The sequence below is a fragment of the Chryseobacterium sp. FH1 genome, from assembly GCF_000735135.1.
GTDB lineage: Bacteria > Bacteroidota > Bacteroidia > Flavobacteriales > Weeksellaceae > Epilithonimonas.
Window position 1 is genome coordinate 115,344 of sequence record NZ_JPLZ01000003.1, and the last position, 115,343, is coordinate 230,686.

Consider the following 115,343-nt stretch of genomic DNA (forward strand, 5'->3'; position numbering starts at 1 on the left):
AACAAAAGCATCTGTAAAAGCAACTGCAGGTAGCGCCGCTGCTACACTTTTGGCGAACACTTTCACAGAAGATTCTTCAGCTAACGGTGCTGGTAACGGTACAGCTACACCAACTTGGGCTACAGGCTGGGCAGGATTATAAACTTTCTTTTTTCTTCATATCAAATCAAATTTATTTGAGCCCGCAATTCATTTTGCGGGCTTTTTTTTGTTTTGAATCAAATCGGAAAAGAATATTGTTAAAAAATCTAGGAAAGATTATATCTCAGTTAAAATAACAATTCCGAAATTTGAAAAATCATTTATCGATTATCATTTATAAATTATGAATATCATCCTCGCATCCACATCCACACTCTTCGGCGGACAATATTTGGAATATCTAAAGCCAGAACTGATTGAATTATTCGAAGGCATCACAGAGATCATCTTCATTCCATTCGCAAGACCGGGAGGAATTTCCCACGATGATTACACGCAGAAAGCAAAAGACTTTTTCGCAACGATTAATATCAATGTCAAAGGTCTTCACGAGTTTGATGACAAAGAGGAAGCTGTCAATTCTGCCCAGGGATTTTTCACTGGTGGAGGGAATACTTTTCTTTTGGTCAAGACTTTACACGAATTTGGATTAATGAAAATCCTGAAAGACAATATAGAATCCGGAAAACCATATCTCGGTTGTAGTGCAGGGAGCAACATCGGTGGCGTCAATATGAAAACCACGAATGATATGCCAATCGTCTATCCACCAAGTTTCGATTGTATGGCGTTGGTTCATTTTAATATCAATCCGCATTACCTCGATCCAAATCCCGAAATCAAACACAACGGAGAAACCAGAGAAACCCGAATCAAAGAATTCCTGACGCAAAATGACATTAAAGTCGTTGGACTCAGAGAAGGCAACTGGATCAGAAGAATCGGAAACAGAGTCACCACAGAAGGGTCAGAACTCACAAGAATCTTCGAAAAAGGAAAAGAGCCGTACGAAATAGAATCCGGGACCGAATTATAATTGATGAGCAAAGAAGTTGAGATATGCAGGTAGGAGCAAATCCGATTTAAGAATCCAAAGGGGCGAAGCTCCGAAATATCGGTAGAATATTTGTAGCGAGTAAGTCATCATTAAGGATAAAATTAAAGCTTATGAAAACTAAATTCGGATTTTTATTAATAGCCTTAAGCCAATTTTATTTGGCTCAAAACAATTACATCATCAAAGACGGCTCAAAACGTTTCGATGCTCATGTCACCGTTCAATCTTGCAAAGGCGATGATTGCGGCGGAAAGGGAATTGTAAAATTGATAGACAAAAAAACAAACCAGCTTTTCCAAACTTTTGAGTCAGACGATCTCAGTTTGTTTCTGGACAAAGATCAAAAACCAACGGTCAACGTCATTCAGTTGTACAACGAGCAAAGTCCTTTGATCTTCGATGATTTCAATTTTGATGGCTCCGAGGATTTGGCAATTCGGAATGGAAACCAAAGTGGTTATGGCGGACCATCTTATGATGTTTATGTTTATCATTCGACCAAAAAACAATTTGTGCCAAGTGACGAACTGACAAGTCTGGCCTACGAAAATCTGGGAATGTTCCAGACTGATCACAAAAGGAAACGCTTGGTAACTTTTGCAAAATCCGGCTGTTGCTGGCACATCACCACAGAGTATGCAGTCGTCCCAAAGAAAGGTTTGGTTAAAGTCTATGAATTTGAAGAAGATGCAACCGGTGGCGGAGAATTCGTAAAGGTGATCACCCGAAATCTCATCAATAACAAATGGGTCAGCAAAACCAAAAAATATAAAATCGACGATTATTATAAAGATTAAAAAATGAAAATCCAGAAAGAAATAGATTTCATCTTAGCGGTGGACGCGCTCAAAAATGTCCAAAGAAGAAACTACAACGCCGACGATTCCAGACGAGAAAATACGGCAGAGCACAGCTGGCAGATTATCATTTTGGCGCAGGTTCTTTTTCCTTATGCCAAAAACAACACCGATATTGATTTGCTGAGAGTCATCAGAATGTTGTCCATTCACGATCTTGTGGAGATAGACGCGGGAGATACTTTTTTGTTTGATGAGGTCGGGATGCAAGGCAAATTCGAGAGAGAAAAAATCGCAGCAAAGAGAGTATTCGGAATTTTGGATGAGCCACTTTCATCAGAATTCTACAATCTTTGGATAGAATTCGAAGAAGAGGAAACGCCCGACGCTATTTTTGCCTGCGCAATCGACAGAATCATGCCTTTCATTCTCAATGCTCACACATCTGGCAAAAGTTGGACAGAAGCTGGCGTCACAGAAAAACAAGTGCGAGGAATGCTGGAAAATGCCATTTGTAGAGCTTCCGACGAGATGGAAGAATGCTTCAAAGCATTGATGGAACTTTGCCTTGACGGAAACAAATTGGTAAGAAATTAAAGTAAGTGTTTAGGGAAATTTAAACATACATTTTCATTAATTAAACATTTGAATACTAAGCCAATAGCCAGAAGCAAATTGCTAATACCTACTCGTAACCACAAAAAACGCCTCGATGATTTCGAGGCGTTTTTATATATTCTTGAAATAATTTTTTTTATTTAGCAGCAGGCGTTGTAGTTGCTGGTGCGCTGTTCGCTGGAGCTTGTTGTACTGGCGCGCCAGACTTCGTAGGAGTTGGGAAAGATGGTGCTACCTGTGATGGCTTTCCTGTAAGGATGATGCTTAGGAAAATCAAAACAACGATTGTTGCTCCTAGGCTCCAAGTGGCCTTCTCCATAAAATCATTGGTTCTTTGAACCCCAAAATTAGCTGCAGATGTTCCACCAAAAGTTCCGGAAAGTCCCCCTCCTTTTGGATTTTGAGCCATAATGATAATAACTAATAAGATGCTCGCAATGATAATCAGGATCATAAACAGCGTAAATATTGTGCTCATAGTATAGTCTTAGTAATAAATTTTGAAGCGCAAATATATGGATTTTAATCAATAATAAAACTTATTTCTTGATAAATTTTACAATATTGGTTTCGTTGCTTAGAGATTTTAGTTTGATGAAGTAAACACCTGTTTTCAAATTTCTAATATCAATTTTTCCACCTTTGAAGTTTTTGCTTAGAATCAATTTTCCGGATTCATCTATCACTTCGTAAGCGATGAAATTTTTCTCAGATTCTATATTCACATAATCCTGAACTGGATTTGGGAAAATCTTTACAACTGCGATTTTTTTATTGGGATCGCTCACTGCCAGCAGACAAGCTGGCGGATTAGTAATTGGTCCTGCGGAATAATCGTAGAAAACGGTGTCTTCGGTTGTGATGTTATAGAATTTATAAAGATCTGTCATAAAGGGAAATTGACAATTGTTAAATTCAACAAGACCTACAAAAAAGCCCAATTCACTTTTATACCAACCTTCGCAGACTGCTGTCATAGGATTTCCTGGTCCCCAAATGTCAATCGTAGTTTGTGGATCTACAGAGTTTGCAAACGAACAAGCCGAACTCCAGTTGGATGGCGCTTTGAAATAAACGGTTTTTGTCGGAAAGTCTCCAAAATAGAAAGTTCTGCTGTAAACTTGTCCGGTTGCCAATTTTGCTTTCAAAATTGTTGTTTGAGTAATATTAATGTTCACATTATTCAATCCCGACGGAGAATTATTCGTAGGTTCAGATCCATCTGTGGTGTAGTAGATTCTTCCATTTCCAGTAATGGTTGCATTGTAAGGTTCGAAGCTGTGATTTCCGGTAGGTTGAAAGCTGATCTGTGCAAAATAGCACTGACAAGCAATCATCAAAGTAAATAGTAAAAGTTTTTTCATAAGATTAGTTTTTAAATGGTTCAACCCAAATTTACGTTATATTTTAATAACTTCGTCCGAGCTTTTTTAAAAAACAATTATTTTTATAAAAATGAAATTTAAACATATCCTCGTTGCAATGGCAGCAACACCATTTATGATGAATGCACAACAGGTAATGACTGCGGAAACGATGTGGACGCTCAATCGTTTGGGTGTACAGTCCGTTTCTCCGGATCATCAATCACTGATCTACAAAGTGAGCAAAACGGACCTTAAAACCGAAAAGTCAAATTCCGAAACATTCTGGTTAGACCTTTCTGGGAGAGCTACAAAATTAGATCTTGGAAAGAAAAGCTTGATTCAATGGGATAAAAACGGAATTTATGCTTTAGAGAAAAATCAAATTTATCTGTCAAAAGACTCAGGGAAAACTTGGGCAGAATTTTATAATATTGGCGAAGTTGACAACATTGTGATTTCTCCAGATGGAAAAAAAGTAGCGTTCAGCAAAGCCGTTCACATAGAGAATCTTCTTGGGAAAGACAAACATAAAGATCTTCCCAAAACCACAGCGCAGATTTATACAGACCTGAATCACCGCCATTGGGATGCTTGGAACGAAGGTTCCTACAACCACGTTTTCACGGTGAATGTTTCAGAATCGGTTGACAAGGCCAAAGATCTTCTGGAAGGCAAACCTTTTGATTCGCCTCAGAAACCTTTTGGTGGCGCGGAAGATTTCGTTTGGAGTCCGGATTCTTCGGAATTACTGTATGTCACCAAACCAAAATCGGGCGAGGAATATGCAAGAAGTACCAACACCGATATTTTTGTGTACAATCTGGCTTCCGGAAAAACGACCAATCTTTCTGAAGGAATGATGGGTTACGATTTGAATCCAAAATTCAGTCCAGATGGGAAGTCGCTTCTTTGGTTGAGTATGGAAAGAGATGGATATGAAGCAGACAAAAATGACATCGTGGTGATGGATTGGAAATCAAAATCTAAAACCAATCTGACCAAAGCTTGGGACGAGAGCGTTACAGGCGATGTTGCGTGGAGCAAAGATGCAAAATCTGTTTACTTCACAGCTGCCTTCCGTGGCACAAAACAATTATTTTCCGTTGATGCGAAAAGCAAATCGGTAAAGCAAATCACAAAAGGCGATTTTGATATCAATGATATCGTTATCGATAATAAAAATAAACTTTGGGTTACCAAAACCGACATCAATCACAACGCCGATCTTTTCGAGGTAGATTTGAAAACCTCTGCTTTGAAACAGATTACGGATGTCAATAAAGATAATTATTCCAAACTGACCGCAGGAAAATCTGAATTGAAAATGGTAAAAACCTCGGATGGAAAAGAAATGGGCGTTTGGTTCCATTATCCGCCGAACTTCGATCCCAATAAAAAATATCCGACGCTTTTATATTGTCAAGGAGGACCGCAATCTGCACTTACACAGTTTTTCTCCACGAGATGGAATTTCGCTTTGATGGCTGCCAACGATTATATAGTAGTTGCACCGAATAGAAGAGGAATGCCAGGCTGGGGCGTAGAATGGAATGAACAGATAAGCGGTGACTGGGGCGGACAGCCGATCAGAGATTATTTGTCGGCGGCAGATTTTGCCAAGACTTTGCCTTACGTTGACGGTTCCAGAATGGCAGCTGTTGGTGCAAGTTACGGTGGTTATTCAGTATTTATGTTGGCTGGGATTCATCAGAACAGATTCAAGACTTTTATTGCGCACGACGGTTTGTTTGATATGAGGTCTTGGTATGCGACCACTGAGGAACTTTGGTTTGCAGATTGGGATTTGAAAGGTTCTTATTGGTTCAAGCCCATGCAAAAGGCTTACGCGAAGTATAATCCAATCAATCACGTTGAACGCTGGAATACGCCAATCATGGTCATCCAAGGCGGAATAGATTTTCGCGTTCCTTATGAGCAAGGTCAAATGGCATTTCAATCTGCAAAACTGAAAGGTTTGAAAACCAAATTTCTTTACTTCCCGAACGAAAACCACTGGGTTCTGCATCCGCAAAACGGTTTGGTTTGGCAAAGAGAATTTTTCGAATGGCTGAAGGAAACTTTATAATCTAAAAAAAATCATTAAAAATCAAATTGCAATCGAATTATCGGTTGCAATTTTTTATTTTAGCTAAATATAAACAAACACATTATGAAAATTTTATTGCCAATGCTATTCATCGGAACATTGATGAATGCCCAAGTTTCAAACATCGTAAGACATCAGGATTCTTACAAAGATTTCCCATATGAGGGAACCAGAATAGTTCAGGTTGATGAAGCAAATTCTCCAAATAATGAAGACAATGTTTTCATTTTTTCTAAAATTGAGAAAAATTCGAAACCAGACAAAATGACTTTTCAAAGGTTCACGAAAATCAACGGAGATTGGAAAGTTGTAGCCAAAAAACAAATTAATTATCCAGGAATAATCAGTGCTTGGGGACAACGCAAAGCCTTTGCAGATTATGACAAAGACAAAAGCATTGATGCACTTTTCATCTATTCACTGAACGATTATGATTTCAAACAACAATCTGTTCATCTGATATTTTCTAAAAACTCGGAGCTTTACGAGATCTCAACTTCTACAGAAAGTGGTTATTCGAAAGATGTTTATTCAAGCAATTTCAAAAGTTTGCCGGAAAATATTCAGAGCAAGATTTTAGAATATTGGAATAAGTTAGATAAGAAGTAATTTTATTTTTTTAATACAAAACCCCTTCAGAGTTTTAAACTCTGAAGGGGTTATTTTTTGCGACTTTGCTATAAAAAAAATCATGCAATCTCAACCGCCCAATCAGCTTTCCAATCCTCTTTTCTTTCCAGTTTCAAAATCCCAAATTTCTGTGTGAAATCCTGGTTGTGGTCTTCGAAATCAGCAATGCCTTGCCAAGGTTCCAAGCAGACGAAATCCGCATTTTTCGAGGCCCAAATTCCAAAATAGGGAAAATTTGAAAAGGTGAAAATAACGTTCTCCTGATTTTTATTATTTCGCAAAATCAACTCTCGGCTTTTCATATTCGTCATAACCAAAGCATCTTTGGAGAACAATTCATAAGTCAAAGGAAGTATTTTATTTTCGAGATTGATAGTTTTGGTTTCTTTGCTGATGAGGTTGTCAATCAAAGGATGGATTTCCAGTTTTTCATCATCAGAAAAAAGAATTTCATAGTCATTGTAATTCAATCCATTTTTGGTGTCAATCGCAAATCCCGGATGTGCGCCGAGCGAGAAATACATCTCTTTTTCAGACTTGTTTTTCACGTGGTAAGAAACATTCAGTTTATTTTCGACCAAAGTGTATTTTATTTCCAAATTGAATTCGAAAGGATAGAATTTCAGGGTTTCTTTGTCAGAGTGTAATTCAAAAACAACTTCATTTTCAGAAGAATTTTTCACTTCGAAGAATTTTCTTCTGGCAAAACCGTGTCTTAGCATTTGGTAAGTTTCGCCTTCGAAAATATAAGAATCGTCTTTCAAAGCGCCAACTGTTGGGAAAAGCACTGGACTTTTGCCACTCCAAAAATCAGGATTTCCTTCCCAGATGATCTCTTTTCCGGTTTCAAGATTGATGAGTGAAACCAGTTCTGCACCAAGTTCGTTGAATGTAGCTTTTAGTTTTTTGTTCTGAATTTGAATCATAATTAATATTTTGAAATTTACTCGATTACAAATCTAGGATAATCTTTGATTTATTAGTCTATCCTCTAAAAATCTATCATCTCTGATCTCAATTTTACAATAAATTCATAAATTGCCGTTTTATAAGCAATGATAAAAGGTTTCAATTTTCTAAAAAGAATTAATAATTGGGTAATTTATTTCATCCTTACATTCATTGTTGTTGGAATAGTGATTTCATCTAATTTTTTGATTCAGCATCTTCGTGAAAAAGAGACGGAAAGGATTAAATCTTTAGCGACCGCAATGCGTTATCTTGAGGATGTTGAAGTTGATTCTCGACTGACTGAGTTAGCTTTTTACGTGGTGAATGAAAATCAGGATTTGCCCATCATCAGAACAGATAAAAATAAAAATTTGTTGGAGAGCAGAGGCATTTCCGAAGATATTTTAAAAGATAAGTCAAAGTTGAAGGCTAAGATGAGCGAGATGGAAAGCAAATATCCACCATTCGAGATTCAGTTGCCGGATTTCAACAACCAATATCTTTATTATGATAATTCTGATTTGATGAATTATCTGCGGTTTTATCCTTATTTGCTGGCTTTATTCATTTCACTTTATCTTGTTTTTTCTTTTTGGTTTTTGCGATTGCTAAAGAAAACCGACGAAGGTTTTGTCTGGGCTGGTCTGGCGAAGGAAACGGCGCATCAGATCGGAACGCCATTATCATCAATGATTGGTTGGGTGGAAATTATGAAACTCGAAGACGAAAATGGGATGGGCGTGAAAGAACTCGAAAAAGATGTTGAAAGACTGAAAACCATTTCCGAAAGATTCTCGAAGATCGGATCCATTCCTGCACTTAATGATCTTGATATCAATGAAACTGTTCAGCAGAATTTCGATTATTTGAAATCCAGAATTTCGACCAAAGTTGATTTTACTTTAAGAAAAACCTACGAACCAGTTCTGGTTCCACATAGCAGAATCCTGATGAGTTGGGTCATAGAAAACCTTGTGAAAAACGCCGTCGATGCGATGAAAGGTGAAGGCAAGCTGGAACTTTCACTTTACAAAAAAAATAAAAACGTCTACATCGACATGACCGACACCGGAAGCGGAATGACTAAACAACAAGTTCGAAACGCCTTCAAACCTGGATTCTCTACCAAAAAACGTGGTTGGGGATTGGGACTTTCTTTAACCAAAAGAGTAGTGACAGAATATCACAGAGGCGAAGTGAAAATTGCCCATTCTGAAGTGGGGAAAGGAACGACTTTTAGGATTGTTTTGAGGGAAGAGCAGAAAGGGTAAATCCATTTTTTAGTATATGAAGACATTCTGTCAAATACTTTTATTGATTATAATTTTAGTTTCTTGTAAATCTGAAAAGCAAAAACAATTCGAAAAAGATATTATAGGAGAATGGAGTTTTGCAAAATATGTAGAATTGGAAAAACAAGAAAACTATAATCAGATTCTTGAAGAGCCACCTTCTCCATTTTTTAGAAATGTCGGAGGCTTTGTTTTTAAAGAAAATGGAACTTTAATGGATGAAACTGGATTTTTTGATTTTGATGAAGGAAAATCACGAGAGGAAAGAAGAATTTTGTACAAAGGAGATTCTACTAATTATAAAATTAATGATGACAGTTTGAAAATCTTTAACCCTATCGAAAAATCTTGGAATAAATATAAAATTATCTCTGTTACTAATGACACTTTAACGCTTCAGAAGAATCAAGGCTATTACTTAAAGTATTACAAACAAACTTACAAACCAAAGCCAAATGAAACTTTCGATAAAATAATCATTTCGTCCTCTGGATGTTATGGGACCTGTGCTATACTGAGTGTTGAGTTCAATAAAAATGGAAAAGTGTTTTATTTAGGCGAAAAATATAATACTGTAAATGGATTTTATACTTCGAATATCTCAAACTTCGAATATGAAAAAATTGAAAATTCATTTAAAAAAGCTAATATAATGAAGCTGAAAAATTCATATTCAGATAGCGTGTCTGACTCAAATACAATAACAGTAACATTTGTGAAAGACAATAAAATTGTCAAAACTATTTCAGACTATGCAAGCCAGGCTCCTCCTGAATTAATTATGGCTTACAGGAAAGCGATGTTTAAATATCAGTTAATAAAATTATCTAAATTTGAAACAAACAAAAATCTTGTAAATCCTACATTTTTCAATCTATATATTGGTGAAAAACTTATTTTTTTGGAGCAATCAGAAAGATTTCTACTGTTAAATGGAATTTTAAATGGTGAGAAAGTTCATATCAATATTAATGAGAAGTATAGATTAAAATTTTCTGATGTTGATAAAGATTTCACTATAAAAACAGACGGAAGATTCTATAAATATCAAAATCAAGTTTATGATATTGGATATAATTTTATCGAAATTAATAATTTAGAAAAAAGAACTTCACCATCTTGGTTTGTAGATTAAATTCCTCTTGATTTCAAAATCCCTATCTTTGCCGATTGAAACAGAAAAGAAAGTCAACTTTCTAAGTTTCTCTTTACCACTTTAAAAATAAATTTTCCCAGATGAAAACCACTTTTGCAGACTTCGATTTACCGGAAAAGATTCTGGATGTTCTAGCCGATCTCAACCTTTTTGAACCAACGCCTATTCAGGAAAAAAGCATCGGACCGATACTTTCTGGACGCGATGTGATGGGAATTGCCCAAACAGGAACAGGTAAAACTTTGGCCTACACACTTCCAGTTCTTAAAACCTGGAAATACAACAAATCTGGAAATCCAACCGTCTTGGTTTTGGTTCCGACCAGAGAATTGGTGGTTCAGGTAACAGAAGTGATCACAAAAATGACGGAAAATCTGACCGCAAGAGTGATCGGAATCTACGGTGGGAAAAACATCAATACTCAAAAATTATTGTTCAATGACGGTTGCGACATCTTGGTGGGAACGCCTGGTAGAGTAATGGATCTCGCGATTGACAATGCAATTTCTTTGAAGGAAGTTGGCAAACTGATCATCGATGAGTTTGACGAAATGCTGAACCTTGGATTCCGTCCACAGCTCACGCACATCTTCGAAATGATGAAGGAGAAAAGACAAAACATCCTTTTTTCTGCAACAATGACCGATGCTGTTGATGCTTTGCTGAACGAATATTTCGCTGGTCCGATTGAGATTTCACTGGCAAGATCAGGAACGCCTTTGGAGAAAATCGCGCAATCTGCAGTTCCGGTGGAGAACTTCAACACCAAACTGAATTTATTAATTCACCTTCTAAAAACAGAAACGGACTTAGAAAAAATTCTAATTTTCGCTAATAATAAAAAACACGCGGATCTCATCTTCGAAAAACTGAATGTCGAATTTCCAGACCAGTTTGGTGTCATCCATTCTAACAAATCTCAGAATTTCAGATTAAGAGTGATGCAGGAATTCACCAATGAAGAATTGCGAGGCGTGATCACGACGGATATTATGGCGAGAGGTCTGGATATTCCGGATATTTCACACGTTTTCAACTTTGAGGTTCCTGAGGTTCCAGAGCAATACATTCACAGGATCGGTAGAACGGGTCGTGCGGACAAAGAAGGAATTTCCATCACGTTCTTTACCAAAAAAGAAGAAGCGCAACTTTTGGACATCGAACTTCTAATGGACAGAGAAATCAAGAAAACGGAATTCCCGGAAGCTGTGACGATTTCCAAAGTGAAGATCGCATCGGAACAAGAAGAAGTGAAGATGAAATTCTTGACCACAGCAAAACTCAACGAAGGCGAATCTGCTTTCCACGAGAAAAAAGCCAAGAACAAGAAAACCAATCTTGGAGGACCAAGCAAACGAAAAGAACCGAAGAAATTTGGGGCGAACAGAGCGCAGCAGAAGCAGAAATCTATTGCTAAGAGAAAGAAATAAACAAAAAAACGCCTCAGAATTTTCTGAGGCGTTTTTGTTTTACCTTAGAAATTCTTATCATATTTTAAATTATGAATGGATTTTTTGTAATTTTATGAAAATACTAAAACTAATTCCCATGAAAAATTTCCTAACAGCCATTTTAATATGGTTTTTCCACTTCAATTGTGCCGCACAATGGGTAGAGCTAAATTCAAATTTCAATAATAATTATTTTCACGATGTATATGCCGTAACTCCAAATGATGTTCTGGTCGTAGGAAGTAATGGTCTGATAATAAAATCTATAGATGGTGGCATGACTTGGCAACAGAAAGTTTCTGGCACATCGCAGACTCTGATCAAGATACAGTTTCCAACTCAGCAGACAGGATATATTATAGGAGACCAAAATAGGCTTTTAAAGACAACAGATAGCGGAGAAAATTGGTTACCAATTATAGTAGAAGATATCAACACCATTTATTCCTTATCTTGTATAAATGAAAATTTTATTTTTCTTTCAACAGACAAAGGGCTTGTAAAAAGCGAAAATGGTGGTGTGACATGGACAAATCCTAATGCTATTCCAATTTCGTTTTCTAATAATGTTTCAATGCAATTTGTAAATAAGGAAGTAGGTTTTGTAGGAAACAATTTAACAAATTTGGGAGAAACCAACGTCGTTAAAACCACTGATGGTGGGATTTCTTGGGAGTCACTAAATACTAGGGCTCCTTTCCATTTTATAAATGAAAATATTGGGTTTTATTATTACTATGGTCTTTACAAAACAAGTAACGGTGGCGGTCAGTTTGATATGAGTCTTGAGTTTGGACGTCCAAATTTACGAGATATTTTTGCCGTTAGTGAAAATACTGTTTGGGGACTGATAGATGACCGAGCGTTAAATGGGGACACTTCAACTCAAGGAATTATCAAAATATCAACCACTGAGTCTGGCGAATACACAAAGGAGGTCTGGTTTGATAACAGTTTTGATATTGATATGAATTCTATTCATTTTGCGAATGAAAATTGTGGCTATATCGTTGGCAAAAAATACGGACAAAGTAAAATCTGGAAGAACGCTAATGGAAGTAACACAACCTTAGATTCCAAAGAAATTGAATCTCAAAATGACATTAAAATATTTCCAAATCCTACTTCAGACAAATTAAATATTGCTATAAAAAGTCAATTTTCAAAAGAATCTACGATAATAATCTCGGATATGTCTGGAAAGCTCGTTCATAATCAAAATTACACTGGCGCAAAAAAAGTTGTCATCAATGTTCAAAACTTTGCTAAAGGGACATATCTACTTACTATTAAAAATAAAGGACAAAGCTATTCGCAAAAGGTTATTATCAAATAAGAACCTACGTTCTTAACTAGCACAAAAACTCAACGAAGGCGAATCTGCTTTCCACGAGAAAAAAGACAAGAACAAGAAAAAAAATCTCGACGGACCAAGCAAGCGAAAAGCTCCTAAGAAATTTGGTGCCAACAGAGTTCAGCAGAAGCAGAAGTCTATTGCGAAGAGAAAGAAATAAAAAAAGAGATTCCAAATTTGGAATCTCTTTTTTTGTGTTGTTTTTAAAAATTTTGTCGTTCTAAAATTTGTCCTAAATGAATAGTGAAATCTCTTTTTAATTCAATTTTTTTAACTTCAATTATCATACGTCTTGCACCGGCGTGATAACCTTCTTGGAGTATTGCACTCTTGTAATTTTTAAAACTTATTATTTCTCCGGTCTTTTTATCAATATTGCAAAATCTTGATTTATAAAATTGCGAGCCGTCTCTGTATTCCTCTGTTTTAGAACCGTTTTCAATTTTATTAAACCAAACACTTTGCATTACAAGGTATAATGGTTTTTGTTGCTCTTTGGTTTCGAGTGAAATATCTTTTGATTGTGCGGAACTAGAAAAATTTAATCTTCTTTTAGTTAAAGCTTTTTTCATTTTATCAGTTATTAATTTTTAACAAATAAAACAAAAATTAATTTGATAATGAACTAACTCCTGATCCACTTCCAAATCTCCTTCAAAGTCGCCTTGTTCCCATACATCAAAATCCCGACTCTATAAATTTTAGACGCAATGAAAACCATTAGTAGAGTTGAAGCAATCAACAAAAATATCGACAACAAAATCTCCCAAAGCGGAACCCCAAACGGAATCCTCGCAATCATCGCAACTGGCGAAGTAAACGGAATAATCGATAACCAAAAAGCCATCGGCCCATCCGGATTATTCATTATCGTGAAACTTCCGTAAAGTCCCAACATCAGCGGGACAACAGCAAACAAAGTAAATTGTTGCGTCTCAGTTTCATTGTCCACAGCACTTCCAATCGCCGCGTACATCGAACTGTAAAAGATGTAACCGAACAAAAAGAAGAACACAAAAACGCCGATAATTCCAACATAATTCATATCCAGAAGAATGTGCGAAACCTCCGTCGCAATCTGCTGAATGTCCAGATTTTTAAGAACGCCTTCTTCTCCAGCTGGAATATTTTTCTGCATCGCCGAGAATCCTGTATTCAGGAAAATCGCCGCCGTTACGGTCATTGCAATCCAGACGATAAACTGCGTCAATGCCACCAAAGTTACACCCAGAATTTTCCCCATCATCAATTCAAAAGGTTTGACAGATGAAATGATAATTTCCACAACACGGTTATTTTTCTCTTCCAAAACGCTTCGCATCACACGAACGCCGTAGATGATGATGAACATAAACACCACATACATCAATCCCATACTCAGAGCGGTTTTGATGCCAAAAGCCAGGTCACTTTCAGGCTTGTCGCTTTCCGTCACGTTTTGCGAAATCAGTTTAAAATTCTTGTCAAGATTCACAATTCTGTCTTCCTTGATTCCAAGTTGTTTGATTTTTTCTTTTTTCAGAATATTACTCAAATCAGCCGAAACCAAACTTTTTGTATCCATCCCGACCTTCTTGTTGGTCAACAGTTTTGTCCCACTTTCCAACGCGTCAAAATTGGTATCTTTCAATTCCGGGATGATGAGCAAACCATCTGTCCCCTTCAAATCTTTCAGGTTTTTGACGAGTGCATTTTCCGTATTTTCAGGCACAAAAGTATAAGTGATTTCTTTCGTCGATTTCAATTGACCAGCGAAAAGTCCGCTTTTGTCCACCACATCAAAATGATATTCCGCTTCGTTCGCCTTGAACATAAAACCAATCAAAACCCCAAAACCAACCATCAAAAGTGGCGCAAGAATCGTCAGAATAATAAAAGATTTCTTCTTGACCTGCGTCAAAAATTCCCTCTTGGTAATTAAATATATATTTTTCATTGAATTTCTTTGTATTAAATTAATTTTCTTCGTTTACCCCAATTCTAAAGAGAGCGAAGAAACCTAGCGAAGTGGTTCGACGAAGTCAAAATCAATTTACTCCCTTTAGGGTTGGGGAAATAAATTGATTTTGTGTTATTCCTTCACCGCATTAATGAAAACCTCATTCATACTAGGAATCTTCTCGTTGAAAGTCCGTATCGTTCCCGTTTTCACCAAATCGTGAAGCAGGATATTTTGATTCTCAGAATTTTTCAGTTCAAAATGAAACAAACCATTGTTGGTCGTCATATTTTCGATTTGATATTTTCTCGTCAGTTCCTCCAGACTTTCCGCATTCGTGTCCGCCAAAACCACAGAGAAAACATTTTGTTTGAATTGCTCGCGAACATCAAAAACTTTCCCGTCCAAAACTTTCTTAGAATTGTTGATGAGCGCCACAAAATCACACATTTCCTCCACACTTTCCATTCGGTGCGTAGATAGGATGATGGTCGTTCCCTCATTTTTTAGCCGAATGATTTGGTCTTTGATGAGGTTCGCATTCACAGGGTCAAAACCCGAAAAAGGCTCATCCAGAATCAGCAATTTCGGGCGGTGCAAAACCGTCACCACAAACTGGATTTTCTGCGCCATCCCTTTCGAAAGTTCGCTCAGTTTCTTCTTCCACCATTGGTCGATGTTCAGTTGCTCAAACCAGAATTTAGCCTGCGAAAGTGCCTCCGCACGCGACATTCCTTTCAACTCGCCAAAATACAAAAGCTGGTCGCCCACCGTCATATTCTTGTAAAGTCCGCGCTCCTCCGGCATATAGCCGATGTTTCGGATGTGCTCCGGATTCAGTTCCTGGCCGTCAATCCAAACCTTTCCTTCATCTGCCTGCGTGATTTGGTTGATGATTCGGATAAACGAAGTTTTTCCCGCGCCATTCGGACCCAAAAGCCCATAAATACTCGCCGTAGGCACATCGATAGAAAAATCCTGAAGCGCAATTTTCTTCCCCGCGTTATATGTTTTTTTGATATTTTCAGCTTTCAGCATTGATAATTTGTAATTAAAAATGAATAAATAATATTGAGGAGCAAGACGATTTCCCCTTCGATTCACCTGTCCAACCCGCTTTCCGTTGCAATCTTTTTTTTCAAAAAAGGATTTCCACTACAATCGGGGCTATGTTGAGGTTTCGTCTTTCCATCGACGATTTTTAAAACCACACAAAATTAGTTCATTAATCTCAAAAATGTTACAGAAAAAGTTGTTTTAATCACTCCAGCCTTGTCAAGGTTCAAAACCTTGACAAGGCTTTCCAACCAGCTTCAAACCTTCAAGGTTTCTAAAACCTTGAAGGTTTAGTAAATCAACTTTCACGAAGCCTTATTAATTCTTAAATTAGCCAACCAAAACCAATCCGCCAAAGCTAACAGCCAAAAGCCGATTGCCAAAAGCAACACTATGACTCAAGAATTTTTGGGAAATTCCCAGTTCAACATATCAAACCAAGCGGTTTCCGCAAGCTGTCCGTCCAATATCGCATTGATAAAATATTGGGGAAAATACGAAAACCAAATTCCCGCAAATCCCAGCATCAGCTATACACTGAACCATTGCCGAACCAACACTACAATGGAATTTATTGCTGGAGAAGAATTCTCGGTTCAAACTTTTCTTGCAGGAAATGAAGAACAAAAATTCGCCGAGAAAATCGAAAAATATTTCAAAAACATCGAACAATATCTCCCTTGGATTCTGAAAGGAAAATACATCATCAAAACAGAAAATACCTTTCCGCACAGTTCAGGAATTGCAAGTTCTGCTTCTGGTTTCGGAGCGATTGCAAAATGTCTGATGAATCTGGATGATATTTTTTCAGGAAATTCAGATTTCAATTTTAAAACCAAAAAAGAAAGTTTCCTCGCAAGATTAGGAAGTGGAAGTGCTTCAAGAAGTCTTTACGAAGGTTTGGTCGTTTGGGGAAAAACAGAAGAAGTCGAAGGCAGTTCAGATTTGTTCGCTGTTCCTTATAACAACAACGAAATCCATCCAATCTTCAAAAACTTCCACGATTGGGTTTTGCTCATTCACGAAGGTCAGAAATCTGTTTCATCTACCGTTGGTCACGGCTTGATGAACACCAATCCTTACGCCGAAAGACGTTTCCAGGAAGCGCACGAAAACTTCGCAAAACTGAAAACCATCCTCGCAACAGGCGATATGGAAGGCTTCATCAAACTTGTAGAGCACGAAGCGTTGACACTTCACGCAATGATGATGATGAGCGAACCAGCTTTCATCCTGATGCAAACCGGAACGTTGCAGGTCATCAATAAAATCTGGGAATTCAGAAAAATCACAGGTTTGGCTTTGTTCTTCACCCTAGATGCTGGCGCAAATGTCCATTTACTTTTCCCGAATGATATTGATAACAAAAGAATCACAGATTTCATCACCACAGAACTGATTCCGTTGACACAGAAAGGTGGCGTTGTGAAGGATGTGATGAGATTTTAAAAATTCGGAATATGGATGCCGGAATTCAGATGTGAAATATACTTTAACAGTAAAACATCCTTTAGTCATTCAGCAGTTTATATGAACCTTGTGGAAATATAAAGCTTAATACAAAAGGAGCGTACATTATATTTTCATATTTTGGCCACCAAAAGTAGAACAGTTTTATAAAAAATCATTAATAATCTCCATTTGAGAATAAATCAACAGATAACTAAAGATCCAAATCGCTGACTACTCTTATTTATTATTTCTCTAATTTATTTTCTGGTAAGTATGAGATGATGACCTGATATTTTTTAATCATTAAAAATTTAGATCATTTAAGAATTACATTTTTGTGAATCTAAAAATATTTTCAATAATTTCAAAAAACTCTGCGCTCCTTGTGTTAAACTCACAATTAAGTTTTTTTTAAGCCTCATTTAAGTCCGTTTTAATCCGAGTGTTACACTTTTGCATCACCAAAACGAGATAAAATGATTAAAATAACGACGCTGGTGTTATCCGTTTCGGCATTTGTCTGTCTTTCTGCACAGCAACAGATGTCTCTTCAGGATTGCGAATTAGCATTTCAGAAAAATAACCTCCAAGTTCTTGCTTCTCAATATAATATCAATATGGCAGACGCCGATATTTTACAGGCCAAGATCTGGGAACTTCCACAGATCAGCGGTTATGTAAATGCAATAAACCCAGAAGATAAAAGGGTTTTTGATGTTGGACGAGCAAAAGGCGTAGAGGTTTCGCAATTGATTTATTTGGGTGGAAAGAAGAAAAACGAAATCCAATTTGCTAAGTCAAACAAAGAATTGGCTCAGTTGCAATTCAGCCAATTGTTGGTGGATTTGAAAACCGAATTGCGTCAAACTTATTACAATCTGATCTACGAACAAAAAAAACGAACCAGCATAGAAAGTCAATTGAAATATATGAATGACCTTTTATCGGCGTATAAAACTCAAACTGACAAAGGAAATATTTCTCTTAAAGATTACGTTCGGCTTCAAAGTATTGTGATTCAATTAAATAACGATAAGATTGAAATCAACAACAATATTCTGGCTTTCCAGCAAAAGATGAAGGTTCTCACAGGAAGTTCAGAACGTATTTCACTCGATTTGCCGAAAACCGAGGAAAATGAATTGCTGGTTTCTCAACCTTTCGGCGATTTGGAAATTCTGAAAGAAAAAGCTTTGGTCAATAATGCCGATTATCTTTATAATTTACGGTTGATTGACAACAGCAAATTCTTCGCCCAATGGCAAAAATCTCTCAACACGCCAGACCTTAATCTCGGCGCTGAATATGATCAAAACTCTGGAACATTCAGAAATGAAATCAATTTGAAAGTCGGAATTCCAATCCCGCTTTGGAAAGTCAACAAAGGAAATGTTGAACGAGCAAAATATGCGATTCAGCAAAACGAGAAAAATTCTGAGTATCAAAAACTCAATCTCGAAACTCAAGTAGAATCTGCTTATCAAACTTGGAAAAATCAATACGACCAATATTTCGAATTGAAACCAGTCGATTTGGAAAATCTGGAAACAGTTTACAACGGCATCCTCAAAAACTTCCGAAGCGGAAACGTCAGCCTCATAGATTTCACCGATTTTATGGAAAGCTACAGACAAACCGTTCTGCAGATCTACGAGATGAAAAAGCAGATTATGATCTCCGCAGAAGAACTCAATCAATTAGTACAAACCAAAATCTTTTATTAATGCAAAAAATTATTATTCCTATCATCCTCGCCCTTAGCTTGTTTTCCTGTTCCCAAAAGGAAGAAGTAATGAAGGAAGAAGCAAAAGGTTTTGAGTTGAGCCAAACAATGTTGAAATCTACAACCTTCGCAAAAGTGGAGAAAAAATTCATCGAGGATGAGTTTAGTTTCTATGGAAAAATCTCGGCCGACAAAAATACTTACATCGATATTTTCCCCTTGGTTGGCGGAAATGTTCTCAGCGTGAATGTTGAATTGGGAGATTACGTGACGAAAGGTCAAGTCCTGGCAACGATTAGAAGTACAGAATTGGCGGAAGTTCAGAAAGATGTCAGCGATGCCAAGACCGATTTGAGAGTGGCAGAAAACAATCTGCGTATCGCCAAAGAAATGTACGAAGGAAAACTGAACACCGAAAAAGATATTCTGGAAGCGCAAGGCGACGTTCAAAGAGCCAAAGATGCTTTGCACAGATCCAACGCGGTGAGCACGGTTTACAACATCAAAAAAGGAAATATCTACAGTGTGATTTCGCCAATCAACGGCTACATCGTTCATAAAGATATCAACAAAGATATGGAACTCCGAAGCGACCGAAGCGAAAATATCTTCGACGTGGCGAACACCAGAAATGTTTGGGCAATTATGAACGTGAACGAAGCTGATATCGATAAAATCAACCTTGGAATGAAAGCTCAGGTTTCCACATTGTCTTATCCAGACAAAGTTTTCTATGGTAAGATTGATAAGATCTTCAAAATCATCGACCCAGCAACCAACGCAATGCAGGCGAGGGTAGTTTTGGATAATACGCAAGGTCTTTTGATTCCAGAAAGCAAGGCAACCATCCGAGTTTCGTCCGCAGAAAATGAAACTGCTTTGGCAATTCCGTCCAGCGCAGTGATTTTTGATGACAACCGATATTTCGTCGTGACGTACAAATCTCAAACGGACATCAAAGTCAAAGAAATCAAAATCCTGAAACAAAACTCCGAGACAACTTACGTCACGGAAGGTGTTTCCGAAGGTGAAACTGTCGTGACCAACAATCAATTATTGATTTACCGCTCTTTGAATAATTAATATTTTCAAAGAAACCCGAAGGGTTCGATATTAGTAGCCGTAGGTGAAACCTATGGAACACGTAATTACAATTCATCAATAAGCCCGAAGGGTTCAATACCATTAGCCGTAGGTGCAACCTATGGATAGCAGATTCAACATATCACGAATCCGAAGGATTCAATTTTAATAACCACAGTATCACCTGTGATTAAATATAAAATATGAACAAATTCATAAAAAGTATCATAGGATTTTCCCTTAAAAATAAAGCCTTCACATTCATTTGGGTGGCGATTCTTGCGGTTGCAGGTTTCATCAGTTTCAAAAATATGCCGATTGAAGCTTTCCCGGATGTGACCAATACTCAGATTGTCATCATCACACAATGGAATGGCCGAAGTGCAGAAGAAGTAGAACGTTTCGTCACCACACCGATTGAGTTGGCAATGAGCCCCGTTCAGAAAAAGACAAGTGTCCGAAGCACAACGATGTTTGGACTTTCCATCGTGAAGATTTTGTTTGAAGATGGCGTGGACGATATTTTCGCAAGGAATATGGTCAACAATCAGTTGAGAACCGTGAGTTTGCCAGATGAAGTAGATCCAGAAGTTCAACCGCCTTATGGTCCCACTGGCGAGATTTACCGTTACACATTGGAAAGCAAAGACCGCGATTCCAGAGATTTATTGACCTTACAAACTTGGGTGGTTGACAGAGCACTCCGAAGTGTTCCAGGCGTTGCAGATGTCAATGTTTTCGGAGGTCAGGACAAGGTTTTCGAATTGAGTATTGATCCAAGAAAATTAGACAAATACAATCTCACGCCAAGTGAAGTTTTAGAGGCAGTGACAGATAGCAACTTGAATGTCGGTGGCGATGTCATCGAGAAAAGCGGACAAGCTTACGTGGTTCGTGGAATTGGTTTGGTGAAATCCATTGCAGATATTGAGAATATCACCGTTCACAACGACAGCGGGAATCCGATTCTTGTAAAGTACGTTGCCGATGTTCACGAAGGTTCGCTTCCTCGTGTTGGTCAGGCTTCTTTGGATAATGAAGCAGACACAGTTGAAGGAATTGTCGTGATGCGAAAAGGCGAAAATGCACAGGAAGTTTTGCTTGCCGTAAAAGATAAAATTGATGAACTCAACAACAAAATCCTTCCGAAAGATGTAAAAATGAAAACCTTTTACGATCGCCAAAATTTAATGGATTTTACCACCAAAACAGTGATGCACAACTTGTTGGAAGGAATCATTTTGGTCACGGTTATCGTCTTGATTTTTATGGCAGATTGGCGAACGACTTTGATTGTTTCCATCATCATTCCATTGTCATTATTGTTTGCTTTTTTCTGTCTCAAGATGGCCGGAATGAGCGCAAATCTCTTATCATTGGGAGCTGTCGATTTTGGAATTATCATAGATGGAGCCGTCGTGATGGTCGAAGGATTATTCGTAATGCTCGACCACAAAGCGAAGAAATACGGAATGGAACGCTTCAACAAAATGGCGAAAGCTGGTTGGATAAAACAAACAGGAACCGGACTCGGAAAAGCGATTTTCTTTTCAAAATTAATTATCATCACGTCTCTTTTACCGATTTTCTCTTTCCAGAAAGTGGAAGGTAAAATGTTCTCGCCATTGGCATTCACATTAGGTTTTGCATTGTTGGGCGCTTTAATTTTCACACTGACTTTGGTTCCGGTGATGTCACACATTTTGTTAAAGAAAAATGTAAGAGAAAGACACAATCCATTCGTGGAATTCTGGGACAAATATGTGATGAAAGGTCTGAAATTCACTTTCAGATACAAGAAAATCAGTTTGATTGTCGCGACTTCCGCATTGGTTGTCACCTTGTTTTCAGCGAAATTTTTAGGAACTGAATTCTTACCTCAATTGAATGAAGGTTCACTTTGGATCACAGCAGAAATGCCGATGAGCTCATCATTAAAAAAATCTCTCGAGAATGCCGAAAAAATGAAGAGAGATATTATGGCTTTTCCAGAAGTGACAGGCGTTTTGGCACAAACCGGACGAAGCAATGACGGAACCGACCCCAACGGATTTGGATTTGTACAATTCGCCGTGAATCTACAACCAAAAGATGAATGGAAAAGAAAAATCACCTACGATGAATTGATTGAGGAAATCGATAAAAAACTCAAGAATTATCAAGGCATCACCTTCAACTACTCTCAACCAATTTCCGATAACGTTGCCGAAGCTGTTGCAGGTTTCAAAGCGGAAAACGGAATCAAGATCTATGGCGACAATCTTAATACGTTGGACAGATTGGCGGAGGAAGTTCTTGCCTCTATCAAAGATGTGGAAGGTGTGAAAGAACCAGGAATTATCAAAAATATTGGTCAGCCGGAAATCAGTGTGGTCTTGGACAGAAGCAAAATGGCCGCTTACGGTGTTTTACCAGCGGATGCTCAAGCGGTTTTAGAAATGGCCTTCGGCGGAAAAACAGCCTCTGAAATGTATGATGGCGAGAGAAAGTTCCCAATCCGTTTGCGTTATGCACAAGAATACAGGAAGAATGAAACCGACATTGCCACGTTGATGGTTCCGACTCAAGACGGTGCGAAGATTCCGCTGAAGGAAATCAGTACGATTGAAAAAGAAAACGGCGCCGCGTTCATTTATAGAGATGACATCAAGCGTTATATCGGCGTTAAGTTTTCGATTCGTGACAGAGATTTGGGCGGAACGATTGCCGATGCGCAGAAAAAAGTAGAAAAAATCAAAATTCCCGATGGTTACTCCATTGGTTGGACAGGACAATTTGAAAACCAACAGAGAGCGACCAATCGATTGACGCAAGTGGTTCCAATAAGTATTTTAGGGATTTTCTTTTTGCTTTTCATTTTGTTTGGAAATATCAAGGATTCACTTCTGGTTTTGGCCAATGTTCCGTTTGCATTGATTGGTGCCATCATCGCACTGCATTTGACCAATATGAATTTCGGAATTTCTGCCGGCGTTGGAATGATTGCCTTGATAGGGATTTGTATCCAAAATGGCGTGATTCTCATTTCAGAATTTCATCAAAATGTCAAAAATGGACTTTCCGTGGACGCATCGATAATGGAAGGTGTGAAAGTGAGAACAAGACCCGTTGTGATGACTGCATTGATGGCTTCCATTGGACTTTTGCCGGCCGCACTTTCTACAGGAATTGGTTCAGAATCTCAGAAACCTTTGGCGATTGTCATCATCGGTGGATTGATTACTGCGACGGTTTTGACCTTGCTGATTTTCCCAATTATCTTTTGGATTTTCAACAGAACAAAAAAAGAATTGATCAATTAAATTTAATGTTGTCCTTCGAGAGTCTCAGAATGACAGTTTAACTTAGAGTTGTCAGTCTGAGGCTCTCGAAGACACATCACTAAGTTATAGTTGTTATTTTATCTCTAGTTTTGCGTTCTTCCAGATTTTTTGGGAGAACGTTTTTTTGTCAAGGTGGATAAAAGTGATCTTGTTTTTTACAAAATATAACCTTCTTGAAAACGGAAATTTTGCCTTATTTTAGCATTTCAAATTACAGATGGATTGATTTTAATCCAAGTTACAACAGCTGACAATGAAGGAAGATAAGTCAAAGAAAAAAGCGTTTAAATTTATAGATCTTTTTGCCGGAATCGGAGGGTTTCATACAGCGATGCACGAGAGTGGCGGAGAATGTGTGTTCGCCTCGGAGATCGATAAGTTTGCAAGACAGACTTACGAGCATAATTTCAGAAATATATCCCCCGAATTATTTCAAAATAATAATTTCAATCAGGATATTACAGACAAGTCTTTAGATTACAGTGATATTCCGTATTTTGATGTTTTGTGTGCAGGATTTCCTTGTCAGGCTTTTTCTATTGCAGGATATAGGCAAGGTTTTTCAGATGAAAAAGGGCGCGGGAATTTATTCTTTAATATTCTTGAAATTCTCAAGGTTAAAAAGCCTCAACTCTTTCTTTTGGAGAATGTTAAAAACTTAAAAACCCATGATGAAGGAAAAACATTCCAAAGAATTTGCCATGAATTAACCAAGCTGGGTTATGGCATCAATTCTAAGATTTTGAATGGATCAGATTTCGGCTTACCGCAAAATAGAGAGCGCATCTTTATTGTTGGAGTGAAGGATGGATGGACAACAGATCCAATTCCTGCACCAACAGAGGATTTTGTTTTGAAGGAAAAAGAATTGGAAGAATTGATATCCAAAAATCCTTCAAATGCGATGTCAAAATTTGAATTTCCAATTGGCGATCACAAACTAAGACTTAATCAGTTTAGTAATAATCCTCATAAAATCAAAACCGAATTTAATAACAATCTTGTTGAATATTTTGATCCGCCAAAAGAACTTGAAGAATTCTTTGAAAGCTACAATGACAGATCTGATTGGAGCAAGTTCATCTATAATTTCAAGGACGGACATTTTCAAAAAGTGACCAATTACATAGATTCCAAGCTTTTATCTAATCAAAATATTTATGAATTTGAGGATTGGAGCAATGACAATTGGGAAGACAATGGATATGATTATATCTACCAGTGGCGCAGAAAATATGTTAGAAGAAACAGCAGTTCCGTTTGTCCAACTTTGACTGCAAATATGGGAACAGGAGGTCATAATGTACCATTAGTAATCTGTGGTAGAACAGCAAATGGCTATCTGGTAAGAAAGTTGACACCCGTAGAATGTTTTGCTTTCCAAGGTTTTGACAAAGAAGATTTCATCGAGTTGGAGAAAAAAATAAGTGCAGGCAATCTTTATAAACAAGCCGGTAATTCCATTCCGGTAAACGTTGTCAAAGCTGTAACCAAGAATTTGATCAAGCTCTTATAATTTGCATTTTGATCATTAAAATAAAAAAATATGAAAAATTTTACCGTCTTAATATTACTGTCAGTCAGTGTTTTCGCTTTCTCCCAAAAATTCTCAAAAGAAGAAAAAGAATTGATTCTCGCTGGCGATCTCAAAACCGCTTTGCCCATTTTCCAGACCGATAACGAAGCGCAACACCAGGTTTTGTTGGCAACATCAGAAGAAATCTCACCAAAAGATAAAAATCTTCCAATCCTGATCGAGCGAATGAAGTTGGCACTTGCAGGAACTGGCGGAGGCGTGGGAATCGCTGGACCACAAGTGGGAATCAATAGGCGAGTGGTGCTGGTACAACGATTTGACAAAGAAGGCGCACCTGTGGAATATTTCATCAATCCAAAGATCATTTGGCGTTCAGAACTTTTGAACAAAGGTCCGGAAGGCGACCTTTCCATCGAGGATTTCCGTGGCGATTTCTACAGAAGTTACGGCATCCGACTAGAATATTATGATCTGAAAAACAAGAAGCACGACGAAATGGTCGAAGGTTTCACAGCCGTGATTTTCCAGCACGAGATCGATCATCTTTCCGGAATTTTGATTTCCGATAAGTCCCAGAACGAGAAAGATTTGCAGTACAACGAGGTGAAAGTCTACAAAAAATCCAAGTATTAATTTCCAAAGCAATCAGCCAAAAGCCATTTGCCAAAAGCAATTTAGGTCTGGTTTTTGAATATACGTTTTCAACCAAAAAATTTTAAACTATGAACTTCATTATCCGTTTGCTGATTACCGCAATTTCAGCATTTTTACTTAGCAAAATCCTTTCCGGCGTGCACTTCGAGTCGTTCGGAACAACCATTATCTTCGCCATCGTTTTGGGAATTCTCAATATGTTTGTGAAGCCGATTTTGTCCATCCTATCATTGCCGATTACGATTCTGACCTTAGGTCTGTTCTCTTTCGTCATCAACGCGTTGATCATCCTTTTATCAGCTTATTTGATCGGAAATATGCAGGTAGATGGCTTCTGGTGGGCACTTTTGTTCAGCATTTTGCTGTCGCTCGTCACCTCCGCGTTCTCGACCGTTTTCGAAAGCAACGATTAAAAATAAAAAAGAGTTTCAATTGACTGAAACTCTTTTTTTTATAGTATAATTTGGGCAATCCCTCGCCAACGCTAAGGCCACAGCTCGGGCCGGGCTATCCGCTACTATCTTTTTGTTTTTTCCATAGCTTTTCCCCGCGCAAAAAACAAAAAGGATATCCACTACTATCCCTATTGCGGGCTTTCCATTTCAATCCAACAGACCAAAAAGAAACCCGTTTTCCATTTAATATTTCACACCTTCGATAAACGCTTTTCCTTTCGTTTCCCAATCGTCATTTTCCAACAATACCTTCACAAAAGCAGTTCCGATAATTCCGCCTTGCGCTTTCTCCGTCACATTCTCAAAATCCGATTTATCCTTTATCCCAAAACCGATGAAAACTGGATTTGTCAAATTCAAAGAAGCCAATCTGTTCAGGTAATCTTCATTCTTCAAAACAGCATTTGCGTTGCCTGTGGTGGAAGATGAACTCACGGCGTACAAAAATCCAGAACTCAAAGAATCCAGATATTGGATGCGCTCCTCCGAAGTTTCCGGCGTTACCAGAAAAGTGAAATTCAGATTGTATTTCTTAAGAATCTCACCATATTGATTTTCAAAAGCAATCGGAGGAAGATCTGGAATGATCAATCCCGAAACGCCAACTTCCGCGCATCTTTGACAAAAATTCTCAAATCCGAATTGCAAAACGGGATTAAGATAACCCATCAAAACTTTCGGAATCGTCACAGAATCTTTGACTTCAGCCAATTGTTCAAATAGTTTTTTGATGCTCATTCCGTTTTTCAAAGCCAACGAATGTGCATCTTGGATCACGGGTCCATCCGCAACAGGATCAGAATACGGAATCCCAATTTCCATCATATCTGCGCCGGAATCTTGGATCAGTTTTGCGATTTTTCCTGTGTCTTCCAGCTTTGGAACGCCTGCTGTGAAGTATATGTTTAGTTTTTTCATATTTTGTTGTATTAAAGTATAATGTAAAATGTATTCACGATTCTACGGATCATTAATACATTCATACGTTTTACATTTTACAGATTTAAAGCTGTTTCAAGTACGTTTCCATATCCTTGTCACCGCGACCGCTGAGACAGATCACCACAATATCTTCTTTCTCGAATTTCTTCTTGTCCAAAACCGCCAAAGCGTGCGCACTTTCCAGCGCCGGAATGATGCCTTCGATCTTGGTCAAGTCAAAAGCAGATTTCAAAGCTTCATCATCATTGATACTGAAAAACTCAGCGCGATTTTCCCTGAAAAGATTCGCGTGCATCGGTCCAATTCCCGGATAATCCAAACCTGCGGAAATCGAATGTGGCTCAATGACCTGCCCGTCTTCGGTTTGCATCACCAAACTCTGACTTCCGTGCAGAATCCCCAAAGTTCCAAGAAAAGTGGTCGCCGCCGACTTCCCAGAATCAACGCCAAGACCACCAGCTTCAGCCACAATGATCTTTACGCTTTCTTCATTCACATAATGATAAAAAGTGCCTGCTGCATTGCTCCCACCACCCACGCAGGCAATCAGGTAATCTGGATTTTCTCTGCCAATTTTCTCATTCAATTGTTCTTTGATCTCCTTCGAGATCACACTTTGGAATCTTGCGACCAGATCAGGAAACGGATGCGGACCAACCACACTGCCGATGATGTAATGCGTAGTCGCCGGATTATTGATCCAATCTCTCAAGGCTTCATTCACCGCGTCTTTCAAAGTTTTGGAGCCAGAAGTTGCGGGAATCACGGTTGCACCGAGCATTTTCATTCGGGCAACATTCGGCGATTGTCTTGCAATATCGACTTCGCCCATATAAACGATGCATTCCAAGCCTAACAAAGCACAAGCTGTAGCGGTCGCAACGCCGTGTTGACCAGCGCCGGTTTCTGCAATGATGCGGTTTTTTCCCAATTTCTTTGCGAGCAAAGCTTGACCTAATGCGTTGTTGATCTTGTGTGCGCCGGTGTGATTCAAGTCTTCTCTTTTTAGATAAATTTGAGTCTGATATTTTTCGCTCAAATTCTTAGCGAAATAGAGTGGTGTCGCACGTCCAACATAATTCTTCAGCAAATCCTGAAACTCGGTTTGGAATTCTTCGGATTTGATAATCTGGATATATTTTTCTTGTAGTTCGGCAACGTTTGGATACAGCATTTCGGGAACGAAAGCGCCTCCGAAATCGCCGTAATAGCCGTTTTTATCTGGGTTTTGAAAGTTCATTTATTTTTAATTTTCTAAATCGTTATATTAAAATTGCTTTATTCTGTTCATTCAGATTTTGCAACATATTGATGTTTTCTTCAGAAGTATTAAGGATTAGAATATCATCGTCGTCAGAATCTGTCCATTCATTATTTTCAAATTCTGTTATAAAAATTCCTTTTCCATAAAGGATTTTTATGTTATTTTTTTTATAAAATGGTCTTAAATCCATTTTGCAAAAACCTATAGTTTCAATTTTTCTTTCAGTTAGATTCGCTACTACTTTACTAAGTAAAAAACTACCATATCTTTTAGCTTTTTCAATAGAAACAAATCCTACAAATTCAGCAAAGTTGTACAGATTCTTTTGGATTTCAAGTCTAAAATCAAAATTGATTCTGGCTAATGAAACCATCCTGTCATTAATTTTAAAAAAAATGAAACTCAGAATTTTCAAACTTTATTTTAAAGTCAGAAGAATCCAAATTAAGCCAATCTTCTATCTCCCAAGATTTCAAGATTAAGTCAATATCTTTATCAGATAAATCTTTTGATTTTTTAATAGAATACTGCATTTTCCAATTTTTATTCTGCTGTTATCTCTGGTTGGTGTTTCACTTCGAAGTTTAATGAATTGGCGATAAAGCAATATTCATTGGCTTTCTGATGGAGTTCAACCGCTTTTTGTATCATTTCTTTTTCAGCGACAACAATCTTCGGTTTTAAAACTATTTCGGTGAATTTTCCACTTCCGTTTTCAGTCTCAATCATCGTACCTTCTGCAAAATCTTCATATTTCAACACAAGGATTTTATTAACAGAACAAAGATGAAGATACCACAACAAATGACAAGAAGACACTGACGCTAGCAAAAGGTCCTCAGGATTATGAAGTTCCGGATTTCCAAGAAATGCTGGGTCGGCTGAACCTGAAATATCAGCTTTACCATCCACCGAAATGGTGTAATTTCTTTGATAGGAACGGTAATTCTTTGTGGATTCGCCGGTGTTTCCAGTCCAGACTATTTTACTTTTATATTGATGATTTTTCATTTTAATACGGGTAAGAAATCTTTTATTTTATCTAAATCTTTATTTCCCGGTTCAACCTCGAATTTTGAATTAATGTCCAGCGCGATTGGTTGATGGTTGATGGTCGACAGTTGATGGATATTTTCTAGTGAAATTCCACCACTTAAAAGATAGGGAATAGGAATTTCAATTTCGTTAATAATATTCCAATCGAAAGTTTGTCCTGTTCCGCCGAATGCTTTGGAATCTGTATCAAATAGGAGATAGTTGATGGTTGATGGTTGTTGTTTGATGGTTCTCTGAAGTTCGTTAGATGTTTGATTTCCGATTCTGATGACTTTTATTATTTTAATTTCTGAATGTAGTTTTTTTCTTAATTCTGAAATGAAATCATCTTTTTCGTCGCCGTGAAGTTGGATGAAGTTTAAGTTTGCCTTTTCTGAAATTTCAATAATTCTTTCAACATTTTCATTCACAAAAACACCAACTTTTCCTGAATGTTCAATGTTTGAAATCTGTTTCAAAGTCAAATCATTCAGAACAAATCTCGGTGATTTTTCATAAAAGATAAAGCCCAAGAAATCAATTTTCAAATCAATCAATTCCTTAATTTGGTCGAGTTTGGTCAATCCGCAAACTTTGAGTTGCAATTGGTCGTTGGCTTCTGGCTTTTGGCTTTCCATCATTTTTAACTGTTAAACTTAAATTGATACATTAGAAACGAATTCTCCAAACTTCTTCCCCGGATTTTCGTCTTTCATAAAATATTCGCCCATCAAAAATCCATCGAAGCCTTTTTCTTTTAGGAATTTGAAATCGTCTTCATTATAAATTCCGCTTTCTGCAATGGATAAAATATCATTTGGAAGTTGATTTTTCAAATTGACAGAATGTTGCAAATCAACTTTGAAATCCTTCAAATTTCTGTTGTTGATGCCGACAAAATCCACATTTTTATTAATGTGAACAAGTTCCTCTTCTGAATGGATTTCTAACAGAACTTCGAGGTTCAATTGATAAGCCAATTCTGTAAATTCCGAAACCTGAGTTGGCGAAAGACAGGATGCAATCAACAAAATGATATCGGCTCCAATTGATTTTGCTTCGTAGAACTGATATTCATCGACCATAAAATCTTTTCTCAAAATTGGAATGTTGATGTGATTTCTGACGCTCAAAATATCTTCGAAACTTCCGCCGAAAAAATCGTTATCCGTCAAAATAGAAATGGTGCTCGCACCAAATTTTTCATATTTCGAAACGACTTCCAAGGGCGCAACTTTGTCATTGATGATTCCTTTGCTAGGCGATTGTCTTTTGAACTCGGTGATGATTCCGGATTTGGATTTCAAGGTTTCTTTCAGCGAAAAGGTTTTCCTTCCAAAAAATTCTGAATCTTTCAGTTGTTCCACAGAAATCTTGGATTTTGAATCTGCGATTTCCTGTTTTTTTCGTTCTATGATTTTATCGAGAATATTCATTCTTTCTAAATATATTAAGTATTTTAAATATTGTTTGTCAATTAGTTATAATTTCAAACCTAGCCATTTTTTGTTTCCGGTCCGTTCAACAGTTTCTTTCAGCGTACTTTGGATTGTATGTCCATAAAAATCTGTAACATCAGTTCCTGCTCCGTTTTTTAAAAGTAATACTGCAATATCATAATGATTATATTGAATGGCTTTTAGAAGAGGCGTTTGCTTATCATCATTCGTTTTGTTAACATCCGCGCCTTTTTGTATTAATAAGTTGACAGCGTTATAATTCTTTTCATTCCAAACTGCCTCCAGCAAAGCTGTATCACCATTGTCTTTCTGAATGTTGACATCCGCGCCATTTTCCATAAGGTATTTTGTTATTTCGAAGTTGGTTTCCCAAACTGCTTCAGAGAGTGGAGAAACACCTCCAGCACCGTCACTTTTTTGGTTCACGTTGGCTCCTTTTTCTACCAGAAATTTCACTTTTTCTATGCAGTTTGATGAAACAGCTTCTATCAGTGGTGTTCTTCCATATTTGTTGGTGGGATTTATTTTTGCTCCTTTTTCAATTAAAAACTCCATAAGTTCTGTTGAACACGAATTTTTTCCTGATGCACAAGAAAGTGGAGTTGTCCCGCTTTTGGAAACCGAATTTACATTTCCTCCCTTGCTAACAATCATTTTTGCAATGTCGGAAAAATCTCTACTGCAAGCCATCATCAAAGCGTTCTCCCCATCTTTCGGATTGATATAATTGATATTCGCACCTTTATCAATGATTTTTGAAATCACTTCCTCAGAAATGGTTTCACTGTACAAAGCATCTAATAATACGCTTCTCCCTGTTTCTGTGCTGGAAGAATTGACGTCTACATTTTGTTCCAATAATTTTTGCGCAACATCGTTCCATTCATAAGCTATTGCCCATTGCAAGGTGGAAGTTCCATCTGAATCCTTGCTGTCAATTGATGCGTTGGCGCCTTTTTCAAGTAAAAAATTTGCCATTTCTTCACTTCTGCTAGCACAAGCCAAAAAAAGTGCGGTATGTCCGGCTTTGTTTTGAAGATTGATGTTTGCCTTGTTCTCAAGTAATAATTCTGCAATTTTTTCTTTGTTATAAAAAGTTGCTACCATCAGCATTGTCCATTCTTTATTGGAAAAATCATCTGCGTTTTTCTGACGTCCACCTCTGAAAAAACCTTCAAATCTGGAATTGACATCGACTCCTTTTTTTAATAAATCCTGAATGCCTTTAACATCTCCACTTTTAATAATTTCTATTATTTTTTCGCTCTCGGCTTTCGGGAGTTCCACAATTTTTTGTTGAATTTCTGGAGCTGGAATTGTCTTTTTCTCAGCCGTTTTGTCTTTGCAGGATTGAAATGCAAAAGCTAAGATTAAAAATAGGAGTAGTTTTTTCATTTGTGTTTTATTAAATTCTACATTTTTAATTTTCAGTTAATTTCTTCAAACTCTTTAACGCTTTTCCGCTTTCCAAACTTTCTTTTGCAAGTGCTAGACAATTATCGTAATCACCATATTTGTTAGTATTCAAAAGGGCAATTGAAGCATTTGCTAAAACTACAGAATTCTGTTCGTCAGTTCCTTTTCCCTCAAGAATATTAATGAAAATCTTGGCAGATTCTTCTTTTGAATGGCCTCCAAAAATACTTTCCGGTACGATGTTTTTGAATTTCAAATCTTCCGCTGAATAGATTTTTTCGCCCGATTTATTGAAGATTTTTGTGTCGCTCGTCAATGAAATTTCATCATAACCATCCAAAGCGTGAACTAGCATAAACTCGCTTTTCTGCTGTTGCAAAAGGTATTGATATACCCTCGCAATCTCCAGATTTGCAACGCCAATCATCGAATATTTTGGTTTCGCAGGATTTACCAACGGTCCAAGGATATTGAAAAAGGTCTTCAATCCCAATTGTTTCCTCAACGGCGCGACGGATTTCAAAGCCGGATGAAAAAGTGGTGCGTGGATGAAAGAGATGTTTCCTTTTTCCAAGTCGGCTTTCAAATCTTCAGAATTATCTTTGAATTGATATCCCAACTCTTCCAAAACATTGGACGAACCAGAGATTGATGATGCGCCGTAATTTCCTTGTTTCGCAACTTTTTGTCCAGTTCCGGCAACAATAAAACTGGCCAAAGTAGAAATATTGAAGGTGTTTTTTCCATCACCACCAGTTCCGACGATATCAACCAAATCGTTCGTTCCCAAATCGATAGGTTTTGCCAATTGAAGTAAGGCCTCACGGAAACCAGTGAGTTCTTCGAGAGTAATGCTTCGCATCAAGAAAACGGTGATGAAAGAAATGACCTCGCTTTCATTGAATTTATTTTGTGAAATCTCAATCAAAATCGCTTTGGCTTCGGCTCTTGTCAAAGTTTGGTGGTTGAAGAGATATTGTAATATTTGTTTCATAATTTATTTTCTTAATAATTCCTGCATCAAGTTGAAAACAAGTTCAATATCTGAACTTTCTGTTCTCCAATTGACCAAAGCAGCTCTTATGGCTTGCTTTCCGTTATAGATTGTTGGTGTTAAGAATACTTTTTTAGTTTGGTTTAATCTTTCTAAAAATTCCGAAACCTGTTCGGACGATTGATTTTTTAATGTGAAGCAAACGGTGTTCAATCTTACCGGAGCAAGGATTTCAAAATTGTTGTCACTTTCAATCAGGTTTCCGAAATATTGTGAAAGGGAAATGCTTTTTTCAATCATTTCTTTAAAACCGTCTTTTCCGTATGCAATCAGAGAAAACCAAACCGGAAGTGCTTTCAGCCTTCTGGAGTTTTCGGGAAGAAAATTGAGATAACTGAATTTCTCCATCGGGTCTCCAAGATAAGGTGCGCTGGAATTCTGGAAAGTTTCTATCTGTTCCAATTTATGTTTTTCCTTAATGAGGAAGACTGCATTTTCATAAGGAACATTCATCCATTTGTGATTGTCAATCGTAATGCTGTCGGCATTTTCCCAATCTTTCAATAAATGTTTATGCTCATCTGAACATTTTGCAAAAGCTCCAAAAGCAGCGTCAATGTGCCACCAAAAATTATATTTATTTTTCAGTTTTGAAATTGCTTGGAAATCATCGAAATCAACTGTGTTTACAGTTCCAGCACTGGAAATTAGAATGAAAGGTTCACCATTTAATTCTTTGATTTTTTCTTCAAAATCAACGGTGTCAAGGCATTCTCTATTTCCTTCTTGAACTTTGATTCTGGTAATATTATTGCTTCCGATTCCGAGCATAGAAAGCGATTTGATGGAAGAAGAATGTGGCATTGCAGATAGAACATTGATTTTTTCCGTGATTCCATCTTTAGCAAAATCTTTTTCCAAATTTTTCCCAATCCATTGTCTCGCAACCGCAAGACAGGTGAAATTGGACATCGTTGCGCCACTTACAAATCCGCCGATGTAATCCTGAGGCAACTCGAAAAAATCTAAAAGCATTTTGACTGTTTCCATTTCGATTTGTCCAGAAACATCGCCTGCGCCCTTCAAAGCTTGCGTGTTTTGGTCATAAATACTCGTGAGCCAATCGCCCATAATCGATGCTGGAGTAGTGCCACCAGTTACGAAGCCCCAATATCGTGGTCCGGAGGAAGCTACCATCAAAGGTTCTAAGCGCTCGTTGAAAATTTTGAAAGTTTCTTCTGAACCTTTTCCTTCTTTTACAGAAAGAATTTCTTCGGGTAATTGATGGTCAGAGTAGGTAGCTCTTTCGGATAAATTATCCAAATATGAGATTCCTTGCTCCTTTATTTTTTCTAAAAGACCTTCCAGATTCATAAGGTCTTCCTTTAAGAAATGATTCATTTTACAGGCAATTAATTATTCAAAAAATTCTCTAAAATCTTTCTTCCATCAGGCGTCAAAATGCTTTCCGGGTGATATTGTACGGCGTGAACATCGTAGGTTTTGTGTTTCAAACTCATAATCATTCCGTTTTTGTCAACGCTTGTGATTTCCAGTTCAGCAGGGAAATCATCAGGATTTACCGCCCAGGAATGGTATCTACCAACTTCCAAAGTTTCTGGTAAACTGTTGAAAATACTGTGCGCATTTGTCTTAATAGATTCTGTCGCAACGCCGTGATAGATTTCAGAAAGGTTAATCAAACTTCCTCCAAAAGCTTCCGCAATCGCCTGTTGACCAAGACAAACACCGAAAATCGATTTTGTCGGTGCAAATTTTTTGATTAATTCTAATAAAATTCCTGCCTCTTCCGGAATCCCTGGTCCTGGAGAAAGAATGATTTTATCGTATTTGTCGATGTCATCCAAGGCGATTTTATCGTTGCGGAAAACGTCTACTTCTTCACCAACGATTTGTTCGATGATTTGAACCAAGTTGTAAGTGAAACTGTCGTAGTTATCAAACACTAATATTTTCATAATTTCTCTGCTTTTAAAACTGCTTTTTTCAAAGCTCCTAATTTGTTGTTCACTTCCTGCAATTCACTTTCTGCAACGGATTTGGCAGTGATTCCAGCGCCGGCCTGATAAAATAATGTGTTGTTTTTACTCAAGAAAGTACGAATCATAATGGCCTGATTACAGCTTCCATCAAAACCGACAAAACCAATACAACCTGCGTAATAACTTCGGGAAGTTTTCTCGTGTTCATCGATGAGTTGCATTGCGCGATATTTTGGTGCGCCACTCAAAGTGCCTTGTGGGAAGGTCGTAGCAATCATTTCGTAAGGATTTTGATTTTCTTTCACATCTGCAACTACTTCAGAAACCATATGTATGACGTGGGAAAAGAAATGGATTTCCTTCAGTTTAGAAACCGTTGTATTTTTCCCGTGAATGCTTAAATCATTTCGTGCCAAGTCAACCAACATCGTGTGTTCGGCATTTTCTTTCGGGTCTTTTTTGAGTTCTTCTGCGGATTCCAAATCGTTCTCGATGTTTCCGGTTCGTTTGAAAGTTCCGGCAATTGGATGAATGATAGCTTTTCTGTTTTTGATAATCAATTGACTTTCCGGACTTGAACCAATCAATTTATAATCGCCGTAATCGAAGAAAAACAGATAAGGTGAAGGATTGATATTCCGCAAAGCCCGATAAACATTGAACTCATCGCCTCGGAACTTTTGCTCAAATCTTCTGCTCAAAACCAACTGAAAAACATCACCACGGAAACAATGTTTCTTTGCAAACTCTACCGATTCCAAAAATTCTTCATCTTTCAAATTTGAAGTTTCTTCTGCCGTGATTTCAAAAGGAAAAACAGGCGCATTTTTTTGATTGATGAAATTTTCGATGGTTGAAAGTTCCGATTTTAAGCCATCTATTTTATTCTCAATTAAAAACATTTCGTCGTTATGATGGTTGATTGCGATGACGTACTGATACAATCTGTAACGCATCAACGGAATTTTATTTTCCTCAGAAAGCTCTTTAAATTTGATGTTTTCGAAGAATGGAATCGCATCATAACTTGTGTACCCGAAAAATCCCTGCGCACTTTTCCCAATCTCGTGGTTTGGTTTTTCGCATTCGAAAGTATTGGAAAATTCTTGTAGCAAATTAGATAATTTTTCATTTTCCAACTGGATTTTTTCTGGATTTTCCAATGGAAATTTGAATTCAGCTTCGTGATAATCTCTGATTTCAATTCCTGCAATAGCATTAACACAAATGAAAGAAAATGAATTTTCCGAGTTTTGGTTTCCGGCATTTTCCAAGAGGATTGTATCGCGGAAGTTATCGCGAAGTCGCAGGTAAATTCCGATGGGCGTGAAAAGGTCTGCCAATTGGGATTTGACGGTGGTTTTTACTTTTATGGTTTTACTGAATTTCATCAGATTAATTTTAGAATTTAAATAAAAAAAGACCTCAACAAAAAATGTCGAAGTCTTATTATGATTGAGTTATAGTTAGTTCAGAATTTAGAACACCGATAAGCCTTTCAGACCCGACAAAGAGTTAGAAAGCCACCACCAGATATTGTTCATTGTTTTCATTGGGACAAATTTAGAAATGATTTTTAATTCCACAACTATTTTATTGAAAAAATTCTAAACTAATTTTTATAACTATTTTATCACTTTTTGCGAAGTAACCGATTTGTTGGTTTCTATTTTCAACAAATAAGTTCCTTTTTGATAATTTCTAAAATCAACTTTATCGTGATTTCCTTCAATGGTTTTCAGTAATTTTCCATCAAGAGAATAGACTTGAACCGATTTGATTGTTTCATCTGTTTTGATAGTCAACTGGTCAACCACTGGATTTGGATAGATTTTTATCGATGTTTTATTGACATCATTCACAGCCAATGCATTTTTCGTGAATGAGACATTGTCAACTCTCAAAGACGTTGTGATAGTCACCGGCGCTGTTGTGTTTCCAAATCCGAAATAATAAACGTTGTCTGCAGTCGCCGTGTAAGTTTTCGTAAATTCTTTGTAGGCAGTTGTTGAAATCACGTCTGTGCTCAATGTTTCGATGATAGAATTTCTATCTTGGCTTGTCGCTACAGCAAGTTTTAGAGTAGCTGGATTGGCTTCATCGCTTCCGATTCCGGAATAATATTTTACTGTGACCGTTTCATCTTTTTTCAAATAAATTGGGTAGGAGAAAATCCAGTCGTTCTTAACTGCAGTCGTGCTTGTGCTGGTGTTGTTATAAACATAACCACTTCCATTTTGTGCAACAGTTTCATTTTCACCGTTTATCCAAGAGTTGGAAGCCCAACCGTCAGAGTCGTATTCACCGTAGTTTTCTATCGTTTTTTCGAAGTCGTAAGAATAGGGAAGTTCAGAAGGAGTGAAAACCGATTTTGGTCCAGCCCAGCCAGAACCGCAATCTGCATTTTTGAGGAAGAACTGGTATCTTTTTCCAGACTGTAAATTATCAAAAATCTTACTTGTTGAAGAGGTTGTTCCTTTGGACGAAACCGAAGTGTCAAAAGTCGTAAATCCTGTATCATAACTGGAAATTCCGGAAGTTGCAGACCAATTGATGGTCACGGAATTTGGTTTTAAATTTGAAATCGAAAATCCGTCTACCGAAGGCATCACGCAATTGGCAGATTGGCTGATGTATAAATCGTTCAAAGCCAGATAAGTTCCGTCGTTGGTATTATTGACGAAAGCCAAATAGATGGTTTTTCCCTTGTAGGCCGACAAGTCCAAAGAATGACCAGCGTAGATGAAAGGTTGTTCGCTATCGATTTGAGTCAGCGTTGTGGTAAACGATTCCTGATTGTTATTCGTCTCAGAAACTTTCACCGCGTAAGAATCCGTGAACTCAAAATCGTAAGACTTTCCTTTCCAGTAAAGCGTTGGCGTTCCTTCTTGTGGAATTGTGATTGCCGGCGTAATCAGGAAATCGTTGGATTGGGCAGATGGGTCATACAAAGACGTGCTGAAGGCAATCTTGTTGTCATAGCCATCATAATACTGAATCCAAGCTTCTGTGTTGAACTCCTGAATCTGTGCGTAGAAAGGCACTGAATTCCCATCCGCATTGATGGTTGTGAATTGGGACAAAGGTGTCCCGTTGTTGTTTTCGAATCCTGCATTGAAAACCTGCGCATTGATATTGACCACTAATGACAAGGTCAATAAACTGATAATTTTTTTATTCAATTGAATATATTTTTAATTTCAGCAAAATTAAATATTGATATCCGTATTGAATCATTCAGATTGTTAAATCTGATTCAATTTATAATGATTATGGATTGCTATTTTTTAATTATAAATAATTTAATTTATAAAAATGGTTTCATCTCGTCTTCGATGTCACGGCGAAGATTCATCAGTTTGATGGCGTATTCCTGCATTTGGATTTCCTGCTCGGTGGTTGGCGTCCATTTTGGAACCTGCACGGATTTTCCTTTTTCGTCAACGGCTACGAAAACGATGATGCAGTGCGTTTTCTTCTCGAAGGTTTTTTCTTTGATGTTTCTGGAATAGACATCGATGGCGATGTGCATACTGGAAGTTCCGGTGTAAATCACGTGAGATTCCAATTTAACAATTTCCCCAATTTTGATAGGTTGATAAAACCGGATTCCGCCAACGTAAACGGTAACGCAATAACTTGACGACCAATTACTGGCACAGGCGTAACCGACTTGGTCTATCCATTTCATCACGCTTCCGCCGTGGACATTGCCTCCGAAATTGACGTCTGTAGGTTCTGAGATAAACTGGAAAGTAATTGGTTTGTTGTCCATTTTTTTTGATAATTTAAATTCAAATGTAAGGTTTTTTGAAGGGATTTTGGAAATTCAGATTACTACGCATTCTAATTTATTTTTGTTTTCCCCAGCCCTAAAGGGAGCAAAAATAAATTAGAACTTAAAGAAAAATTACTCCCTCTAGGGTCGGAGGAAAATAATTTTGATTAGAAATTGAAACTTCGATGTTGATGACAAAATTTGATTGGAAGACGAATCTGCAACCCGACTTATCTCATCTTTTCTATTTTTTTTTTTTGAATCGATGAACCACTTCGTTAGGTTTGAGTGGAAATCCTTTTTTGTGGCTGGAATAGCGCTGGCAAAAAGATTGGGAACGGAAGGCGGATAAGTTGCCCAAAATATGAAACTTAAATCCTTAATGAACGTTAAAGTTCTGGATGTAAATGACAGAGGATGAGACCTTGCGTCGGGGCGTAATATAAGATATCTAAACGACATAGCCAAGATGTGGAAAATAAAACGTATTTTTGCAAAATGAAAAAAGTATTTTATCTTAAAACTTGCGATACCTGTAGAAAAATATTAGGACAATATGACACTAGAGATTGGGAGCTTCGCGAAATCAAAATCAACCCTATTACTGAGGAAGAAATTGAAGATATGTACAAATTGGCTGGTTCTTATGAAGCCCTTTTCAATAAGAAATCGAATCAGATAAAACTGCAGGAGCTTGACCCAAAGACCCTACAGGAGAAAGATTACAAAGAATTGCTACTGGACCACTACACGTTTTTGAAACGTCCGGTTTTCCTTACCGAAGACGAAATCTTCGTGGGTAGCGACAAAATAAATCTTGGTAAATTAAAAGATTATTTCCTTTCTAAGAAAGAAAATTAAGCAATAAAATTTGTACAGTAAATCAGTCCGGAGCGTTCTCGTTTCGGATTTTTGTTTTTGGTTCTCGCTGATTGGGCAAATTTAGCAGATTTATAATTTTGAAAAATCTGCTGAATCAGCTGAATCTGCGAGATGAAAAATTCATCACATCTAAATTCGTGATTAGAATATTGGATGTTCAAAATAAAATTTAGTCGTAATTTCACACAATGAAACGTTCTGGGACTGCAGATTTGCCTTTACATTACGGTCAGGTTCCGCCTTGGCTTTATGAACGTATGTCGAAACTTGGGCTCGCCATCGTAGAAGTGATTCTCGCTGATTATGGCAAAGATGAAGTTCTGCGACGATTGGCAGACCCGTTTTGGTTTCAGAGTTTTGGGGCTGTGATGGGAATGGACTGGCATTCGTCTGGCATCACGACCTCTGTGATGGGCGCTTTGAAACGTTCCATCAATCCGAATTCCAAATCGCTGGGAATCTACATCGCTGGCGGAAAAGGAAGATTCTCCAAAGAAACGCCGAACGAACTTCTGAAAATTGCAGATTCCACCGGACTTGACGGGACTGAGCTTGTGAGATGCAGTAAACTCTCTGCGAAGGTTGATAACACGGCTATTCAGGATGGTTATCAGCTGTATCTTCATAATTTTATTTTGTCGGACCAAGGGAATTGGGCGGTTGTTCAGCAAGGAATGCACGATTCCGACGGAACGGCGAGACGTTATCATTGGCTGTCAGAAAATGTGACTTCTTTTGTGAATGAGCCTCATACGGGGATTTCCGGTGTGAATCGTGGGCGTATTCTTAATCTGACTTCTGCCCAAGCGGAACAAAGCAGAAACGGCATTGTAGACATCACAAAAACAGATTCCGAGAAGTGGATGCAGGATTTCCAACGCTTGATTTTGCCGGCGCATCACGAGGTTTTGGCCAGTGATGTGGATATGAAAAAGCTGGGAAATATTCTGTGGCTGGCGAGGGAAAATCAGCCTGATAATTTTGAGGAATTGCTGATGCTGAAAGGCGTGGGTCCCAGAACGATGCAATCTCTGGCGCTTGTGAGTGAGGTGATTCACGGGGCGCCGTCGAGATTTACTGACCCTGCGCGGTTTTCTTTTGCGCACGGCGGGAAAGACGGTCATCCGTTTCCTGTGCCTACCAAAACCTACGATGAAACCATTTCTATCCTAAGAATAGGCATCGAGAAATCTAAGTTGGGCAATACTGATAAGAGCCAGGCCATCAAGAAACTTCACGAGATTGCTTTGAAAACGGAAGCGAACTTCACGCCGGATTTTAACCTTGAGGAAGTGATAGAAGAGGAGCGACAAAACTCTTGGCGGTTTGGTGGGAAGACGGTTTTTGGTGATGCGAAACCGGGGAAAGGGAATGGTGGGATTCAGTTGAGTTTGTTTTGATTTTCAGTATTTTGTTTTTATTAATCTAAAACTTCCTATTCTTTTTGTTTCACTTTAGTGAAACTTTAGTATTTTTGTTTTGTAAACACAAATATGAAATATAGAAAAGTAACATTTTTCAAAAACTACTTTCAAGATTTCTTCGATAAACAAAGTTTAAAAGTAAAAACCAAAATAGTTTGGACTTTTGAGTTGATTGAAGATTTGCAGAGAGTTCCAGAAACTTATCTTAAACACTTAGAAAATACAGAAGGATTGTACGAAATCCGTGTGCAGGTTGCGAGTGATATTTTTAGAATTTTCTGCTTTTTTGACGAAGGAAAATTGATTGTTGTGGCAAACAGCTTTCAAAAGAAAACGCAAAAGACGCCTAAGAAGGAAATAGAAATGGCATTAAAAATTAAAAGAGAATATGAAGACAGCAAATAAAAATCTAACAACTCTTGATGAGTTCAAAGAGAGAAACTTCGGCAAACGTGGGACAAAAGAACGTGACGAACTTGAAGATGGGTACAAAAATTTTAAAATAGGAGCGCTTATCTACGATACACGTATGGAATTGGGAATGACTCAAGAACAGTTGGCGGAAAAAGTAGGAACGACTAAATCCTACATTTCAAAAATTGAAAATAATCTAAAAGAAACTAGAATCTCGACGCTTCAGAAGATTGTTGAACTTGGTTTTGGAGGAAGGTTGGAATTGAGTATTAAAATTTGATAATTTATTAGCTCGAGAAGGAATTATTAATTTGACATTGAATATTTTGTTAAGTTAGTGAATTAATTATAATGTAGTAACATTCATATAAATGAAACATCAACTTGCTCCTATTGAAAACGAGAAACTTTTTGAAGATTTAATTTGTGATTTATTCAATTTAGAATACAAGGGAATTACATTCAAAAAATTTGGGAAACAAGGTCACAATCAAAAAGGTATTGATGTGTTTTCTAGCGAATTTGATATTGCAATTCAATGTAAAAAAAAGGATTTGTCTCGAAAACCTTCAATGATTAAAAAAGAGTTATTTGATGATATAGTTGCTGAAGTTGGTAAAACTCAATCGCAAAATCTCAAGATTAAAATTAATAAATTATTTATTGCTACTACTTTTGAGGAACATCCAGATTTCGATGAATTTTGTGAAGAAATAAAACAGCAAAATGATTGTAATTTTGAAGTACTATTTTGGGGATGGAATACAATACAAGAAAAAGTTTTAAATCACATAGAATTAATTCAAAAATATTATCCAAAATTTATAGTAAACATAGAAAGCAGTGAAGAAAAATTTCTAAAAATTCAAGAACTTAAAAAACGCGTAAAATCAGATTTTGCACCTTGGATTAACTATTCATTGGAAAATAGAAAATTTAATTCTAGAATGCTATTAAGAAATTTTAACGATACAAGCTATCCAAATCATAATGAATCCAATGATTTTAACGAATATAATTGGTTTAAGGCCGAACTTCATAGGTCATATCATCAAGGTTTAGAATTTATTATAGGAGTTCATGATATAGTTTCATTAGATGATGGAAAATGGCGATTTCTAAAACACAAAGAAGTCTGTTCAGAATTTTATAGAGTTTTTACTATTGGTAAAATAAATTATACAGAGATAGTTGATTATGATATTGATGGTGATGAATATGATGTTTGCCCTCATATATTTTGTAAATTTATTTATCAAGGAACTCCTTTTGAAAAAATATATTATGAAGATGTTGACAGAGTGTACAATCAATTTGAAAAACAAAATCAGGTAAAATAAATTTGTATTTAAAACAAAACCCTCCGAAAAATCCGGAGGGTTTTTGATTTCAATAAAATTGATAATCTAGTAAGAACCTTTCGCAATAAAATGAGATGCAATTTTCTCAGTCAAAGCAATTGGATTTGGCGTGTTGACGTATTTTGTGAAACGTCTTAGTCCGGCCAGCATCATTCTTTGCTCGTCGCCTTCGGAGAAAGATACGATGCCTTCTTTGGCGTTGGTGGCGATGATGTCAACAGCTTTGTACAGATTCAGTCTTGCCATTGATGCTTCTACAGAATCTGTATCGAAATGTTTCTCCGCTCTCAGGATGGCAGATTCTGCCATATAGATTTGGTTCAGTATTTCGGAAGCGTTCAGGAGAAGATGCTGTTGTTTCTCGATGTCCATCATATATTTTTGAAGGGCAGAACCGGAAACCATTAGGAATACTTTCTTCAGATTTTTGATGACTTCTTTTTCCTCAGACATATATTCTGAATAATCCGGAATGTCGAAAGACGGGATTCCCATCAATTCTTTCCCCACATTTTTTGCAGGCGTCAAAAGGTCGATTTTCCCTTGCATTGTACGTTTGATGAGCATCCCCACAGCAAGAAGTCTGTTGATTTCGTTCGTTCCTTCGTAGATTCTGGAAATCCTTGAATCTCTCCAGGCAGATTCCATTGGCGTATCTTCTGAGAAGCCCATTCCACCGAAGATTTGAATCCCTTCATCCGCTGAATGCTGTGCTAAATCTGAAACGAAAACTTTCAAAATAGAACATTCTACTGCGAATTCCTCCACGCCTTTCAATTCCGCTTCCTCGTGGTTCATTCCGCCGGCAACCAATTCCTCGATTTTGTTTTCGACATCTTTTGCACCACGGTAAGAACCAGCCTCACTCACGAAAGCGCCAGTCGCCATCTCTGCCAACTTCTTGCGAATCGCGCCGAAAGTGTTGATAGAAACGCCAAACTGCTTTCTCTCCGTAGAATAAGTCAATGAATGGTTCAGGATTCTTCTTTGCGCATCCAAGCACGCCGCCGCCAATTTGATTCGGCCAACGTTCAAGGCATTAAGAGCGATTTTGAAACCGTTGTTTCTTTCACCCAAAAGATTTTCAACCGGAATTTTCATATCATTGAAGAAAACCTGACGCGTAGAAGACGCACGGATTCCCAATTTGTGTTCTTCCTCTCCGAAAGTCAGGCTCTCAGGATTTTCCAATTCTGAACGGTTGATGACGAATCCAGTGATATTTTTATCATCGTCAATCTTGGCGAATAAAGTGAAAGTGTCTGCAAAACCAGCATTCGAAATCCACATTTTTTGGCCGTTGATGATGTAATGTTTTCCGTCTTCGGAAAGTTTTGCTCTAGTTTTTCCGCTGTTTGCGTCGGAACCTGCGTCTGGCTCGGTCAAACAGTAAGCACCGAATTTAGTTCCCGCCGCCAAGTCCGGAAGGTATTTGTTTTTCAAATATTCGCTTCCGTAGAGTAGGATTGGAAGTGTTCCAATTCCCGTGTGCGCACCATAAGCTGTTGCTAATGAGCCAGTTGTTCCAGAGATGTAATCGCAAGCCAGCATTGTGGTCACGAATCCCATTCCAAGTCCGCCGTAAGCTTCAGGAACAGCGATTCCAAGGAATCCCATTTCTCCGATTTTACGCATCACTTCTTCCGTGTAGGCATAATCTTTTTTCTCGAAGCGTTCTTTGTTCGGAACCACTTCTTTATCTATGAATTCTTTTGCAGAATCGCGAAGCATTTTTTGTTCTTCGGAAAGTTCCTCGATGCTGAAGATTTCCTGAGCAGTGATGTCCTTTACCAGGAATTCGCCACCGTTTAATGTTTTGGTTTCAGTACTCATTTTATTGTTGTTTTTTATTTTTTTTGATTGTTAAATTCATCAAGGTCTATTTTGAGAGCTTCCAAAATTTGACTTTCTGTTGGGAGATACAATTGATATTTGCTGGCTAAAATGCTTTCGTTATTTTCTGGCAAAGTAAATTTCACCAATGCATTATTCTTTTCTGCACAAAGCAGAATTCCAATGGTTTTGTTCTCATGAGCCAGTTTTTCCTTTCTGTCGTAGTAATTGACATACATTTGCAACTGTCCCAAATCCTCGTGCGTCAACTTGTGGGTTTTTATTTCGAAAATGACAAAACATTGCATCAGTCGGTTGTAAAAGACCAAATCAATGAAAAAATCGTCACCTTCCAGATGGATTCTTTTCTGTCTCGCAACAAACGAAAAACCATTGCCAAGTTCTAACAAGAAATCCTGTAAGTTGGTGATAATCGCCTGTTCAAAGTCTTTTTCGTAATAAGTGGATTCTTTTTTCAATCCCAGAAATTCTAAAACCATTGGGTCTTTGATGATTTGCGAAGGCTCGTTGGGAATCATTTCGCCTTTCGCAATTGCCAAAACACTTTCTTTATCGTTGCTCAACAACAACCGTTCATACAAACTACTATTGATTTGTCTTTCTAATTGCCTGGCAGACCAATTATTTTTGACGGATTCGGCGATGTAATATTCTCTTTTATGCTCATCATCGATAGACGTAAGTAGCTTATATTGAGTCCAGTTCAATTGCGTCCGCAGTGCGGACGCAATTGGGAAGACTCTATAGAATTGTCTGTATTTTTCCAATTGTCGACGAGAAAACCCACTTCCAAATTCTGGTTGAAGTTGCTCAGAAAGATATTTTATAAGATAAGTTCCATATTCTGCACGTTCTTTTCCATTTTGCTCTTCTTCAAAAATTCTTTGCCCGATATGCCAATACATCAATGTTCGCTGATAATCCACCGAACGAATCGCATTATCTCTAGATTGAGAAATAATGTTTTTGATTTCGGATATCAATGATGAATTGGCTAACATTTGAAAGTGATTATGATTTTTAGATTTTAAAGCAACTCGAAAACACTCGCCGCACCTTGACCAGTTCCCACACACATTGTCACAACACCATATTTGCTGTTTCTGCGTTTCATTTCGTCAAGAAGCTGGACTGTTAATTTAGTTCCTGTACAGCCAAGCGGATGTCCAAGTGCGATTGCGCCACCGTTTACATTTACGATATCGGGATTGATGTTCAATTCTCTTAAGATTGCCACAGATTGAGAAGCAAACGCTTCATTCAATTCAAACAAATCGATGTCGGATTGTTTAAGTCCAGCTTGCTCCAACGCTTTTGGAATAGCGAACATCGGTCCGATTCCCATAATTCTTGGCGGAACACCAACAGTCGAATAGGAGAGAAGTCTCGCAACTGGAGTCAAGTTTAATTCTTTTACCATTCTTTCCGACATTACCATTGTAAAAGCAGCGCCATCAGAAGTTTGAGAAGAGTTCCCAGCCGTCACAGAACCATTCGCTGCGAAAACCGGACGAAGTTTTGCCAAAGCCTCAACAGAAGTGTCAGCTCTCGGACCTTCATCTTGTTTGAAGGCGTATTCTTTAGTTTGGATTTTTTCCTTTTCGTCAAGGAAATTATATGCGACATCAATCGGAACAATCTGGTTTTCAAATTTTCCTTCCTTGATGGCTTTCATTGCTTTCTGATGCGAGTTGTAAGCGAATTGGTCTTGCTCCTCACGACTCACTTTGAATTCGTTGGCAACAGCTTCCGCCGTCAATCCCATTCCCCAATAATAATCGGGATGTTTCTTGGCCAAATCCGTGTCTGGAATCGGTTTGTAACCGCCCATCGGGATGTACGACATACTTTCTGCACCACCAGCGATGATGCATTCTGCCATTCCTGCTTTGATTTTCGCCGCCGCAATTGCAATCGATTCTGAACCTGAGGCGCAATATCTGTTGACTGTCACACCTGGAACTTTGTCGGTATCCAATCCCATTAATGAAATCAGTCTCGCGACGTTAAGGCCTTGCTCGGCTTCCGGCATTGCACAACCGACAATCAAATCGTCGATGCGAGCCGGGTCAAGATTTGGAACATCTTTCATCAGATGTTGTATCACAGTTGCCGCCATATCATCCGGGCGGGTAAAACGCAAAGAACCTTTCGGCGCTTTACCAACTGCTGTTCTGTATCCTGTTACTATATATGCTTCCATTTATTTTCTGTTTTAATTTTTATTATGCCTCGTAGAGGTATTCTGTTAATAGCTAACAATTTGTGTTTTAGCGAAGCTCCGTAGGAGCGACCTGTTAATTTGATTCAATCAATCAAATGTTTTCTGAATCAAAATCAATTTTTAATTTTCAATGAAATCTAAATATTCTATTATCAGGTCGCCTCTACGAGGCTTGTTTTGAAAACGGTATTTTTCCTATTATCAGTTCGCTCCTACGGAGCTTTTTAGTTTCTAAGCGGTTTTCCTGTCGTCAACATTGTCTGAATTCTCTCAAGCGTTTTTCTCTCACCACAAAGTGATAGGAACGCTTCTCTTTCCAAATCCAGAAGATATTGTTCGGAAACTTCTGTTGGTTCGGAGAGATTTCCGCCGGTCATTACGTAGCCGATTTTGTTGGCAATCAATCTGTCGTGCTCTGAGGCATAACCGCCGGCAACCATTTGGTCTGTTCCAACGTAGAACATTCCCATTGATTCTTTTCCAAGAACTTTTATTTTTTCTGGAACTGGTGGTGTATATCCTAATTCGTCCAAAACAATCGCCTGACGTTTTGCTTCTGCAATTTGTCGGTCTTTGTTTACCACGATGATATCTTTGTCGGTCAAAATTCCCATTAGCTTAGCTTCGTGGGCAGAAGTTGCCACTTTTGCGGTTGCAATATTCATAAAGTAATTACGCAAATGATTGGTTTTAACATCGTCTGGAAGTGCGCCCTTCAAAGCTCTTAATGCGAACTCTTTCGTTCCGCCACCGCCTGGAATCAAACCAACGCCAACTTCCACAAGTCCAATATAAGTTTCTGCTGCTGCAACGATTTTGTCTGAATGCATCGAGAATTCACAACCGCCACCAAGCGTCATTCCAAACGGTGCCGCGATTACCGGAATTGATGAATATCTCAATTTCATCGATGTTTGTTGGAATAAGTTTATGGCCATATTCAGTTCGTACCAATCCTGTTCAACGGCCATCATCATAACCATCGCAAGGTTTGCACCGACTGAAAAATTATCAGATTGATTTCCAACAACCAAACCTCTGTAATCTTTTTCAGCAATGTCGATGGATTTATTAAGACCTTCCAAAACACCACCTCCAAGTGAATTCATTTTTGAACGGAATTCGAAGTTCAAAATGCCGTCTCCAAGGTCGATTAACGCAGATTCGGAATTGGACCAGATTGTTTTTTCTTTTCTAATATTATCAAGAATGATGAACGCATCCAAACCAGGAATAGGCTCGTAAGTTTTAGTATTCTGATTGTAGAATAACTGTTTTCCGTTTTCCAATTTATAAAAAGATTCGTTTCCGGAAGCCAGCATTTCCTTAACCCAATCAGCGACTTTGTAACCTTCGCTTTCCACCAAATCGATTCCTTTTTGAATTCCCAAGAAATCCCAGTTTTCGAATGGTCCATGTTTCCACGCATAACCAGTTTTCATCGCATCATCGATGGAGTAGAACACGTCGGTGATTTCGGGAACGCGCTGAGAAACGTAAGCAAAAAGTGAGGCGTAATGTTTTCTAATCAATTCGCCAGCTTTGGTTTGGTCTTGCAACAAAATTGGCAAACGGTTTTTCAAACTTCCTGCTTCTTTAGCCGTTTTCACGATTGGAAGTTTTGGCTGTTTAGTCGGTTCGTAACCAAGCGTTTCATAATTAAGAACGAAACGATTGACATTTCCACCAGCGTCTTTTTCTTTATAATAGAATCCTTTTTTAGCTTTATCGCCAAGGAATTTATTTTCAATTAAATGATTCAAAGTCTTGGAATCTTTCAAAGCCTGAACCATTTCGTCGTCTTTCAAATTGGCTTGAAGGCCTTTCGTAACGTTGAAAGCCGTGTCCAATCCAACCAAATCTCCCAATTTGAACGTTCCGGTTTTTGGACGATTCAACAAATCGCCTGTCAAGGAATCAGCTTCTTCAATGGTCAAACCGATTTCCTCGGTCAGTTCCATAATTTTCGCCATCGAATAAACGCCAATTCTGTTCCCGATAAATCCTGGTGTATCTTTACAAAGAACCGTCGTTTTTCCAAGGAATTTCTCGCCGTAAGACATAAAGAAATCCACAACAGATTTATCCGTTTTCGGACCTGGAATCACTTCGAATAATTTCAAATATCTTGGTGGATTGAAAAAGTGCGTTCCGCAAAAATGCTTCTGGAAATCTTCCGACCTTCCTTCCGACATCAGATGAATCGGGATTCCAGACGTGTTGGAAGTAATCAAAGTTCCTGATTTGCGAAGCTTGTCCACTTTCTCGAACATCGATTGTTTGATATCCAATCTCTCGACAATCACCTCAATCACCCAATCCGAATTTTTGATTTTCTCCAAATCATCTTCGAAGTTTCCAACCGTAATTCTGGAGGCAAACGATTTGTCATAGATTGGTGAAGGATTGCTTTTCAGAGCGGTGTCAAGATGACCTTGCGCCACGCTGTTTCTCGTTTTCTTGTCGGCATTTTCTGAGTCTTTCGCAGGCATATCCAACATCAATACCTGAATCCCGTTTCCAGCAAAGTGACAGGCAATTCCGGAACCCATCACGCCGGAGCCGAGGACTGTAACGTGTTTTATTTTTCTGTTCATTTATTGAGATTTATTATTGTTTTCTATTATTCCGTTTTTATCGCAAAGGCGGAAAATTTTTAAAATTAGATTGTTTAAAGTCGCAAATAATCGAAGATTATGTATTTTATTTGCGACTTATAAGCATCATTAATTATATATTTTTGCGACTTTGCGTTACAAACTATTTTCTATTATTAAGTTCGTTGGCGATTTTCAGAATATCGTTCATCACTTCTTTGAAGACTTCAAACTTCTCCGGCTGTATTCTCTCCACAATTTTCTTATTAAAATTAAGAACAACTTCCTTTGATAAGTTTCTGGAATTGATGCCTTTATCAGTCAGTTTGATAATCACTTCCCGTTTATCAGTCGTGGTTTTCTCCTTGTAGATGTAACCATTGTCTTCCAAAAGTTTGATAATCCTTGTCAAAGAAGTAGGTTCGATAGCCATTTTGGGACCAAGATTCGTACTTCGCGTCCCTTCTTTTGGGTCGATTTTTAGTAATGTAAGTGCTTGAACAGCAGTTGAATTATACAACGAAGCCTGGTCCGAATACATTTTCGAGACCGCTAACCAAGCCGACTTTAGCATCAAGTCAACACTTTCGACTTTTTCTGAATTTTTCTTTTCCATAACTGACATATTGAAGTGCTTTACACAAATATAAAAAAAATACTATGCATGCATAGTATTTTTAAGTTTTAATATTTAAGTAGTTGATTTACAATACTTTAATTGCTATGCAAATCTCAATATATAAGTCATAGTAATTTTTATTTAACTGTAAATGTTAGTATTTATAAGGTTTTGCAGAGATTGTTTAATTTCAGTCAATGTATGATAATTGTCATAAAAATCATCCGATTTCAGCTCCCATTTGTCATTTTTAAACGTCAATTTAAATTTAGTCAAATCTGACGCAAAGTTTTTTTGAAGAAAGGAAAACATCATTTCTTTTTCCAATTTCGGCGCATCGATTTCGGGCGGATGGAAATTTTTATTAAAATCCAAAATCTTCGGCGTAATCAATTCCGGATTATCGAGAATGATTTCTTCGGAAATTCCACTGATGAGTTTTTTGTCTTTCAACCACCAGATTTTGTCTGAAAATTCCTTTGCCAACCGCCAATCGTGGGAAGAGAAGAAAATCAGTTTATTTTCATTTTTCGCAAGATTTCGAATCAAGGAAAGAATCATCAATTTGTTTTCTTCATCCAAATGCGTCGTTGGTTCATCCAAAATAATAAAAGGAGAATTCTGCGCTAAAGCTCTTCCTATAAAGACTTTTTGAAGATTTCCATCAGAAAGTTCGGTGAGTTTTTTATCTCGAAATTGTGTTAAATTTAATTTGTCAATGATGTCATCGATTTCAATTTTATCCTTTTCATTCAATTTAAAATAATAGGGATAATGAATGTATTTTCCCAATGAAATCAAATCGGTAACTGTATAATTATCAGGAATTTCAGCTTTAGAAAAAACGATGCCGATTTGAGAGGCAATTTCGTTCGGATTTAATTTGAGAATTGATTTTCCGTTAATGGAAATTTCGCCACTTAAAAGCTTGTTCTGACCAAGAATGGATTTTATTAAAGTCGTTTTCCCAATCCCATTATTTCCCATCAAGAGGCAAACTTCGCCTAATTCTAGGGTAGTATTGATGTCAGAAATTAATGGTTCTGAATAACCGATTGATGCGTGTTTGATATCTAAGGACATATATTGTTGATTACACAAAGGCACAAAGTCTTTTTCTTATTAAATATGTTTTAAGGCACGAGGTTTAACTTCGTTAAATGGGAAATTATTCCTTATTATCTTATTTTTAATGAAATATTTGTTTGCACTTTTGGGTTAAATTTAAAAATAACCATTTATTATTCGTGAAACACCTGCTCTAAATGTTTCGTCGTTAAAGTTGATTAGCAATCCCAATTTACAGTTTGTCATTTTCAGATAAGTTAAAAGCTGTGCTTTGTGAGACGGATTTATAAACTCAACAGCTTTTATTTCCAAGATTAATTTAGATTCAACCAAAATATCAATCCGAAAAGCGTTGCTGATTTTTAATTCCTCATAAACAATTGGTAGAACGATTTGTTTTTCAACTTTCAAACCTTGTTTTTGTAGTTCATAAAATAAGCATTCTTCATAAACAGTTTCAAATAAACCAGGACCTAATTTCTTATGGATTTTCAGTCCAGCATCAAACACGATTTTTGATAATTCATTTTCAGTCATTTGTTTTTTTATCTAATGTAAAATAAAATTTTTGATTGAAAAAAAATGAAAATTTATAAAACATAAAGACACAGTTATCATATTGCTTTAGTACAAAAGAAAATCAAAGATTTTCAAATTTAACGAAGTTAAACCTCGTGCCTTATCACACAAAATTGTAAAAAAAATCCTTGTGTCCTCGTGTCAGACTTTCCTTATCAACATCAACAAAATCACAGGAATCCCAAAAAACGTCGTAATAATATTAATCGGAAACTGACTGAGTTCTGAAATGATTGAAAAAACCTGCATCACAAAAACTCCCAGCACAACATTTAAAATCAATTGGTGCCAAAGCTGTGCGGGATTCCAAAGCATTCTGCAAAAATGCGGAACCACAACGCCAATAAATAAAATCGGGCCTAAAAAAGCCGTCACAGAAGCCGATAAAATTGATGAAGCGACAATGATACTGATTTTCAGTTTCGATTGACTGACGCCAAAGCTTTGCGCATAAGCAACTCCGAGAGAATTTCCAATCAAAGGTTTTATGGATTTGAAAGTGAAATACAGTCCGATAATTATTAAAATTGTTAAAATTGAAATTTGAGAAATATTAGCTTGATTATTTGCGCCGAAAGTCCATAGAATATAGTTTTTCAGGCTTTGACTTTCCACATAAAATTGAAGAAACGAAACAACCGCTCCAGCCAAAGCCGAAATCAGAAATCCGAAAATAATAATGAAACTTTTATCCCGAAATCGATTTGAAAATAATAGCAAAACCATCATTAAAACAACGCTCCCGAGAATTGATGACAAACTGATAAAACTATTTTGAAGAAAATCTGGAATCAAAACATCTTGCGAAAAGAAAATATAAAACGCCACAAACAAACTGGAAACCGACGTGATTCCCAAAACATCCGGGCCAGCCAAAGGATTTTTGAAATATTCCTGCAAAAGAAAACCACTTGTCGGAATCGCAATTCCAGCCAAAATCATTGCTAGAGCCCGATTGATTCTGAAACCTGCGATTTCAAATTGTTCCGCGGATTCATTAAAAAAATCTGAAAATGAAAGTTTTGCATAACCAATATTCAAATTGATGATGAACGAAATGATGATTCCGACAATGATAAAAAAGCAAAGGACTCCGAATTTATTTTTCAAGATTTGTCTTTTAGTTTAATTCTTATCATTGATTCCTGCTTAATTATTTTGCAGATAAAAACTGTGAAAGCTTCTGATTCAAAGCCTCTTCCGTCATAGAACCAAGTGTTTCATTCACTTTATCGCCTTTTTTAATCAATGTAAAAGGAATTGCGCCACCGTCCCAAGTTTTGAAATTTTGTTTGAAAAACTCTGGTTTCAAAAGACTTCCGTCCAATAATGTTACGTTTTTTCTGATGTTAAATTCGTCCGCAAAATCACTGACTTCGGTTGCCCAATCGGTTTTGTTGTCAAGACTTACAAACGTGAATTTTACAGGTTGACCTTGCAATTCCTCCATCTTTTTGTGGAAAAATGGAATCTCGTGCATACACGGTCCGCACCAAGTCGCGAAAAAATTGGTTACATACAAAGTATCAGGATTTTTATTTTGAATGTAAGCCGACATTTTTTCTGGAGAAAACTCCACCAATTCGGCAACATCGGCTTCAGATTTTGAAGGTTCTACAGTTATTGAATCTTCTTTCGCTTGCGTTTCTGCGACTTTCTCATCGTTCTTTTTACAAGTTAAAAAGCTGATTGACAGGAATGAATATAATATTATCTTTTTCATTGAATTTTAATTTAAATGAATTTACGAGCTTGTGTTGAATTTAGATTTTTTCTTTTGTCAATTTTCTTTAAATTTGATTCTTGACAATGGAGAATCAATTAACAGTAGCCAACCAACCTCAGTTTCACAGGCTAAAAATAGCTAAAAAACAACAACTGACCAAACAAGCTTTTGCGTTGGAATTAGAGATTCCAGAGGCGTTGAAATCGCGGTTTCAATTTCGCGCTGGGCAATATGTGACGCTGAAATATCACTTTAATGAAAAGGAAATCCAGAACGATTATTCCTTCACTTCTTCGCCTTCCGAAAAGAGATTGGCATTGGCCATCAAAATCAATGGTGAAAATAGTTCCACCAAATTCCTATTCGATAATTACAATGTCGGCGACGAAATCTCTGTGAGCGAACCTTTGGGAAGATTTTTTCTTAATTCAAAACCGAATGAGAAACGAACCATCATCGCTTTCGCTTCGGGAATTGGAATTACGCCAATCCTCAGTCACATCAAAAATATTTTGATTGAGGAAAAAACAACACGGATTTTCCTTTTTTACGGCAACAAAAGTTACGAAGATATTATCCTGAAAGATGAGTTGGAAAGGCTTCAAATAGAATCGGGCGGAAGATTGGAGTGTTTCTATTTCATTTCGCAGGAACCTGTGAAGGACAAGTTGTTTCAAGGAAGAATAGATGAGAAAAAAGTCTCGCTTATCATCAACCAAATCCTTCATCTTGACGAGGATGATGAGGAATCTACAATCTGGGACAGCACAGACAAAGTCTTGATTTGTGGACCAGGCGCAATGATAAAATCGGTTGCAAACGCCTGCTACAACCACGGAATTCCGAAAAAGAATATTCATTTTGAATTGTTCGAAGCTTACAACGAAGATATATATCCAACTGAAAAGGAATTTCCTCTTATTGAAAATGTTGAAGTTAAAATCAAATTCAATCACATCGAAAAAGATGGCATTATTCTGAAAAATAACGAGCGAAAAATCCTTCAGCAACTGTTGGATTTGGGCTACAAACTGCCTTATTCCTGCAAATCTGGAATCTGCGGAAGTTGTCTTTGCTACCTGAAAAACGGAGAAGTTGATATGACGGAAGATGAATATTTGACAGACAATGAAAAACATCAGGGAAAAATCTTACCTTGTACAGCTATTGCAATGAGCAAGGAAATTTATTTGGATTTTGATATGATTTAACGATGATTAAGGCGGTTACAAACATTCTCAAAATAGCTTTCAGGCTTATGGAAGTTGGTATTTTGCTGATGATTTTGGCGAACTTCTGGGTGGTTGCCTTGACGAGTGGGAGAACGTATACCAAAATCAGCAAAGTTCCGCCGAGAGATTGCGCCTTGGTTTTGGGAACATCGCCGAAGATGCGTTCGGGCGTTGCCAATCCTTATTTTACAGCGAGAATGGAAGCGGTTGGAACGCTTTATCACCACGGGAAAATCAAAAAGATCATCGTCAGCGGAGAGAAAAGTAAAAACTACGACGAGACGGAAGCTATGATGCATTTCCTTGTTTATAATGAAGGCGTTCCGGAAAATATCATCATCAAAGACCCAAAAGGTTTCAACACGCACAAGAGTATTTTGAATTGCAAGAATACTTACAACCAAAAGAATGTGATCATCGTTTCGCAAGGATTCCACAATCTTCGAGCTTTATTTTTTGCCCGAAACAATGGGATGAATGCGCTGGGTTTTGATGCTCAAGACGTTACCAAAAACGAAAGTTTCTACCGCAATCACACGCGTGAATTTCTTGCTAGAGATTTGGCGGTTTTCTATTATATTCTTGGGATTTCGCCTGAAGAATAGTTTTCATTGATTAGAGGGATTTTATTGATTATTCTACCAAAATTTAACTTGGCAGATTGTTTGTAATCTAGTTGAGTGTTACTACTAACGTAATTTTTAAAACCGAGAAATAATGAAAAATCTATTTAAAATATTAGTTCCGTCCATCATCGCATTTACATTGACTTCTTGTATGACAAATTCAGGAGCATACGCTTATAATAACGACCCATATTCTCAAGGCTATTCCGATGGTTACAGAGATGGGTATTACCAATCTCCGGATGGATTTTGGTATGCGCCAAAGGTCGTTTATTTGGATAATAACAATAATTATTACAGAAACGGCGCAGTTTACAATTCCAGAACAAGAGTCCGAAACAACGTCGTTATTTCGCCGAAGAGAAGGCCTGAGCCTAATCAGATTTCGACAGGAACGAGAAGGTCTACTCAGCCTAACATCCAAGTGCAAGAGACTGGAAGAAGATCTCAAAACAATATAAAAGTGCAACCTAATTCGAATAGAGGAACTAGAAATCAACCTCAAAATAATGTGAGAGTCCAACCTCAAAACAATACGAGATCTGGTTCGCAGAATAATATCCGAGTTCAACCACAGATCCAACAGGAAAGCAGTCCTCAAAGACCAAACAAAGGATCACGATAACCAAAAAGCTAGTTTCGACTAGCTTTTTTTATTTCTAAATTTCAAATTTTCCAGATTAAAAACGAGTGTAAATAAAAATTATATTATTTTTGTAAAAATTGTAAAGATGCTCGTGATTGGAATTGCCGGAGGAACAGGTTCCGGAAAAACTACTGTTGTGAATAAGATAATGCAACAGCTTAATGTAGAAGGTGTTAACATTCTTTCTCAAGATAATTATTATCACGACAACCCAAATTTGACCTTGTCCGAAAGAGAAGCTTTGAATTATGATCATCCAAAATCCATCGATTTTGAATTGATGTTGGAGCACGTGAAAGCTCTCAAAAATAACGAAAGTATCGAACAGCCGATTTATTCGTTTGTAACGCACTCCAGAACAGGCGATCACGTGACTGTGGAACCAAAAAATGTTTTGATCGTAGAGGGGATTTTGGTTTTGACCAATAAAGAATTGTTGAAGGAATTCAATCTGAAGGTGTTTGTCCACGCCGATTCCGACGAGCGATTGATCCGAAGAATCCGTAGAGACACGCAGGAAAGAGGTCGTGATTTGCAGGAAGTTCTTCACCGTTACCAAACGACTTTAAAACCAATGCATCAGGAATTCATCGAGCCTTCCAAAAACGAAGCTGACCTGATTGTTCCAAATATGAAACAAAACTCTGTAGCTATTGATTTTCTGACGACTGTCATTAATAATTCGCTTAAAAAAGTTCATTAATTATGAAAGAACTAATCAAGGATATCAAGAAAAAATCACCGACATTGAAGTTTTTCCAGATTTATGTTTTTAATAAATATTTGGTAACGCTTATTGGTTTTTTGGTCTGGATGATATTCTTTGACAGTACTTCTTTTTTGGTTATCAATGAAATGAATGGCGAAATAAAACGCTACGAAAAACAACTTGATTTCTACAAAACGGAATATGAAAAGAACGACAAATTCTTTCGCAAGCTGATGAACAACAAGGATGAAAAGGAAAAGTACGCCCGAGAAAATTACTTTATGAAAAAACCTAACGAGGAGATTTTCATTTTGGTAGTTGATAGTTCTAAGATTGCTAAGAAGTAAAAAAAACTTTCAGAATGAGTACATTGGGAAATTGGGAACAGCTTGTAAAAAGGCAACTCAAAACGGATGACATCTACGCAATTCTTCAAAAAGAGAATCTCGAGGATATTGATGTCAAGCCTTATTACCAAAACAATTCTGATTACAAAATCCTTCCGAAAGTAGAAGAGAGTACACATCTTGTAGCAGAATATCAGGAAGGTTTGGAAGACCAATCTTTTGCTTTTCTCCTCAATGAGAATGTTGAAAATCTTGATGAAAAATCGATTTTCATTAATAATGCTGAGCTTTCAGAACATATCTTGACAGAAGAATCCAACCGATATTTTTCTTTGATTGATGTCTTTTCTGATGATTACAAAGCGGAGATCAATGAACATCTTGCTGGTGAATTACTATCAAAATCATTTGAAAGAAAGATCTGTGTTGATGTCAGTTTACATCAAAATTCTGGCGCTTCTATCATTCAACAATTAAGTTTTGCTTTGGCGAAATCGAAAGAGTTGGTGGAGAAATTTGGCTCTGAAATTTTAGATAAATTGATTTTCAAGTTTGCTGTTGGAAGTCAATATTTTTTTGAAATTGCAAAAATTCGGGCTTTCAAATATCTTTTCAATCAGCTTTCGAAAGAGTTTGGGAAAGATTTGATTCCGTACATTTTCGTTGAAACTTCATTAAGAAATAAATCCAAAAGCGACCAGGACAATAATCTCATCCGTTCCACTTTGGAATTGGCTTCCGCAATGATTGGAGGCGCTGACGCAGTTTTCTGCAACAATTACAAAATCGAAAATCCCACGGAGCTTTCCAAAGAGATTTCCTTCAAACAACAAATCGTTTTGGCTTATGAAAGCATCATCAACGTTTTTGAAGATGCAACATCTGGAAGTTATTTCGTGGAAGACATCACGCAACAATTTGCTGAAAAATCCTGGAAATTATTTCTTGAAATTGAGGAAAAAGGCGGTTATTTGGAATTATTGAAATTAGGAGAAATCCAAAAAATGATTTTCGACCAAGCAACGAAAGAACAAAGTTGGGTTGAAGAAGGGAAAATCAAAATCATTGGTGTCAATCTTTATCCGAAATTAGAAGTTAAGAAATCAGTTTCTGAACTTTACGATTCATCTGAGATAAAGTCAGTTCGTTTGGCTGAAATGTTTGAATAATTTTATTTTTGAAATTATGCGAGGTATTCTTAAAGGATTGTTTCAGTCTAAAATTTCTATTAATCAAATTAAAGAAATTGAGAGAAAACTTATTCAACAATTGACCGATTATGATGAAAACTTTGAAATCACAAATAAGAAAATGATTTCAGAGATTTCAAATATTTATTTTTCATTCGAACCAAAAGGTATTTCAATATTACGAGAAGTGAGAGATAAAGAGGCATACCATAAATTGCAAAGATTACCTCGTCATATTCTGAACATCAATGGAATAGAATTTTACAATACAAAAAGAAAAATTTTTGAAAATATTCCCTGTTCTTTTTCTAATTATCAACTGACTTTTATTCTTCACGAAAACCCTAAAATATTTCACAAGATATTTGATATTAACAATATACGATTACGTGATTTGATTATTAAAACGGTCAATACTGTTAATCCTGATAAAGAAGTTGTAGAAAAAATACTGAATCTTTACGCTAAAGAAGAAATCGAAAAATTAGATTTAGAAAATTGTTTTGAAATAGAATTTGATAGCAATAAATATTATAGTATTTTAGATTTAGAAAATGGAGATTATATTGGAGTTGATAGAAAAGGAAAAATATTTTATTTAAATCACGACGCAGAAATCAGAGTGAAAGAGATATTTGAAAATATATCTGAATTCTTGAAGAATTATAATGGAAATTTAAATGAGTTAGAAAAGTTTAATAAGACATCTAATAATTAAAAGAAATTACATTATTCTCAATTTTTATAATTCTTAAACTCAGAATTCGTAACTCTTAACTAATTCACTATCTTTGCAAAAATTTTTAGAAATGAGCGAAGACGGAAAAAGACCAGAAAGAGACAAAAAACCTAGAAGTGCAGGTAGTAGCAGACCTTCTGGAAACTCCCGTGGCTCTGGCGAAAGAACGTCCAAAAGCAGACCATCTGCAGGAGGTGCGCGTAAACCTAAGACAACAAGAGGTGGCGACCGTAATTTTGACAGTAGAGACAAATACGAAAATGGCGATAAAAAGCCTTTCAATAAAAAGCCTTCAAATAAAAAACCATACATCCGACCAGAAACCTCTGAGGATAAAACCAAATCTTTCATCCAAAGAAGAAGATTGGAAAAAATCAGTAAGGAGGTTCATAAAGATACCATTAGACTTAATAAATATATTGCGAATTCTGGGATTTGCAGTAGAAGAGAAGCGGATGAATTGATCGCGCAAGGCCTTGTGGAAGTGAACGGAAAAGTGGTAACAGAAATGGGTTATCAGGTTCAGAAAACGGATAGAGTGGTTTTCGACAGCCAAAATATCACACCGGAAAAACCGGTTTATGTTTTACTAAACAAACCAAAAGGTTACATCTCAACAACCAAAGACGAAAAAGCAAGAAAAACGGTGATGGATTTGACTGCAAATGCGTCTCCATACAGAATTTTTCCAGTTGGGCGATTGGACAGACAAACTACTGGTGTTATTCTTTTGACAAACGATGGTCACATCACCAAAAAACTGACGCATCCATCTTTCGCAATGAGAAAGATCTATCACGTAACGCTGGATAGAAAGCTGACGAATGATGATATGAAATTAATTGGCGAAGGAATCCGCTTGGAAGAAGGCGTTGCAGAAGTAGACAGCATTTCTTTCATTGAAGGGAAACCGAAAAATGAAGTTGGCATCGAGATCCACATCGGATGGAATAGAGTAGTTCGCAGAATTTTCCAGAAATTGGGTTATGAAGTGGAAGGACTTGACCGAGTGATGTTCGCTGGACTTACCAAGAAAAATATCAAAAGAGGACACTGGAGAATCCTAACGGAACAAGAAGTGAACAATTTGAAAATGTTGTAAATAGCTCTTGGCTGGTTGCTTTTTGCAGTTAGCTTTTAGAACAAATAAAATATTAAAGACTGAAGAGATTCGGTCTTTTTTTATTTAAAATTATAATTTAAAAGGTGAGTAAGATTTATATTTTAAGCGGTCTTGGCGTTGACAGAAGGGTTTTTGATAAGATTGACTTCGGCGAGTTGGATGTCGAATTTATTGATTGGATAACGCCTTTAACGAATGAACCTTTAGAAGATTATGCTAAAAGAATTTCATTAATAATAACGACTCAAAATCCTGTTCTAATTGGTTTATCTTTCGGTGGAATGGTAGCTGTGGAGATTTCTAAAATCATTAAAACAAAAAAAATAATTCTAATAGCATCAGCGAAAAATAAATTTGAACTTCCGAAATTCAACCGAATTTCTGGGGAATTAGGACTCACTAAATTAATTCCAAAATCTTTATTCAAAAAGCAAAACTTCTTCACCAATTGGCTTTTCGGAATAGAAAGTGAATCTGAAAAACTACTGTTGAAAAATATTCTGCAAGATACTGACCCTGACTTTTTCTCTTGGGCAATCAATGGGATTGTGAATTGGAAAAATGAAATCAGTCCCGAAAATCTAATTCATATTCACGGGAATAAAGATCGGATCATTCCTTTTAAGAATGTGAAAGCAGACTTTGTAATTGATGGTGGTGGACATTTTATGACGGTGAACAAACCTCAAGAAATTCAAAACATTATTTTAAAGCTAATGAAGTCATCCAAATAGAAAAGGGTTTCTATTTTCAAAAAGTATTTGTTTATCGTTACTTCAAAATCTCATTATAATAATTGATTTGATCATTTTTATCAAAACTGATGATGGTGATTTCTCGATTTTTCGCATTATCATTATTAAAAAAAGTGATCTTTGAATTAGAAAAATTTGGATTCCAATATAGAACTGGCCTCCAGTCGCTTGTCAAATCTTTGTATTTCTGCTGAGAATAATCGATAGTCCGAAAAGTATCTGGCTTGTCATACGCCTTTATTTCAATTTTATTATTAATGTTTGAGGCTTTTGAGATTGGCCCTTTCAGATTGGCAGTGCGGGAATAAATTAGAATAGAATTACCAATTAAAGTACTTCCCTTCACAACCTTTATCATTGCAATATTACTAATATTAAGCGTCTGTACGGCATCTAGACCTACCTCCATCTCATCTAAAAATACGCCTGCTTCAACACCACGGATGACAGGCATATACCTTCCTGGTCCAGCCATCACGATGCTGAGACCAGCTACACGTCCTTGCAACCATTCCAAAATACTAAGGGAAGTGAAGGCATCTTGATTATCATTCACAAAATCAAAAATTGTAGCATTCATACTGGAGAACATTCCAGAAGTCAGCTCGTCATTCAGTTTTTTGATGGCATCGCTTTTTTTCTTTATGATCTTTACTTCTTCAATTTGCGTTTCGTCGTTTGTGATTTTATCGTAGTTCTCTGCATTTGTCAATGCTTTTTTAATTGATGAAGGTACTGCATAATTTTCATTGACTTCTTTCAACTCATACCGGGTATGGGGAAAATTAAGTTTTGTAATGTTCGTCTCAATCAATGGTTTCAATTTCAAAGTCAGGTTTACCTGTTGCTTTTCGTTTGAGTTAAGAAAATAGTTCACGAAATATGAATCTTCAAAGTTTAAGTTATTGATGAACACATCTCCGTTTTGATCTGTCGTCATTTGAGATATGAGTGGTTCACCATTATCATTTTTGAAAACCAGATTCACAGGCGCATTGGGCAGAGGTCGGCTGTTCAGCGCAAGTCGTGCTTTGAAGGAAATGAATTCATTTTCAGCCAAATTATATTTAATAACCGGTTTTTGACCAGCCATTACTTTTGCCCAATCAAAACGTTTCCATTTTTCTGAGATTAAAAGCGCGTCCAGTGCTTCTGGGTTTGCATCTTTAGAAAAATATTGAGCCGGATTTTTTACAATATTTTTAAAATCTTGAGTGAGATATAAACTGCTGAGAATATTTTCTTTCGAATTAAAATCAGTGTCAGTCAAATCTTTTACTAAAACTGTGTAGCTTGTATTTTCAGGATTTTGTTTGATTTCAAAACTGTTCAGAGCTCTCGGATCATTATTGAAATTTGAATTTTCTAAGACGATAGGATTTGTTGAATTTTGATTTAAAAAACAAAGTCTTTGTGCCACTAGATTATCTTTCTCATCAAACAACGAAATCTGCATCACACCATTTTGCCCGATCTCTTTTGTGGGAATCAAACTCGAAACCTGTGGATTGCTTGATTTGATTTTCGCCTTGTATGCCAATTGATTATTAATAGTTCCAACTACACTGTAATTTTGGACGTTCTTTTCTAAATTAATCGCATCAATTGTATATCTGATTCCTGATCTTTCAGAATTGATTTTGAAATTTATACCTTGATTTGTAGCTGTCGGCAAAGGACTAATTTGAGAATTACCCATACCATCCTCAATCACAACTTTGTAAGTTTTTCCAAATTTTGGGGTCATCGAAAACAAGGCGATATTTTCATCCAATGATTTGAAAGTTTGAATCTTGTTATCAGGAAGCTCCGAATCTATAACATAACCGTTCCAGTTTTTCGGCGATTTTCCTTGAGCAAATAATCTCACAGCAACTTTCGTAGGAACTTGATCTACAAATGTTCCGCCTTCTGGAAATGCTTCAGCAGTCCATTGCGACGTTTCTGATAAAACTAATTTTTTCTTCGAAGTTGGATTGTAGATAGGAATTGGTTTGATGAAATTCCAATCGTTGTCAAAGTTTGCCATCCAGTTCGTGTGAGCTCGGACGAAATAAATATCCTCATTCAAAGTTTTGTTTAGATTAAATGTCCCAGAAGCTTGACCATCATTTATCAAAATCGTTTTTTTATCAATCAGATTTTTACTTTGATCGTACAATTCCACAAACAACGTTTTCGAAATTGTAGACACATTATATCCATCAAAAACAAAAGATTGAAAAAAGATTTGATCGCCAGCAACATATTCGTCTTTGTCAAATAAGATATAAACCTTTTCTTGTGAATGATTTTTTTCAAGATTATCTATGGCTTGATCTAATTTGCTCTGAGCATCAAGTATGATAAAACCAAAGACCAATAGAATTGCTGTAAAAATTCCTTTCATAAATAATCAATTATGATTGTTGAATCACTATTTAGTTTGAACTCATCAAGATATGAAGAAATTTGAAACAAAAAACAGCACTTTTAAAAAATGCTGTTTCAAATATATAGTTAATTGATTTTAACCATTAAGGAAATTAATCAGAATCTGATTCAATTCATCTGCGTGCGTCACATTCAATCCGTGAGGCGCACCGGAAATCACGTGGTATTGGTTATTCACGATTCCTTTGGATGCTTGTTCTCCAGCTGTTTTTATCGGCACAATTTGATCTTCGTCTCCGTGAACGATCAATGTCGGAACCGTCACATTTTGAAGTTCCAAACGGAAATCGGTGTTTGCCCAACTCTCTGCAGATTTGATTGTTGCGATAGGAGAGGCGTGAGAAGAAATGCTCCAGTCATAATTTAATTGCGCTTGACTCACTGACTGCGACAAAAGTCCATAATTGTAAAAATTCTTGTGGAAACCTTCAAGGAAAGTAACTCTGTCTTTTTTTAGATTATCAAGAATTTCATTCAAATCCTTTTCTGGAACGCCATCAGGATTGTCCTCTTTTTGTTTCACCAATGGGATGATGGATGCAATCAAAGCGACTTTGTCAACATTTTCAGAACCATAGTTAGTCAGAAAACGAACCACTTCGCCACCACCCATCGAGAATCCTACGAGAACTACATTCTTCAAATCCAATTGTGTGATCAATTCCAGCAAATCTTCGGTCAATGAATTGTAATCGTATCCACCCAAAGACGGCTGAGATTCTCCAAATCCTTTTCTGTCATAAGTGATAACTCGATATCCAGCTTCCAAAAGCGCAGGCACTTGCAACTCCCAGGATTTTCCGCTGAGTGGCCAACCGTGAATCAAAATAACCGGCTGTCCAGTTCCGTAATCTTCGTAATAAACACTGTAATTTTTGTCGATGTCTTTTGTGATGTAAGGCATAATGTTAGATTTTGATATTAATATTTGATTTTTTCAACCAAACTTCACACCATAAAAAAAGACTTTCGTGTTGGAAAGTCTTTTTTATATTTAATTAACATTACTTCACGATTTCATTGTAATACAGAAGTCTGTCATTCTTATCAAAACTGATGATGATCACTTGGCGATTTTTCGCTTCATCATTATTAAAGAATTTTGCTCTTGGTGCTAATCCGCCATCTTCTGAAAGTGATGGATTCCAGTACAAGGTTTCGCGCGTATCTTTCGTAATTCTCTTGTAGGCATCACCCGTAATGTCCGGCAATTCGAACTCAATGGATTTGTCATAACCTTTCAAAACCAATTTGTTGACTTTTTCTTTCGTTTTATCTTCTTCGGCAACCATATTTCCTCTTCTGGTGTAGATTGCGACTGCATTAGAAATCAATCCGCCGTCTTTCAAAACCTTCACCATCGCAATATTGCTCACTGGAATCGAACTGATCATACTTGCGTCAACCGGCATCTCGTCCAAAAACAAACTCGCCTGAGAACCACGAATGCTTGGGACCAAATTTCCAGATTGATCCATCGTAAAAGTAAGTCCCGCCGCGCGCCCTTGCAACCATTGCAGGATATTTTGGGAAGCCATCGCATCCTGATTGTCATTCACCAAATCGAAAATAGTGGCATTCATACTGCTGAATCTTCCTGTTGACAATTCTTTGTCAAGCTCTGCTTTTTTATCGACTTTTTTCGCAACGACTTTTACCTCTTCAATTTGAGTTTCCTTTTCAAAATCATCCAGAGCTTGTCTGTTCTTTTTGTTTTGAAGCAATTTTGCAATGCTAGGATCTGCCTGAGCTTCCTTTACCAAACGATAATTGGTGGTTGGTAAGTTATTTTTAAAAGGAATACTGTTTGACAATGCCTGAAAAGTAATATTCAAATTGTCACTTTCCGAAGTTTCTTTTTTGTCTTTGTTCAGGTAATAGGAAACCGTCAAAGGCTCATCAAAATAGATATTGTCCAAATAAATAAAACCTTTGTCATCCGTCACAGCTGGCACAAAACTCTTGTCGGATTTTTCTGTTTTTAATAATAGATTGATGTTCTTGTTTGGGAGAAAACGACCATTGTTTGTCACCTTTCCTTGGAACGATAGGTTTTTCTGAGGTTTGTAAGTGAACTCAGGCGCTTTCCCAGCCAATAGCGATTCCCAATCAAAACGTTTCCATTTTTCTGAAATTAATATCGCATCAAGTGCTTCTGGATTTGCGGTTTTCTCAAAATATTGTGATGGATTGAAAATCGGGGAAGTGAAATCTCCTGTCAGCCATTGCGCGCTTAGGATGGTGTTTTCATTTTTGTTTTCAGAAGGTTGGCTGTCTTTCACCAAAACTGTATAACTCGTGTGATCCGCATCAGGCTCGATGTCAAAACTGTTGAAGGCTCTTGCTTCATTGTTCATAGACATTGCCAGAGTTGGTTCGTCCAGATTCAGTTTGTTTGGATTGACGAAGAAGAGTCTTTGTGCGACTGGATTTTGTTTGTCGTCAAAGATGGTAATGTTCAAAACTGCCGTCTCATCATTGCTCACTTTTGTTGGAATAATGCTGGTTGCGTCGTTTGCTGTGGTTTTGATATTGGCTCTGTAAACCATTTGATTATTAATAGTTCCAACAATGCTGTAACCCTGCAAACCTTGTGGTAGATTGTTGCCTTTTATTTTATAATTAATGCCTTTAGGATCGTTGGTCAATTGAAGATTGATTCCGGAGTTTGAGGCTGTTGGTAACGCAATGGTTTGTTTCACGCCTTTGTTATCTTCGATGACAGCTTTGTAAGTTCTTCCACTTTTTGGCGTGATTGTAAAAGTTCCTACATTCTGGTCAAGGTTTTTGAAAGTTGCCAATTTCTCAGAAGGTTTTTCAGAATCGATGACATATCCGCTCCAACTTGCTGGCGGAATTCCTTGTGAATAAACTCTCACAGCCACTTTTGTTGCAATGTTATCTATCAAAGTACCACTTTCCGGGAAAACGTTGGCTGTCCATTTTGTGTTTTTATCAAGAACTAATTTCTGTTCAGAATTTGGATTGTAAATCGGAACTTGTTTTGTAAAATTAAATTCCTCAGAGAAATTTCCCATCCAAGCGGTGTAAGCTCTTACGAAATATATGTCTTCATTCAGAAATTCATTCAGAGTGAAAGTTCCGTCGCCTTCGCCATTTTTGAGAAAGACGGTTTTTTTATCCACCATATTCTTGTTGTGATCGTACAATTCCACAAACAAAGTGTTGGAAACCTTGGAGCGGTTGTAGCCATTGAACACGAAAGATTTGAAATAAATATTGTCGCCAACCGCATATTTGTCTTTATCAAATAGCAGATAGACTTTTTCCTGCGTGTAATTGTGTTCCAGATTTTCAATAGCTTTGTCTATCTTATCTTGGGCTTTAAGTTGCGACATCCCAACAACATAAAGGAAAAAAATGAAAATTTTTCTCATATCAAAAAGCTTATCTAATATTTTTATTTTAAACCTATCAAAATTACGATTTTTCTTGTGTTAAAGGCATTTTTCAAGAAACTTTAAGACACTTTAAGATTATCGCTGGATTTAATTTTCACCTTAAAACTAAATTCATTTGATTAATAAAAAACAAAAGCACCACAAAAAGTGATGCTTCATAATAATTTTAGCAATTAGATGCCAAACGCTATAGCTAAATGCTCATGATTATTTGATAATCAATTTCGTATTAGACTTTTTGCCTTCGGATTGTTGCGTGATGATGTAAACGCCAGATTGCAGATTGGTATTGATTTCATTTTTTCCTTTGTTGACAATTGCAGAATGAACAACTTTCCCACTCAAATCCTGAATCACGATGTTTCCACCACTTTCGGTTTCGAAGAAGAAATGGTTTTTACTCGGATTTGGGAAGACGCGACTGTTGAGTTTTCCAGTTTCGGAAACTGCCAGTTGCAATGCGCAATTGTAAGGTTTGTAAGTAATGGTATTCGGCGTTTGACTTCCAATAACGGCTTCTACCATTGCATCTGTAGAAAGTTCATCTTCTCTCCAGCAGTTTCCAACAGCATTGGCTAGATTGGTTGTATTGTTGAAAAAAGCAACTGTATTACCGCGATTCTGATTGTTTTTGAAAATATTGTTTCCAGGATTTTCGGAAGTTCCCAAATCTACCGTTCCATTAGATAAAACTGTAACTCCCCAAAGATTTCCTCGGATTTCATTATTCTTGATGATGACATCTTTTGCACCGTAAATCGCAATACCGCTTCCGCCATTATCTGGAACTGGCTCTGTATTATTGTTTTCTATCACATTTCCGTCGATGATTCCGCTGGAAGTTCCGGCATAAGTTGTTATTCCGAAACGATTGTCTTTGATGATATTGTCCTTGATCAAAAATTTATTGATTCCGCCAGCCAAAGCCGAAGATCCAATCCCTCCAACCTTTGTCAAAGCTCTATTTCCAATGATTGTATTATTAATGATTTTCAAAGAGTCCGAACCGGAAGGTCCCATATTGATCTGTGGCGCATTGCCATCGTCCGTATTGTTTCCGTAAAAATAATTGTTGGAAATAAGCGCAGAAACATTCGCCGTTGCATTACCACTTGAGCTGATTGCCGGTTTCGCATTTTCCAAAAACTGAGAATTTTTAACCGTGATACTTCCAGGCTCACCTCGGAAAAAACTAACGGCGCCACCTGTGGACACACCAGCTTTATTTTTGTAAATAATACAATTATCCATTAGGAAATTAGTTGTCAAAACTCTTACGCCACCGCCAAAATCAACTCGGGTGTTTTTCATTTCAGCTACAGAACCAATCTCGAATTGAATTCCTTTGAATGGAAATCCGGAATCTACAGCATTGATCAAAAAATTAGATGCCGTCGTGTGGTATTCACCAAAAACGTAAAGCGCTTTGTCGGAATAAACACTTAAGGTCGTGTTCTCATCAATAATCAATTTATCGGTGGCAGAAATAGTGATGTCGTTCATCATCATATAAGAAGTTCCCATATTTTTGAGAACATCCGGTGCAGTTGCCGAGAGACTTGTTAGCGTGTACGTTGTACCATTTCCCGGCGTTGTAAATTGTGCCTTTGCGAAAGCGCAACCCAACATCAATAAGAGAGTGAATTTCTTCATAAATAATAATTTTTGTAAAGTCAAATTTATCAATGTATTTTGTGTTTAACATAATATATTTGTAAAAAAATCAAATTATGTTTTCAGAATTAATTGCTGGAACGATGCGTTGGGGCATTTGGGGTGCCAACCATTCCGAGAGAAAAGTTCAGGAGTTGATAGAAGTTTGTCTGGAGGAAAACATCACGACTTTTGACCACGCTGATATCTACGGGAATCACACCACAGAGGAACTTTTCGGAAACGCTTGGAAAGAAATGAAGATTGATAGAGAAAGAATCCAGCTGATTTCCAAATGCGGAATCGTGATGAATTCTGAGAAAAAACCTTCGACTCTCAAATATTACAACTACGATTCGGATTATATTTTAAATTGTGTGAATGAAAGCCTCAGCAATTTAAAAACAGATTATCTCGACCTTTTGCTTCTGCATCGCCCATCACCATTGATGAATCCGGAAGAGATTGCCAAGGTTTTTGAAACTTTGAAAGCAGAAGGAAAGGTGAAAGAATTTGGCGTAAGTAATTTTTCCGTTTCCCAATTTGAATTGTTGAATCAATATTTTCCATTAGTTACCAATCAGATCGAGTTGTCCGTCAATCATCTGGATTCTTTTGATAACGGAACTTTGGAACAACTGATGATAAAAAAACTGAGACCTATGGCGTGGTCGGTTCTTGGCAATTATTTCACCTCAAATTCTGAGCAAAATATTAGATTGAAAAAGATAATTAAAAAGCTATGTGAGAAATATAATGCAAACGAAAATAAAATCTTATTGGCTTTTATTCTGAAACATCCATCGAAAATAATTCCCGTCATCGGAACTTCAAAAGTGGAAACAATTCGCAAATTGAAGCAATCTTTATTGCTTGATATTGAGACAATGGATTGGTTCAAAATACTGGAAGCCAGTAGAGGTACAGAGGTGGATTAGCGAATTTTAAATTCGTTTTAAATTTATTTTGAAAAGATATAATTATTCGAAAATATTTGTATCTTGCAGTCAATTATATTTGAAATCAATAATGTTATTTTGTTGTTTTTCCTTAATATAATATAAAACAACAGTTAACTTAATTTTTTTTAAAATGAACATTTTTGTTTCAAACATCAATTACGCAACTAAAGATTATCAGTTGCAAGAATTATTCGAAGAATTTGGAGAAGTAACTTCTGCAAAGATCATTACTGACAGAGACACTGGGAGATCAAAAGGATTTGGTTTCGTAGAAATGGGAGACGAAGAAGGAAAACAAGCATTGGATGCTTTAAATCAGAAAGAATTTAACGGTAAAATACTAAATGTTACCGAGGCTAGACCAAGAGAAGAGAAACCAAGAAGATCTTTCGATAACAACCGTGGTGGTGGTTACGGAGGTGGTAACAACCGTGGAGGTGGTTACGGTGGTGGAGAAAACCGTGGAGGCGGTGGAGGAGGCCGTTGGTAATATCCCTTAACAAAACAAAAAAGCGATCTATTTTTAGATCGCTTTTTTTTTGCTTGTAATTTAATTTATCAAATTGACCTCAGAAAAATGATTTTAAATCTTACTTTTTCTTGATTAGCAAATAGGCGTTTTCAAAATCAATGGTTGATGAAGGATTGTTTTTGTGCTTTTCAATGATCAGATTTCCCAGTGATATCTTGAGATGATACTTTTCCAGATCACCTTCCATAGCCATTTCGGGTAAATTTATTTGTCCGATTTTTCCTTTGTATTTTGTTTTTAGATCTTTGATTAATGAAGAAAAATCGGCTTCTTCTTTAGAGTTTAAAATAACTTTGAACTGCGGTTCCTCATCCGTTATTCTGTCGAAGATCTCAAACGTGTCATTGCCAATCGTTTTGGCGCTGTGGTTATATCTGTTGAAATAAACAACATAATCGTAACTGCTCACATCTACAATTTGTTGATTTGAAATTAATTCTAATCTTTGATAATCCGAAGTCGATTTGTCGGTCTTTTTAATATTAGAAAATTGGTCTTTTACAATGTAGTAAAGCGAATATGAATTTGTAGATTGATTGATTTCTTTGGCTAAATCTTCCTGTTTCTTAATGTCTATTAATTTTAACAAGGATTCCGTTTCATTTCGTTTGCCCAAAAATTCAAACTTGTTCGCAATTTCCGTCGCCGTGCTATCAACAACTCGCCTGGAAAAATCGATTTTTTGTTTATTATCAAGCAATTTATTTTCATTAAGGATTTTGATCAACTGATTTTCCTGACTTCTTTTCGCTACAGAAAATGTGTTGAGAAAAGGGAAAATCAACGCAAACAATCCAAAGACAAATAAACTCGTTGGAATGAATTTGATACTTGCATTTTTATTTATGATAAAATAGAAAACAACAATTGCCAACCAAACCGAAAGTAAGACTACAAAGTATCTCGGTTCCGTGTAACCATATTCCAGAATCCTCGTAAAAATAGCTGTGAAAAGTAGGATTAGTAATGGAATTAATGTGAAATAGAAAATCTTCGAGAACATCTTGACCCAAGACTTCGCCGAGTTTTCTTTCAGAGGATGAACGAGCAATATCGCCAAAATTCCAACAATCGAATAGGCGAGGACGAGATACGAAACCCAGCCTCTCGGCAATTCCCAATTGATGAGGATCTTCGCCGAATAAAAATACAGGATGACGACGTATATAATAAGGAGTGGAATCAGAATGTATTGTGTGAAGAATTTCAGAACGATTGGATAATTGCCTTCTTTTTCAAGATATTCCAAACCTTTTTCATTGAACAAAAGAAAGATAAAACTACTTCCAAATATGGCTAATAAATAAAAAACGCGCAGATATATTTTATCATTAAAATTAAAATCAAAAAGCTTGTCCACCGCGACAATCGCCAATTCGACTCCGCCAGTCAAAACGCCTGTGAAAATCACAGTCAGGACAATATTAATGAAAAGATTCTTGTTGTATTGCCAAAAATGCATCTCGGTTTTCTGCCTGAAAAATGAAGCAAAAGATACGAAAAGATGCGATAATACAAAAGTCGGAATCAGTAGAAATGCATAAACTTCGGTGAAATCTTTTTGCAGTTTTGGCAACAGAAAATAGAATCCGATTAAGAATAAAATTCCGCCTAGTTCGAGCAAGATTTGTTTTCTGATTCTCTGCGAAAGGATCTTCAAACCAAACATCAATGAAATTCCCAAGCAAGAAACCAACATCAATTTGGTCAACGTGAAAACTTTTTCGCTGGTACGGAAATTTTCCTCAGCGATGAACATCAAACAAATCGAAGCCGACAAAGCCATCAATAAAACCAAAGGGAATTGCCGAATGGCAAAAATCGCTTTCCCGAAAATCTCGTTTAACTTTTGATTCATAATGTTGGGGGTTGAGAATTAAATTATAATCGAAAGTAAAAAATTCTACATCTTATTTGCTCTTCTTTTTACCTTTTTTCTTTTCCTTTTTATCTTTTTTCTTAGACTTTTTCTCGCCAGTGATTTCTTTGATAAAATCCTGAATGTGACTGTCTTCCTCAATGTTTTCTTTGAAAGAAGCTTCTTTGGTTTTTCCTTCAAAAAATTGGTCAAAGTCTTTTGATTTAACAAATTTTTCTTCAACCAAAACTTTCAATAATTCGCTTCCCGAATTGTCAAAGTAAGTTTCTAGAAAGCGTTTTAGAACAAAATTCTTGTAATCATTAAAACCGATTGTTGGCGTGTAAAGATAGATTCTGCCTTGTTTTTCGGTTGAAAGATAATCTTTGTCCACTAAGATTTTCAAGAATGTGGAAACTGTGTTTTGATGAGGTTTTGGTTCTGGATAAATGTCCATCAATTCTCGGAAGTAGATTTGACCTTTGTGCCAGATGAGTTGCATTATTTCTTCCTCAGAAGGCGTTAACGTTTGTAACATCATAAAAAAAAATATTTTAGAAAATAATGGCGTTCACCATTACAAGATAGATTAAAGATACAAAAATCGCGATTGCACCGCCCGAAAAAACTTCTTTTGGCGTGTGTCTTTTCAAAATCACTCGGGTAATTCCAATGACGATTGAAAGCAGAAACCAAAAGATTCCAGCTATTGGTTCTATGGTAAAGAACAAGGCCGAAACGTAGATGTTAAGACTTGTGTGCATCGAACTTTTGATGAAAAAATTACTGATTTGCATTAGTATCAATAAGATACAAAGCATAAAAATCGCCCAATCCATTTCCTTGTGAAGATAGAAATCTACAGCCAAGAAGATGACCGTTGCAATAATAATGAAGATGTAGAGCGAATGTCGCTGCTTACGATTTGAAACATCCATATTGGTGTAATTCCCTTTTTTCACATTTCTGTAAATCCAAAGGGCAATTGGAATAATCAATAAAAGTAAAATCGGTAAAAACTTTGCAGAAGCTTGTTCCCAAGTGTAATTCTTGTAACTGTAATAGAAAAAGTAGATGACGAGAGAAACCAACGGGTTGAAGAAGTTCGAAATGACTCTCGATACATTAATAATAATTGGGTTTTTGATTTCCATTCAGCAAAATTTCGACCTCAATATACAAAAATTAATAGCTTGGGAAGAATTCTGTAAAATTATTTTGTCTAGTATCAATGCAATCGATTGCGCAATCTGTTCCGCTTTAATCGTATTGATTTCCAATTCGTGAAAAAATATGATAATATGCATACAATAAAGAAAATTTTTTTTCTTATTTTTGCTACATATTTCGAAATTACAATGAAAGAATTTTCAAAAGAAGTCTACCTTAAATGGTATGAAGAAATGACGATGTGGAGAAGGTTTGAAGACAAATGCCGTTCTCTTTATCTTAAACAGAAAATCAGAGGTTTCTTACACCTTTATAACGGTCAGGAAGCCATTCCAGCAGGTTTTACCCACGCAATGGATCTTTCCAAAGACAGTATGATCACAGCATACAGATGTCACATCCACCCAATGGCAATGGGCGTTGACCCAAAAAGAATCATGGCAGAACTTTGTGGAAAAGCAACAGGAACATCTCAGGGAATGGGAGGTTCTATGCACATTTTCAGCAAAGAGCACCGTTTCTATGGTGGTCACGGTATCGTCGGCGGTCAGATTCCTTTGGGAGCAGGTATTGCTTTCGGTGACAAATATTTTGACAGAAAAGCGGTCAACATCTGTTTTATGGGTGATGGTGCTGTACGTCAGGGTGCGCTTCACGAGACTTTCAATATGGCAATGAACTGGAAACTTCCTGTGGTATTCGTTTGTGAGAACAATGGTTACGCAATGGGAACATCTGTGAAAAGAACTGCCAACCACGAAGATATTTATAAATTAGGATTAGGATATGAGATGCCTTGTCTTCCTGTAGATGCAATGGATCCAGAGAAAGTGGCAGAGGCGGCTTACGAAGCGATCGAAAGAGCAAGAAGAGGAGACGGACCAACTTTCATCGAGGCTAGAACATACCGTTACAGAGGTCACTCTATGTCGGATGCTGAACCTTACAGATCAAAAGACGAAGTGGCACAATACAAATTGGAAGATCCAATCGAGATTGTGAAACAAAGAATCTTTGATAACAATTGGGCGACTCAAGAAGAATTGGACGCTTTGGAAGAAAAATCAAGAGCATTCGTAGAAGAGTGCGTAGAGTTTATGGAAGAATCTCCATATCCAGATGCAAATCTTCTTTATGACTATGTATATTCCACTCCGGATTATCCATTCATCAACAAATTAGAAAATAATTAATTTTATAAAAAAAATTATGGCAGAAGTAATTACGATGCCCCGCTTGTCGGATACGATGACGGAAGGCAAAGTTTCAAAATGGCACAAAAAAGTTGGTGATACTGTAAAAGAAGGTGATATTCTTGCAGAGATCGAAACAGATAAAGCAGTTCAGGACTTCGAATCCGAAATTAACGGAACACTTCTATTCGTAGGAGTAGAGGAAGGAAATGCGGCACCAGTAGATTCTATTTTGGCAATCATCGGTAAAGAAGGAGAAGATATTTCTTCTTTGACCAACGGCGGAGGTGCAAAACCAGACGCTGCTGCTGAAAGCAAATCTGAAGAAGAATCAAAAACGCAAGGCGAATCTACAGATGTAGAAACTGAAAGCACTGACTCAACGAGCGGAGCCGAAGTGCCAGAAGGTGTAGAGGTGATCACAATGCCTCGTCTTTCTGATACAATGACCGAAGGTAAAGTTGCTAAATGGCAAAAGAACGTTGGTGACACTGTAAAAGAAGGTGACATCCTTGCTGAGATTGAAACTGACAAAGCTGTTCAGGATTTCGAATCTGAAGTGAACGGAACTTTATTATACCAAGGTGTTGCAGAAGGCGACGCTGCGGAAGTAGATAAGATTTTAGCGATCATCGGCCCTGCAGGAACAGACGTTTCTGGTGTGGTTTCCGGTGGCGGAAAAAAAGCTTCGGCTCCAAAATCAGAAGCAAAAACCGAAACTAAAACTGAAGATAAAAAAGAAGAGGCTCCAGTGGCTGCATCTTCTACAGGCGAAAGAATCGCGATCTCTCCTTTGGCTAAGAAAATCGCACAAGATAAGGGTGTAGATTTCTCTGCAATCAAAGGTTCTGGTGAGAACGGAAGAATCGTGAAAAAAGATGTTGAAAACTATCAGCCGTCTGCTCAGCCAGCCGCTGTAGCTTCAGCACCGAAAGCGACTTCTGCTCAGCCAAGTGTAGCATTCACGCCAGGAGAAGATTCTGAAACTGTGAATTCTCAAATGAGAAACATCATCGCCAAGAGATTGGGTGAAAGTAAATTCACTGCGCCTCATTATTATCTGACTGTTGAGATCAACATGGATAAGGCAATCGAAGCGAGAAAAGAAATGAATGCTGTGCCAGACACCAAAGTATCTTTCAACGATATGGTGATCAAAGCGGTTGCAGTGGCATTGAGAAAACATCCACAAGTGAATTCTTCTTGGGCAGGTGACAAGATCATCCACCACGGGAATATCAACGTTGGGGTAGCAGTAGCTGTTCCGGACGGATTGGTAGTTCCAGTATTGAAGAATACAGACTTTATGTCTTACAACGATATCTCCGCATCTGTAAAAGATATGGCTGGAAGAGCGAAAACAAAAGCGCTTAAAGCTAACGAAATGGAAGGTTCTACTTTCTCCGTTTCAAATCTTGGAATGTTTGGAATCGAGACGTTTACATCGATCATCAATCAACCGAATTCTGCGATCCTATCTGTAGGCGCAATTGTTGAGAAACCAATCGTTAAGAACGGACAAATTGTTGTTGGAAACACAATGAAATTGTCTCTAGCTTGTGACCACAGAGTAATTGATGGAGCAACAGGTGCTCAGTTCTTGCAAACATTAAGAACTTACCTAGAAAGTCCATTGACACTTTTACTAGGATAAAAACTTGTTCGAAATATTTATAAAACCTTTCAATTCTGTTGAAAGGTTTTTTTTGTTTATCAATATGTTTGAAGGGTGAGATTTTAAGGTTAGATTTGATGAAAGTTAAACTCCTATGGAGTTTGTTTACTTTTCGGGTGTATTTATTTCTACAAACATTTCACTACTACGGAGCTTTGATTTTACATATATTATAAGAGCTTGTTTAAAAATGATTCAAAAATAAAATTTTCAAAACGTTTTTCTTTCGCGCATACCTAAATTGTGGAAAACACCTTGAAAATTTCATCAAAATTATTTCCCCAACCCACAGGGAGTAATTGACGAAATTTAAACAAGCTCAATATTTCTACTTTAAATTGCAATATTAAAACGCTCCGTAGGAGCAATATGTTTGTAGAAAATTTTGATCGAGCAATTTCCGCTCCGTAGGAGTGGTACCTTTTGTTATATTAATGGTAGACGTTGTAATAAAAGAAATTTGATAGCCTATGTGTTTTGAAACGCAAACCCGCGTAAGGGATGGTAGTGGTTATCCTTTTTGTCTTTGGATGAATGTCAATTTGGACGGGAAATGTTCTGGACAAAAAGATAATAACGGACAGCCCGACCCGCTTGTTTTTGCTGATTAGAAAGCGTTCTTGAAAGGCAGAAACGTCTGAGCAAAAACAAAGGGATACGCCCAAAAAATTATTGAGAACGATTCTGGTATTTTGTTATATTTGTGCCGTGAAAAAGCTGTTGTTACTATTCGTGTTTGTAGGGAGTTTTGTTTCTGGGCAAGATCATCTTTCCAGCTTCAATATGATGTCTTTTACGTATAAGATCACACCGAAATGGATGGCTTATGTGGAGCTACAAACCCGAGCCAGACGCGATTATACGGTGATTGATTATTATGAGACGAAAGGTGGAATTGGTTATAATTTCATCAAAAACAATCAGATCTTCGCAGGAATCGGGCGATATGGAACCTATGAAAAGATGAAGATCTCGCAGGAGGAATTGCGAGTCTGGTTGCAATATACGCTGACGCAAAAGCTTGGTAAACTGAAGTTGGATCACAGAGTTCGTGCAGAACAAAGGTATTTCTACGCCAGCCAAACGGGCGAGCATACGAGAGCCAACCGTTTCCGTTATCGATTAAGCGCAATTGTGCCAATCAATAATGATAAAGTGCAGGAAGAGACTTTTTTTGTGAATGCTTTTGAGGAAATTTTCTTGGGTCCAGTCGATCCGAATTTCAAACGAAACAGGACTTTTGCTGGTTTTGGATATCAGTTTAATAATAGTTTATCAATTACTTCCGGGTATATGTTCCAGCGTGAATTTGCGCTGAGAGGGAATGATAATTTTCACTTCTTATATTTTGCGCTCAACTTTACAATCGATGCGACGGATGACGAGAAGGATTTTGTGATTCCGATGGTGGACTAAAAAAATTCTCGTAGATCGAGCAGATTTTAAAATCAGCTAAATCTGCTCGATCTGCGAGAGATATATTATTAGAACATCTTAATACTTTTCAATCAGATAAAGATAGGCTTTCAAATATTTGTTGAAGCGTTTCAGATCTTTTTCTTCCAATAATGTTGTACATCTTGTGAGATCCATATTGTCGCGAAGATCATTCAGTTTTACGGCAATTGCCAACGGGCTTTTCTCAATTCTTGCGACGAAGGCGTCATAGTCCAAATGTTCCTCTTCACGTTTCGTGAGACATTCCACTGCTTCCAAAATGTAATCTGGAAATCCTTTTTCCTTTAGATATTCAAAAGAAAATTCTGGATGATCCTCTACGACGTCGTGCAGAACGCCAACGATTTTTTCGTCGATGGTCTTTCCGGCGTTCATTACTCGAAAAACGTGGCCTAGATAAGGTGCATCGTATTTGTCGGTTTGTTTTTTGTGTGCTTTGGTAGCGATTTTTATGGCTTTGTAGAGGAGTTCGTGGGTGGACATTTATTTACCTTGAGGTTTGATTTTGTTTGAATTTTGAATTGTATCAATTTTGAAGGGTTGTGTACTTTCTGTTTGATAATTGGTGGAAGGCGTTATCTTTTTCAGCATCTTGTATTGGGATGCTTTTTCGTCGGTCATATTTTTATAGAACCGACTGTTGGAATCTTCTTTCTTTAAAGTCTGTACTTTTGTTGTGTCAGTTTCTGTGCTGATGTGTGGTAATAGAGGTCTTGCCGGAAGCACTTCAACTTTAGCTTTTTCTTCTTTTTTAGTCTGCGAAAATAAGCATCCAAAAGAGAATAGGGTAGTGATTAAAAATAATTTTCTCATCTGATAAAATTTTAAATGAAATTACGAAAAGAATTGGAATTAGCGACTAAGTTGATTTGAATTAATATTCAGTCTAATCTTTAATATAAACAAAAAAACGCCAAAAATTAATTCAGCGTTTATATTAAATCTATCTCCCTTTCAACTCATCAAACAACCTTTCCAAAGAACCAAGATCCGAAATCAAAACCTCTCTCGCCTTCGCACCGTTGAAACCGCCAACCACGCCAGCCGCTTCCAGCTGATCCATAATTCTTCCGGCTCTATTATATCCCAATTTCAATTGTCTTTGAAGCATTGATGTTGATCCTTGTTGTGTAGAAATAACGATTCTCGCCGCATCTTCAAATAACTGATCTTTCTCGTTCGGATCGAAAGCGCCAACTGTGGAAGTGCTTTCGTCGCCGGAATATTCTGGAAGAAGGTAAGCATCCGGATAACCTTTTTGCTCGCCAACAAATTCCGCAATTCTTTCGACTTCAGGCGTATCTACAAAGGCACATTGCAAACGCGTCAAATCGTTTCCGTTGAAATAAAGCATATCACCACGTCCAACCAATTGCTCCGCTCCAGGCGAATCCAAAATCGTCTTTGAATCTACTCCCGAAATAACACGGAACGCAATCCTCGCAGGGAAATTCGCTTTGATCATACCTGTAATTACGTTAACTGATGGTCTTTGTGTCGCAACAATCAAGTGGATTCCAATCGCTCTTGCCAACTGGGCCAAACGTGCAATCGGATGTTCAACTTCTTTTCCTGCAGTCATAATCAAATCAGCGAACTCATCCACAACCAAAACGATGTAAGGCAAATATCGGTGTCCATTTTCTGGATTGAGTTTTCTTTGAGCAAATTTGGCGTTGTACTCCTTGATGTTTTTACAGAACGCGTTTTTCAAAAGGTCATAACGCTGATCCATTTCGATACAAAGTGAATTCAAAGTATTGATCACTTTTGCATTGTCTGTGATGATCGCATCTTCCGTATCAGGCAATTTCGCCAAGTAATGTCTTTCAATTTTCGAATATAAAGAAAGCTCAACTTTTTTCGGATCCACCATTACAAACTTCAGTTCGCTTGGGTGTTTTTTATAAATTAATGAAGTTAAGATTGCATTGATCCCAACAGACTTTCCCTGTCCAGTTGCACCAGCCATCAAGAGGTGAGGCATTTTTGCAAGGTCGGCCACGAAAACTTCGTTGGAGATCGTTCTACCAAAAACGATTGGCAAATCCATATCAGCAGATTGGAATTTCGGCGATGCAACAACGGAACGCATAGAAACCATTGTTGGATTTTTTCTTGGAACCTCGATTCCGATCGTTCCTTTTCCTGGCATTGGCGCAATGATTCGAATTCCCAATGCGGAAAGATTCAACGCAATATCGTCTTGTAATTTTTTAATAGCAGAAACTCGGATTCCTGCTTCTGGTACGATTTCGTAAAGTGTCACCGTTGGTCCAATCGTCGCTTTGATTTCAGAAATCCCAACATTGAAGGTTTTTAATAAGCCAACAATCCTGTTTTTATTTTCTTCAAGTTCGTCGTGGTTGATGGTGATTTCCTCATTGCCGTAATCTTTTAGCAATTCTACAGAAGGCATTTGGAATTTCGCCAGATCCAATTTGTGATCGTACAAACCGTGTTTGCTTACAAGATCGTCGGATTTTTGCTGTTCAGCATTTGGTGCGTAAACTTCCTCTTTTTTAACTTCTATATTTAATGTGATATCGTCATTTGCTTTTGCAATTGGTGTTTCAATCACGGGTTTCTCAATGATAATTGGTTTGTCAACAATTGGTTTTTGAACTGGAGTTTCTGTGGTTAAAACAATTTGCTCCGGCTGACTTTCCTTCACATCTTCTACAAAAGTGGTTTTGTTGGGTGTTTTGATCGGCTCAAATTCCTGAGTGACTTTGATATTCCCAAAATCATTGTCAGTTTTCAAAGGTGTTTGATTGACTGCTGATTTTTCAGGAACAATTTCCTTATCTAAATCTTCATCCGCTTCAAATTCCTCATCAGAATCCGGCATCATACTTTTCAACTTTCCGAAAGTATTATCATTCAGATCATTCAATTTATTTTTGATAGAACTTGGTCTTAAATTAAATTCCAAAACGAAATACAAAGCAAAGCTTACTAAAAGCACCATCCAAAGTCCGACAGAACCAATGTAAGATTTCAAATAATCCATAATTTGATAACCATAAACACCGCCTAAAACGCCTTCGCCATTGGTCACAGCACCGAAGAAAATGGGTGTCCAGCAGATGAAAAACAAACTGTGGGAAATCGTTTTCCAAGGTTTGAAATAGTTTTTCTTAAAAATCAATGTTCCGAAGACCAAAAACAAGAATGCCACTACAAACGCCGCAACACCAATGCTTTCAAAAATGAAAATGTTGCCCAGCCAATCACCGATTTTCCCAAAAAGGTTGGAAGATTCCACGGTTTTGTCTGCCATTGTTCCGGCCTGGCTTTGATCCGCTTTCCAATTCATCAGATAGGAAACGAAAGAAAGCGTCAAAACGATTGATGATACTATGAAGATACTACCAGAAATGATTCTGGGTTTGGAGATGATTTTGCTCGCAGCAGTTGTGTTTTTTTGTTCTATACTCATTTTGAAAATCGACAATAGTTGCAAATTTAATGTTTTTTATGAGTCATATAAATTGTTAAGAGTCTTTTTTATTTTTTTTGATATTAATGAATTTTCACCATATTAATATTCAGTAAAAAACTCCTTATTAAGAACGTTTCAAAATAAGCTTTCCGTTTCCCAAAGTGACAAAAAACAGTTTTTTTTGATGCCTTTGTGGTTTATCATCCTTATTTTTGTGAACTATAAATTTCAGAATGAAACCTCCGGTTACAAAAGCTTGTCATATCTCCACGATTGACGCTTGGCGATTACATCTGACAAAAAAACAATAGGTATCTACTTATGAAAAAGATTCAGGATATTCTTATTTCTACGCGAACAATGGCGCTTCTATTGCTGGTTTTCGCTATTTCTATGGCTGTTGCTACTTTTATCGAAAACGACTACGGAACGCCAACCGCCAAAGCACTCATCTACGAAGCAAAATGGTTTGAAGCCGTGATGTTTTTATTAATACTCAATTTCATCGGAAACATCGGCAGATACAGACTTTTCCGAAGAGAGAAGTGGCCGATTCTGGTTTTTCACTTGGCTTTTGTTTTAATATTCATTGGTGGTGCAATTACGCGTTACATCAGTTTTGAAGGGACAATGCACATCCGCGAAGGTGAAACGAATAACGAAATCATCACAGACAAACATTTCTTCAAAATCAAAATCGAAGAAAAAGGAGAACAGCAGAATTACCACGATGTTCCTTATTTGATGTCGCCACTTCACCACGATTTTCAGGCGACTTATGATTTCTTAGGTAAGGAGAAAATTATTGTGAAAGCTTTGGATTACGTTCAAAGAAAGAAAGACAGTTTGGTTGCTGGCAAAGCTGGCAAAGAATTTTTGCACTTGGTTTCCACAAGTGATATGGGTGGTCGTCAAAACATTTATTTGGCTGAAGGCGATGTTCAAAATATCAACGGAACTTTGGTAAGTTACAACAGAACTGCAATCGACGGCGCAGTAGAATTTCAGAAGAAAGACGGACAACTTTATATTAAAACACCAACCGACGCTTCGTTTATGACAATGGCAACTCAGGCAACGGGAACAACTAAGAAGAATGAGTTTCAGCCATTGGTTTTGAGAAGTCTTTATACGATTGATCAATTGAAATTGGTAATTCCGGAAGGAACGAAACAAGGAAAATTAGTCAGCTACGAAGGCGATAAACAAAAAGACAAAGACGTTCCGGATATGCTTAAAGTGGAAGTGTCGGGACCAAAAACAAAACAAATTGTTGACCTGGTTGTAGAAAAAGGTAATCCGAATAATTACAAACAAATCAAAATCGATGGATTGGATGTGATGTTAGGATTTGGACCTAAAGTTTATTACACGCAACCTTTCTCATTGAAATTAGAAAAATTCGTAATGGAAACTTATCCAGGAAGTTCTTCGCCGTCTGCTTATGAATCTCACGTGAAAATCGTGGACGAAGGCAAAGAAACACCGTATCAAATTTATATGAACCACGTCCTTAATTATAAAGGTTACAGATTTTTCCAAGCAAGTTTTGATCCGGATAGAAAAGGAACGGTTCTTTCTGTGAACCACGATTTCTGGGGAACTTTGATCAGTTATATCGGTTACGGATTTCTTTTCGTAGGGATGTTTGTGACAATGTTCTGGAAAGGTTCAAGATTCTGGAGCCTCAACCAAATGTTGAAAACCATCAGCAAGAAAAAAGCAACTATCGTTCTTTTGTTATTATTAAGTTTTGGACTAAATGCTCAGGAAATTGATATGCACGGAAAAGACGGAAGCCGCGAAGGTCAATCTCATTCGGAAGCAAAACCAACTTCGCCAAACAAAAATCCAGCAGTAATTGATGCAGATGCGATGGTCAAGAACATCGAGATCAGCAAAGAGCACGCAGACAAGTTTGCTTACCTTTTGGTTCAGAATTACGAAGGTAGAATTGTTCCTACCAATACGCAGGCTCTTGATATTCTTCATAAGCTGACGAGTAGGAGTAAGTTTCAGAATTTGGATGCCAACCAGTGGTTCTTGGCAGCAACGATAGACCCAATGTTCTGGGCGCAAGTCAATATCATCAAAATCGAAACTGCAGGAAAAGTTGGAAAAGATCTAAGAGCAAAAACAAAAGCTACAGAAGAAGGATTTACAAGTTTGATCAAATTATTTCCAGCCGATGCACAAGGTAATCTGCGTTTCGTTTTGGAAGATGATTATAATGATGCCTTCAGAAAGAAACCGGCTGAGAGAACAAGATATGATGAAGCGGTTATCAAATTGAACGACAAAGTTCAGGTTCTTAATGGAATTATGTCTTATCAATATTTCAGAACGATTCCTGTCAAAAATGATTCGAATCACACTTGGAATTCTGTGATGACACCGACTTTTGAACCGGACGAAAATGCACAGGCGGTTTTAGGTCCGTATTTGTCAAGCGTCCTAATGGCAACACAAGGCGGAAGCTGGGCAAAAGCCGATGCAGAACTTAAAAAAGTAGAAGAATATCAGCAGAAATGGGGCAAAAATGTAGTGCCATCCGAAACTAAAGTTAAACTTGAAGTTCTGACTAATAAGCTGGATATCAATTTCAAACTGTTGATTTTCTACACGCTTATTGGAGGTTTGCTTTTAATTCTTGGTTTTGCAGAATTGTTCAAACCGAGCAAAATTCTTAAAAACGTTGTAAAAGCATTGATTTACATTGGTGCAGTTGGATACACATTCCATTTCTTGGGATTGGTTGCGAGATGGTATATTTCTGGACACGCCCCTTGGAGTAATGGTTATGAGGCGATTATCTTCATCTCTTGGGTTGGGATTTCGGCAGGTTATGCTTTGTACAGAAACTCAAACACTTTGATTCCTGCAGCAGGATTTTTGGTAGCGGTGATTATGATGGGATTTGCGCACGGTGGTTCTGCACTTGATCCACAAATTACACCTTTGGTTCCTGTTTTGAAATCTTACTGGCTGGTGGTTCACGTTGCGATCATTACATCAAGTTATGGATTCTTCTCCTTGTCAATGCTGATCGCGATGATCTCTTTGATTTTCTACATTATTGCCAACAAGGATACTTTCAAAAGACATAATGATACAACATTGAAAGAATTAGCGATCGTAAGTGAAATGTCGCTAAATATTGGATTGCTGGCATTAACCATCGGAAACTTCTTGGGAGGAATTTGGGCCAACGAATCTTGGGGACGTTACTGGAGCTGGGATCCGAAGGAAACTTGGGCTTTCATCTCGATTATGATCTACGCATTTGCGATTCACATGAGACTCGTTCCAGGATTGAGAGGAAGATATACTTTCCATGTGGTGACGATGTTTGCATTCTGCTCAATGGTGATGACCTATTTTGGAGTGAATTACTACTTGTCAGGACTTCATTCCTACGCGAAAGGAGATCCAATTCCGCTTCCACTTTGGGTTTACCTTGGGATTGGCTATATGATCTTGCTTTCGGTGGCTGCTTGGTTCAAGTACAAAAAACTGCACAACGATCTTCACATCAAAAAAGACGAGAGAACGCAAGTTGAGCCTTAGAATTCTATAATAAATCAAATATAAGTCAGTCTAAATTTTTAGACTGACTTATTTATTTTAGTAAATTATATAATTTAAAACTTCGAAAATTTTAATTCTAGTTCAAAAACTTCTCAATATAAACCTCGCGCTGACTTTCAGAAATTCCTAAAACTTGCTTGATGTAATGATCCATTGAACCATATTTTTTATCGATCTCATCAAAAGCGGTTTGAAGATATTTCCGCTCAATCCAACTGGATTTTTCCACTACGCCAATATCAAGTTTTGGATAGACAAAATGAAAGTTGTTGGCAAGCTTCAATCTATTATTGACGACTTTCTTTCTTAAATCATTGGAAACTAAATATTCCTCAAAAATAACATCGTTATCAAATTTCAGAATTTTCAAGATCAAAGCTGTAATCATTCCTGTTCTGTCTTTTCCTGCCGTGCAATGATAGAGTGTGGGTTCATCAGAATTCAAAATTTCTGTAATGATTTGTTTAATGACTTGCGGATTTTCTGAAACGTAATCTGTATAGAATTTCAGCATTCTTTTGTCCGCATCAGCTTTTGATATTTTTCCCTTCAAAGCTAAGTTTTTGGCATTTGCCATTTCGTTGTTTTGATCTTCGAAGGCGGGATAATTTTTGTAAATGATGTTGCTTGGCAAATGATCTGTTTCTTTTTCGATTTCTTGTTTCGTTCGCAGATCAATCACTTTTTTAATCCTAAGTTTATTAAAGTTATCAAAAGAATTTGATTTCAATTGATGGAGATTTCCACTTCTATAAATCAAACTGTCTTTCAGAATTTTACCTTGAGAATTTTCCAATCCACCCAAAAATCTGAAGTTATTGACTTTCTTAATTTCTATTTGATTTTTTTGAGAAAGCTTGGAAAATTCTGGTTGTGTGGAAATATTTGTTTTGCAAGAGAGCAGTAAAATTAGGAAGGGAATTAAATAGATATTTTTCATCTGAAATAAAGTAGAAATTAGAATTTAAAGATAAGCTATTTGTTACCAATTATTTATGTTTTCAATGTCGAAAAACTCAGCTAATGTTAAAAAACGCATAAAGTAAAAAAAATAATTAATCATAAAATATTGGATAATAATTCAGTGTAATTAGTTATTGGTTGTTTATGTGTTTTAATAATTAGATATTTTTTAAGTAATTGTTAATCAATTGTATTATGGCTGTTTTGTTCGTGATTTTTGCTTAAAAAGTGATTGTTTAGTTTTGCATACACACAAATGATTTATTATGCAAAAATTTATAGAAAGCTTGTTTCTGCTAAGTAGCCTTGTCTTTTCTCAACAGATTTTTTCCCAAGTTGGCATCGGAACTGATAAACCAAATGCAACGTTGGATGTGAATGGTGATGTTGCTTTGCGAAACGAATTAAGTTTGGGCGGAACAGACACTGCTAAAGGAAATCCTGGTGAGGCCAATCAGGTTTTAGTATCTCAGGGCGAAGGTCTGCCACCAACTTGGAAATATATAAAAGCACCGTTTGTAGAAGATGGTACTTATAAATTGACCAATACTTATCTAAGTGAGTCTGAGGTAGGCATCAGTACTTTCTCGGCAGGAGTTGCCGGTGATGACGTCAATACCAGCTCAATCGGTGATTTGCTCGACAGCAAATGGAAGAAAATTCCAAATCTCACAACACAAATCGAAGTGAAATTTGCAGAAAACAAACTGGTCTATCAGGTCCAGACAGGTGTCGAGATTGTAGGCTCAACCGCTGGAAGTACAGTGAGATTTCTATGTGGAATCTTCAAAGATGATAAATTAATTGCCTTGCGTCCAGACAAAATTACCACTGCGTACAGCAATACGCCTACGCAGTATATGTTCACGCTTAATTACAGTGAGCAAAACAGCCCGATCGGTATTTACAAAATGGATGTTGCTTGTAGGAAAGTAGCAACGACCAATGTCAACAATTATTTTTCTATAGGATCAAACATTCCAACGTACCAATCTGATACTGTAACTATTGCTAATACGGGTTCCAACAGTTTTGCTTTGAAATCCTTTTTCAAAACTGACATTACACAATTAATAATTTTCGCACAATAAAATGAAAAATACAATTTATTTAATAATGTTCTTGTGGTCGTTTACGCTACAAGGGCAAGTCGGCATTATGACTTCCCAACCACAGTCTGCTTTGGATGTCAATGGAGATTTCAATAAAAAAGGAAAGCTATTTTTAGATAATGATAATATTTTGTCTCCAGGACAAACGGGTCAAGTCTTAGTTTCCCGAGGTCCAGGCTTAGCTCCGACGTGGAAAGCCTTGAAAATTCCGGACTATGAATCATATAAATATTACCTGATTTTCAATGATTCATTTAGAGATTTTAATACAGCTTCCAGCACGACTGGGCAAGGTGTCTCATTGAGTACAGCAACTTCGCCAGCCAGCATCAGTACTGATTTGGTGAAAGGAACAGATATTAATTATTTGATCAATAACAAAGGCTTTAAAGAGATCACAAATTTGGCTAATCCATTTGTTGTGAATAGTACAGAAAGTAAAGTTTATTTTCAATTTGAAACTGTAGTTCAAGAGAATAATACGACAACGCTTGGCTCCAACCAAATGTATGCTTGTGGTATTTTTGTAGATGATAAATTGGAAAGTGTAAGACTGAACACACTTTTTACATCTACAACTGCCGAAAGTACATTTTTGACTCATAATCAAATTGGTGGTGCATCAAACCTTTCGAAAGGTACACATACAGCGAGAGTAGCTTGCACGAGATATACAACGGATACGAATATCACTTTAGGAATCGGTGTTCCTTCGACAACAGCTGTTAATAATTTGAACAATTTCATGACGCAAGCCTCTTTGAAGATTGATGTTTATGAAGTACCACAAAACTTTACCGATATATTTTAAACCTATGAGAAATTTATTTACATACATATTTTTGATCACTTTTTCTAGATGCTATTCTCAAGTTGGTATCAAAACACTGACACCAGAGAAAACACTCGATGTTAATGGTGGGCTTAATATCAGAGAGGAATTTAGATTAAATGGTGATGAAACGATCAAAGGATCTGCTGGAACTGATGGTCAGATTTTCAGCGTAACAGGAGATACAGTTCTCTCAGATGAATACAAAACAATAAAAATTGCAGATGGCACAGGAAGTTTGACCTACACTTATCTCAATACCACAACAGACAGAACGGGCGTTAAGTTTGCAGCAACAGGCTCTACAGGTGCTTATCTTCTCAATTCTGCATTCACAACTTCTACAGAAACAACGACACCAAATTGGGCTAGATTAACGGGAAATACCGATTCTTTCAGCATTATAGATACAACTAAAAAATCAAAAGCGATCTTATCTTTTCAGACCAATGCTCAAATTGCCAGAAGTGCACCAAGTGGTAATTATTCTGGAAGTTTTGCCTGTGGTATATTTGTAAAAAAAGGTTCGGGACCAGAAGAGTTAAAAGCCGTGAGATCTGATGTTGTAAGAGGTGCAAGCGGATCGTACAAAATCTTCAATCTAAATGTGACCTTAGATAATTTGGATCCAGGACTTTACACTGTTTCGGCCGCTTGCAGCAATCGAAATCTTGGTTCTGGCGCTGGTTTGGTCAATCTTGGAATTGGGACACCCGTGGATGCGACGTTCATCAATCAAGATATGTCACAATCCACAATGACTGTGACCGTTCTTCAGCCATTCTAAACATACTAATTATAAAATTTCAAAATCACAATTTTTTATAAGTTTTTTGTAGCTTTGATTTAAATAATTTGTAGATTATGAAAAATTTTTACACATTAATCATAGTTTGTTTAGCAATCAATTCGTTATTAGGACAATTCGAAAATATCGATAAAAAAGGATTGATAGAAGTTGAAAAGAATAGAGCTTCGCGAGGAACTTTGGATGTGAATGTCAACCCAAATACACTCAATTACGATTTGACTTATGTAAGATTGGAATTGGACCTCGACCCAAACCAGCAATATGTTTCTGGAACTGTCACTTCACATTTCAAAATGTTGCAGAATTCCAATAATATTTATTTTGATTTGGCTGATCATCTTTCGGTTTCGAATGTAAAATACCACGGACAAGATTTGACTTTTCAACAATTGAATACGGATGAAATTAAAATCAATTTTCCAACTTCAGTTTTAGCTCAGACCACGGATTCTCTATCCATAAGATATAGTGGAATTCCGGACGGAAGCACAAATGCTTTTGTAACCAGCCAAACACAAGCTGGAAATCCTGTCTTGGTGACTCTCTCAGAACCTTTTGGTGCCAAAGAATGGTGGCCAACCAAGCAGAGTCTTAATGATAAAATTGAAAAATTAGATATAAAAATTACAACGCCGGCGCAGTACACAGTCGGTTCAAACGGGAAACTATTATCTGAGACCATTCTAGGAAACGGCAAAAAACTCACGTATTGGCAAACTAATTATGCGATTCCAGCTTATCTTTTTGCCTTAGGAATTTCAAATTATGTTAAATTAAATTCGACGATAACCACCGCGGGAAGCTCTTTTCCATTTCTCAATTATGTTTATCCATCGTCGGCCAATGCAAGTGTGCAAGCAAATCTTGATTGGACGGCAACCAATATGCAAACCTTCGAAGACCACTTCGGGCTGTATCCGTACCGAAACGAAAAGTATGGACATATGCAATCCAATTGGGGTGGTGGAATGGAACACGCAACAATGTCCACGATGGGATATTTTGCGCAGGATTTGATTGCCCACGAGTTGGCGCACCAGTGGTTTGGAGACAAGCTGACTTGTGGAACTTGGAATGACATTTGGCTCAACGAAGGCTTTGCTACAATGGGCGAATATGTGGCTTATGAAAAATTGTTAATGAGTCCGTCGCAATTTCAAAATTATCTGCAAACAGAAATAGATCAAATAACAAGTCTGCCTGGTGGAAGCGTTTATATTCCCGACAATGAACTGAGTTTTAATCGAATTTTCGATGGTAGATTGTCTTATACCAAAGGCGGTTATGTGCTCCGAATGATAAAGTGGATTCTTGGCGATACGCAGTTTTATGCAATGTTGAAAGTTTATCAAGACAATCCTGCTTTTGCGTACAATTATGTGAAAACATCAGATTTTCAGAATTTTTTGAGCGGTTTTACTGGAAGAGATTTTACGGAGTTTTTTAATGATTGGATTTATGGCGAAGGTTATCCAACCTATCAGATCAAATGGACGCAAAATCCTACAACAAACAAACTCACGTTTCAAGTTGGACAAACTACAAGTAATTCTAGTGTGAATTTCTTCGAAATGCCTCTGCCAATCAAGGTTTCCGGCTCTGGTGGTCAAACGGCCACGTTAATTCTCAATCATAATTCCAATAACCAATATTTTGTGGAAGATGTCGGTTTTGTAGTTACAAATGTTGAATTTAATTATGAAAAACAAATCGTTACGAAGGGTTCAACTGTCGTAAGAGATAATAGCTTGGGGATCAATAATATTAATAAAGAAAAACTGAGTGTCTACCCAAATCCAGCCAAATCCATCATCAAAATTTCAGGCTTAGAAAAATCTACAGAGTACGAAATTTTCTCAATCGATGGGAAATTAATCAAAAAAGGAACGAACAATCCAAAATCTGAAATCAATATTTCAACATTGGTGAAAGGTACTTATATTTTGAAATTTAGTAATCAATCTATTAAGATTATAAAAGAGTAAGATACATTTTACAGCTTTTTCCGCTTTTGTTTCTCAAACCTACGCAGTAGTTTGAAGGAGTCAATTTTTTTTGCACACGATTTCTCATTAAATTTGCTGGTGTCAAAGAAAAAAATGATTCGATCACGGAGGCATGCGGATTCAAAGAAGAATACACTGCAGATACAAGAGATTGTTTATGAAAAATAAGATGAAAAAAATTACACTCATACTTTTATTAACCATTTCCTTTTTCGGAAATGCACAAATTGTAACAGAACCAACCAATCATTCAGCAGACTGGTCGCAACCTTATGAACCGTTCAGAATTGTGGGGAATTTGTACTACGTTGGAACTTACGATTTGGCTTCGTATCTCATCGTTACTAATAAAGGAAATATCCTGATCAACACCGGTTTGGCAGATTCCTATCCTCAAATCAAAGCGAATATCGAGAAGCTCGGATTCAGATATAAGGACACGAAAATCCTGACTTTGACCCAGGCACATTTCGACCATATGGGCGCGATGGCCGATATTAAAAAAGAAACAGGCGCAAAACTTTATGTGGACGAAGCAGATGTTGCCGAACTGAAATCTGGCGGAAAATCGGATTATGAATTGGGAAAATATGGCGTGACCTTCAAACCGCTATCGCCTGATTTCCTTTTGAAAAATAATGGCAAAATCAAACTAGGAAACACGACTTTGACTTTGCTTCATCATCCTGGACATACAAAAGGCTCGTGCAGTTTTATCTTCGAAACGAAAGATGAAAATGGAAAATACAAAGTCTTGATTGCGAATATGCCATCTATCATCATCGACCATAAATTTTCTGATGTGAAAGTTTATCCAACCATTCAAAAGGATTATGCCTATACACTTGATGCAATGAGAAAACTGGATTTTGATGTTTGGGTGGCTTCTCACGCAAGCCAATTCGACCTTCATAAAAAACGAAAAGAAGGCGATGCCTACAATCCAAAACTGTTTATGGATAAGGAAAATTATTTCAAAAGACTGAAGGATTTGGAAGATGATTATTTGGAAAAGGTGAAAGAGGAAAAGTGATTTTTATGATTAAATCTAAATTTAAAATTACACTGCTGTTTGTAGGAATTTTATGTTTTGCATTTGTAGGAATTGCAATTTATAAAATGGTTGAAGCTTGTGTTGATAATTTTGAACAGGTTGCCAATAGTTATTTCTCAGAAAATTTAGGTGCAAAAATCCTTATTCCTTTTGGAGTGATTGGATTTTTATGGGCGCCATTTTATTTGATTAAGTATTTTAAAATGATAAGTATTTTTCGTGAAAATATTGAAGTCAATTGTATGTTTCCTATCTTCAGTCAGAATTATCAGGTGAGGGATTTTGATTACTATATATTAGTTGATGAAATGACAAAAAATGTTTCTGTTGAAGCTATTTGGTTTATCAAAGATGAGAAAGTGAAATTGATTATTCCAGGACAATTGTATTCCAATTACTATGAACTCAGGGAAGCAATTTTGACTTGTAAAATTGAAAATAAAGGAAAAATAAAACTTAATCCTTTCCAAGAAATAAAAGCAAGATTAGGATTTAAGATTAATAAATTAGAAAAGTTATAAATGAAAATCCACCACATCGCCATCATCTGCTCAGATTACAAAGTTTCCAAGAAATTCTACACCGAAGTTTTAGGCCTTAATATTATTCGGGAAGTTTACCGTGAAGCAAGACAATCTTACAAGTTAGATTTAGCAATCGGAGAACATTATGTTATCGAATTGTTTTCGTTTCCAAATCCGCCAGAACGACCTTCCAGACCAGAAAGTTGTGGCCTTCGTCATTTGGCTTTTTCTGTTGATAATGTCGAAGAAAAGAGAAATGAATTAATGGAAAAAGGTTTGGATTGCGAAGATATCAGAATCGATGAGTTTACGGAGAAGAAATTCTTTTTTACAACCGACCCGGACAATTTGCCTTTGGAGTTTTACGAGAATTAGACTAAGAGAGAATAGACTGATGGATGATAGACTAAATTGATAGATTACATCAATTATCACTCATCAATCATCATTTATAATCAATGTGCGTAACCTGTCAGAAAACTTACGGTCATAATCGCCAAGACAATTAATGAAATTACAACGTAAGTATAATCTTTCTCCTTCAAATAGCCGATTAATGCAAAGATGATTCTCACTAACGGCGTTAAAATCAGGAGTAAAATTCCCAATTGGATAATCGCCATTCCTTCACCTTTGCAAAGTGAATTCCAGAAACTTCCCCATACTTTTTCGGAGGAATCTCCCATTTCCAAAAGTCTGTATTTTCTTGGCATCACAAAACCTTCCGAAAAAAGTTTGACGAAACCCACCAAAGAGGTTACTACCGAAAGAATTACCCCTAATCTCAGGAGATTTCCAACGGAGCGATTCAAATCGACGTCTGTAAATGGTTTTGTTCTCATTAATGGAAATTTTTATTGACACCGTTGTACATCATATAAATTGAAAGAATCGTGATTACGATTGCGAAAAATACTTTCAGTTTCTTGGTTTTAGAAATCATCAAAGTTTTCGAACCGATGAAACTTCCAACCACCACGCCAATCAAAACTGGCGCTGCGATAACTGGAATAATTTGTCCTCTTTGAAAATAGATCAAAGCGCCTGCAACAGCCGTAACGCCAATCATAAAGTTACTCGTAGTCGTAGAAACTTTGAATGGCAATTTCATCATGTTGTCCATTGCTAAAACCTTCAAAGCACCCGAACCGATGCCCAAAAGTCCAGACATTGCGCCTGCAAAAACCATCATCAAGAAACCTGGGATTGTATTTCTGGAAGCATAGTGTTTGATGCCGTCTTTGTCAGGAAAAGTCCCATAAAGCTTAAGTTTATCGGCCAAACTTCCTTTGATTAATTCTTCCTGATGGTCAGGTTTTCCTTTTAGATTTAATAAAACTGTAAGAATTAGAATACTCGCAAAAATAATCCCGATTGTATTCGGATTCAGAAATCCTGAGACCAATGCGCCAGAAACTGCACCAGCTGTGGTCGCAATCTCCAGGAACATGCCGATTCGCATATTGGTAAAACCTTCTTTAACAAAGGCAACTGCTGCACCAGAAGAAGTTCCAATCACCGAGATAAGAGAAGCGCCAATCGCGTAATGCATTGGTACTCCGAAACCTAGCGTGAGTAGCGGAATGATGATGACACCACCGCCCAAACCGGTAAGTGATCCCATCAATCCTGCTGCGATAGCACCAATGAAAAGAATTATGATTTCTGACATTTGACAAATATAAAACGTTTGAGACGAATTTTATCTTTAAATCAAAGAAATTTTGATGTTCCTGATTCCCGTATTATCTACCTATTTTGTAGGAAATGCAGGCGTTTTTGATTGTATTTTATCCTTATTATAAAATCTGACTACCGTAAAAAATATCTATTTTTGTAAAAATATCTACAGATGAAAATCAGTGTTCTATTATTGATGCTTTTTCCCATTTTCGGTTTTTCTCAAATTTCTGATGAGGATTTGATTAAATCTACTGTAAATCAATTATTTGATGGAATGAAAAATGCTGACTCTGTGTCCATTCGAAAATCTTTTTCCAAGAATGCGGTTCTGCAGACCATCACGAAAAATGGGGAAGTGAAGAGTGAAAATCTAAGCGATTTTACTATCAGTATTTCAAAAGCTGAAAAGGGAATTCTCGACGAGAAAATCACATTTTCAAATATTCTAATTGATGGAAATCTCGCGTCTGTGTGGACACCTTATGAATTTTATTATCAAGGGAAATTCTCGCATTGTGGTGTCAATTCTTTTCAGTTGGTTAAGGCTAATAACGAGTGGAAAATCCAATATATCATCGATACGAGGCGAAAAGATAATTGTAAGAAGTAAAATAAATCTAAAATAAAAAGAAAAGTAAAAATGAAAATCGGAATTTTAGGAGGCGGACAATTGGGAAGAATGTTCATTCAGGAAGCACTGAAGTATGATGATGAATTTTATGTTCTAGATCCAAATCCAGAATGTTCTTGCGCCAATATTTCACATTACACGAGAGGTGATTTTAATAATTATGACGATGTTTTGGAATTCGGAAGAGACAAAGATGTGGTGACGATTGAAATCGAACACGTGAATGTTGAAGCTTTGGAAGAGCTTGAAAATCTTGGTGTGAAGGTCGTTCCAAATTCAAATATTATTAAAATCATTCAACAAAAAATTCTTCAGAAAAAATTCTATGAAGAAAACAGAATGCCATCCCCGGAATTCGAAATTATGGATGGAAGTGAAGAAGAAATAAAGATCCAATTACCTTTCGTTCAAAAATTGAATACTGGCGGTTATGACGGAAAAGGCGTGCAACTCATCCGAACTACTCAAGACTGGAGAAACCTGTGGACACAGGAATCTGTGTTGGAAGATTTGGTGGATATTGACAAAGAATTATCTGTCATCGTCGCCAAAAATGAAAACGGCGAAATCAACACTTTTCCTGTGACAGAAATGGTTGCAGACCCAAAACTTAATCTCCTCGATTTCAATATTTGCCCCGCTGATATTACGAAAGAAACACAAAATCAGATTGACGTTATAGCAAAACAATTTATCAATTCTGCAGATTCCGCAGGGCTTTTCGCTATCGAATTGTTCCTTGATAAAAACGGAAAAGTTTGGGTGAATGAAACGGCGCCGAGACTTCACAACTCCGGACATCAATCGCAGGAAGGAAACTCAAATTCACAATTTGAGCAGTTTTACAGAGTCGTAACCAACTCGCCTTTGGCGGATACCGATGCTTTCGGATTTTCTGGAATGTTGAATCTTGTAGGCGAGGAAAATCATTCTGGAAAAGTGAAATATCAAGGTCTTGAAGAAGTCTTGAAATTGCCAAAAACCTACGTTCATCTTTACGGAAAAACTGAGACAAAGCCTGGACGAAAAATGGGACACATCAATGTTTTGGCAGATTCCAGAAAGGAATTGATGGAGAAATTGATTCATATCAAATCTTTGGTGAAAGTCATCGCATAAAAAACAAGAAAGCAAGGTCAAAAACCTTGCTTTCTTTTTATCATTCAATTGAAAGTCTACTTCGCTTTCAATTTGTCAAGCGTATTATTGTAAGCTTCTTTGGTATCTTCAGTCGCTTTTTTGGTCGCATCTTTTGCGTCTTGTCCGGCTTTGTTGATCGCTTCTTTGGTGTCTTTCGCAGTTTCTTTCATATCCTGCTTTGCATTTTCTGTCGCCACTTTTGCCTTGTCAACCGTATTGTCAACGCCTTGTTTTACATCTTGAGCCGCGTTGTTCACTGCTGTTTTTGTGTTTTCCCAAGCCAAATTTGCGTCCGCTAGTGCTTGTCTTGCAGTCGCTTCAGCTTTTTTGTCTCCATTTTTGACGGCCGCATCCAGATCTGCTTGTGCTTTATCGACTTTATCTTTGGCCTCGTCGTTCGCCAAAGTTGTTGTTTCTGTGGTTTCTACCACGCTTAGTGTATCTTTTCCGTCTGTTGTGACAACGGTTTCATTTTTCTTGCAAGATATTGCGAATAGGAGAGTAGCTGCTGAAGCCACGATCAAAATTTTTTTCATTGGTTTAAAAATTAATTAATGTTTATGTTTTTATTGGAGATTAAAATTAAAAAAATAATTAATACAGCAATCAATTAATGTTGTTTTGATCTAAATTTTATCATTCCCGGTTTATAATTGATGATAAAAACACCGCAGATAATTAAAAATGTTGCAATGATGAATTTCTCAGATATCACTTCTCCCAAAATCAACCAACTTAAGAAAATACTTATAATGGTATTGACATAAGAGAGGATTGAAACCTGCGTTGGTAGAAGTGTTTTGAGCAAATAATTATAAGCATAAAAGGCCAAAACAGAACCAAATATTCCCAAATAAACTATCGCCGAAATACTTTTTAAAGACCAAGTTGAAACATCAATGTCATCCGAAAAAGAGAATGCGAAAATCAACTGAACAACACCGGCAAATGCAAACTGGTAAAATAAATTCAGGAAAAGATTATTGCTTTTGACTTGTAGCTTTTTTGTGTATATTGTACCACTCGCCCAACAGAGAAGTGCTAAAATCATCACGATCATTCCGTTTCTGTAATCTGGGTCGGCCAATTCGCTCAAACCGTCCCAAAATATAAAAACAACACCAAAAAAGCCCATCAACAGACCAATCAAAGTTCTGATAGTAAATTTTTCCATCCCGATAATCATACTTCCGATGAAGATGAAGACGGGAGAAAGTGCACTGATTAATGAAGCCAAACTGCTGGTCAAATTCTTTTCTGCAACAGTTGTCAAACCATTTGCTCCAATCAAAAGTAAAGCTGACAAAGTGAGTTGAATTCGGAAGTTTTTCCATCCAATCCATTTTAGGTTTTTGGTGAAAAGTAGAATTGGCAACAAAATCAATGACGCTAAAAGTTGACGCAATCCTGCTACAAACCAGGGCGGAACAGTTTCTACCCCGATTTTTATACCCAGAAAAGTCGTTCCCCAAACAATGGCAACGGTACAAATAGCGATAATGGTTTTGGAATTCAAAGCTGGAAAAATATAAGTGACAAAGGTATTCTAAAAACTCCGATTTTACGCATAAATCTTTATCTTTGGACATCTAATAAAATTTGAACAATGGTCGGAATTATAATGGGAAGTCAAAGCGATTTGCCAATTATGCAACAAGCTGCAGATTTTCTAAAATCTCTGCAAATCCCTTACGAATTAACAGTCGTTTCTGCGCACAGAACGCCCGAGAGAATGTTTGATTATGCCAAAACTGCGAAAGAAAGAGGCCTGAAAGTTATCATCGCAGGTGCTGGAGGTGCGGCGCATCTTCCGGGAATGGTCGCGAGTTGTACAACTCTGCCGGTGATTGGCGTTCCAATTTTGTCCAGCAATTCCATCGATGGTTGGGATTCGGTTTTATCGATTTTGCAAATGCCATCCGGAATTCCCGTTGCGACAGTTGCTCTGAATGGTGCCACAAATGCCGGAATTCTCGCCGCGAAGATTATAGGGACTTCTGATTCCGACGTTTCTCAAAAATTGGAGATTTACCAAAACTCATTGAAAGATAAAGTGCTTGGAACCGTAGATGAGATTAAGAAATTGCATCCGAATCAGTTTGATAGTTAGAATTACTTTTAATGAAGACCGAAATTCAGCAAAGAAATTTTATAAGAAAACAAAAGTTAACCTTCGATGATTTAAAATTAAATGTCATCTGGAAGTCTTATGGAAACAGAGAAGAGCTTGAAATTCCATTTGAAAATATCTTACCGAACAAATTTGACATTAAAAAGAATCATATATTTCTATTTATAATTTCTTCTGTATTTTATTTAATTTCAGGATTTGTCTATTATTGGAGACTAACTGGTGACAATGTTGAGGACTTTGCAGAAGTTTTCTGGTTTTCTATTGCTACTATTTTTTTACTAATTGCGCTTCTTACAAGAGAAAAATACTGGCAGATAAATATTTCGAATAACACTTTTATTAAAATCTACAAAACTAGCCGTAATGAGTATGATGTAAATGAATTTATTACAAATTTATTTGAACAAAGAAACATCTATCTACTTTCAAATTATGGCGATCTAAACCTTAATGCTGATTACGAAAATCAATTAAACAAATTAGTTTGGCTAAGGAAAATGAAAGTTTTAGATGACAATTCTTATCAAGCCAAGAGAGCGGAGCTAGATAAAATGTTTTCGACACAAAAAAATAAAATTGGTTTCTAGAGTTTACTTATCCAAAATCCCCCGAATCTTATTCGCATTCGTGATCAACTCCTCCAAGTAATCAAAATTCTCCTTTTCCAACGCAGATTTGAATTTTCTAAGTTGCGTGATGTGCTCATTCAAAACGTCCAACACATTTTCTTTGTTCTGGCGGAAAATAGGAACCCACATTTCCGGATGCGATTTTGCCAAACGAACCGTACTTGAAAAACCAGAACTCGCCAGTTGAAAGATCGTGTCTTCCTCACGCTCTTTTTCCAAAACCGTATTGGCCAAAGCGTAGGACGTTATGTGTGAAATATGTGAAATGTAGGCCGTGTGAACGTCGTGCGAATCGGCATTCATATAGATCGGGTGCATTTCCAGATTCTCAATCACTTTTTCCACGATTGCCAAAGCGTCAGAATCCGAATCTTCTCGGTTGCAGATCACGGCGGCTTTTCCTGCGAAGCTTTCTTTGGTCGCAGATTTTGGACCAGAGTTTTCCGTTCCCCACATTGGATGGAAAGCCACGAAACGGCTTCTGTTCGGATGGTCTTTGATAGATTCCACAATTCCAAATTTCGTAGAACCCACGTCCATCACGGTTTGATTTTCATTAATCAAATCCAAGACAGTTGGCAAAACTTTTCTCGCCGAATCTACCGGAATGGCGATGATGATCAGATCGGAATTTTTGACGCCGTTTTCCAGATCGGCCTTTTCATCAATAATATTTAATTCCAAAGCTTTGCTAAGGTGAACTTCATCTTGGTCGATTCCATAAACGAAATCTGTGAATTTTTTATCTCTTAATTTCAATGCGATGGATCCACCGATCAATCCGGTTCCGATGATGCTAATTTTCATAATGATTAATTTTTTAAAACAAAAAACCCCGTCAATAGGACGAGGTTTTGATATGGGTACATACGAATCCTAATCCTTTTTGAAGGTCAAAATTGCGTAATAATATGTCGTGTTCATTGTTTTCACAAAACGAAGATAAACATTAATTCTGAAAACTTCAAAACTTCAAACTACAACTTTGAAATTTTACCACATAGACACATAGTTTCTTGTGTGACTTAAGATAAAATTGTTGAAGTTTGATTCTATTTTATCTTTACAAATCAAATCATCCGTTTCTTCTATGTGTCTAGGTGGTTTAAGAAAACTAAGGATTTGAAATAATCAAAGTCGAAGGAATGTCGGACAACCAAAGACTTTTTGAATCAATCAGATTTCGCCAGCTTTTACTGCTGATGAGCATCAAATCTTGGGATTGAAGGAAATCTTTTTCAATCATCTTCTCGTTGTAAAGCGTGATATGATTTGGTGCGATGTGCTCGATGTTTCTGATCAGTTCTCGGATTTCTGTGTTCTTGCGGATTTGCCCGGCCGCATCCAAAATAATGACTTGAGAATCGTTGTTGTTGATGAGTCGTTTTGCATATTCTACCAAATAGAAATCGTTCAAATCAAAAATCGGGATGAAGATCTTGTCGGCACTTTCAAATTTTTTGTCCACCATAATTCCCACAGGAATATTGGTTTTATCCATAATACTCAACGTGAAATCATCGAAAGGAGACGCGTTGAAAATGTAAGATTTCCCTTTTACAGTATTCAATAATTTTTCTGGATTGATGATTTTCGTCGTGAATCCAAGCAGTTTTCCAAGCAAGCTTCCTTCGTAGATCGATTTTCCAAGCATGATCAAAAGCAGATCATAATTGCCCTTGTTGGTGATGCTGATCAAATCGTTTTCAATATCTGTGGACGCTTTGAAAAGGGTAGTGACTTCCAATTTCAATTCATTCGACGTTTCGATCACATTTTCGAAAAGTTCTTTTTCATAATTCTCGATATCAAAGGCGTGAAGCTCGTCAACTGGTGCAATATTCATTGCTGTGATGCTTTTTTTGCCATTCATTTTGTTGGTCAAATTATCAGCGAATTTCAGCAGGGTTTGTCCAGAATCTGGCGTTTCAAAAGAAATAAGAAGTTTGTATTTCTCGTCGTTTTCCGTCTGATCTTCTTCCAACATCGATTTTTTTCCTTTGAAAATATAATTGATCAAATCCAAACTTGGTCCTGTCATAAAAGTGGTGAAAAGTGCCATGATCACAAGCATCGCAAATAATTCTGGACCTAAAACACCTAAGTCGTAACCGATATTAAGAACAATCAATTCTGTAAGTCCTCTTGTGTTCATCAACGCGCCAATCGTGAGACTATCTTTCCAACTGATCCGCAGAAATTTGGCTGTGAGCGCACTTCCTACAAATTTTCCAATCACGGCTGTCAAAATAATAAATCCACCGATTTTCCAAAGATGAGGATCATTCAATAAACCAATTTGCGTTCTAAGTCCCGTGAATACGAAGAAAAGTGGCAACAATAAAACCAAGGCAACATCCTCAACTTTCTCGATGAAAAGATTACGGAATTTGACATTTTCCGGCATAATCGCTCCAGCCATAAATGCCCCGAAAAGTGCGTGGATCCCAATCACTTCAGTCGCGTACGATGAGATGATCAATACCAAGAAAAATACGGCTACCAAAGCTTTATTAATGAAGCCTTTCCCTTTTTGGGACTCGGCAATTCTGGTCAAGAATGGTTTTACCAATTTGATCATCAAGAAGACGTAGAGAATCGCCATCAATATCACAAAAACAGACCCGGAAAATGATCCTGCTTTTACTACTGCGATTACCGCCGCCAAAATACACCAGGCGGTGATGTCATCTGCCGCCGCACAAGTGATGACGATGGTTCCGATCTTTGTTTTATGAAGATTCCGCTCCTGGACAATCCTCGCCAAAACAGGAAAAGCTGTGATACTCATTGCAATCGCTATAAATAGGGCGAAAGAACTAAACTGGATTCCTGGTGGCGCAAATTCCTGATAGATAAAATACGAAAGTCCAACACCCAAGGCAAATGGGAAAATAATACTCGCGTGGCTGATCACCACTGCATCGTGCGCTTTTTTTCTGAGAACGCTGAGATCCAGCTCCATCCCGACGATGTACATAAAAAGTATCAATCCGATTTGACTCAGAAATTGCAAGTTGGGTAAGGATTCTTTCGGAAACATAAACGCAGAAAATTCTGGAAAATAAAGGCCAACCAAAGATGGTCCCAAGACAATACCAGCTATCATTTCACCGATTACGGAAGGTTGTTTCAATTTGACACAGATCCAACCGAAAAGTTTTGCGACAAGGATGATCGTCACGATCTGAGCCAAAAGAAGAGCTAACGGATGATGCAGATTGTCTAAAAAAGACTCCGCAAAATCGTCCCACATCGTTCCTTTGCTTTCGTGAACAATAATATTTTCCGTAGCTTCCAACGTTTTGCCTTGGATGAAAAACCAATACATCAACACGGAAAAGAAGAGAATTGTAAAAATGTAAAATATAATATTCCTATACTTTGCCATAATCATTTAATTTAATTTTACCTGATTCGAAGATGTAAATTTGAGAAGTTTTGATGAATCTTTGTGCCGTTTTTTTTCATTATGTAATGAAGTTTGCAAATAATGTAACGAAACCTACTTGAAGCGATAGCCCAATCCAATTCCCATCTTCCATTTTCCGTTTTCTGTTGCAGTTTTGGCATTGTAATAGAAAGGGATCTGCAATGCTAATTTTCTATAGGCCACAGTGATTCCCATTCCCAAAGTGGGCGTAAGAATGCTGTTTTTGGTCGTTTCGGATCTGTCTTCTTTGATTCTAATCGAAGGTAACATTCCCAACATTATTTTGGTGTTGCGATGAACCAGATTGACATTTGGTCCTGTAAAATTAAAGAATCCGCCATCATCCACATAGCCTGCCACGGCAATTCCGTCAAAAAATGAAACATTGACTTTGGAGTTGTTTTCCTGTGCAAAATTGAAAATGGAAACAAACAATAAGATAAAACCGATCTGCTTTTTCATTCAAAATCTTTTTAAAATTTTGACAAATATAGCTAGGCAGACCATCCGAAATCAGATCTTGTAACGAAAGGGTTTTAAAATGTAATAAAAAGGCGATTTAGAATTTATCCACCAAAGAATTTCTATAAACCTCGCTTACATTCAGTTTTAATGGATTTCCGTCTGATGAAATGCTATCCATAATGATCTCTGATGATGAGAAAATCTTAATATGTTGCACATTGATCATCTCTTTCTTATTGATCTGAACAAAATGTTTCGCCGGTAATAATTCTGACAAATGTTTGAAGCTTAGATTTTTAAGAATCAATTCAGAATTGTTTTTCAGTTTGATGTCTTTGTCTCGGCTGTCTATTTCGGAGGTTTTGATGTAAACGATTTCGTTGGTGAAGATCACGGTTTTTCCAAGATTGGTATTCCATTCGAAAAAACTGTTTTTCTGTTCCTCGCTGATCAGTTTTTCAACCTTTTCCAAAGCCTGTTGTAATCGCTCTTTTTTGATTGGTTTTCGAACATAGTCCACAACATCCAAGTCAAATGCCTCGGCCGCGTATTCTTTGTAAGCGGTGGTGAAAATGATTTTTTTGTTCTTGATAAGTTCGGCAACTTGCAGTCCGTTCGTTCCTGGCATTTCTATGTCGAGGATGCAAAGGTCGCAATCGATATTGTCGATTTCCAGAAGAAAGACTTTTGGGTTGTTGAACGCTTTCACAACTTCTACATTCAGCTCATCACAAAGCAGTTTCAAGTAGCTGATCGCCAGTAATTCATCATCGAGTATAACGCATTTTATCATAGAATTCTCCCAGATTTATTTTTAGATGAGCGGTGTAAATATCGTTGTTTGTGCTTTTCATGAGTTTGTAGTGACTTTTGTAGATCATCTTCAGCCTTTGGTCAAAAGATCCACTTCCGAAACCGCTGTTTTCTTTCTCCATCGGTGTTTTTTCGGAAATCTTGTTGCTTACTTTCATTTCAAAATGGCGATTTTCCAAAATCAAATTAATAGAAATAAAAGAATCCTGAGCCAAAAAATCGGTGTGTTTGAAGGCGTTCTCGATTAAATCTACCGAAATCAAAGGTGCGAAGATCTTCTCGGAATAGATAGAGTCTTCTTTGTCGATTTTAGTTTTGATTCTAAGGTCAAAAAGTGGATTGATCTTGATTTTATTAATGTCGATCAAACTCATTGCGAATTCCAATTCTTCCTTTGGGCTCACATATTTGTTGCTACTTTCGTACAGGATATAATCCAGAATATTCGCGAGTTTGTCCAACGAAATGTAAGTCTGATAAGCGTGCGACTGAACCGAGTTCAGGATGTTTTTGAAAAGGTGGGGATTTAGTTTGGTCTCGATGTGTTCCAATCGAACGTTGTCCAGTTTGTTCTCCAGCGATTTGTAATTGTCCTCTAGGATTTGGTTTTTTGTCTTTGCAGATTTGAATTTTCCATACAGAAAAAAACACAGGACAGTCAGAAGAAATATGGCGAAAATTCCTCCAAACAAAAGATAATCTGGGAGTAATAAATTTTTGCCATTCATATTTTAGAGGTTAGAAGTTAGGCTTTTGAAATTAGATCAAAATTAATAAGAATTAATATTATTTTATCTTTTTCAATCCGGTAAAGTCTGCACTTTCCTTACATTTTGAAAAATTAATTTCAAACTTTGGATCATTTTTAGGATACAACAATAGATATTCTGGACAAGGTTTTTTCTGGGCTTTGCTTCTGTCAAAGTCGATTTTTCCGTTTGGAATAATTTCGTCTTTTAATTTTTTTTCAGAAATTTTATTGAGTTCCATTTCTTTTTTGAAATCTTCAGATAATGCAAAATCCTTGGTCAAAGTTTCTGCAATCACTCGGTCATTGGGAAAATAAGAACAACTCGTTCCTTTTTGATTGAGGATGAAAAATACGATTAATAGACCGGGAATCAGCCCGATGGTATAGAATTTAAGTTTTTTGAACATTATCGCTTTTTAGAAAATCAATAAATTAATATCGTGGTAAGGAAGATCGAATCTGTTGCAAATCATCTGCTTCGTGTGACGTCCTTTGTACATATAAAGTGATTGCTTGATCTCGCTTTTGTGGATCAGCATATTCTCGAAACCACCTTCCTCGTCGTAACCTAAAAGATAACTTAAGAAGAAATTGCTGACTGCTTTTGTCGTCGTTCTCGGCATTTTTGAAGTCAAGTTGGGCAACCCGCAATGGATCACACCGTGTTTTACGATGAATGGATTTTCGATCGTCGTCAATTCTGACGTCTCGATTACTTTTCCGTTATCGATGGTAATATCAATGATGACGCTTCCTTTTTTCATCTTCATCACCATATCTTCTGTGACGATTGGCGACAAATTGAGTCTTGGCAATGCACCAATTACAACGTCGGCTCTTCGCAGTGCTTTCGTCAATTCTTTAGGATCGATGATGGATGTCGGAACACGACTGTCAACCAAAGTGTGGAGTCTTCGCAGTTTGGAAAGAGAATTGTCAAAAACTTTAACACTTGCGCCAAGTCCAATTGCCGCCTTGGTTGCAAATTCGCCAACGATTCCGGCGCCTAAAATTACAACTTCTGCAGGACGAACACCTGTGATTCCGCCAAGCATCAATCCGTTTGACATTGCCAAAAGTTCCGATGAGTAAAGGATGGAAACAGTTCCAGCGATTTCGCCAATCAATCTCACAAGGGAAAGTTGTTTGTACTCATCCATGATGAATTCGAAAGCGATGGCGTTGACTTTTTTGCAAGCCAATTTCAAGAAATAATCCTTGTCTCGAAGGTTGATTTGCAATGCCGAAATGAGATAGGTCATTGGTCTTAGAAACTCAATCTCCTCTTCTGTAGGTGGATTTATTTTGAGAACGAGATCTTGGGCAAATGCCACTTTCGGATCATTGGTGATTTCTGCACCTGCTTCGGAATATAATAAATCTGAGTAATGTGAGCCAAGTCCAGTTCCACTTTCTATGATGACTTTATGGCCATTATTCACCAAAATCTGAACGGCGTCTGGGATGATGCACGTTCTTTTTTCGTTCAGGCAGGTTTCTTTCGGGATTCCAATGCTGAATGTTTTTCCTTTTTTTACAACTTCGAGTTTCTCTTCCTTAGGAATCAAATCCTCTTCTGTGAAAGGCGTAAATATGGTAGATGTACTGCTCATGAAAATGAATCGTTAATCAAAAATAAAGAACAAAGATAAAACAATTTACGGTAAGGCTTACTTAAAATCGATTTCACGACTGGATTCTGTATTTGTAATCGTCATTTCGTGAAAATCGTAAGCTTCTAGTTCGTCCATATAGATCTCCGGCCATTCGATTATTGATAGAAAACAATTGTCCAAATATTCCTCGATCCCGAAGTCATAGGCTTCATCTACGGATTTCAATCGGTATAAATCAAAATGAAAAACTTTTCCTTTCGGCGTGTCATACTCATTTACAATAGAGTAGGTTGGCGATGAAACTTCGTCCTGGCTTCCCAATTCTTTAAGAAGCACTTGTGAAAAAGTCGTTTTTCCTGCGCCAAGATTTCCTTTTAATAATAGAATAGGGTGTTTAATCTCTGGAATGATTTGAGCAACAACGTCTTTCCATTCTTCAAGAGTAGTGATAGAGAATTTCATTTTTCTTTTTTGCAAAAATAATCTTTTTGGAAAATTATTGATGGATGTTTTTAATCAGAATTATTGAACATATTATTAACTTTACAGATTGAAATTTTTATTAATATTAAATAGACAAAATTCTAAGTCTAATATTAAACATCTACGCAAAGATTGATCACAAAAGAAACCATAGACCAAATTTTTTCGACCATCCGGGTTGAGGAGATTATCGGCGAATACGTTCAACTGAAAAGAGCTGGCTCCAACTTTAAGGGTCTGAGTCCTTTTCACGAGGAAAAATCACCGAGTTTTGTCGTTTCTCCGAGCAAGCAAATTTGGAAGGATTTCTCTACTGGGAAAGGGGGAACTGCGATTTCTTTCTTGATGGAAATCGAGAATTTTACTTATCCAGAAGCACTTCGGCACGCGGCGAAAAAGTACGGGATCGAGATCAAGGAAGATTTAAAAGAATATTCCGAAGAACAGATCCAGGCACAGACCGAGCGAGATATTCTGTACAAGATCCACGAGATCGCCAACGATTTTTTCCAAACTCAGCTTTGGGAATCTGAGGAAGGCCAGATGATTGCCTATTCTTACTTTAAAGAAAGAGAACTTAGGGATGATATTATTAAAAAATTCCAACTCGGCTATTCTCCAGAAAAGAAAAATGCTTTCACTGAATTTGCGCTCGATAAGGCTTATTCCAAAGAAATCTTAGAAAAATCAGGACTTTCCATATTTCCCGAAAACACACCTTCTGGAATTGATAGATTCCGTGATCGCGTGGTTTTTCCAATCCACAGTTTCTCAGGAAGAGTTCTAGGTTTTGGCGCGAGGATTCTCAAGAATAATGTCAAAACGGCAAAATATCTCAATTCGCCAGAAACCGAGATCTACCATAAATCAAACGTTCTTTATGGCTTAAATCAAGGCAAGCAAGCTATCTCCAGAAAGAATCTCTGTCTTTTGGTGGAAGGTTATATGGACGTTGTTTCGCTTCATCAATCTGGAATTGAAAACGTGGTGGCAAGTTCCGGAACGTCTTTGACAACGGAGCAAATTAAACTAATAAAACGCCTCACCGAAAACGTCACAATTCTTTTCGATGGTGATAATGCAGGAATAAAAGCCAGCTTCCGAAGCATCGATATGTTGCTTTCGGAAGGAATGAATATCCGCGTTTTGCTTTTTCCAGACGGCGATGATCCAGATTCTTTCGCAAGAAAACATCCACAAGATTATGTTGAGAATTTCATCGACAAAGAAGCGAAAGATTTCATCGATTTTAAGGCTGAGATCCTTCTCAAAGAAGCCAATGATGATCCTATCAAAAAAGCAGAAGCCATTCGTGACATCGTCAAGTCGGTGGCTTTTGTGAAAAATGATTTGAAGCGTGAGGTTTATCTGAAGGAAGTTTCAAATAAATTTGGTCTCAGCGAGCAAAGTTTGTTCAATGAACTTCAAATCCATAAAAATTCTGCCGAGCAGGAGAGAAAGCCTTCATCGTTTCAGGAAAAACAGGCGCCTCAGAAGTTAGAAGTCGTTCAGGAAGTTTCAGAAACCATCAATCCGCTTTTGATGCTCGAGGAAAAGTTGGTGGATCTGATGTTGAAATATGGTGACCTCGTCCTCAACAGAAAAGACCACGAAGGCAACGAATATCAGATCACGGTCATCGAGGAAATTCTCAATCATCTCGAGGAAGACGAATGTGAAATTCAACTCAACATCAATCAAAAGATAATTTCCGAGATCAAAGAAGGAATTGAAAAAAAGGAATTGCGTTCGGGCAAGTTCTTCTTCAATTTTATGGACGAGGAAGTTTCCGGCAAATTGGCAAATGCGCTTATCGATAATTATCAGACCAGCAATTGGAATCAATACAATATCTATTTCAGCTCCGAGGAAGAGGTGCTTCCAAAAATGGTTTCAGACATCGTTTTGAGACACAAAAGAGAATATGTAGTGAAGATCATCAATGACCTCAAACATTCTCTTAATACAGAGGAAGATGGAACGCCGATCTACCAACAAATTATCCTTCTGACTCAACTGAAGAACAATTTAGACAAAGAATTATTTCGTATTTTGTGACAGAAAGTCCTACTTTAGCAAAGGAATAGAAATTGCAAACTCATTAAAAGATTATTAAAAACAACCACAGATAATATGGACATTAAAAAAGAATTCAGAGATTTCTCAGTAAAACATTTGGGAAACAACGGTCTGGTTACAGATCAATATATGGGAATGTTTAACCCGACCAACCTCACGCCTTACATTATGGAGGAGCGTAGGATGAACGTTGCACAGATGGACGTTTTCTCCCGATTGATGATGGATAGGATCATTTTCCTGGGAACAGGCATCGACGATCAGGTTGCGAACATCGTGACGGCACAGTTGCTTTTCTTGGAAAGTTCTGACTCGGCGAAAGATATTCAGATCTACATCAATTCCCCTGGTGGAAGCGTTTACGCAGGATTAGGGATTTATGATACGATGCAGATCATCAAGCCAAACGTAGCAACAATTTGTACAGGGATCGCAGCATCAATGGGTGCAGTGCTTTTGGTAGCAGGTGAAAAAGGAAAACGTTCCGCCTTGAAACATTCTAGAGTGATGATCCACCAGCCAAGTGGTGGCGCACAAGGTGTAGCTTCCGATATGGAGATCAACCTGAGAGAGATGTTGAAGTTGAAAAAAGAACTTTATGACATCATTTCCGACCACTCCGGACAAACTTACGAATGGGTAGAGAAAGCGTCTGACAGAGATTACTGGATGACCTCTACCGAAGCTAAAGAGTACGGAATGGTAGACGAAGTTTTGGAAAGAAAACCTTAATATATCAAATATTAAAACTATAAAACCTGATTCAATTTGAGTCAGGTTTTTTTGCATTTATATTTCAACTCGTTCAAGGCGATTTACATATTTGAATTGCTGTAATTCAAGGCTTTAAATCAGACTTTAATAATTGTTAAAGCAAAATAGTGAAAAATCTAATGATTTACCAACGTAAACCATTTAAAATTCAACAATTTCTCAAAGAAAATTAACAAAAAATTTTATATTTGCTAAATGGATTATAAAAAATTAATCATACGAGGAATCTCCTACAGCCAAACCCAATCGGGAGCCTATGCGCTGTTGCTGGAACATGAAGAAACATCAGTCAAACTGCCTGTTGTTATTGGGAATTTTGAAGCTCAATCCATTTCTTTGGGATTAGAAAAAGACATCAATCCACCTCGTCCTTTGACACACGATTTGTTCACTCAGTTTGTGAAAAATACCAACTTTAAAATCGAATCTGTCATCATCTACCAAATAAAAGATGGCGTTTTCTTTTCAAATATCAATTTTAAGAATCCTTTATCGGACGAAGAACTCATATTGGATGCCAGAACTTCTGACGCCGTTGCAATGGCTGTTCGTTTTGATGCACCGATTTTCACTACTTCCGACGTTCTCAATGAAGCCGGAATTCTTTTGGAACTCGATGAAACACCGAAAGTAGGAGATGAAGAATCGGATTCGGACGATGTTTCAGATTTCAATGATTTGTCCGGAGTTTCTGCGGAGGAGTTGAATCAATTATTAGCAGATGCTGTGAAAGAAGAAGATTTTGATACAGCGCTCAGGTTGCAGGAGGAAATTAAAAGAAGAAACAAAAAAATCGACTAACCAGTACTAATATCATTTTTAAATATAATGAGTCTAAAATTACGATTGACCATACTTAGTTTTCTGCAATTTTTTGTGTGGGGAGCTTGGCTTACAACTTTAGGAACTTACGGTTTTGCATATAAACAATGGAGTGGTGCTGAGTTTGGGGCTGTTTTTTCTACCTTAGGTATTGCTTCTATTTTTATGCCTGCCTTGATGGGAATTGTGGCTGACAAATGGATCAACGCAGAAAAGTTGTACGGGAGTCTTCATATTCTTTATGGTATTACGCTTTTTATGTTGGCAAAAACCAATGATCCCACCACATTTTTTTGGATTTTGCTAGTTGGAATGTGCTTTTACATGCCAACGCTTTCTTTGTCCAATTCGATCTCATATAAATTATTAAAAGACAGCAAATACGATGTTGTAAAGGTTTTTCCACCGATACGAGTTTGGGGAACCATTGGATTTATCGTAGCAATGTGGGTCACCAATATCTTCAGTGATGAGCAGTCTTTTTCTGAATTTGGAAAAAATATAGGAATCAATATTGCGGATTTTTTCGGTAATTCATTGAATGCCAATCAGTTTTATTTTGCCGGAATTATAGCCGTTCTTCTAGGAGTGTTCGCTTTCTTCCTTCCAAAATGTCCGCCTCCAAGATTGATTAGCAAAGATGCAACGCTATCTCAGAAATTAGGATTGGATGCTTTCAAACTTTTTGGTGAGAGAAAAATGGCAATGTTTTTCGTCTTTTCTATGTTTTTGGGCGCTGCATTGCAACTTACAAATATGTATGGTGATACTTTTCTAAAAGATTTTGGAAATGTAGAAGCTTTCAAAAATTCTGCAGTTGTACAATATTCCACAATCATAATTTCAATTTCTCAAATTTCGGAAACGCTTTTCATCCTCGCTATTCCATTTTTTCTCTACAAGTTCGGCATAAAAAAAGTGATGCTTATAAGTATGATAGCTTGGGTTTTAAGATTTGGATTCTTTTCATTTGGAGCTCCTGAAGGATTTGGATTGGTCTTGATCATTTTATCAAATATCATTTACGGAATGGCTTTCGATTTTTTCAATATATCTGGTTCTTTGTTTGTGGAGACAACTACGGATAGCAAAATTCGATCTTCTGCACAAGGTGTTTTTATGATGATGACCAATGGTTTTGGAGCCATATTGGGAAGTTCTATTAGCGGTTGGCTTATCACAAATTATTTTACATCATCCATTGGTGAGAAAATGTGGTCGGATATTTGGTTTTATTTTGCAGCTTATGCATTAGTGATCGCCATTCTTTTCGGATTGTTTTTCAGACACAAACATTCTGTCGCAGACGTTGAAAAAATCACTCACTAGTAATCTACACTAAAATCGTGGCATATTTTTATATGTACTACAGAAAAGTATAATTTTATGAAAAAAGTATTCACCAATCTATTTTTGGTTTCAGCATTTTTAATGGCTGGCAATGTTGTGACAAGTTGCGACAAGGTAGATGATTTAATAGACGACATCTCTGTTCCTGTACCATTTACAATTAAAACGGATTTTGATACACAGTTTCCTTTTGCTACTGTAAATACTACAGATTTGGTTCCTTATCCGGAAATCCCAGTTAATATTGATGTAGATGCGAAAATTAAAGAGCAATATTCATCATTGTCTATCAATAATTTGAAAGCAGCAAAATTGGAGAGTTTCAGTATTGAGGCTCTCGAAGGCAATGCAATCCCTTTGGATGCGATCAAGGATGCTGAAGTTTACATGAGGGCACCAAATCTACCGGACGTTTTAATTGGGAGTATTACAAATAATACAAATGCGACCAAAATTAATTTCACACCTACTAATGAAGATTTGATCAATCATTTAAAATCGAAGCAGAACTCTTTCTTTCTCAAAATTAGAGGTTCGAAAGTCACTGCCGGAAATATGAAAATCAAAATTAGTACAGGCTTCAGAATAGAAGTTGGATTATAAGAGCTAAAGATGACCTAATGGTCATCTTTTTTTGTGAATTGATCCGGATTCTGTGAGCTTTCGTCAGACACCAATAGGTGAATGATGAGCCCAACGATCACCAGACCATTTGTTGTCGTCCACAGAGTATGTGGGAGTGGCAAAGAATAGAATGGATTATACAATAAAGTCAGAAATACAAAGATTTTGACGTCAAGATGATCGCGCCTTTGAAAGGCATCATAGGCCAATCTTCCAAATCCAGCAAACAGAAGGTAACCGCTTAGTCTGTAGAAAAAATAGGGCATTTTGAAAAAACACAGGAGGAGAATTCCTGCCAAGATTAATTTTAAAAGCTGAATCATAAATGGTGTGGTTGTTGTAAAAATAGTGAATAATCAATTATTCAAAACTATGACAGCGTTTTTTTTAACTATATTTTAATATGATGAAAAGATTAGAGCAAGTATTTCATAATCAAGGTGAATTTTTCAAAACAGGTAAAACACTTGATTTAGATTTTAGAAAAGCGCAGTTGAAGAAGTTGGAAAATATTCTTAAAGCTAGTGAGAACCTTCTGTACGAAGCCATCTACAAAGATTTCCGAAAGTCAGAGTTTGAAACTTACACGACAGAATTATCTTTTATTTATAATGAAATCAAGTTCTATATCAAGAATTTGAAAAAGCTAAGCAAACCACAAAAAGTAAAGACCAACCTTTCAAATTTTCCAGGAAGCAGCTATATCTACAAAGATCCGTACGGTAAATCTTTGGTAATTGGCGCGTGGAATTATCCATATCAGTTGAGTCTTTTGCCAGTTGTTTGCGCAATTGCCTCAGGAAATGTCTGTATTTTGAAGCCAAGCGAAATGGCGGAAAATACGTCTGAAATTATGGCAAAGCTCATCAATGAAAATTTTCCTGAGAATTATCTCTATGTTTCTGAGGGCGGAGTAGAAGTAACTTCGGAATTGCTTGAACTTAATTTTGATAAGATATTTTTCACGGGAAGTCCCAAAATTGGAAAAATTGTTTACGAAGCCACTGCAAAAAATCTAACGCCGGTTACTCTGGAATTAGGTGGAAAAAGTCCTGTGATTGTTTCTGATAATTCTAATTTGGATGTTGCTGCAAAAAGAATAGTTTGGGGAAAATTCCTGAATGCCGGACAAACTTGCATCGCACCCGATTTTGTTTTAGTTCATAGAAATGTAAGATCAAAATTCATAGATTGTTTAACAAAATATCTTGACCAATTTGATTATCAGGAAAATGCAAGTCATTACACCAGTATTATCAATTCAAAGAATTTCCAAAGACTTGAAAAATTGATTGATGACGAAAAAGTAATCTACGGAAATCATAAAAATCCTGATACCAATTTTCTTTCGCCAACGGTTTTGGATAATGTTTCGTGGGATGATGATGTGATGCAGGAAGAAATCTTTGGTCCAATATTACCGATTTTGACATATGAAAATTTTCAGCAAACGATTGACGATTTGAAGTCGAAAGAGAAACCCTTGTCGGCTTATTTATTTTCTGATGAAGAAGATGAAAAGTCTTACTTTCTCAATCATTTTTCATTCGGAGGTGGTTGTATTAATGATGTTTTGATGCACATTGGAAACGGAAATTTACCTTTTGGAGGCGTTGGAAATAGTGGAATAGGTAATTATCACGGGAAATTTGGTTTTGATGCTTTCGTTCATCAAAAAGCAATTTTGAAGAGAAAAACTTGGGGTGAACCAAACCTGAAATATCCGCCGTACAGCGATAAAAAAATATCTTTCCTAAAAAGATTTCTTTAATCTATTCAAAAACCAAATTATTCTGGATTGCCAAAGATTTCAGTTCCGTTTCTTCCCATTCTTTTTGGGCGTCGCTTTTCAATGTAATGCCACCACCAACAAAGAGAAATGCGTAATTTTTAAAGAAGCTTGCACATCGTAGATTCACAAAATAATAAACAAAATCCTCAGTCTCAACCTTGATGTAACCAGCGTAAAATTCTCTTTTGAAATGCTCGATACTTTTGATTCCTTGCGCGCAAAGTTCTTTAGGAAAGCCACAAACTGCGGGTGTTGGATGCAATTCCGAAATAATCTTATCCAAACTTTCCGGACTTATTTCTGCAGAAAAATCAGTTTTGAGATGTTTTATGTTCCCTGAAATCAAATCTTTGGTCGATGAAACTTTCAGATTGGAAGAGAATTTCCTCAAAATAGATTGAATATATTCTGTAACTGCTTTCTGTTCCTCGATTTCCTTATCTGTCCAACTTTCATCCAACGGCAAAGTTCCTGCGAGGCTCATCGTTTCAAATGAGTTTGTTTTCTTGTCAAATTTTCCCAAGACTTCAGAAAATCCGCCCATCCAAATCTCATTGTTTTTTTCGAAAAGATAACAGAATGCAGAAGGGTAGTTGTCGCAGAATTTCAGAAAACTTTTCGTTAACGATAGTTTTTTCTGAGAATCAATGTCGAGATACATCAAAAGTTTCCTTCTGGAAAGTACCAACTTTTTAAGCTCATTTTTCTCGATGAAATCTTTGGCTTGGTTAATTTTGATTGCATAGGAATCGCAAGTTTCTTTCCCGATTTCTATTAATGAACTCTTGTTTTTCGGAGCAACATTGCAGTTTTCTATGTCTTCTTTTGAAATTTCCTTGATGGAGCCTTTGAAGTCCAAAACGGTTTTAGAATCAAAACTGACGAATGAAACCTGTTTTTCTGATGAGTTTTCCAACGTGTGAAAAACCTCTGAGTCTGGCAATCTGAAAACGAGCATATTGAAAAAAATAAATTAAACTTTTCCGACTGGGACGATGTTGTTTGTCATTGTCGTGTGATTGATGAGGTTTCCTTTTTCGTCTCGAATCTCGATTTGGGAAACGTGCATCGTGTTTCCTTTTCTGATGAAAGTCGCCGTTCCAGTTACGACTCCTTCTCTAATTGCTCGCAAATGATTGCTATTGATATTTGTGCCAACCGGAACAGATTTGGAAAGGTCAAGATTAATTAATGACAAGCAAGATCCCAAAGTCTCCGCCAAAACGCAACTCGCGCCACCGTGCATAATGCCGTAAGGCTGATGAACCTTCGGTGTTACAGGCATCGTAGCGGTCAGATGATCATCTGACACATCGGTGTAAACAATGTCAAGCGTTTCGCCCAAAGTGTTTTTGCTGGCTTTATTTAGTTGCTCGAGTATTTCTGTTTTTTTTGCGTCTTCCATCAAGTAAATTTAAAGGATTAAATGATTAAAAAATTAAATGATTTGAATTGGAATCATTTATCTTCTATCTTTTATCAATTATAGTTAGTAAATCTGCGGATTCCAGTTCTCAGGATGTTTTGGCGTAATGTCATATTTCACGTAGAAATCCTGAATTTCCTGCATCACTTCTTCAAAAGTATGTGTTTCCAATTTCTCGTATGGAATGATGTAGCCCAAATTAATGGTTTTTCTTTTGTAGTCGCCACCAGCCAACACGATTGGAACTTTCGCCGCCAATGCCATATTGTAGAAGCCTTTTCGCCATTTCGGAACCCAACTTCTTGTTCCTTCGGGCGTGATCACAAGACTAAAATCATCTTTTTTAAACTCATTCACAACAAATTTCACAAGGTCGTTTTTCTGAGAACGATCGATTCCAACGCCACCTAGGCCTTTCACGATTCCACCGTAGAAAGCTTTGGTGTGCGCATCTTTGATGATGACTTTCAATTTCTTTCCCAAAACCCAATAGGCGAGATTGCCGAGGATATATTCGCTGTTGTCCGTGTGTGGCGCAACTACTAGGATGCATCTGTCAAGATTGTTCACATCGCCTTGCAGAACGACTTTCCAACCGATTAGTTTTAGAATTGCTTTTGCAATAAGTTTTTTCATAAGTAAACTATTACTTTTTTAAATGTTCTCTGGAATCGAGATTACATAAATACAAAAAAATAAAGTACAGCCACAAGGCTATACTTTACAAATTTACAAAATATGTTTATTTTTTAAGAAATATCTAAATATTCTTTACGTTCTAAAAAAGGCTGGTGAAAAAATCCACCAATTTGATAGCGATTGTAATTACAAGTTGTATCATTTTGTTTAAGTTTTTTGGTTAGAAAATAATTTCTGAAACAAATTTAATAAATTTAATAATGTTATTAATAAAATTTTGGTTAATTTTTTATTAAATTTCTAATTTATGCTCGGGTAGGTTACGGCATTGGTAAGATCCAAAGGATTGTAGCTTTTCAGGATGTGTTCCTGCATTA

General features: G+C 37.0%; 111 protein-coding genes and 1 pseudogene (2 of these 112 cut by a window edge). 55 read left to right on the forward strand and 57 right to left on the reverse strand.

Annotated features, from left to right (window positions below; genetic code table 11):
* The 4 genes from IO90_RS04825 to IO90_RS04840 form a co-directional block, all read left to right on the forward strand.
* Positions 1 to 142: the 3' end of a hypothetical protein gene (locus tag IO90_RS04825; protein WP_034964528.1), read on the forward strand. It extends 1,028 nt beyond the left edge of the window; the window shows 142 of its 1,170 coding nt (coding positions 1,029–1,170); its start codon lies beyond the left edge, outside the window; the stop codon is at positions 140 to 142.
* A gap of 183 nt (positions 143 to 325) precedes the next feature.
* On the forward strand, positions 326 to 1,018 hold the full coding sequence (gene pepE / locus IO90_RS04830; protein ID WP_034964529.1) for a dipeptidase PepE: 693 nt from the start codon (positions 326 to 328) through the stop codon (positions 1,016 to 1,018).
* A gap of 131 nt (positions 1,019 to 1,149) precedes the next feature.
* Positions 1,150 to 1,836, forward strand: coding sequence for an XAC2610-related protein (locus IO90_RS04835; protein ID WP_034964530.1), 687 nt, complete (start codon positions 1,150 to 1,152; stop codon positions 1,834 to 1,836).
* A 3-nt stretch (positions 1,837 to 1,839) separates the two neighbouring features.
* Entirely contained in the window at positions 1,840 to 2,433 is a 594-nt protein-coding gene (locus IO90_RS04840) for an HD domain-containing protein (RefSeq protein WP_034964531.1), read from the forward strand.
* 157 nt (positions 2,434 to 2,590) lie between these two features.
* Here IO90_RS04840 and secG read toward each other — a convergent pair whose 3' ends face one another.
* Entirely contained in the window at positions 2,591 to 2,932 is a 342-nt protein-coding gene (gene secG / locus IO90_RS04845; protein WP_034964532.1) for a preprotein translocase subunit SecG, read from the reverse strand.
* A 61-nt stretch (positions 2,933 to 2,993) separates the two neighbouring features.
* On the reverse strand, positions 2,994 to 3,818 hold the full coding sequence (locus tag IO90_RS04850) for a T9SS type A sorting domain-containing protein (RefSeq protein ID WP_034964534.1): 825 nt from the start codon (positions 3,816 to 3,818) through the stop codon (positions 2,994 to 2,996).
* A 91-nt stretch (positions 3,819 to 3,909) separates the two neighbouring features.
* Between IO90_RS04850 and IO90_RS04855 the strand changes: the two genes are divergently transcribed.
* Positions 3,910 to 5,907, forward strand: a complete 1,998-nt coding sequence (locus IO90_RS04855) for a S9 family peptidase (RefSeq protein ID WP_034964536.1) — start codon at positions 3,910 to 3,912, stop codon at positions 5,905 to 5,907.
* 84 nt (positions 5,908 to 5,991) lie between these two features.
* On the forward strand, positions 5,992 to 6,537 hold the full coding sequence (locus IO90_RS04860) for a hypothetical protein (protein WP_034964538.1): 546 nt from the start codon (positions 5,992 to 5,994) through the stop codon (positions 6,535 to 6,537).
* Between the two features lie 80 nt (positions 6,538 to 6,617).
* Here the strand turns inward: IO90_RS04860 and IO90_RS04865 are convergent, their stop codons facing one another.
* Positions 6,618 to 7,484, reverse strand: coding sequence for an aldose 1-epimerase family protein (locus tag IO90_RS04865; RefSeq protein ID WP_051878299.1), 867 nt, complete (start codon positions 7,482 to 7,484; stop codon positions 6,618 to 6,620).
* A gap of 129 nt (positions 7,485 to 7,613) precedes the next feature.
* On the opposite strand from IO90_RS04865, the gene IO90_RS04870 reads away from it, so the two are divergent.
* The 5 genes and pseudogenes from IO90_RS04870 to IO90_RS19060 form a co-directional block, all read left to right on the forward strand.
* Positions 7,614 to 8,780 (forward strand): sensor histidine kinase, encoded by a 1,167-nt coding sequence (locus tag IO90_RS04870; protein ID WP_051878302.1) that lies wholly within the window; start codon positions 7,614 to 7,616, stop codon positions 8,778 to 8,780.
* A gap of 43 nt (positions 8,781 to 8,823) precedes the next feature.
* The gene (locus IO90_RS04875) at positions 8,824 to 9,936 is read left to right on the forward strand and encodes a DUF6438 domain-containing protein (RefSeq protein WP_131450823.1); all 1,113 of its coding nucleotides are present in this window, start codon (positions 8,824 to 8,826) and stop codon (positions 9,934 to 9,936) included.
* A gap of 101 nt (positions 9,937 to 10,037) precedes the next feature.
* On the forward strand, positions 10,038 to 11,387 hold the full coding sequence (locus IO90_RS04880; protein ID WP_034964544.1) for a DEAD/DEAH box helicase: 1,350 nt from the start codon (positions 10,038 to 10,040) through the stop codon (positions 11,385 to 11,387).
* Between the two features lie 118 nt (positions 11,388 to 11,505).
* Complete coding sequence (locus IO90_RS04885; RefSeq protein ID WP_165570240.1) at positions 11,506 to 12,744, forward strand: T9SS type A sorting domain-containing protein; 1,239 nt, start codon at positions 11,506 to 11,508, stop codon at positions 12,742 to 12,744.
* A 25-nt stretch (positions 12,745 to 12,769) separates the two neighbouring features.
* Positions 12,770 to 12,922 (forward strand): annotated as a pseudogene (locus tag IO90_RS19060) (ATP-dependent helicase); the annotation flags it as partial.
* Between the two features lie 43 nt (positions 12,923 to 12,965).
* Here IO90_RS19060 and IO90_RS04890 read toward each other — a convergent pair.
* From IO90_RS04890 to IO90_RS04900, 3 genes are all read right to left on the reverse strand, one after another.
* Entirely contained in the window at positions 12,966 to 13,334 is a 369-nt protein-coding gene (locus IO90_RS04890; protein ID WP_034964549.1) for a hypothetical protein, read from the reverse strand.
* A 53-nt stretch (positions 13,335 to 13,387) separates the two neighbouring features.
* Positions 13,388 to 14,698: an ABC transporter permease gene (locus IO90_RS04895; protein WP_034964551.1), complete on the reverse strand. Its 1,311-nt coding sequence runs from the start codon at positions 14,696 to 14,698 to the stop codon at positions 13,388 to 13,390.
* Between the two features lie 135 nt (positions 14,699 to 14,833).
* Positions 14,834 to 15,739 (reverse strand): ABC transporter ATP-binding protein, encoded by a 906-nt coding sequence (locus IO90_RS04900; RefSeq protein ID WP_034964552.1) that lies wholly within the window; start codon positions 15,737 to 15,739, stop codon positions 14,834 to 14,836.
* A gap of 411 nt (positions 15,740 to 16,150) precedes the next feature.
* On the opposite strand from IO90_RS04900, the gene IO90_RS04905 reads away from it, so the two are divergent.
* From IO90_RS04905 to IO90_RS04935, 7 genes are all read left to right on the forward strand, one after another.
* Positions 16,151 to 17,206: a diphosphomevalonate/mevalonate 3,5-bisphosphate decarboxylase family protein gene (locus tag IO90_RS04905; protein WP_034964555.1), complete on the forward strand. Its 1,056-nt coding sequence runs from the start codon at positions 16,151 to 16,153 to the stop codon at positions 17,204 to 17,206.
* A gap of 479 nt (positions 17,207 to 17,685) precedes the next feature.
* Complete coding sequence (locus tag IO90_RS04910) at positions 17,686 to 18,933, forward strand: TolC family protein (protein WP_185094379.1); 1,248 nt, start codon at positions 17,686 to 17,688, stop codon at positions 18,931 to 18,933.
* Positions 18,933 to 20,015, forward strand: a complete 1,083-nt coding sequence (locus IO90_RS04915) for an efflux RND transporter periplasmic adaptor subunit (RefSeq protein ID WP_034964556.1) — start codon at positions 18,933 to 18,935, stop codon at positions 20,013 to 20,015. Before IO90_RS04910 ends, IO90_RS04915 begins: the two co-directional genes overlap by 1 nt.
* Before the next feature lie 203 nt (positions 20,016 to 20,218).
* A complete protein-coding gene (locus tag IO90_RS04920; RefSeq protein ID WP_034964558.1) occupies positions 20,219 to 23,317 on the forward strand; it encodes an efflux RND transporter permease subunit in 3,099 nt (1,032 codons plus the stop codon).
* A 274-nt stretch (positions 23,318 to 23,591) separates the two neighbouring features.
* Complete coding sequence (gene dcm / locus IO90_RS04925; protein ID WP_034964560.1) at positions 23,592 to 24,854, forward strand: DNA (cytosine-5-)-methyltransferase; 1,263 nt, start codon at positions 23,592 to 23,594, stop codon at positions 24,852 to 24,854.
* A gap of 30 nt (positions 24,855 to 24,884) precedes the next feature.
* Positions 24,885 to 25,508: a peptide deformylase gene (locus tag IO90_RS04930; protein WP_034964563.1), complete on the forward strand. Its 624-nt coding sequence runs from the start codon at positions 24,885 to 24,887 to the stop codon at positions 25,506 to 25,508.
* An 89-nt stretch (positions 25,509 to 25,597) separates the two neighbouring features.
* Positions 25,598 to 25,942 carry a phage holin family protein gene (locus tag IO90_RS04935; protein ID WP_034964564.1) on the forward strand — a complete coding sequence of 115 codons (345 nt, stop codon included), beginning with the start codon at positions 25,598 to 25,600 and terminating at the stop codon, positions 25,940 to 25,942.
* A gap of 225 nt (positions 25,943 to 26,167) precedes the next feature.
* Here the strand turns inward: IO90_RS04935 and trpA are convergent, their stop codons facing one another.
* The 14 genes from trpA to IO90_RS05000 form a co-directional block, all read right to left on the reverse strand.
* A complete protein-coding gene (gene trpA, locus IO90_RS04940) occupies positions 26,168 to 26,902 on the reverse strand; it encodes a tryptophan synthase subunit alpha (RefSeq protein ID WP_034964566.1) in 735 nt (244 codons plus the stop codon).
* An 85-nt stretch (positions 26,903 to 26,987) separates the two neighbouring features.
* The gene (gene trpB / locus IO90_RS04945) at positions 26,988 to 28,166 is read right to left on the reverse strand and encodes a tryptophan synthase subunit beta (RefSeq protein WP_034964567.1); all 1,179 of its coding nucleotides are present in this window, start codon (positions 28,164 to 28,166) and stop codon (positions 26,988 to 26,990) included.
* Positions 28,167 to 28,188: 22 nt separating this feature from the next.
* A complete protein-coding gene (locus tag IO90_RS04950) occupies positions 28,189 to 28,563 on the reverse strand; it encodes a hypothetical protein (RefSeq protein WP_131450825.1) in 375 nt (124 codons plus the stop codon).
* Between the two features lie 13 nt (positions 28,564 to 28,576).
* Positions 28,577 to 28,723, reverse strand: coding sequence for a hypothetical protein (locus IO90_RS18955; RefSeq protein WP_165570241.1), 147 nt, complete (start codon positions 28,721 to 28,723; stop codon positions 28,577 to 28,579).
* A 10-nt stretch (positions 28,724 to 28,733) separates the two neighbouring features.
* Complete coding sequence (locus IO90_RS04955; RefSeq protein ID WP_034964572.1) at positions 28,734 to 29,201, reverse strand: OsmC family protein; 468 nt, start codon at positions 29,199 to 29,201, stop codon at positions 28,734 to 28,736.
* Positions 29,198 to 29,866: a phosphoribosylanthranilate isomerase gene (locus tag IO90_RS04960; RefSeq protein ID WP_228374647.1), complete on the reverse strand. Its 669-nt coding sequence runs from the start codon at positions 29,864 to 29,866 to the stop codon at positions 29,198 to 29,200. The genes IO90_RS04955 and IO90_RS04960 overlap by 4 nt, the downstream gene beginning before the upstream one ends.
* 15 nt (positions 29,867 to 29,881) lie before the next feature.
* Positions 29,882 to 30,661, reverse strand: a complete 780-nt coding sequence (gene trpC / locus IO90_RS04965; RefSeq protein WP_034964573.1) for an indole-3-glycerol phosphate synthase TrpC — start codon at positions 30,659 to 30,661, stop codon at positions 29,882 to 29,884.
* Positions 30,662 to 30,706: 45 nt separating this feature from the next.
* Positions 30,707 to 32,080, reverse strand: a complete 1,374-nt coding sequence (locus tag IO90_RS04970; RefSeq protein WP_034964575.1) for an ankyrin repeat domain-containing protein — start codon at positions 32,078 to 32,080, stop codon at positions 30,707 to 30,709.
* Positions 32,081 to 32,105: 25 nt separating this feature from the next.
* Entirely contained in the window at positions 32,106 to 33,095 is a 990-nt protein-coding gene (gene trpD, locus IO90_RS04975) for an anthranilate phosphoribosyltransferase (RefSeq protein WP_034964577.1), read from the reverse strand.
* Positions 33,096 to 33,098: 3 nt separating this feature from the next.
* Positions 33,099 to 34,496, reverse strand: coding sequence for a pyridoxal phosphate-dependent decarboxylase family protein (locus IO90_RS04980; protein ID WP_034964580.1), 1,398 nt, complete (start codon positions 34,494 to 34,496; stop codon positions 33,099 to 33,101).
* An 11-nt stretch (positions 34,497 to 34,507) separates the two neighbouring features.
* Positions 34,508 to 35,074: an anthranilate synthase component II gene (locus IO90_RS04985; RefSeq protein WP_034964582.1), complete on the reverse strand. Its 567-nt coding sequence runs from the start codon at positions 35,072 to 35,074 to the stop codon at positions 34,508 to 34,510.
* The gene (locus IO90_RS04990) at positions 35,071 to 36,489 is read right to left on the reverse strand and encodes an anthranilate synthase component I family protein (RefSeq protein WP_034964584.1); all 1,419 of its coding nucleotides are present in this window, start codon (positions 36,487 to 36,489) and stop codon (positions 35,071 to 35,073) included. The genes IO90_RS04985 and IO90_RS04990 overlap by 4 nt, the downstream gene beginning before the upstream one ends.
* 234 nt (positions 36,490 to 36,723) lie before the next feature.
* A complete protein-coding gene (locus IO90_RS04995) occupies positions 36,724 to 38,280 on the reverse strand; it encodes a T9SS-dependent choice-of-anchor J family protein (protein WP_034964586.1) in 1,557 nt (518 codons plus the stop codon).
* A gap of 125 nt (positions 38,281 to 38,405) precedes the next feature.
* Complete coding sequence (locus IO90_RS05000; RefSeq protein ID WP_034964587.1) at positions 38,406 to 38,873, reverse strand: acyl-CoA thioesterase; 468 nt, start codon at positions 38,871 to 38,873, stop codon at positions 38,406 to 38,408.
* A gap of 501 nt (positions 38,874 to 39,374) precedes the next feature.
* Between IO90_RS05000 and IO90_RS05005 the strand changes: the two genes are divergently transcribed.
* The 5 genes from IO90_RS05005 to IO90_RS18300 all read left to right on the forward strand — a co-directional run bounded on the left by IO90_RS05005 (position 39,375) and on the right by IO90_RS18300 (position 42,936).
* Positions 39,375 to 39,737: an arsenate reductase family protein gene (locus IO90_RS05005; protein WP_034964588.1), complete on the forward strand. Its 363-nt coding sequence runs from the start codon at positions 39,375 to 39,377 to the stop codon at positions 39,735 to 39,737.
* A gap of 209 nt (positions 39,738 to 39,946) precedes the next feature.
* The gene (locus IO90_RS05015; RefSeq protein WP_034964592.1) at positions 39,947 to 41,158 is read left to right on the forward strand and encodes a DUF763 domain-containing protein; all 1,212 of its coding nucleotides are present in this window, start codon (positions 39,947 to 39,949) and stop codon (positions 41,156 to 41,158) included.
* 93 nt (positions 41,159 to 41,251) lie between these two features.
* On the forward strand, positions 41,252 to 41,587 hold the full coding sequence (locus tag IO90_RS05020; RefSeq protein WP_034964595.1) for a type II toxin-antitoxin system RelE/ParE family toxin: 336 nt from the start codon (positions 41,252 to 41,254) through the stop codon (positions 41,585 to 41,587).
* Positions 41,571 to 41,876: a helix-turn-helix domain-containing protein gene (locus IO90_RS05025; RefSeq protein WP_034964600.1), complete on the forward strand. Its 306-nt coding sequence runs from the start codon at positions 41,571 to 41,573 to the stop codon at positions 41,874 to 41,876. The genes IO90_RS05020 and IO90_RS05025 overlap by 17 nt, the downstream gene beginning before the upstream one ends.
* A gap of 91 nt (positions 41,877 to 41,967) precedes the next feature.
* Positions 41,968 to 42,936, forward strand: a complete 969-nt coding sequence (locus IO90_RS18300; protein ID WP_051878308.1) for a hypothetical protein — start codon at positions 41,968 to 41,970, stop codon at positions 42,934 to 42,936.
* A 66-nt stretch (positions 42,937 to 43,002) separates the two neighbouring features.
* Here the strand turns inward: IO90_RS18300 and IO90_RS05035 are convergent, their stop codons facing one another.
* The 9 genes from IO90_RS05035 to IO90_RS05075 all read right to left on the reverse strand — a co-directional run bounded on the left by IO90_RS05035 (position 43,003) and on the right by IO90_RS05075 (position 53,621).
* On the reverse strand, positions 43,003 to 44,790 hold the full coding sequence (locus IO90_RS05035; protein ID WP_034964601.1) for an acyl-CoA dehydrogenase family protein: 1,788 nt from the start codon (positions 44,788 to 44,790) through the stop codon (positions 43,003 to 43,005).
* 14 nt (positions 44,791 to 44,804) lie between these two features.
* Entirely contained in the window at positions 44,805 to 45,812 is a 1,008-nt protein-coding gene (locus tag IO90_RS05040; protein ID WP_034964603.1) for a YhcG family protein, read from the reverse strand.
* A gap of 26 nt (positions 45,813 to 45,838) precedes the next feature.
* Complete coding sequence (locus tag IO90_RS05045; RefSeq protein ID WP_034964604.1) at positions 45,839 to 47,014, reverse strand: acetyl-CoA C-acyltransferase; 1,176 nt, start codon at positions 47,012 to 47,014, stop codon at positions 45,839 to 45,841.
* Positions 47,015 to 47,259: 245 nt separating this feature from the next.
* The gene (locus tag IO90_RS05050) at positions 47,260 to 49,632 is read right to left on the reverse strand and encodes a 3-hydroxyacyl-CoA dehydrogenase/enoyl-CoA hydratase family protein (RefSeq protein WP_034964605.1); all 2,373 of its coding nucleotides are present in this window, start codon (positions 49,630 to 49,632) and stop codon (positions 47,260 to 47,262) included.
* 163 nt (positions 49,633 to 49,795) lie between these two features.
* Positions 49,796 to 50,248 carry a MarR family winged helix-turn-helix transcriptional regulator gene (locus IO90_RS05055; RefSeq protein WP_034964608.1) on the reverse strand — a complete coding sequence of 151 codons (453 nt, stop codon included), beginning with the start codon at positions 50,246 to 50,248 and terminating at the stop codon, positions 49,796 to 49,798.
* Between the two features lie 144 nt (positions 50,249 to 50,392).
* Entirely contained in the window at positions 50,393 to 51,334 is a 942-nt protein-coding gene (locus IO90_RS05060) for an ABC transporter ATP-binding protein (protein WP_034964610.1), read from the reverse strand.
* Between the two features lie 141 nt (positions 51,335 to 51,475).
* Entirely contained in the window at positions 51,476 to 51,856 is a 381-nt protein-coding gene (locus IO90_RS05065) for a GxxExxY protein (protein ID WP_034964614.1), read from the reverse strand.
* A gap of 183 nt (positions 51,857 to 52,039) precedes the next feature.
* Positions 52,040 to 53,011 carry a FecCD family ABC transporter permease gene (locus tag IO90_RS05070; RefSeq protein ID WP_034964616.1) on the reverse strand — a complete coding sequence of 324 codons (972 nt, stop codon included), beginning with the start codon at positions 53,009 to 53,011 and terminating at the stop codon, positions 52,040 to 52,042.
* Positions 53,012 to 53,051: 40 nt separating this feature from the next.
* A complete protein-coding gene (locus tag IO90_RS05075; protein ID WP_034964618.1) occupies positions 53,052 to 53,621 on the reverse strand; it encodes a TlpA family protein disulfide reductase in 570 nt (189 codons plus the stop codon).
* Positions 53,622 to 53,707: 86 nt separating this feature from the next.
* Here IO90_RS05075 and IO90_RS05080 point away from each other — a divergent pair, with 86 nt between their 5' ends.
* The 9 genes from IO90_RS05080 (at position 53,708) to IO90_RS05120 (ending at position 60,970) form a co-directional block, all read left to right on the forward strand.
* Positions 53,708 to 54,835: a ferredoxin--NADP reductase gene (locus tag IO90_RS05080; RefSeq protein WP_034964619.1), complete on the forward strand. Its 1,128-nt coding sequence runs from the start codon at positions 53,708 to 53,710 to the stop codon at positions 54,833 to 54,835.
* A 47-nt stretch (positions 54,836 to 54,882) separates the two neighbouring features.
* Positions 54,883 to 55,461: a vancomycin high temperature exclusion protein gene (locus IO90_RS05085; protein ID WP_051878325.1), complete on the forward strand. Its 579-nt coding sequence runs from the start codon at positions 54,883 to 54,885 to the stop codon at positions 55,459 to 55,461.
* A 112-nt stretch (positions 55,462 to 55,573) separates the two neighbouring features.
* Positions 55,574 to 56,107, forward strand: coding sequence for a hypothetical protein (locus tag IO90_RS05090; protein WP_131450826.1), 534 nt, complete (start codon positions 55,574 to 55,576; stop codon positions 56,105 to 56,107).
* A 106-nt stretch (positions 56,108 to 56,213) separates the two neighbouring features.
* Complete coding sequence (udk, locus tag IO90_RS05095; RefSeq protein WP_034964622.1) at positions 56,214 to 56,831, forward strand: uridine kinase; 618 nt, start codon at positions 56,214 to 56,216, stop codon at positions 56,829 to 56,831.
* A 2-nt stretch (positions 56,832 to 56,833) separates the two neighbouring features.
* Positions 56,834 to 57,184 carry an FtsB family cell division protein gene (locus tag IO90_RS05100; protein WP_034964624.1) on the forward strand — a complete coding sequence of 117 codons (351 nt, stop codon included), beginning with the start codon at positions 56,834 to 56,836 and terminating at the stop codon, positions 57,182 to 57,184.
* Positions 57,185 to 57,198: 14 nt separating this feature from the next.
* A complete protein-coding gene (locus IO90_RS05105) occupies positions 57,199 to 58,353 on the forward strand; it encodes a methylmalonyl-CoA mutase family protein (RefSeq protein ID WP_034964626.1) in 1,155 nt (384 codons plus the stop codon).
* Positions 58,354 to 58,369: 16 nt separating this feature from the next.
* Positions 58,370 to 59,092, forward strand: a complete 723-nt coding sequence (locus tag IO90_RS05110) for a hypothetical protein (protein WP_034964628.1) — start codon at positions 58,370 to 58,372, stop codon at positions 59,090 to 59,092.
* A 91-nt stretch (positions 59,093 to 59,183) separates the two neighbouring features.
* Positions 59,184 to 60,215 (forward strand): pseudouridine synthase, encoded by a 1,032-nt coding sequence (locus IO90_RS05115; protein ID WP_034964631.1) that lies wholly within the window; start codon positions 59,184 to 59,186, stop codon positions 60,213 to 60,215.
* Positions 60,216 to 60,319: 104 nt separating this feature from the next.
* Entirely contained in the window at positions 60,320 to 60,970 is a 651-nt protein-coding gene (locus tag IO90_RS05120; protein ID WP_034964634.1) for an alpha/beta hydrolase, read from the forward strand.
* Positions 60,971 to 61,007: 37 nt separating this feature from the next.
* On the opposite strand, the gene IO90_RS05125 is transcribed toward IO90_RS05120, so the two are convergent.
* The 4 genes from IO90_RS05125 to IO90_RS05140 form a co-directional block, all read right to left on the reverse strand.
* The gene (locus tag IO90_RS05125; RefSeq protein ID WP_034964636.1) at positions 61,008 to 63,380 is read right to left on the reverse strand and encodes a hypothetical protein; all 2,373 of its coding nucleotides are present in this window, start codon (positions 63,378 to 63,380) and stop codon (positions 61,008 to 61,010) included.
* 120 nt (positions 63,381 to 63,500) lie between these two features.
* Complete coding sequence (locus IO90_RS05130) at positions 63,501 to 64,328, reverse strand: alpha/beta fold hydrolase (RefSeq protein WP_034964638.1); 828 nt, start codon at positions 64,326 to 64,328, stop codon at positions 63,501 to 63,503.
* Positions 64,329 to 64,428: 100 nt separating this feature from the next.
* Positions 64,429 to 66,822, reverse strand: coding sequence for a hypothetical protein (locus IO90_RS05135; RefSeq protein ID WP_034964641.1), 2,394 nt, complete (start codon positions 66,820 to 66,822; stop codon positions 64,429 to 64,431).
* Positions 66,823 to 67,053: 231 nt separating this feature from the next.
* Complete coding sequence (locus IO90_RS05140) at positions 67,054 to 68,499, reverse strand: T9SS type A sorting domain-containing protein (RefSeq protein WP_034964644.1); 1,446 nt, start codon at positions 68,497 to 68,499, stop codon at positions 67,054 to 67,056.
* Positions 68,500 to 68,576: 77 nt separating this feature from the next.
* Here IO90_RS05140 and IO90_RS05145 point away from each other — a divergent pair, with 77 nt between their 5' ends.
* Together IO90_RS05145 and IO90_RS05150 are read left to right on the forward strand one after the other, a co-directional pair.
* Positions 68,577 to 69,437, forward strand: coding sequence for an aldo/keto reductase family oxidoreductase (locus IO90_RS05145; RefSeq protein WP_034964645.1), 861 nt, complete (start codon positions 68,577 to 68,579; stop codon positions 69,435 to 69,437).
* A gap of 154 nt (positions 69,438 to 69,591) precedes the next feature.
* A complete protein-coding gene (locus IO90_RS05150) occupies positions 69,592 to 69,951 on the forward strand; it encodes an RNA recognition motif domain-containing protein (protein ID WP_034964648.1) in 360 nt (119 codons plus the stop codon).
* A 100-nt stretch (positions 69,952 to 70,051) separates the two neighbouring features.
* Here IO90_RS05150 and IO90_RS05155 read toward each other — a convergent pair whose 3' ends face one another.
* From IO90_RS05155 to IO90_RS05165, 3 genes are read right to left on the reverse strand one after another with little or no spacing between them, the layout of a single operon-like run.
* The gene (locus IO90_RS05155) at positions 70,052 to 71,851 is read right to left on the reverse strand and encodes a DUF4153 domain-containing protein (protein ID WP_051878311.1); all 1,800 of its coding nucleotides are present in this window, start codon (positions 71,849 to 71,851) and stop codon (positions 70,052 to 70,054) included.
* A 52-nt stretch (positions 71,852 to 71,903) separates the two neighbouring features.
* Complete coding sequence (locus tag IO90_RS05160) at positions 71,904 to 72,392, reverse strand: BlaI/MecI/CopY family transcriptional regulator (protein ID WP_076768760.1); 489 nt, start codon at positions 72,390 to 72,392, stop codon at positions 71,904 to 71,906.
* Between the two features lie 13 nt (positions 72,393 to 72,405).
* Entirely contained in the window at positions 72,406 to 73,005 is a 600-nt protein-coding gene (locus IO90_RS05165) for a phosphatase PAP2 family protein (protein ID WP_051878315.1), read from the reverse strand.
* A 204-nt stretch (positions 73,006 to 73,209) separates the two neighbouring features.
* Between IO90_RS05165 and pdhA the strand changes: the two genes are divergently transcribed.
* From pdhA to IO90_RS05180, 3 genes are all read left to right on the forward strand, one after another.
* Entirely contained in the window at positions 73,210 to 74,214 is a 1,005-nt protein-coding gene (gene pdhA, locus IO90_RS05170; RefSeq protein WP_034964651.1) for a pyruvate dehydrogenase (acetyl-transferring) E1 component subunit alpha, read from the forward strand.
* A gap of 16 nt (positions 74,215 to 74,230) precedes the next feature.
* Positions 74,231 to 75,868 carry a pyruvate dehydrogenase complex dihydrolipoamide acetyltransferase gene (locus IO90_RS05175; protein WP_034964653.1) on the forward strand — a complete coding sequence of 546 codons (1,638 nt, stop codon included), beginning with the start codon at positions 74,231 to 74,233 and terminating at the stop codon, positions 75,866 to 75,868.
* Between the two features lie 741 nt (positions 75,869 to 76,609).
* Positions 76,610 to 77,305 (forward strand): DUF2490 domain-containing protein, encoded by a 696-nt coding sequence (locus tag IO90_RS05180; RefSeq protein WP_228374648.1) that lies wholly within the window; start codon positions 76,610 to 76,612, stop codon positions 77,303 to 77,305.
* A gap of 78 nt (positions 77,306 to 77,383) precedes the next feature.
* Here IO90_RS05180 and IO90_RS05185 read toward each other — a convergent pair whose 3' ends face one another.
* From IO90_RS05185 to IO90_RS05195, 3 genes are all read right to left on the reverse strand, one after another.
* Positions 77,384 to 77,830, reverse strand: a complete 447-nt coding sequence (locus IO90_RS05185; RefSeq protein ID WP_034964658.1) for a phosphohydrolase — start codon at positions 77,828 to 77,830, stop codon at positions 77,384 to 77,386.
* Complete coding sequence (locus IO90_RS05190; RefSeq protein ID WP_034964661.1) at positions 77,831 to 78,160, reverse strand: hypothetical protein; 330 nt, start codon at positions 78,158 to 78,160, stop codon at positions 77,831 to 77,833.
* 130 nt (positions 78,161 to 78,290) lie between these two features.
* Entirely contained in the window at positions 78,291 to 80,789 is a 2,499-nt protein-coding gene (locus tag IO90_RS05195; RefSeq protein WP_034964664.1) for an FtsK/SpoIIIE family DNA translocase, read from the reverse strand.
* 324 nt (positions 80,790 to 81,113) lie between these two features.
* Between IO90_RS05195 and ccsA the strand changes: the two genes are divergently transcribed.
* Entirely contained in the window at positions 81,114 to 84,359 is a 3,246-nt protein-coding gene (gene ccsA, locus IO90_RS05200) for a cytochrome c biogenesis protein CcsA (RefSeq protein WP_034964666.1), read from the forward strand.
* Between the two features lie 97 nt (positions 84,360 to 84,456).
* Here the strand turns inward: ccsA and IO90_RS05205 are convergent, their stop codons facing one another.
* Positions 84,457 to 85,320, reverse strand: coding sequence for a tyrosine-protein phosphatase (locus tag IO90_RS05205; protein ID WP_034964668.1), 864 nt, complete (start codon positions 85,318 to 85,320; stop codon positions 84,457 to 84,459).
* A gap of 289 nt (positions 85,321 to 85,609) precedes the next feature.
* Between IO90_RS05205 and IO90_RS05210 the strand changes: the two genes are divergently transcribed.
* From IO90_RS05210 to IO90_RS05240, 7 genes are all read left to right on the forward strand, one after another.
* Positions 85,610 to 86,434, forward strand: coding sequence for a hypothetical protein (locus IO90_RS05210; protein WP_034964671.1), 825 nt, complete (start codon positions 85,610 to 85,612; stop codon positions 86,432 to 86,434).
* A gap of 1 nt (position 86,435) precedes the next feature.
* Positions 86,436 to 87,266 carry a hypothetical protein gene (locus IO90_RS05215; RefSeq protein ID WP_034964672.1) on the forward strand — a complete coding sequence of 277 codons (831 nt, stop codon included), beginning with the start codon at positions 86,436 to 86,438 and terminating at the stop codon, positions 87,264 to 87,266.
* 4 nt (positions 87,267 to 87,270) lie between these two features.
* Entirely contained in the window at positions 87,271 to 88,074 is an 804-nt protein-coding gene (locus tag IO90_RS05220) for a hypothetical protein (RefSeq protein WP_034964766.1), read from the forward strand.
* A 77-nt stretch (positions 88,075 to 88,151) separates the two neighbouring features.
* Positions 88,152 to 90,083, forward strand: coding sequence for a M1 family aminopeptidase (locus IO90_RS05225; RefSeq protein WP_117596579.1), 1,932 nt, complete (start codon positions 88,152 to 88,154; stop codon positions 90,081 to 90,083).
* Positions 90,084 to 90,273: 190 nt separating this feature from the next.
* On the forward strand, positions 90,274 to 91,137 hold the full coding sequence (gene blaESP / locus IO90_RS05230) for an ESP-1 family subclass B3 metallo-beta-lactamase (protein ID WP_034964768.1): 864 nt from the start codon (positions 90,274 to 90,276) through the stop codon (positions 91,135 to 91,137).
* 5 nt (positions 91,138 to 91,142) lie between these two features.
* Positions 91,143 to 91,679, forward strand: a complete 537-nt coding sequence (locus IO90_RS05235; protein ID WP_034964676.1) for a hypothetical protein — start codon at positions 91,143 to 91,145, stop codon at positions 91,677 to 91,679.
* Positions 91,680 to 92,057: a VOC family protein gene (locus tag IO90_RS05240; protein WP_034964678.1), complete on the forward strand. Its 378-nt coding sequence runs from the start codon at positions 91,680 to 91,682 to the stop codon at positions 92,055 to 92,057. It begins immediately after the preceding gene.
* Positions 92,058 to 92,137: 80 nt separating this feature from the next.
* Here the strand turns inward: IO90_RS05240 and IO90_RS05245 are convergent, their stop codons facing one another.
* Together IO90_RS05245 and IO90_RS05250 are read right to left on the reverse strand one after the other, a co-directional pair.
* Positions 92,138 to 92,524, reverse strand: coding sequence for a DUF1634 domain-containing protein (locus IO90_RS05245; RefSeq protein WP_034964680.1), 387 nt, complete (start codon positions 92,522 to 92,524; stop codon positions 92,138 to 92,140).
* Positions 92,524 to 93,354, reverse strand: a complete 831-nt coding sequence (locus tag IO90_RS05250) for a sulfite exporter TauE/SafE family protein (protein ID WP_034964682.1) — start codon at positions 93,352 to 93,354, stop codon at positions 92,524 to 92,526. Before IO90_RS05250 ends, IO90_RS05245 begins: the two co-directional genes overlap by 1 nt.
* A 180-nt stretch (positions 93,355 to 93,534) precedes the next feature.
* Between IO90_RS05250 and IO90_RS05255 the strand changes: the two genes are divergently transcribed.
* Entirely contained in the window at positions 93,535 to 93,975 is a 441-nt protein-coding gene (locus IO90_RS05255; RefSeq protein ID WP_034964685.1) for a nuclear transport factor 2 family protein, read from the forward strand.
* 30 nt (positions 93,976 to 94,005) lie between these two features.
* Positions 94,006 to 95,115, forward strand: a complete 1,110-nt coding sequence (locus IO90_RS05260; RefSeq protein WP_034964687.1) for a 5-(carboxyamino)imidazole ribonucleotide synthase — start codon at positions 94,006 to 94,008, stop codon at positions 95,113 to 95,115.
* A 56-nt stretch (positions 95,116 to 95,171) separates the two neighbouring features.
* Here the strand turns inward: IO90_RS05260 and IO90_RS18305 are convergent, their stop codons facing one another.
* Both IO90_RS18305 and IO90_RS05270 read right to left on the reverse strand, forming a co-directional pair.
* Positions 95,172 to 95,672, reverse strand: a complete 501-nt coding sequence (locus IO90_RS18305; RefSeq protein WP_051878320.1) for a hypothetical protein — start codon at positions 95,670 to 95,672, stop codon at positions 95,172 to 95,174.
* 74 nt (positions 95,673 to 95,746) lie between these two features.
* Positions 95,747 to 96,652: a DMT family transporter gene (locus tag IO90_RS05270; protein ID WP_034964689.1), complete on the reverse strand. Its 906-nt coding sequence runs from the start codon at positions 96,650 to 96,652 to the stop codon at positions 95,747 to 95,749.
* Between the two features lie 90 nt (positions 96,653 to 96,742).
* On the opposite strand from IO90_RS05270, the gene purE reads away from it, so the two are divergent.
* Together purE and IO90_RS05280 are read left to right on the forward strand one after the other, a co-directional pair.
* A complete protein-coding gene (purE, locus tag IO90_RS05275; protein WP_034964690.1) occupies positions 96,743 to 97,246 on the forward strand; it encodes a 5-(carboxyamino)imidazole ribonucleotide mutase in 504 nt (167 codons plus the stop codon).
* A gap of 11 nt (positions 97,247 to 97,257) precedes the next feature.
* Positions 97,258 to 97,857, forward strand: coding sequence for a hypothetical protein (locus IO90_RS05280; RefSeq protein WP_034964692.1), 600 nt, complete (start codon positions 97,258 to 97,260; stop codon positions 97,855 to 97,857).
* 3 nt (positions 97,858 to 97,860) lie between these two features.
* On the opposite strand, the gene IO90_RS05285 is transcribed toward IO90_RS05280, so the two are convergent.
* The 8 genes from IO90_RS05285 to tsaE all read right to left on the reverse strand — a co-directional run bounded on the left by IO90_RS05285 (position 97,861) and on the right by tsaE (position 105,439).
* Positions 97,861 to 98,706, reverse strand: coding sequence for a prephenate dehydrogenase (locus IO90_RS05285; protein WP_034964695.1), 846 nt, complete (start codon positions 98,704 to 98,706; stop codon positions 97,861 to 97,863).
* A 307-nt stretch (positions 98,707 to 99,013) separates the two neighbouring features.
* A complete protein-coding gene (locus IO90_RS05290) occupies positions 99,014 to 101,290 on the reverse strand; it encodes a cation:proton antiporter (protein ID WP_034964772.1) in 2,277 nt (758 codons plus the stop codon).
* Between the two features lie 114 nt (positions 101,291 to 101,404).
* The gene (locus IO90_RS05295) at positions 101,405 to 101,794 is read right to left on the reverse strand and encodes a hypothetical protein (protein WP_034964697.1); all 390 of its coding nucleotides are present in this window, start codon (positions 101,792 to 101,794) and stop codon (positions 101,405 to 101,407) included.
* A gap of 97 nt (positions 101,795 to 101,891) precedes the next feature.
* Positions 101,892 to 102,590: a LytR/AlgR family response regulator transcription factor gene (locus IO90_RS05300; RefSeq protein ID WP_034964700.1), complete on the reverse strand. Its 699-nt coding sequence runs from the start codon at positions 102,588 to 102,590 to the stop codon at positions 101,892 to 101,894.
* Positions 102,565 to 103,338 (reverse strand): histidine kinase, encoded by a 774-nt coding sequence (locus IO90_RS05305; protein ID WP_034964702.1) that lies wholly within the window; start codon positions 103,336 to 103,338, stop codon positions 102,565 to 102,567. Before IO90_RS05305 ends, IO90_RS05300 begins: the two co-directional genes overlap by 26 nt.
* A gap of 58 nt (positions 103,339 to 103,396) precedes the next feature.
* Complete coding sequence (locus IO90_RS05310) at positions 103,397 to 103,768, reverse strand: hypothetical protein (protein ID WP_034964704.1); 372 nt, start codon at positions 103,766 to 103,768, stop codon at positions 103,397 to 103,399.
* A gap of 9 nt (positions 103,769 to 103,777) precedes the next feature.
* Positions 103,778 to 104,974 (reverse strand): alanine dehydrogenase, encoded by a 1,197-nt coding sequence (locus IO90_RS05315; protein ID WP_034964706.1) that lies wholly within the window; start codon positions 104,972 to 104,974, stop codon positions 103,778 to 103,780.
* A gap of 57 nt (positions 104,975 to 105,031) precedes the next feature.
* Positions 105,032 to 105,439, reverse strand: coding sequence for a tRNA (adenosine(37)-N6)-threonylcarbamoyltransferase complex ATPase subunit type 1 TsaE (tsaE, locus tag IO90_RS05320; protein WP_034964707.1), 408 nt, complete (start codon positions 105,437 to 105,439; stop codon positions 105,032 to 105,034).
* 153 nt (positions 105,440 to 105,592) lie between these two features.
* On the opposite strand from tsaE, the gene dnaG reads away from it, so the two are divergent.
* The 5 genes from dnaG (at position 105,593) to IO90_RS05345 (ending at position 111,088) form a co-directional block, all read left to right on the forward strand.
* Positions 105,593 to 107,518 carry a DNA primase gene (dnaG, locus tag IO90_RS05325; protein ID WP_034964709.1) on the forward strand — a complete coding sequence of 642 codons (1,926 nt, stop codon included), beginning with the start codon at positions 105,593 to 105,595 and terminating at the stop codon, positions 107,516 to 107,518.
* Positions 107,519 to 107,593: 75 nt separating this feature from the next.
* Complete coding sequence (gene clpP / locus IO90_RS05330) at positions 107,594 to 108,271, forward strand: ATP-dependent Clp endopeptidase proteolytic subunit ClpP (RefSeq protein ID WP_034964710.1); 678 nt, start codon at positions 107,594 to 107,596, stop codon at positions 108,269 to 108,271.
* Between the two features lie 237 nt (positions 108,272 to 108,508).
* Positions 108,509 to 109,114 carry a bifunctional nuclease family protein gene (locus IO90_RS05335; RefSeq protein ID WP_034964712.1) on the forward strand — a complete coding sequence of 202 codons (606 nt, stop codon included), beginning with the start codon at positions 108,509 to 108,511 and terminating at the stop codon, positions 109,112 to 109,114.
* A 27-nt stretch (positions 109,115 to 109,141) separates the two neighbouring features.
* Positions 109,142 to 110,464 carry a nucleoside permease gene (locus IO90_RS05340; RefSeq protein ID WP_034964713.1) on the forward strand — a complete coding sequence of 441 codons (1,323 nt, stop codon included), beginning with the start codon at positions 109,142 to 109,144 and terminating at the stop codon, positions 110,462 to 110,464.
* A 57-nt stretch (positions 110,465 to 110,521) separates the two neighbouring features.
* Positions 110,522 to 111,088, forward strand: coding sequence for a hypothetical protein (locus IO90_RS05345; protein WP_034964716.1), 567 nt, complete (start codon positions 110,522 to 110,524; stop codon positions 111,086 to 111,088).
* 14 nt (positions 111,089 to 111,102) lie between these two features.
* Here IO90_RS05345 and IO90_RS05350 read toward each other — a convergent pair whose 3' ends face one another.
* Positions 111,103 to 111,432: a DUF6804 family protein gene (locus IO90_RS05350; protein ID WP_051878323.1), complete on the reverse strand. Its 330-nt coding sequence runs from the start codon at positions 111,430 to 111,432 to the stop codon at positions 111,103 to 111,105.
* 83 nt (positions 111,433 to 111,515) lie between these two features.
* Between IO90_RS05350 and IO90_RS05355 the strand changes: the two genes are divergently transcribed.
* Positions 111,516 to 112,880: an aldehyde dehydrogenase gene (locus tag IO90_RS05355; protein WP_034964718.1), complete on the forward strand. Its 1,365-nt coding sequence runs from the start codon at positions 111,516 to 111,518 to the stop codon at positions 112,878 to 112,880.
* A gap of 1 nt (position 112,881) precedes the next feature.
* Here IO90_RS05355 and IO90_RS05360 read toward each other — a convergent pair whose 3' ends face one another.
* The 4 genes from IO90_RS05360 to IO90_RS05375 form a co-directional block, all read right to left on the reverse strand.
* The gene (locus IO90_RS05360) at positions 112,882 to 113,859 is read right to left on the reverse strand and encodes a chorismate-binding protein (RefSeq protein WP_034964720.1); all 978 of its coding nucleotides are present in this window, start codon (positions 113,857 to 113,859) and stop codon (positions 112,882 to 112,884) included.
* Between the two features lie 15 nt (positions 113,860 to 113,874).
* Complete coding sequence (locus IO90_RS05365; RefSeq protein WP_034964724.1) at positions 113,875 to 114,306, reverse strand: PaaI family thioesterase; 432 nt, start codon at positions 114,304 to 114,306, stop codon at positions 113,875 to 113,877.
* Positions 114,307 to 114,390: 84 nt separating this feature from the next.
* The gene (locus IO90_RS05370; RefSeq protein ID WP_034964725.1) at positions 114,391 to 114,963 is read right to left on the reverse strand and encodes a 1-acyl-sn-glycerol-3-phosphate acyltransferase; all 573 of its coding nucleotides are present in this window, start codon (positions 114,961 to 114,963) and stop codon (positions 114,391 to 114,393) included.
* Positions 114,964 to 115,266: 303 nt separating this feature from the next.
* Positions 115,267 to 115,343, reverse strand: the 3' portion of a protein-coding gene (locus IO90_RS05375; protein ID WP_034964727.1) for a GLPGLI family protein. Its footprint extends 754 nt past the window's final position; the window shows 77 of its 831 coding nt (coding positions 755–831); the start codon falls outside the window, past its right edge; the stop codon is at positions 115,267 to 115,269.

What these genes read in the sequence shown, in the direction of transcription:
- IO90_RS04900 (WP_034964552.1), bottom strand. Translation starts at nt 15,739, where the DNA reads ATGCTGAAAGCTGAAAATATCAAAAAAACATATAACGCGGGGAAGAAA.
- IO90_RS05245 (WP_034964680.1), bottom strand. Translation starts at nt 92,524, where the DNA reads ATGAGAACAAAACCATTTACAGACGTCGATTTGAATCGCTCCGTTGGA.
- IO90_RS05150 (WP_034964648.1), top strand. Translation starts at nt 69,592, where the DNA reads ATGAACATTTTTGTTTCAAACATCAATTACGCAACTAAAGATTATCAG.
- IO90_RS04985 (WP_034964582.1), bottom strand. Translation starts at nt 35,074, where the DNA reads ATGAAAATATTAGTGTTTGATAACTACGACAGTTTCACTTACAACTTG.
- trpC (WP_034964573.1), bottom strand. Translation starts at nt 30,661, where the DNA reads ATGAATATTCTCGATAAAATCATAGAACGAAAAAAACAGGAAATCGCA.
- IO90_RS05360 (WP_034964720.1), bottom strand. Translation starts at nt 113,859, where the DNA reads ATGCTCGTTTTCAGATTGCCAGACTCAGAGGTTTTTCACACGTTGGAA.
- IO90_RS05210 (WP_034964671.1), top strand. Translation starts at nt 85,610, where the DNA reads ATGCAAAAATTTATAGAAAGCTTGTTTCTGCTAAGTAGCCTTGTCTTT.
- IO90_RS05075 (WP_034964618.1), bottom strand. Translation starts at nt 53,621, where the DNA reads ATGAAAAAGATAATATTATATTCATTCCTGTCAATCAGCTTTTTAACT.
- pepE (WP_034964529.1), top strand. Translation starts at nt 326, where the DNA reads ATGAATATCATCCTCGCATCCACATCCACACTCTTCGGCGGACAATAT.
- IO90_RS05340 (WP_034964713.1), top strand. Translation starts at nt 109,142, where the DNA reads ATGAGTCTAAAATTACGATTGACCATACTTAGTTTTCTGCAATTTTTT.
- IO90_RS04850 (WP_034964534.1), bottom strand. Translation starts at nt 3,818, where the DNA reads ATGAAAAAACTTTTACTATTTACTTTGATGATTGCTTGTCAGTGCTAT.
- IO90_RS05315 (WP_034964706.1), bottom strand. Translation starts at nt 104,974, where the DNA reads ATGAGCAGTACATCTACCATATTTACGCCTTTCACAGAAGAGGATTTG.
- udk (WP_034964622.1), top strand. Translation starts at nt 56,214, where the DNA reads ATGCTCGTGATTGGAATTGCCGGAGGAACAGGTTCCGGAAAAACTACT.
- IO90_RS05035 (WP_034964601.1), bottom strand. Translation starts at nt 44,790, where the DNA reads ATGAGTACTGAAACCAAAACATTAAACGGTGGCGAATTCCTGGTAAAG.
- IO90_RS04905 (WP_034964555.1), top strand. Translation starts at nt 16,151, where the DNA reads ATGACTCAAGAATTTTTGGGAAATTCCCAGTTCAACATATCAAACCAA.
- IO90_RS05190 (WP_034964661.1), bottom strand. Translation starts at nt 78,160, where the DNA reads ATGAGAAAATTATTTTTAATCACTACCCTATTCTCTTTTGGATGCTTA.
- IO90_RS05370 (WP_034964725.1), bottom strand. Translation starts at nt 114,963, where the DNA reads ATGAAAAAACTTATTGCAAAAGCAATTCTAAAACTAATCGGTTGGAAA.
- IO90_RS04930 (WP_034964563.1), top strand. Translation starts at nt 24,885, where the DNA reads ATGAAAAATTTTACCGTCTTAATATTACTGTCAGTCAGTGTTTTCGCT.
- IO90_RS05060 (WP_034964610.1), bottom strand. Translation starts at nt 51,334, where the DNA reads ATGTCCTTAGATATCAAACACGCATCAATCGGTTATTCAGAACCATTA.
- IO90_RS04860 (WP_034964538.1), top strand. Translation starts at nt 5,992, where the DNA reads ATGAAAATTTTATTGCCAATGCTATTCATCGGAACATTGATGAATGCC.
- IO90_RS05290 (WP_034964772.1), bottom strand. Translation starts at nt 101,290, where the DNA reads ATGGCAAAGTATAGGAATATTATATTTTACATTTTTACAATTCTCTTC.
- IO90_RS05365 (WP_034964724.1), bottom strand. Translation starts at nt 114,306, where the DNA reads ATGGAAGACGCAAAAAAAACAGAAATACTCGAGCAACTAAATAAAGCC.
- IO90_RS05285 (WP_034964695.1), bottom strand. Translation starts at nt 98,706, where the DNA reads ATGAAAATTAGCATCATCGGAACCGGATTGATCGGTGGATCCATCGCA.
- IO90_RS05280 (WP_034964692.1), top strand. Translation starts at nt 97,258, where the DNA reads ATGAAGACCGAAATTCAGCAAAGAAATTTTATAAGAAAACAAAAGTTA.
- IO90_RS04960 (WP_228374647.1), bottom strand. Translation starts at nt 29,866, where the DNA reads ATGATGGAAAGCCAAAAGCCAGAAGCCAACGACCAATTGCAACTCAAA.
- pdhA (WP_034964651.1), top strand. Translation starts at nt 73,210, where the DNA reads ATGAAAGAATTTTCAAAAGAAGTCTACCTTAAATGGTATGAAGAAATG.
- IO90_RS05195 (WP_034964664.1), bottom strand. Translation starts at nt 80,789, where the DNA reads ATGAGTATAGAACAAAAAAACACAACTGCTGCGAGCAAAATCATCTCC.
- IO90_RS05240 (WP_034964678.1), top strand. Translation starts at nt 91,680, where the DNA reads ATGAAAATCCACCACATCGCCATCATCTGCTCAGATTACAAAGTTTCC.
- IO90_RS05005 (WP_034964588.1), top strand. Translation starts at nt 39,375, where the DNA reads ATGAAAAAAGTATTTTATCTTAAAACTTGCGATACCTGTAGAAAAATA.
- IO90_RS05225 (WP_117596579.1), top strand. Translation starts at nt 88,152, where the DNA reads ATGAAAAATTTTTACACATTAATCATAGTTTGTTTAGCAATCAATTCG.
- IO90_RS05160 (WP_076768760.1), bottom strand. Translation starts at nt 72,392, where the DNA reads ATGATGTTACAAACGTTAACGCCTTCTGAGGAAGAAATAATGCAACTC.
- IO90_RS04950 (WP_131450825.1), bottom strand. Translation starts at nt 28,563, where the DNA reads ATGGTTTCATTAGCCAGAATCAATTTTGATTTTAGACTTGAAATCCAA.
- purE (WP_034964690.1), top strand. Translation starts at nt 96,743, where the DNA reads ATGGTCGGAATTATAATGGGAAGTCAAAGCGATTTGCCAATTATGCAA.
- IO90_RS04840 (WP_034964531.1), top strand. Translation starts at nt 1,840, where the DNA reads ATGAAAATCCAGAAAGAAATAGATTTCATCTTAGCGGTGGACGCGCTC.
- IO90_RS05100 (WP_034964624.1), top strand. Translation starts at nt 56,834, where the DNA reads ATGAAAGAACTAATCAAGGATATCAAGAAAAAATCACCGACATTGAAG.
- IO90_RS05110 (WP_034964628.1), top strand. Translation starts at nt 58,370, where the DNA reads ATGCGAGGTATTCTTAAAGGATTGTTTCAGTCTAAAATTTCTATTAAT.
- tsaE (WP_034964707.1), bottom strand. Translation starts at nt 105,439, where the DNA reads ATGAAATTCTCTATCACTACTCTTGAAGAATGGAAAGACGTTGTTGCT.
- IO90_RS18300 (WP_051878308.1), top strand. Translation starts at nt 41,968, where the DNA reads ATGAAACATCAACTTGCTCCTATTGAAAACGAGAAACTTTTTGAAGAT.
- IO90_RS05250 (WP_034964682.1), bottom strand. Translation starts at nt 93,354, where the DNA reads ATGTCAGAAATCATAATTCTTTTCATTGGTGCTATCGCAGCAGGATTG.
- IO90_RS04855 (WP_034964536.1), top strand. Translation starts at nt 3,910, where the DNA reads ATGAAATTTAAACATATCCTCGTTGCAATGGCAGCAACACCATTTATG.
- IO90_RS05260 (WP_034964687.1), top strand. Translation starts at nt 94,006, where the DNA reads ATGAAAATCGGAATTTTAGGAGGCGGACAATTGGGAAGAATGTTCATT.
- IO90_RS05085 (WP_051878325.1), top strand. Translation starts at nt 54,883, where the DNA reads ATGGAAGTTGGTATTTTGCTGATGATTTTGGCGAACTTCTGGGTGGTT.
- IO90_RS05065 (WP_034964614.1), bottom strand. Translation starts at nt 51,856, where the DNA reads ATGACTGAAAATGAATTATCAAAAATCGTGTTTGATGCTGGACTGAAA.
- IO90_RS04915 (WP_034964556.1), top strand. Translation starts at nt 18,933, where the DNA reads ATGCAAAAAATTATTATTCCTATCATCCTCGCCCTTAGCTTGTTTTCC.
- IO90_RS04955 (WP_034964572.1), bottom strand. Translation starts at nt 29,201, where the DNA reads ATGAAAAATCATCAATATAAAAGTAAAATAGTCTGGACTGGAAACACC.
- IO90_RS05255 (WP_034964685.1), top strand. Translation starts at nt 93,535, where the DNA reads ATGAAAATCAGTGTTCTATTATTGATGCTTTTTCCCATTTTCGGTTTT.
- IO90_RS04935 (WP_034964564.1), top strand. Translation starts at nt 25,598, where the DNA reads ATGAACTTCATTATCCGTTTGCTGATTACCGCAATTTCAGCATTTTTA.
- IO90_RS05080 (WP_034964619.1), top strand. Translation starts at nt 53,708, where the DNA reads ATGGAGAATCAATTAACAGTAGCCAACCAACCTCAGTTTCACAGGCTA.
- IO90_RS05185 (WP_034964658.1), bottom strand. Translation starts at nt 77,830, where the DNA reads ATGTCCACCCACGAACTCCTCTACAAAGCCATAAAAATCGCTACCAAA.
- IO90_RS05220 (WP_034964766.1), top strand. Translation starts at nt 87,271, where the DNA reads ATGAGAAATTTATTTACATACATATTTTTGATCACTTTTTCTAGATGC.
- trpB (WP_034964567.1), bottom strand. Translation starts at nt 28,166, where the DNA reads ATGAACTTTCAAAACCCAGATAAAAACGGCTATTACGGCGATTTCGGA.
- IO90_RS05355 (WP_034964718.1), top strand. Translation starts at nt 111,516, where the DNA reads ATGAAAAGATTAGAGCAAGTATTTCATAATCAAGGTGAATTTTTCAAA.
- IO90_RS05050 (WP_034964605.1), bottom strand. Translation starts at nt 49,632, where the DNA reads ATGAACAGAAAAATAAAACACGTTACAGTCCTCGGCTCCGGCGTGATG.
- IO90_RS05040 (WP_034964603.1), bottom strand. Translation starts at nt 45,812, where the DNA reads ATGTTAGCCAATTCATCATTGATATCCGAAATCAAAAACATTATTTCT.
- IO90_RS05235 (WP_034964676.1), top strand. Translation starts at nt 91,143, where the DNA reads ATGATTAAATCTAAATTTAAAATTACACTGCTGTTTGTAGGAATTTTA.
- IO90_RS04865 (WP_051878299.1), bottom strand. Translation starts at nt 7,484, where the DNA reads ATGATTCAAATTCAGAACAAAAAACTAAAAGCTACATTCAACGAACTT.
- IO90_RS05300 (WP_034964700.1), bottom strand. Translation starts at nt 102,590, where the DNA reads ATGATAAAATGCGTTATACTCGATGATGAATTACTGGCGATCAGCTAC.
- IO90_RS04920 (WP_034964558.1), top strand. Translation starts at nt 20,219, where the DNA reads ATGAACAAATTCATAAAAAGTATCATAGGATTTTCCCTTAAAAATAAA.
- IO90_RS05145 (WP_034964645.1), top strand. Translation starts at nt 68,577, where the DNA reads ATGTTTTCAGAATTAATTGCTGGAACGATGCGTTGGGGCATTTGGGGT.
- IO90_RS05090 (WP_131450826.1), top strand. Translation starts at nt 55,574, where the DNA reads ATGAAAAATCTATTTAAAATATTAGTTCCGTCCATCATCGCATTTACA.
- IO90_RS05205 (WP_034964668.1), bottom strand. Translation starts at nt 85,320, where the DNA reads ATGAAAAATATCTATTTAATTCCCTTCCTAATTTTACTGCTCTCTTGC.
- ccsA (WP_034964666.1), top strand. Translation starts at nt 81,114, where the DNA reads ATGAAAAAGATTCAGGATATTCTTATTTCTACGCGAACAATGGCGCTT.
- IO90_RS05310 (WP_034964704.1), bottom strand. Translation starts at nt 103,768, where the DNA reads ATGTTCAAAAAACTTAAATTCTATACCATCGGGCTGATTCCCGGTCTA.
- IO90_RS04970 (WP_034964575.1), bottom strand. Translation starts at nt 32,080, where the DNA reads ATGAAAAAACTACTCCTATTTTTAATCTTAGCTTTTGCATTTCAATCC.
- IO90_RS04990 (WP_034964584.1), bottom strand. Translation starts at nt 36,489, where the DNA reads ATGAAATTCAGTAAAACCATAAAAGTAAAAACCACCGTCAAATCCCAA.
- IO90_RS05295 (WP_034964697.1), bottom strand. Translation starts at nt 101,794, where the DNA reads ATGAAAAAGCAGATCGGTTTTATCTTATTGTTTGTTTCCATTTTCAAT.
- IO90_RS04895 (WP_034964551.1), bottom strand. Translation starts at nt 14,698, where the DNA reads ATGAAAAATATATATTTAATTACCAAGAGGGAATTTTTGACGCAGGTC.
- IO90_RS05055 (WP_034964608.1), bottom strand. Translation starts at nt 50,248, where the DNA reads ATGGAAAAGAAAAATTCAGAAAAAGTCGAAAGTGTTGACTTGATGCTA.
- IO90_RS05125 (WP_034964636.1), bottom strand. Translation starts at nt 63,380, where the DNA reads ATGAAAGGAATTTTTACAGCAATTCTATTGGTCTTTGGTTTTATCATA.
- trpA (WP_034964566.1), bottom strand. Translation starts at nt 26,902, where the DNA reads ATGAAAAAACTAAACATATACTTCACAGCAGGCGTTCCAAAGCTGGAA.
- IO90_RS05025 (WP_034964600.1), top strand. Translation starts at nt 41,571, where the DNA reads ATGAAGACAGCAAATAAAAATCTAACAACTCTTGATGAGTTCAAAGAG.
- IO90_RS05045 (WP_034964604.1), bottom strand. Translation starts at nt 47,014, where the DNA reads ATGGAAGCATATATAGTAACAGGATACAGAACAGCAGTTGGTAAAGCG.
- IO90_RS05175 (WP_034964653.1), top strand. Translation starts at nt 74,231, where the DNA reads ATGGCAGAAGTAATTACGATGCCCCGCTTGTCGGATACGATGACGGAA.
- IO90_RS18305 (WP_051878320.1), bottom strand. Translation starts at nt 95,672, where the DNA reads ATGAAAAAAATTTTGATCGTGGCTTCAGCAGCTACTCTCCTATTCGCA.
- IO90_RS05215 (WP_034964672.1), top strand. Translation starts at nt 86,436, where the DNA reads ATGAAAAATACAATTTATTTAATAATGTTCTTGTGGTCGTTTACGCTA.
- IO90_RS04980 (WP_034964580.1), bottom strand. Translation starts at nt 34,496, where the DNA reads ATGAATCATTTCTTAAAGGAAGACCTTATGAATCTGGAAGGTCTTTTA.
- IO90_RS05140 (WP_034964644.1), bottom strand. Translation starts at nt 68,499, where the DNA reads ATGAAGAAATTCACTCTCTTATTGATGTTGGGTTGCGCTTTCGCAAAG.
- IO90_RS05335 (WP_034964712.1), top strand. Translation starts at nt 108,509, where the DNA reads ATGGATTATAAAAAATTAATCATACGAGGAATCTCCTACAGCCAAACC.
- IO90_RS04885 (WP_165570240.1), top strand. Translation starts at nt 11,506, where the DNA reads ATGAAAAATTTCCTAACAGCCATTTTAATATGGTTTTTCCACTTCAAT.
- secG (WP_034964532.1), bottom strand. Translation starts at nt 2,932, where the DNA reads ATGAGCACAATATTTACGCTGTTTATGATCCTGATTATCATTGCGAGC.
- IO90_RS04890 (WP_034964549.1), bottom strand. Translation starts at nt 13,334, where the DNA reads ATGAAAAAAGCTTTAACTAAAAGAAGATTAAATTTTTCTAGTTCCGCA.
- IO90_RS05165 (WP_051878315.1), bottom strand. Translation starts at nt 73,005, where the DNA reads ATGGAAATCAAAAACCCAATTATTATTAATGTATCGAGAGTCATTTCG.
- clpP (WP_034964710.1), top strand. Translation starts at nt 107,594, where the DNA reads ATGGACATTAAAAAAGAATTCAGAGATTTCTCAGTAAAACATTTGGGA.
- IO90_RS04880 (WP_034964544.1), top strand. Translation starts at nt 10,038, where the DNA reads ATGAAAACCACTTTTGCAGACTTCGATTTACCGGAAAAGATTCTGGAT.
- IO90_RS05105 (WP_034964626.1), top strand. Translation starts at nt 57,199, where the DNA reads ATGAGTACATTGGGAAATTGGGAACAGCTTGTAAAAAGGCAACTCAAA.
- IO90_RS04870 (WP_051878302.1), top strand. Translation starts at nt 7,614, where the DNA reads ATGATAAAAGGTTTCAATTTTCTAAAAAGAATTAATAATTGGGTAATT.
- IO90_RS05020 (WP_034964595.1), top strand. Translation starts at nt 41,252, where the DNA reads ATGAAATATAGAAAAGTAACATTTTTCAAAAACTACTTTCAAGATTTC.
- IO90_RS04835 (WP_034964530.1), top strand. Translation starts at nt 1,150, where the DNA reads ATGAAAACTAAATTCGGATTTTTATTAATAGCCTTAAGCCAATTTTAT.
- IO90_RS05015 (WP_034964592.1), top strand. Translation starts at nt 39,947, where the DNA reads ATGAAACGTTCTGGGACTGCAGATTTGCCTTTACATTACGGTCAGGTT.
- IO90_RS05000 (WP_034964587.1), bottom strand. Translation starts at nt 38,873, where the DNA reads ATGGACAACAAACCAATTACTTTCCAGTTTATCTCAGAACCTACAGAC.
- IO90_RS05135 (WP_034964641.1), bottom strand. Translation starts at nt 66,822, where the DNA reads ATGAGAAAAATTTTCATTTTTTTCCTTTATGTTGTTGGGATGTCGCAA.
- trpD (WP_034964577.1), bottom strand. Translation starts at nt 33,095, where the DNA reads ATGAAACAAATATTACAATATCTCTTCAACCACCAAACTTTGACAAGA.
- IO90_RS05350 (WP_051878323.1), bottom strand. Translation starts at nt 111,432, where the DNA reads ATGATTCAGCTTTTAAAATTAATCTTGGCAGGAATTCTCCTCCTGTGT.
- IO90_RS05115 (WP_034964631.1), top strand. Translation starts at nt 59,184, where the DNA reads ATGAGCGAAGACGGAAAAAGACCAGAAAGAGACAAAAAACCTAGAAGT.
- IO90_RS05130 (WP_034964638.1), bottom strand. Translation starts at nt 64,328, where the DNA reads ATGCCTTACATCACAAAAGACATCGACAAAAATTACAGTGTTTATTAC.
- dcm (WP_034964560.1), top strand. Translation starts at nt 23,592, where the DNA reads ATGAAGGAAGATAAGTCAAAGAAAAAAGCGTTTAAATTTATAGATCTT.
- blaESP (WP_034964768.1), top strand. Translation starts at nt 90,274, where the DNA reads ATGAAAAAAATTACACTCATACTTTTATTAACCATTTCCTTTTTCGGA.
- IO90_RS05345 (WP_034964716.1), top strand. Translation starts at nt 110,522, where the DNA reads ATGAAAAAAGTATTCACCAATCTATTTTTGGTTTCAGCATTTTTAATG.
- IO90_RS04910 (WP_185094379.1), top strand. Translation starts at nt 17,686, where the DNA reads ATGATTAAAATAACGACGCTGGTGTTATCCGTTTCGGCATTTGTCTGT.
- IO90_RS05305 (WP_034964702.1), bottom strand. Translation starts at nt 103,338, where the DNA reads ATGAATGGCAAAAATTTATTACTCCCAGATTATCTTTTGTTTGGAGGA.
- IO90_RS05155 (WP_051878311.1), bottom strand. Translation starts at nt 71,851, where the DNA reads ATGAATCAAAAGTTAAACGAGATTTTCGGGAAAGCGATTTTTGCCATT.
- IO90_RS18955 (WP_165570241.1), bottom strand. Translation starts at nt 28,723, where the DNA reads ATGCAGTATTCTATTAAAAAATCAAAAGATTTATCTGATAAAGATATT.